The organism is Pseudoalteromonas sp. P1-13-1a (assembly GCF_001401875.1).
GTDB lineage: Bacteria > Pseudomonadota > Gammaproteobacteria > Enterobacterales > Alteromonadaceae > Pseudoalteromonas.
Map to the genome: position 1 here is coordinate 115,344 of NZ_LKDV01000002.1, position 115,343 is coordinate 230,686.

At 40.8% G+C, this 115,343-nt stretch carries 108 protein-coding genes, 1 tRNA gene and 1 pseudogene (2 of these 110 cut by a window edge); 43 read left to right on the forward strand and 67 right to left on the reverse strand.

The window, feature by feature from the left end:
- Both AN391_RS02605 and AN391_RS02610 read left to right on the forward strand, forming a co-directional pair.
- A protein-coding gene (locus AN391_RS02605; RefSeq protein WP_055013952.1) for a sugar porter family MFS transporter crosses the window boundary here: on the forward strand, positions 1 to 732 show its 3' portion. 693 nt of this gene lie to the left of the window's left edge; the window shows 732 of its 1,425 coding nt (coding positions 694–1,425); its start codon lies off the left edge, out of view; the stop codon is at positions 730 to 732.
- Positions 733 to 958: 226 nt separating this feature from the next.
- A complete protein-coding gene (locus AN391_RS02610; RefSeq protein ID WP_055013953.1) occupies positions 959 to 2,038 on the forward strand; it encodes a mechanosensitive ion channel family protein in 1,080 nt (359 codons plus the stop codon).
- A gap of 29 nt (positions 2,039 to 2,067) precedes the next feature.
- On the opposite strand, the gene AN391_RS02615 is transcribed toward AN391_RS02610, so the two are convergent.
- The gene (locus AN391_RS02615) at positions 2,068 to 4,203 is read right to left on the reverse strand and encodes a TonB-dependent siderophore receptor (protein WP_055013954.1); all 2,136 of its coding nucleotides are present in this window, start codon (positions 4,201 to 4,203) and stop codon (positions 2,068 to 2,070) included.
- 244 nt (positions 4,204 to 4,447) lie between these two features.
- Between AN391_RS02615 and AN391_RS02620 the strand changes: the two genes are divergently transcribed.
- Positions 4,448 to 4,900, forward strand: coding sequence for a DUF302 domain-containing protein (locus AN391_RS02620; protein ID WP_055013955.1), 453 nt, complete (start codon positions 4,448 to 4,450; stop codon positions 4,898 to 4,900).
- Between the two features lie 136 nt (positions 4,901 to 5,036).
- Here the strand turns inward: AN391_RS02620 and AN391_RS02625 are convergent, their stop codons facing one another.
- The 3 genes from AN391_RS02625 to AN391_RS02635 form a co-directional block, all read right to left on the reverse strand.
- Positions 5,037 to 5,513: an FKBP-type peptidyl-prolyl cis-trans isomerase gene (locus AN391_RS02625; RefSeq protein ID WP_055013956.1), complete on the reverse strand. Its 477-nt coding sequence runs from the start codon at positions 5,511 to 5,513 to the stop codon at positions 5,037 to 5,039.
- The gene (locus tag AN391_RS02630) at positions 5,514 to 7,937 is read right to left on the reverse strand and encodes a Lon protease family protein (protein ID WP_235576182.1); all 2,424 of its coding nucleotides are present in this window, start codon (positions 7,935 to 7,937) and stop codon (positions 5,514 to 5,516) included.
- A 77-nt stretch (positions 7,938 to 8,014) separates the two neighbouring features.
- The gene (locus tag AN391_RS02635; protein ID WP_055013958.1) at positions 8,015 to 8,473 is read right to left on the reverse strand and encodes a zinc ribbon-containing protein; all 459 of its coding nucleotides are present in this window, start codon (positions 8,471 to 8,473) and stop codon (positions 8,015 to 8,017) included.
- 174 nt (positions 8,474 to 8,647) lie between these two features.
- On the opposite strand from AN391_RS02635, the gene leuS reads away from it, so the two are divergent.
- The 13 genes from leuS (at position 8,648) to lipA (ending at position 21,610) form a co-directional block, all read left to right on the forward strand.
- Positions 8,648 to 11,236: a leucine--tRNA ligase gene (gene leuS, locus AN391_RS02640; RefSeq protein WP_055013959.1), complete on the forward strand. Its 2,589-nt coding sequence runs from the start codon at positions 8,648 to 8,650 to the stop codon at positions 11,234 to 11,236.
- Positions 11,237 to 11,728, forward strand: a complete 492-nt coding sequence (gene lptE, locus AN391_RS02645) for an LPS assembly lipoprotein LptE (RefSeq protein ID WP_055013960.1) — start codon at positions 11,237 to 11,239, stop codon at positions 11,726 to 11,728.
- The gene (gene holA, locus AN391_RS02650) at positions 11,728 to 12,765 is read left to right on the forward strand and encodes a DNA polymerase III subunit delta (protein WP_055013961.1); all 1,038 of its coding nucleotides are present in this window, start codon (positions 11,728 to 11,730) and stop codon (positions 12,763 to 12,765) included. Before lptE ends, holA begins: the two co-directional genes overlap by 1 nt.
- An 11-nt stretch (positions 12,766 to 12,776) precedes the next feature.
- Positions 12,777 to 13,412 (forward strand): nicotinate-nucleotide adenylyltransferase, encoded by a 636-nt coding sequence (gene nadD / locus AN391_RS02655; RefSeq protein ID WP_055013962.1) that lies wholly within the window; start codon positions 12,777 to 12,779, stop codon positions 13,410 to 13,412.
- A gap of 54 nt (positions 13,413 to 13,466) precedes the next feature.
- Positions 13,467 to 13,784: a ribosome silencing factor gene (rsfS, locus tag AN391_RS02660; protein WP_024033760.1), complete on the forward strand. Its 318-nt coding sequence runs from the start codon at positions 13,467 to 13,469 to the stop codon at positions 13,782 to 13,784.
- A gap of 36 nt (positions 13,785 to 13,820) precedes the next feature.
- Positions 13,821 to 14,291, forward strand: coding sequence for a 23S rRNA (pseudouridine(1915)-N(3))-methyltransferase RlmH (rlmH, locus tag AN391_RS02665; RefSeq protein ID WP_004585918.1), 471 nt, complete (start codon positions 13,821 to 13,823; stop codon positions 14,289 to 14,291).
- A gap of 9 nt (positions 14,292 to 14,300) precedes the next feature.
- Entirely contained in the window at positions 14,301 to 16,181 is a 1,881-nt protein-coding gene (gene mrdA / locus AN391_RS02670) for a penicillin-binding protein 2 (RefSeq protein ID WP_055013963.1), read from the forward strand.
- Positions 16,178 to 17,284, forward strand: a complete 1,107-nt coding sequence (gene rodA / locus AN391_RS02675; RefSeq protein ID WP_055013964.1) for a rod shape-determining protein RodA — start codon at positions 16,178 to 16,180, stop codon at positions 17,282 to 17,284. The genes mrdA and rodA overlap by 4 nt, the downstream gene beginning before the upstream one ends.
- Positions 17,284 to 18,048, forward strand: coding sequence for a septal ring lytic transglycosylase RlpA family protein (locus AN391_RS02680; RefSeq protein ID WP_055013965.1), 765 nt, complete (start codon positions 17,284 to 17,286; stop codon positions 18,046 to 18,048). The genes rodA and AN391_RS02680 overlap by 1 nt, the downstream gene beginning before the upstream one ends.
- Positions 18,049 to 18,356: 308 nt before the next feature.
- Positions 18,357 to 19,517: a serine hydrolase gene (locus tag AN391_RS02685; RefSeq protein WP_004585914.1), complete on the forward strand. Its 1,161-nt coding sequence runs from the start codon at positions 18,357 to 18,359 to the stop codon at positions 19,515 to 19,517.
- 179 nt (positions 19,518 to 19,696) lie between these two features.
- On the forward strand, positions 19,697 to 19,975 hold the full coding sequence (gene ybeD / locus AN391_RS02690; protein WP_055013966.1) for a DUF493 family protein YbeD: 279 nt from the start codon (positions 19,697 to 19,699) through the stop codon (positions 19,973 to 19,975).
- A gap of 19 nt (positions 19,976 to 19,994) precedes the next feature.
- Complete coding sequence (lipB, locus tag AN391_RS02695) at positions 19,995 to 20,648, forward strand: lipoyl(octanoyl) transferase LipB (RefSeq protein WP_055013967.1); 654 nt, start codon at positions 19,995 to 19,997, stop codon at positions 20,646 to 20,648.
- Entirely contained in the window at positions 20,645 to 21,610 is a 966-nt protein-coding gene (gene lipA, locus AN391_RS02700; RefSeq protein ID WP_004585911.1) for a lipoyl synthase, read from the forward strand. The genes lipB and lipA overlap by 4 nt, the downstream gene beginning before the upstream one ends.
- 75 nt (positions 21,611 to 21,685) lie before the next feature.
- Here the strand turns inward: lipA and AN391_RS02705 are convergent, their stop codons facing one another.
- Entirely contained in the window at positions 21,686 to 22,963 is a 1,278-nt protein-coding gene (locus AN391_RS02705) for a VCBS domain-containing protein (RefSeq protein WP_055014125.1), read from the reverse strand.
- A gap of 214 nt (positions 22,964 to 23,177) precedes the next feature.
- Positions 23,178 to 23,432 (reverse strand): hypothetical protein, encoded by a 255-nt coding sequence (locus AN391_RS02710; RefSeq protein ID WP_055013968.1) that lies wholly within the window; start codon positions 23,430 to 23,432, stop codon positions 23,178 to 23,180.
- 160 nt (positions 23,433 to 23,592) lie between these two features.
- Here AN391_RS02710 and AN391_RS02715 point away from each other — a divergent pair, with 160 nt between their 5' ends.
- Positions 23,593 to 23,832: an RNA recognition motif containing protein gene (locus AN391_RS02715; RefSeq protein WP_055013969.1), complete on the forward strand. Its 240-nt coding sequence runs from the start codon at positions 23,593 to 23,595 to the stop codon at positions 23,830 to 23,832.
- Between the two features lie 110 nt (positions 23,833 to 23,942).
- On the opposite strand, the gene AN391_RS20660 is transcribed toward AN391_RS02715, so the two are convergent.
- Positions 23,943 to 24,095 (reverse strand): hypothetical protein, encoded by a 153-nt coding sequence (locus AN391_RS20660; RefSeq protein ID WP_162838338.1) that lies wholly within the window; start codon positions 24,093 to 24,095, stop codon positions 23,943 to 23,945.
- Between the two features lie 155 nt (positions 24,096 to 24,250).
- Between AN391_RS20660 and AN391_RS02720 the strand changes: the two genes are divergently transcribed.
- Complete coding sequence (locus AN391_RS02720) at positions 24,251 to 25,873, forward strand: M28 family metallopeptidase (RefSeq protein WP_055013970.1); 1,623 nt, start codon at positions 24,251 to 24,253, stop codon at positions 25,871 to 25,873.
- A 52-nt stretch (positions 25,874 to 25,925) separates the two neighbouring features.
- Here the strand turns inward: AN391_RS02720 and AN391_RS02725 are convergent, their stop codons facing one another.
- The 25 genes and pseudogenes from AN391_RS02725 to AN391_RS02840 form a co-directional block, all read right to left on the reverse strand.
- Entirely contained in the window at positions 25,926 to 26,870 is a 945-nt protein-coding gene (locus tag AN391_RS02725; protein WP_055013971.1) for a PDC sensor domain-containing protein, read from the reverse strand.
- A 242-nt stretch (positions 26,871 to 27,112) separates the two neighbouring features.
- Entirely contained in the window at positions 27,113 to 27,328 is a 216-nt protein-coding gene (locus AN391_RS02730) for an EF-hand domain-containing protein (protein ID WP_055013972.1), read from the reverse strand.
- 72 nt (positions 27,329 to 27,400) lie between these two features.
- Positions 27,401 to 27,601: a hypothetical protein gene (locus AN391_RS02735; RefSeq protein WP_055013973.1), complete on the reverse strand. Its 201-nt coding sequence runs from the start codon at positions 27,599 to 27,601 to the stop codon at positions 27,401 to 27,403.
- Positions 27,602 to 28,023: 422 nt separating this feature from the next.
- Positions 28,024 to 28,236 carry a calmodulin gene (locus tag AN391_RS02740; protein WP_055013974.1) on the reverse strand — a complete coding sequence of 71 codons (213 nt, stop codon included), beginning with the start codon at positions 28,234 to 28,236 and terminating at the stop codon, positions 28,024 to 28,026.
- A gap of 534 nt (positions 28,237 to 28,770) precedes the next feature.
- Positions 28,771 to 28,985 (reverse strand): annotated as a pseudogene (locus tag AN391_RS20325) (TIGR02450 family Trp-rich protein).
- Between the two features lie 102 nt (positions 28,986 to 29,087).
- The gene (locus AN391_RS02745) at positions 29,088 to 29,438 is read right to left on the reverse strand and encodes a cupredoxin domain-containing protein (RefSeq protein WP_055013975.1); all 351 of its coding nucleotides are present in this window, start codon (positions 29,436 to 29,438) and stop codon (positions 29,088 to 29,090) included.
- 10 nt (positions 29,439 to 29,448) lie between these two features.
- Entirely contained in the window at positions 29,449 to 31,692 is a 2,244-nt protein-coding gene (locus AN391_RS02750; RefSeq protein ID WP_055013976.1) for a heavy metal translocating P-type ATPase, read from the reverse strand.
- Positions 31,689 to 32,126 carry a MerR family transcriptional regulator gene (locus tag AN391_RS02755; protein WP_055013977.1) on the reverse strand — a complete coding sequence of 146 codons (438 nt, stop codon included), beginning with the start codon at positions 32,124 to 32,126 and terminating at the stop codon, positions 31,689 to 31,691. The genes AN391_RS02750 and AN391_RS02755 overlap by 4 nt, the downstream gene beginning before the upstream one ends.
- 157 nt (positions 32,127 to 32,283) lie before the next feature.
- A complete protein-coding gene (locus tag AN391_RS02760; RefSeq protein WP_055013978.1) occupies positions 32,284 to 32,781 on the reverse strand; it encodes a DUF2059 domain-containing protein in 498 nt (165 codons plus the stop codon).
- Positions 32,782 to 33,065: 284 nt separating this feature from the next.
- Positions 33,066 to 33,398: a Na+/H+ antiporter subunit G gene (locus AN391_RS02765; protein WP_055013979.1), complete on the reverse strand. Its 333-nt coding sequence runs from the start codon at positions 33,396 to 33,398 to the stop codon at positions 33,066 to 33,068.
- Positions 33,399 to 33,407: 9 nt separating this feature from the next.
- On the reverse strand, positions 33,408 to 33,677 hold the full coding sequence (locus AN391_RS02770) for a K+/H+ antiporter subunit F (protein ID WP_055013980.1): 270 nt from the start codon (positions 33,675 to 33,677) through the stop codon (positions 33,408 to 33,410).
- On the reverse strand, positions 33,671 to 34,207 hold the full coding sequence (locus tag AN391_RS02775; protein WP_055013981.1) for a Na+/H+ antiporter subunit E: 537 nt from the start codon (positions 34,205 to 34,207) through the stop codon (positions 33,671 to 33,673). The genes AN391_RS02770 and AN391_RS02775 overlap by 7 nt, the downstream gene beginning before the upstream one ends.
- A complete protein-coding gene (locus AN391_RS02780; RefSeq protein ID WP_055013982.1) occupies positions 34,207 to 35,724 on the reverse strand; it encodes a monovalent cation/H+ antiporter subunit D in 1,518 nt (505 codons plus the stop codon). The genes AN391_RS02775 and AN391_RS02780 overlap by 1 nt, the downstream gene beginning before the upstream one ends.
- Entirely contained in the window at positions 35,721 to 36,074 is a 354-nt protein-coding gene (locus AN391_RS02785) for a Na+/H+ antiporter subunit C (RefSeq protein WP_055013983.1), read from the reverse strand. The genes AN391_RS02780 and AN391_RS02785 overlap by 4 nt, the downstream gene beginning before the upstream one ends.
- A complete protein-coding gene (locus AN391_RS02790) occupies positions 36,074 to 38,866 on the reverse strand; it encodes a monovalent cation/H+ antiporter subunit A (RefSeq protein WP_055013984.1) in 2,793 nt (930 codons plus the stop codon). Before AN391_RS02790 ends, AN391_RS02785 begins: the two co-directional genes overlap by 1 nt.
- A gap of 154 nt (positions 38,867 to 39,020) precedes the next feature.
- Positions 39,021 to 40,154 (reverse strand): hypothetical protein, encoded by a 1,134-nt coding sequence (locus AN391_RS02795; RefSeq protein ID WP_055013985.1) that lies wholly within the window; start codon positions 40,152 to 40,154, stop codon positions 39,021 to 39,023.
- Positions 40,138 to 41,016 carry a lipoprotein NlpI gene (nlpI, locus tag AN391_RS02800; RefSeq protein WP_055013986.1) on the reverse strand — a complete coding sequence of 293 codons (879 nt, stop codon included), beginning with the start codon at positions 41,014 to 41,016 and terminating at the stop codon, positions 40,138 to 40,140. Before nlpI ends, AN391_RS02795 begins: the two co-directional genes overlap by 17 nt.
- Positions 41,017 to 41,156: 140 nt before the next feature.
- On the reverse strand, positions 41,157 to 43,283 hold the full coding sequence (gene pnp / locus AN391_RS02805; RefSeq protein ID WP_055013987.1) for a polyribonucleotide nucleotidyltransferase: 2,127 nt from the start codon (positions 43,281 to 43,283) through the stop codon (positions 41,157 to 41,159).
- 324 nt (positions 43,284 to 43,607) lie between these two features.
- Entirely contained in the window at positions 43,608 to 43,877 is a 270-nt protein-coding gene (gene rpsO / locus AN391_RS02810; RefSeq protein ID WP_004585888.1) for a 30S ribosomal protein S15, read from the reverse strand.
- Between the two features lie 109 nt (positions 43,878 to 43,986).
- A complete protein-coding gene (gene truB / locus AN391_RS02815; protein WP_055013988.1) occupies positions 43,987 to 44,931 on the reverse strand; it encodes a tRNA pseudouridine(55) synthase TruB in 945 nt (314 codons plus the stop codon).
- A complete protein-coding gene (gene rbfA / locus AN391_RS02820; protein WP_004585886.1) occupies positions 44,931 to 45,338 on the reverse strand; it encodes a 30S ribosome-binding factor RbfA in 408 nt (135 codons plus the stop codon). The genes truB and rbfA overlap by 1 nt, the downstream gene beginning before the upstream one ends.
- Positions 45,339 to 45,447: 109 nt before the next feature.
- Positions 45,448 to 48,105 carry a translation initiation factor IF-2 gene (infB, locus tag AN391_RS02825; protein WP_055013989.1) on the reverse strand — a complete coding sequence of 886 codons (2,658 nt, stop codon included), beginning with the start codon at positions 48,103 to 48,105 and terminating at the stop codon, positions 45,448 to 45,450.
- Between the two features lie 25 nt (positions 48,106 to 48,130).
- The gene (gene nusA, locus AN391_RS02830) at positions 48,131 to 49,630 is read right to left on the reverse strand and encodes a transcription termination factor NusA (protein WP_055013990.1); all 1,500 of its coding nucleotides are present in this window, start codon (positions 49,628 to 49,630) and stop codon (positions 48,131 to 48,133) included.
- A 38-nt stretch (positions 49,631 to 49,668) separates the two neighbouring features.
- Positions 49,669 to 50,124, reverse strand: coding sequence for a ribosome maturation factor RimP (gene rimP, locus AN391_RS02835; RefSeq protein WP_004585883.1), 456 nt, complete (start codon positions 50,122 to 50,124; stop codon positions 49,669 to 49,671).
- A gap of 281 nt (positions 50,125 to 50,405) precedes the next feature.
- A tRNA-Met gene (locus AN391_RS02840) sits at positions 50,406 to 50,482 on the reverse strand.
- 376 nt (positions 50,483 to 50,858) lie between these two features.
- Between AN391_RS02840 and AN391_RS02845 the strand changes: the two genes are divergently transcribed.
- Positions 50,859 to 51,320 carry a globin gene (locus AN391_RS02845; protein WP_055013991.1) on the forward strand — a complete coding sequence of 154 codons (462 nt, stop codon included), beginning with the start codon at positions 50,859 to 50,861 and terminating at the stop codon, positions 51,318 to 51,320.
- An 83-nt stretch (positions 51,321 to 51,403) separates the two neighbouring features.
- Complete coding sequence (locus AN391_RS02850) at positions 51,404 to 52,960, forward strand: cryptochrome/photolyase family protein (protein ID WP_055013992.1); 1,557 nt, start codon at positions 51,404 to 51,406, stop codon at positions 52,958 to 52,960.
- A 53-nt stretch (positions 52,961 to 53,013) separates the two neighbouring features.
- Here AN391_RS02850 and AN391_RS02855 read toward each other — a convergent pair whose 3' ends face one another.
- From AN391_RS02855 to AN391_RS02895, 9 genes are all read right to left on the reverse strand, one after another.
- Positions 53,014 to 53,460, reverse strand: coding sequence for an Hsp20 family protein (locus AN391_RS02855; protein WP_055013993.1), 447 nt, complete (start codon positions 53,458 to 53,460; stop codon positions 53,014 to 53,016).
- 261 nt (positions 53,461 to 53,721) lie between these two features.
- Positions 53,722 to 54,252, reverse strand: a complete 531-nt coding sequence (locus tag AN391_RS02860; protein WP_055013994.1) for a peroxiredoxin-like family protein — start codon at positions 54,250 to 54,252, stop codon at positions 53,722 to 53,724.
- 259 nt (positions 54,253 to 54,511) lie between these two features.
- Positions 54,512 to 55,906 (reverse strand): sigma-54 dependent transcriptional regulator, encoded by a 1,395-nt coding sequence (locus tag AN391_RS02865; protein WP_055013995.1) that lies wholly within the window; start codon positions 55,904 to 55,906, stop codon positions 54,512 to 54,514.
- Between the two features lie 11 nt (positions 55,907 to 55,917).
- Positions 55,918 to 56,289: an Hpt domain-containing protein gene (locus AN391_RS02870; protein ID WP_055013996.1), complete on the reverse strand. Its 372-nt coding sequence runs from the start codon at positions 56,287 to 56,289 to the stop codon at positions 55,918 to 55,920.
- A 100-nt stretch (positions 56,290 to 56,389) separates the two neighbouring features.
- Positions 56,390 to 57,205, reverse strand: a complete 816-nt coding sequence (locus AN391_RS02875; RefSeq protein ID WP_235575940.1) for a bifunctional diguanylate cyclase/phosphodiesterase — start codon at positions 57,203 to 57,205, stop codon at positions 56,390 to 56,392.
- 289 nt (positions 57,206 to 57,494) lie between these two features.
- Positions 57,495 to 57,785 carry a hypothetical protein gene (locus AN391_RS02880; protein WP_055013997.1) on the reverse strand — a complete coding sequence of 97 codons (291 nt, stop codon included), beginning with the start codon at positions 57,783 to 57,785 and terminating at the stop codon, positions 57,495 to 57,497.
- Positions 57,786 to 58,266: 481 nt separating this feature from the next.
- On the reverse strand, positions 58,267 to 61,071 hold the full coding sequence (locus tag AN391_RS02885; RefSeq protein ID WP_055014127.1) for a PAS domain-containing hybrid sensor histidine kinase/response regulator: 2,805 nt from the start codon (positions 61,069 to 61,071) through the stop codon (positions 58,267 to 58,269).
- A 7-nt stretch (positions 61,072 to 61,078) separates the two neighbouring features.
- Positions 61,079 to 61,675: an isochorismatase family cysteine hydrolase gene (locus tag AN391_RS02890; protein WP_055013998.1), complete on the reverse strand. Its 597-nt coding sequence runs from the start codon at positions 61,673 to 61,675 to the stop codon at positions 61,079 to 61,081.
- Positions 61,676 to 61,696: 21 nt separating this feature from the next.
- Positions 61,697 to 62,725 (reverse strand): response regulator, encoded by a 1,029-nt coding sequence (locus AN391_RS02895; protein ID WP_055013999.1) that lies wholly within the window; start codon positions 62,723 to 62,725, stop codon positions 61,697 to 61,699.
- Between the two features lie 263 nt (positions 62,726 to 62,988).
- Here AN391_RS02895 and AN391_RS02900 point away from each other — a divergent pair, with 263 nt between their 5' ends.
- From AN391_RS02900 to AN391_RS02910, 3 genes are all read left to right on the forward strand, one after another.
- Complete coding sequence (locus AN391_RS02900) at positions 62,989 to 63,252, forward strand: GrxA family glutaredoxin (RefSeq protein WP_004587283.1); 264 nt, start codon at positions 62,989 to 62,991, stop codon at positions 63,250 to 63,252.
- Between the two features lie 162 nt (positions 63,253 to 63,414).
- Entirely contained in the window at positions 63,415 to 65,217 is a 1,803-nt protein-coding gene (locus AN391_RS02905) for a DEAD/DEAH box helicase (protein ID WP_055014000.1), read from the forward strand.
- A gap of 132 nt (positions 65,218 to 65,349) precedes the next feature.
- A complete protein-coding gene (locus AN391_RS02910) occupies positions 65,350 to 65,940 on the forward strand; it encodes a hypothetical protein (RefSeq protein WP_055014001.1) in 591 nt (196 codons plus the stop codon).
- A gap of 81 nt (positions 65,941 to 66,021) precedes the next feature.
- On the opposite strand, the gene AN391_RS02915 is transcribed toward AN391_RS02910, so the two are convergent.
- The 6 genes from AN391_RS02915 to AN391_RS02940 all read right to left on the reverse strand — a co-directional run bounded on the left by AN391_RS02915 (position 66,022) and on the right by AN391_RS02940 (position 70,931).
- Positions 66,022 to 67,578, reverse strand: a complete 1,557-nt coding sequence (locus AN391_RS02915) for an AbgT family transporter (RefSeq protein WP_055014002.1) — start codon at positions 67,576 to 67,578, stop codon at positions 66,022 to 66,024.
- 151 nt (positions 67,579 to 67,729) lie between these two features.
- A complete protein-coding gene (locus tag AN391_RS02920) occupies positions 67,730 to 68,005 on the reverse strand; it encodes a YfcL family protein (protein WP_055014003.1) in 276 nt (91 codons plus the stop codon).
- 4 nt (positions 68,006 to 68,009) lie between these two features.
- Positions 68,010 to 69,140 (reverse strand): ATP-NAD kinase family protein, encoded by a 1,131-nt coding sequence (locus AN391_RS02925; RefSeq protein ID WP_055014004.1) that lies wholly within the window; start codon positions 69,138 to 69,140, stop codon positions 68,010 to 68,012.
- Positions 69,130 to 69,684, reverse strand: a complete 555-nt coding sequence (locus AN391_RS02930) for an elongation factor P hydroxylase (RefSeq protein ID WP_055014005.1) — start codon at positions 69,682 to 69,684, stop codon at positions 69,130 to 69,132. The genes AN391_RS02925 and AN391_RS02930 overlap by 11 nt, the downstream gene beginning before the upstream one ends.
- A 101-nt stretch (positions 69,685 to 69,785) precedes the next feature.
- Complete coding sequence (locus AN391_RS02935) at positions 69,786 to 70,433, reverse strand: glutathione S-transferase family protein (protein ID WP_055014006.1); 648 nt, start codon at positions 70,431 to 70,433, stop codon at positions 69,786 to 69,788.
- 117 nt (positions 70,434 to 70,550) lie between these two features.
- The gene (locus AN391_RS02940; RefSeq protein ID WP_055014007.1) at positions 70,551 to 70,931 is read right to left on the reverse strand and encodes a DUF4112 domain-containing protein; all 381 of its coding nucleotides are present in this window, start codon (positions 70,929 to 70,931) and stop codon (positions 70,551 to 70,553) included.
- 329 nt (positions 70,932 to 71,260) lie between these two features.
- On the opposite strand from AN391_RS02940, the gene AN391_RS02945 reads away from it, so the two are divergent.
- Positions 71,261 to 71,875: a DUF6795 domain-containing protein gene (locus AN391_RS02945; protein ID WP_055014008.1), complete on the forward strand. Its 615-nt coding sequence runs from the start codon at positions 71,261 to 71,263 to the stop codon at positions 71,873 to 71,875.
- Positions 71,876 to 71,888: 13 nt separating this feature from the next.
- Entirely contained in the window at positions 71,889 to 73,043 is a 1,155-nt protein-coding gene (locus AN391_RS02950; RefSeq protein ID WP_055014009.1) for a lipase family protein, read from the forward strand.
- 62 nt (positions 73,044 to 73,105) lie between these two features.
- Here AN391_RS02950 and aroC read toward each other — a convergent pair whose 3' ends face one another.
- Both aroC and prmB read right to left on the reverse strand, forming a co-directional pair.
- Positions 73,106 to 74,203, reverse strand: a complete 1,098-nt coding sequence (gene aroC, locus AN391_RS02955; RefSeq protein WP_055014010.1) for a chorismate synthase — start codon at positions 74,201 to 74,203, stop codon at positions 73,106 to 73,108.
- A gap of 58 nt (positions 74,204 to 74,261) precedes the next feature.
- Positions 74,262 to 75,197 carry a 50S ribosomal protein L3 N(5)-glutamine methyltransferase gene (prmB, locus tag AN391_RS02960; RefSeq protein ID WP_055014011.1) on the reverse strand — a complete coding sequence of 312 codons (936 nt, stop codon included), beginning with the start codon at positions 75,195 to 75,197 and terminating at the stop codon, positions 74,262 to 74,264.
- A gap of 151 nt (positions 75,198 to 75,348) precedes the next feature.
- Between prmB and smrB the strand changes: the two genes are divergently transcribed.
- On the forward strand, positions 75,349 to 75,906 hold the full coding sequence (gene smrB, locus AN391_RS02965; RefSeq protein WP_055014012.1) for an endonuclease SmrB: 558 nt from the start codon (positions 75,349 to 75,351) through the stop codon (positions 75,904 to 75,906).
- 15 nt (positions 75,907 to 75,921) lie between these two features.
- Positions 75,922 to 76,854, forward strand: coding sequence for an AEC family transporter (locus AN391_RS02970; protein WP_055014013.1), 933 nt, complete (start codon positions 75,922 to 75,924; stop codon positions 76,852 to 76,854).
- Positions 76,855 to 76,860: 6 nt separating this feature from the next.
- On the opposite strand, the gene AN391_RS02975 is transcribed toward AN391_RS02970, so the two are convergent.
- Both AN391_RS02975 and sixA read right to left on the reverse strand, forming a co-directional pair.
- The gene (locus AN391_RS02975) at positions 76,861 to 77,211 is read right to left on the reverse strand and encodes a RidA family protein (protein WP_055014014.1); all 351 of its coding nucleotides are present in this window, start codon (positions 77,209 to 77,211) and stop codon (positions 76,861 to 76,863) included.
- A 15-nt stretch (positions 77,212 to 77,226) separates the two neighbouring features.
- On the reverse strand, positions 77,227 to 77,697 hold the full coding sequence (gene sixA / locus AN391_RS02980; protein WP_055014015.1) for a phosphohistidine phosphatase SixA: 471 nt from the start codon (positions 77,695 to 77,697) through the stop codon (positions 77,227 to 77,229).
- Positions 77,698 to 77,879: 182 nt separating this feature from the next.
- Between sixA and AN391_RS02985 the strand changes: the two genes are divergently transcribed.
- Both AN391_RS02985 and AN391_RS02990 read left to right on the forward strand, forming a co-directional pair.
- Entirely contained in the window at positions 77,880 to 80,603 is a 2,724-nt protein-coding gene (locus tag AN391_RS02985; RefSeq protein WP_055014016.1) for an insulinase family protein, read from the forward strand.
- A 55-nt stretch (positions 80,604 to 80,658) separates the two neighbouring features.
- Entirely contained in the window at positions 80,659 to 82,917 is a 2,259-nt protein-coding gene (locus AN391_RS02990; RefSeq protein WP_055014017.1) for an EAL domain-containing protein, read from the forward strand.
- 263 nt (positions 82,918 to 83,180) lie between these two features.
- Here AN391_RS02990 and yeiP read toward each other — a convergent pair whose 3' ends face one another.
- Positions 83,181 to 83,753 carry an elongation factor P-like protein YeiP gene (gene yeiP / locus AN391_RS02995; RefSeq protein ID WP_055014018.1) on the reverse strand — a complete coding sequence of 191 codons (573 nt, stop codon included), beginning with the start codon at positions 83,751 to 83,753 and terminating at the stop codon, positions 83,181 to 83,183.
- 194 nt (positions 83,754 to 83,947) lie between these two features.
- Between yeiP and AN391_RS03000 the strand changes: the two genes are divergently transcribed.
- Positions 83,948 to 84,334, forward strand: coding sequence for an MmcQ/YjbR family DNA-binding protein (locus tag AN391_RS03000; RefSeq protein WP_004587303.1), 387 nt, complete (start codon positions 83,948 to 83,950; stop codon positions 84,332 to 84,334).
- A gap of 37 nt (positions 84,335 to 84,371) precedes the next feature.
- Here AN391_RS03000 and AN391_RS03005 read toward each other — a convergent pair whose 3' ends face one another.
- The 3 genes from AN391_RS03005 to fadI form a co-directional block, all read right to left on the reverse strand.
- On the reverse strand, positions 84,372 to 84,881 hold the full coding sequence (locus tag AN391_RS03005; RefSeq protein WP_055014019.1) for a GNAT family N-acetyltransferase: 510 nt from the start codon (positions 84,879 to 84,881) through the stop codon (positions 84,372 to 84,374).
- A 269-nt stretch (positions 84,882 to 85,150) separates the two neighbouring features.
- A complete protein-coding gene (fadJ, locus tag AN391_RS03010) occupies positions 85,151 to 87,373 on the reverse strand; it encodes a fatty acid oxidation complex subunit alpha FadJ (protein ID WP_055014020.1) in 2,223 nt (740 codons plus the stop codon).
- Complete coding sequence (gene fadI / locus AN391_RS03015) at positions 87,373 to 88,683, reverse strand: acetyl-CoA C-acyltransferase FadI (RefSeq protein WP_055014021.1); 1,311 nt, start codon at positions 88,681 to 88,683, stop codon at positions 87,373 to 87,375. The genes fadJ and fadI overlap by 1 nt, the downstream gene beginning before the upstream one ends.
- 329 nt (positions 88,684 to 89,012) lie before the next feature.
- On the opposite strand from fadI, the gene AN391_RS03020 reads away from it, so the two are divergent.
- From AN391_RS03020 to AN391_RS03060, 9 genes are all read left to right on the forward strand, one after another.
- Complete coding sequence (locus AN391_RS03020) at positions 89,013 to 89,969, forward strand: MoxR family ATPase (RefSeq protein ID WP_029773481.1); 957 nt, start codon at positions 89,013 to 89,015, stop codon at positions 89,967 to 89,969.
- A 3-nt stretch (positions 89,970 to 89,972) separates the two neighbouring features.
- Entirely contained in the window at positions 89,973 to 90,917 is a 945-nt protein-coding gene (locus AN391_RS03025; RefSeq protein ID WP_055014022.1) for a DUF58 domain-containing protein, read from the forward strand.
- A 2-nt stretch (positions 90,918 to 90,919) separates the two neighbouring features.
- Entirely contained in the window at positions 90,920 to 91,354 is a 435-nt protein-coding gene (locus tag AN391_RS03030) for a DUF4381 domain-containing protein (RefSeq protein WP_055014023.1), read from the forward strand.
- Positions 91,347 to 92,333 (forward strand): VWA domain-containing protein, encoded by a 987-nt coding sequence (locus tag AN391_RS03035; protein WP_055014024.1) that lies wholly within the window; start codon positions 91,347 to 91,349, stop codon positions 92,331 to 92,333. Before AN391_RS03030 ends, AN391_RS03035 begins: the two co-directional genes overlap by 8 nt.
- Positions 92,333 to 94,237 (forward strand): VWA domain-containing protein, encoded by a 1,905-nt coding sequence (locus tag AN391_RS03040; RefSeq protein WP_055014025.1) that lies wholly within the window; start codon positions 92,333 to 92,335, stop codon positions 94,235 to 94,237. The genes AN391_RS03035 and AN391_RS03040 overlap by 1 nt, the downstream gene beginning before the upstream one ends.
- Positions 94,231 to 95,895 carry a BatD family protein gene (locus AN391_RS03045; protein WP_055014026.1) on the forward strand — a complete coding sequence of 555 codons (1,665 nt, stop codon included), beginning with the start codon at positions 94,231 to 94,233 and terminating at the stop codon, positions 95,893 to 95,895. The genes AN391_RS03040 and AN391_RS03045 overlap by 7 nt, the downstream gene beginning before the upstream one ends.
- A 63-nt stretch (positions 95,896 to 95,958) precedes the next feature.
- Positions 95,959 to 96,516, forward strand: a complete 558-nt coding sequence (locus tag AN391_RS03050; RefSeq protein ID WP_055014027.1) for a sigma-70 family RNA polymerase sigma factor — start codon at positions 95,959 to 95,961, stop codon at positions 96,514 to 96,516.
- Positions 96,516 to 97,268: a DUF3379 family protein gene (locus AN391_RS03055; protein WP_055014028.1), complete on the forward strand. Its 753-nt coding sequence runs from the start codon at positions 96,516 to 96,518 to the stop codon at positions 97,266 to 97,268. Before AN391_RS03050 ends, AN391_RS03055 begins: the two co-directional genes overlap by 1 nt.
- 163 nt (positions 97,269 to 97,431) lie before the next feature.
- A complete protein-coding gene (locus AN391_RS03060; RefSeq protein ID WP_055014029.1) occupies positions 97,432 to 98,277 on the forward strand; it encodes a Tim44 domain-containing protein in 846 nt (281 codons plus the stop codon).
- Between the two features lie 113 nt (positions 98,278 to 98,390).
- On the opposite strand, the gene AN391_RS03065 is transcribed toward AN391_RS03060, so the two are convergent.
- From AN391_RS03065 to AN391_RS03080, 4 genes are all read right to left on the reverse strand, one after another.
- Positions 98,391 to 99,581: an amino acid aminotransferase gene (locus tag AN391_RS03065; protein ID WP_055014030.1), complete on the reverse strand. Its 1,191-nt coding sequence runs from the start codon at positions 99,579 to 99,581 to the stop codon at positions 98,391 to 98,393.
- Between the two features lie 80 nt (positions 99,582 to 99,661).
- Entirely contained in the window at positions 99,662 to 100,321 is a 660-nt protein-coding gene (locus tag AN391_RS03070; protein ID WP_055014031.1) for a GAF domain-containing protein, read from the reverse strand.
- Between the two features lie 56 nt (positions 100,322 to 100,377).
- Entirely contained in the window at positions 100,378 to 102,027 is a 1,650-nt protein-coding gene (locus AN391_RS03075; RefSeq protein ID WP_055014032.1) for a SpoIIE family protein phosphatase, read from the reverse strand.
- The gene (locus tag AN391_RS03080; RefSeq protein WP_004587319.1) at positions 102,027 to 102,332 is read right to left on the reverse strand and encodes an STAS domain-containing protein; all 306 of its coding nucleotides are present in this window, start codon (positions 102,330 to 102,332) and stop codon (positions 102,027 to 102,029) included. Before AN391_RS03080 ends, AN391_RS03075 begins: the two co-directional genes overlap by 1 nt.
- A gap of 129 nt (positions 102,333 to 102,461) precedes the next feature.
- On the opposite strand from AN391_RS03080, the gene AN391_RS03085 reads away from it, so the two are divergent.
- Complete coding sequence (locus AN391_RS03085; RefSeq protein WP_055014033.1) at positions 102,462 to 102,791, forward strand: translation initiation factor; 330 nt, start codon at positions 102,462 to 102,464, stop codon at positions 102,789 to 102,791.
- Between the two features lie 12 nt (positions 102,792 to 102,803).
- Here the strand turns inward: AN391_RS03085 and AN391_RS03090 are convergent, their stop codons facing one another.
- Positions 102,804 to 105,818, reverse strand: coding sequence for an EAL domain-containing protein (locus AN391_RS03090; RefSeq protein WP_200910086.1), 3,015 nt, complete (start codon positions 105,816 to 105,818; stop codon positions 102,804 to 102,806).
- A 359-nt stretch (positions 105,819 to 106,177) separates the two neighbouring features.
- Between AN391_RS03090 and AN391_RS03095 the strand changes: the two genes are divergently transcribed.
- Positions 106,178 to 107,335 (forward strand): chorismate mutase, encoded by a 1,158-nt coding sequence (locus AN391_RS03095; protein WP_055014034.1) that lies wholly within the window; start codon positions 106,178 to 106,180, stop codon positions 107,333 to 107,335.
- Between the two features lie 313 nt (positions 107,336 to 107,648).
- On the opposite strand, the gene tyrA is transcribed toward AN391_RS03095, so the two are convergent.
- The 6 genes from tyrA to ffh form a co-directional block, all read right to left on the reverse strand.
- Entirely contained in the window at positions 107,649 to 108,782 is a 1,134-nt protein-coding gene (gene tyrA, locus AN391_RS03100) for a bifunctional chorismate mutase/prephenate dehydrogenase (RefSeq protein ID WP_055014129.1), read from the reverse strand.
- 412 nt (positions 108,783 to 109,194) lie between these two features.
- Positions 109,195 to 109,554 (reverse strand): 50S ribosomal protein L19, encoded by a 360-nt coding sequence (rplS, locus tag AN391_RS03105; RefSeq protein WP_004587324.1) that lies wholly within the window; start codon positions 109,552 to 109,554, stop codon positions 109,195 to 109,197.
- 33 nt (positions 109,555 to 109,587) lie between these two features.
- The gene (gene trmD / locus AN391_RS03110; RefSeq protein ID WP_004587325.1) at positions 109,588 to 110,355 is read right to left on the reverse strand and encodes a tRNA (guanosine(37)-N1)-methyltransferase TrmD; all 768 of its coding nucleotides are present in this window, start codon (positions 110,353 to 110,355) and stop codon (positions 109,588 to 109,590) included.
- Positions 110,355 to 110,891 carry a ribosome maturation factor RimM gene (gene rimM, locus AN391_RS03115; protein WP_055014035.1) on the reverse strand — a complete coding sequence of 179 codons (537 nt, stop codon included), beginning with the start codon at positions 110,889 to 110,891 and terminating at the stop codon, positions 110,355 to 110,357. Before rimM ends, trmD begins: the two co-directional genes overlap by 1 nt.
- A gap of 17 nt (positions 110,892 to 110,908) precedes the next feature.
- Positions 110,909 to 111,157: a 30S ribosomal protein S16 gene (rpsP, locus tag AN391_RS03120; protein ID WP_055014036.1), complete on the reverse strand. Its 249-nt coding sequence runs from the start codon at positions 111,155 to 111,157 to the stop codon at positions 110,909 to 110,911.
- A 251-nt stretch (positions 111,158 to 111,408) separates the two neighbouring features.
- The gene (gene ffh, locus AN391_RS03125; RefSeq protein WP_055014037.1) at positions 111,409 to 112,788 is read right to left on the reverse strand and encodes a signal recognition particle protein; all 1,380 of its coding nucleotides are present in this window, start codon (positions 112,786 to 112,788) and stop codon (positions 111,409 to 111,411) included.
- 253 nt (positions 112,789 to 113,041) lie between these two features.
- Here ffh and AN391_RS03130 point away from each other — a divergent pair, with 253 nt between their 5' ends.
- Both AN391_RS03130 and AN391_RS03135 read left to right on the forward strand, forming a co-directional pair.
- Positions 113,042 to 113,848: an inner membrane protein YpjD gene (locus AN391_RS03130; RefSeq protein WP_055014038.1), complete on the forward strand. Its 807-nt coding sequence runs from the start codon at positions 113,042 to 113,044 to the stop codon at positions 113,846 to 113,848.
- A gap of 61 nt (positions 113,849 to 113,909) precedes the next feature.
- Complete coding sequence (locus tag AN391_RS03135; protein WP_152967882.1) at positions 113,910 to 115,178, forward strand: HlyC/CorC family transporter; 1,269 nt, start codon at positions 113,910 to 113,912, stop codon at positions 115,176 to 115,178.
- 59 nt (positions 115,179 to 115,237) lie between these two features.
- Here AN391_RS03135 and AN391_RS03140 read toward each other — a convergent pair whose 3' ends face one another.
- Positions 115,238 to 115,343, reverse strand: partial view of a transglycosylase SLT domain-containing protein gene (locus tag AN391_RS03140; protein WP_055014039.1) — the 3' portion only. The gene runs 506 nt beyond the window's last position; the window shows 106 of its 612 coding nt (coding positions 507–612); the start codon falls outside the window, past its right edge — the gene reads right to left on this strand; its stop codon occupies positions 115,238 to 115,240.

Sequence of the window (115,343 nt, forward strand, 5' to 3'; positions counted from 1 at the left end):
AAAATTTCGAACGACAACGTTGCTGCGCAAATAAGTGATGTTAAAAGCTCTTTGCAAAGCGATAAAAAGCCGAGTATTCGCGATTTATTTATTGATGGCAGTAAAAAAGTGCACCCGATTGTATGGGCGGGTGTTGCGCTGAGTGTGTTTCAGCAATTTGTAGGTATTAATGTGGTGTTTTATTACGGCTCTGAGCTTTGGCAAGCCGCTGGGTTTGACGAGTCGCAATCGCTATTTATAAATGTATTAGCGGGTACGACTAATATTGTATCGACCTTTATTGCTATTGCCCTAGTTGACAAAATTGGCCGCAAACCACTGCTATTAGTAGGCAGTGTGGGTATGTTTATAAGCTTAAGTGCGCTTACTTATATATTTGGCAGCGCAGGCCTCGATGAAGCAGGCAAGCTTGCACTTAGCGATAACATGGGTACGTTTGCGCTTATAATGGCTAACTTATTTGTGGTATTTTTTGGCTTAAGCTGGGGCCCTGTTGTGTGGGTGTTATTAGGTGAGATGTTTAATAACCGTATTCGCGGCGCAGCGCTTGCTGTTGCAGCAAGCGCACAGTGGATTGCTAACTTTGCCATTACCATGACCTTTCCTATTATGCTGGCTAACATTGGCCTAGCAGGTGCGTACGGCTTTTATGCGTTATCGGCACTTATTAGCATATTTTTTGTGGCTAAATACATTACAGAAACCCGAGGTAAAACACTTGAGTCTATGTAATCGACTTTAATATTTAATCATTCTAGCGTGCTAAATAGCCAAATAACTTAACACGCTTGGTAACATTCAAAATTCAATTAAGTAAATCTAAAATATAACTGGCAAGCTTTAGCTGCCAGTTATATCCCTTTTAATAACCTGCGTTATTTTACAAATACACCCCTTTACTTATTTAGGTACATAACTTGCTGTTTATTCTTTTAAGATTATAAAAGAGAGGTAAGTAATGACTGCTACTACTTTTTACAACCTAACAGAGCAACCTTGGGTGGTTATTGCTATTTGTTTAGTTTCTATCACTATAGCTTTGTTTTGTATCCGCTTTTTTATAATGTACTGGCTCAAAAAGTGGACCTCTCATACTAAATTTATATTCGATAGCTTACTTATCGCCTCTATCTCTAAACCGCTTACCCTTTGCACAATTATTGTGCTACTCACCATTATAGAGCAAGGGTTGTTAATACAAGGCGAGCCGGTTGCGAGCTATATTTCGTTTTCGACCATTAATATTATTTTGGGCTTAGTGGCTATTATTTTATTTTTTGACCGCTTTTTTGTGGGCACCATTAATTATTACAGCAAAGAGTCGGCGGTGATTTTTAATTCGCAAAGTATTATTAAAGGTATTATTAGGGTAAGCGTTTTATCGGTAGGCGCATTAGTGCTTTTAGGCACCTTGGGTATTTCTATTACCCCTATTATTGCCTCGTTGGGTATTACATCACTAGCGGTGGCGCTTGCTCTGCAACCCACCCTTGAAAACTTTTTCTCGGGCGTACAACTTGTTATTGATAAACCCATACGGGTAGGCGATTTTATTGAGCTTGAGTCAAAGGAGCAAGGCTTTGTAGAAAAAATTGGTTGGCGTTCTACGTGGGTTAAAATGTTGCCAAATAATATGATTATTATTCCTAATAGTCAGCTTTCTAAATCGCGTATTATTAATTACTTTTACCCCGAAAAAGAACTGAGTGTACCTGTTGATGTAAGCGTTCACTACAGTTCAGACTTAGATTTTGTGGAGCAAGTAACGCTTGAGGTTGCGCGCCAAGTACTGATTGACCATGAATGGGGGGTTGATGATTACAATACCTTTGTGGTGTATCACACCTTTGATAACTCAAGTATTAATTTTACCGTGATGCTGCGCGCAAAAGAGTACTTTAATCGGTTTTGGGTTAAATCGGCTTTTATTAAAGCGCTCCACAAACGCTATAACCAAGAAGGTATTGTGATCCCCTTCCCTATTACTGCTATTAACACAGTGCAAGAAGCGGCTAATTTTAATAGCGATAAAAAATAAGCGCGAGATAAGCTCGCGCTTAAATTGCTTTAAAATTTATAGGTTACTTGGCCTACTATTTCACGTGGGCTGCCTGGGAAGTGGCCGTTACGCTCACTAAAGCCACTTACAGCGTATTCTTTATCAAAAATATTATTAAGATTTACGCTTAATAACACATCGTCAAAGCGAGTAGTCCAGCTCATATCAAATACGGTAAAGGGTTTTACTTTTTGGCCATCTTGGCTTATTTGCTCGCTTACGTAATTAGCACCAAATGCTATAGACGAGTCGATACTATCAAGCGCAAAGCGCGACCATAAACCAGCTTGGTGACGCGGCGCATTAGCAAAGCGAGTACCGTCACCGTAGGTGCTTGAAATGGTATCGCCCGTTACACCTTCAACAACTAGTGTATCGTTGTAGGCGTAGTTTGCGGTGAGTGTCCAGTACTCGGTTAAATCGCCCACCAGCGTTGTTTCAAACCCACGGCTTTCTACTTCACCAATATTTAAAAGCGCTGCAATGCCATCGCCCGCCCCCGTGTCGTCTGGGTTACTCATTACTACGTTTTCTTTATTAATTTGGTAAAGTGCAAAAGTGCTCATAATTTTGCCATTAAGCCATTGGTTTTTCATACCAATTTCGGTTTGTTTACCGGTCTCTGGGGTTAAGTCACCCTCGCCTTCTACATCTTCTTGGTCGCCCGACGATGCGGGGTTAAAGCTTTCTGAGTAATTTATGTATACCGATGTATTTTCAACGGGTTGGTATGTAACAGCCACTCGCGGCGTTACATCGTTATCAGAGTAACTGTAACCAGTTTCTTTATTTAGCTCTTTAAAGTAATCGTAACGCAGGCCGGCAATCACGGTCCACTGATCGTTAATGCTTACAACATCTTGTACGTATACGCCAAAACGGTCGGTTTCAACACCATCGCGGTTCATGTCGGTAAGGTTATAAGTACTTGGGTCGGTTTCGCCGTAATTTAAGTCAAATATGTTTAAATTAGCCACGCCGTCTGCTTCATAGCGGGCGCGTAAGTAATCGTACTCGGTATCAACTATGTGGTAGTCGCCGCCAAATAATACTTGGTGTGTTAATTGGTCTTGCTCAAAGCTGTAAACAAAGTCGGTGGTTAAGCTTGTTTCTTCGTTGGCGCGGTATTGCTTACGGTATTCGCGTTTAATGGTTTCGTCATCAATGTTTGCTTCACCATCGCCGTTTACATCTACCCAGCTTTGCGACTCATGGTAGGCTTGGTCGCGTTCGTTATCCATGTAACGCAGTGTGCTACTTACAGAAAAATCAGCATTAAAGTAATGCTTTAGCTCAGCTTGCAGCACTAACGCTTCCATGTCTTGGTAATCAAATGCTTCATTTGCGTTGTAACTAGGGTCAACCAAAAAGTTGCCGTTGTCATCTACCGGTACACCACGTAAACGGTTACCGCCTAAGTCTTGTTTGATGTAATCAACAGTGGTGGTGAGCGTGGTTGAATCGGTTAAATCAAATAATAAACCACCGGTAAACTCACTGTTTTTTGAATCTGCATTATTACGAAAGCTGTCTTGCTCTTCGTAATAACCACCTACTCTGTATGCCATGGTGTCGGTTAAACCGCCGGTCATATCGAGTGATGCGCCGTGTGTGTTGTAATTGCCAAGCGTTAGTTTTAGCTCTTTACTATGCGTATAACTTGGCTTTTTAGTTACGTAGTTGATCATACCGCCAGGCTCACCGCCACCATATAACGCAGAGGCTGGGCCTTTTAATACTTCTACACGCGCTACATTAAATAATTGCGGTACACCAAAGCCCGAGTACGGGTCACCACGTACGCCATCGTAAAATACATTGGCATCATCTCTAAAACCACGAAAAGTAACACCCGAATAACTGTACTCGCTTACCCCAGCTATTGAGCGGTATAAATCGGTGATATCGCGCGCGGCTTGGTCAATAATAAGTTGCTCGGTTAATACCTGCGCAGATTGCGGTAATTTAATAAGATCTAAATCCGTTTTAGTCCCAATTTTACTTTCGGTTTCAAGGTAGAACTGCTGAGCGCGCCCTGTTACTTCTATTGTTTCAATTTCGTTATTTTGCTCGGCAAATGCCACATTAGAAAAAGCAGAAAAAGACGCAGCAATACTCAGCGCCAAGTATTTTTGGTTAAACATATTGATCCTGGAAAGAGGTGTATAAAACACCGCGAATGATAACGACTATCATTACCATGTGCAATGCAAATAATTTCATATTCATCCTTATTTTTCGAATTAATCGCAACTAAAGTAGGTACTTAAAAATGTGTGTGCTGATGTTTTACACAAATCCCCTTTGCGCAGTGTTGAACCAAATAAAGAACTCAGATAGTGTGTATTTTTCATACGCTTTATAAGCCGTTTTTATGAGGAGCAAACTATGTTAAACCGACTAGTTTTAGGTATTATTTTACTATTACCCACATGCGTGGTGAGTGCCAATGACAGCTTAGTGCATTTTCAAAGTAATTATTCTGTAAAGGAAACGGCTAACCGTTTTGAAAAAATAGCCAATAGCAAAGGGATAACCATTTTTGCACGGGTAGACCATCAAAAAAATGCTCAAAATGTTGATATGGAATTGGCGCCAAGTGAAGTGATTCTTTTTGGTAACCCAAAGGTAGGTACACCGCTGATGCAGTGCCAGCAAAGTGTGGCGATAGATTTACCGCAAAAAGTTCATATATCTCAAGATAATAATGGCCAAGTTTGGCTTGCCTATAATAGCCCCACTTATTTGCAAGAACGTCATAATATAAAAGGCTGCGAAGAAACACTTAACAAAATAGCTGTGGTACTTAATAAGCTTTCTATGGCAACGGTGGCCAAATAATCAAAGTGATACCAATGAACAATAATACTTAATTAAGCGAATAAGTATTAATATTAAATAACTTAAAATACACGTAATAAAAAACCCGCTGATAAGTTAGCGGGTTTTATAAAATTTATAACACTCAGCGCCTGAGTTAAGACTCTATAGCCAAAAGCTCTACTTCAAAAATAAGCAGTGATGCGGGTGGAATACTGCCCACTCGCTTTTCACCGTAGGCTAACTGATGCGGTACATAAAATATGTATTTATCGCCTGGGCTCATAAGTTGTAAGCCTTCGGTCCAGCCTTTAATAACCTGATTTAAACCAAAGCTTATTGGCGTTTTACGCTCTACTGAGCTGTCAAATACGGTGCCATCTATTAACGTGCCATGGTAATGCACGTTTACTTTACTAGTAGGGTTAGGTGTATTTTCGCTTTCACCTTTGTGCAGCACTTTGTACTGTAGGCCTGAAGCGGTTTCTATTACGCCCTCTAATTTTGCGTTAGCGACAAGGTAGTCGGCTTCAATTTGCGCGTTAATGCCAGCTTGTTGCTTTGCTTTTTTACTATTTTGAAAAATTAAAAAACAAAATATAGCGATGATCACCGCTAAAATTATATTGATCATTTAGTGTTTGTCCTCATCTTCATCGGCTTCTTTATCTTCTTCGCTATCGCCATTAACTATGTCGGCTATGTCTTTTAAGCGTGCTAAAGCAATACCATTAACAGAACCCTCTGGGTATTGCCCGTCAATAATATCGCCTGCCTCAATATCCATTAATAAGTTAAGTGCTTGGTCTACCGTTTCTACTGCGTAAATATTAAATTTACCACGCTCAACCGCTTCAAGTATTTCATCATCAAGTACTAAGTTAACTTGGTTTGATTTAGGAATAATAACGCCCTGCTCGCCTGTTAAGCCGCGCATTTTACACAGCTTAAAAAAGCCTTCTATTTTTTCGTTTACACCACCAATGGCTTGCACATCACCGTGTTGGTTAATAGAGCCTGTAAGGGCTATAGACTGGCTAATTGGTAAACTGGTAATAGCCGAAATAAGCGCACATAACTCAGCAAGTGAGGCGCTATCGCCATCTATATAACCGTAGCTTTGCTCTATAGCTATATTAGCGCTTAACGTTAAGCTAAAGTGCTGGGCGTATTTGTTACCTAAATAACCGGTAAGTAGCATTACACCTTTTGAGTGAATTGCTTTACCTAGCTCGGCTTCGCGTTCTACATCTATTACACCATCGGCGCCAGCGTATACGGTGGCGGTAATACGCGCGGGTGTACCAAACGATGTATCGCCAATGTGCAGCACTGTTAAGCCGTTAACTTTACCAATGGCTTGGCCTTGTGTGGCTATAAGCGTGTGGCCTTCTTTTATATCGCTTAGCATGTTTTCGCTTATTTGGCCGGTGCGGTACTGCTTACCTTCAATGGCTTCATCAATATGATGCGCATCAATCAGTGTTTGCTTATCTTGCTTAGCGTAAAAGCTGGCCTCAGCCACCAATTCAAGTACATCGGCAAAACGCGCCGATAATTTATTATGGTGCTCTGCTTGGCGGTAGCTAAATTTAAGTAACCGCACCATGGCGGCCTCTGTGGTTGTGCACTTTAACGTTTGCTGGCAGTACTCACTCACTTTAGTAATAAATTGGTACTGAAGTTTATCGCTACTAGGTAAATAGTAATCAAAGTCGGCAAGTACTCTAAACAGCTCTGCAAATTCTTCATCGTACTCACCTATGGTGTAATACAAATCGCGCGAGCCTAATAAAATAATTTTTACATCAAGAGGAATTAATTGCGGGCGCAGCGTAAAACTGCTGCCTACGGAACTGTCTTGATATGGTAGGTCGTTTTTAATTTGGTGAGTTTTAAGCGAAAGCTTTAATCCATCCCACACTTGCGGGTTGGCCATCACTTTTTCGGCATCCATAATTAAGTAGCCGCCATTTGCACGGTGCAATGCACCAGGCTGTATAGAGCGGTAACTAGTTATAAGCGAGCCTTGCGATGTTGAATACTCAATTTTGCCAAATATATTGCCAAAGGTTGGGTTTGGCTCATACACCACAGGTGCGGCATCGTCTTCTTTAAATTCAACTAAAATGTTAGGCGCAAAAAAGTCGGTAAGCATGCCTTTACGATCAAAGTCTTCTTTGCTTTCTTCGCTTTCATCTTCGTCGTCTAGCCATTCAAGTACTGCGTCAATTATTTCTACGCGAATGTCTTTTAAGTAGCGCAGAACACCAATATGTGCAGCGTATTTATGCTCTAAGTCTTTTAATAGCGGCTTAGTTGCTTGCTCGGCTGTGGCTTTTTTAAGGTTACGCTGTTTTTCTTTTGATTCGCGTTTCCAGCGTGGCAGCTCAATTAGCGCTTCAATTAAGGCATCTTCTAGTTTTTCTATTTTTTCAAAAAACTCATCGCGGAGCGCTTCATCTAGAGCGGCAAATTCGTTATCGCTTAACTGCCTACCATCAACTAAAGGTGCAAAACCTACGGCGTTTTTCTCTTCTATTAGCGCTACGCTTTGCTCAAGCGCCATTTCTTCTACTGCGGTGATAGCGCTGTCGTAAGCATCGTTAAACTCGCTCTCGATTGACTTTTTTTTGCGTTGATAAGCTGGGTTATCAAAAGCTGCCGGAAAGGTGTCGAGTACTTCATCTAAAAATGAGTCTATGTCGTCACTTAATTGCTTACTTTGCCCCGCTTGCATAAATAGCGCAATCGGCTCGCGGTGGTCGTCGTAGTTATTAACATACAACCACTCGTTAGGTGTGGGGCGATCTTTTGCGTGTTGTTTAAGTTTGTCTTTTACGAGTGTAAATCGGCCATGGGCGGCCTCACCCATTACATACACATTATAACCGGGTAAATCCATTCCTAATGAAAAGTCGAGGGCACTTTGGGCACGTTGTTGCCCTATAAAGGTAAGTTGCTCTGGGTATGGATTGCTCATACACGTGCTAACGTGATTAGTAGAAATGCTCGGAGCGAGCTGTGAAACAGATAATGGCAGCAGTTTTTTCGTCATTCTAACTTCTTTTTGTACCAACATACTCGCTGGCTTTGGGCGAATTAAGTGGCCTACAAGCCACTTAATACATATATTTAGGGTTGTAATGCCTTACGGCTAAAATAAATACCATCACATTCAATGCACGGTGTAATTTGTGTAGCGTGATAAATATCAAAACTATGGGTGCAATTCTTACATACTAATGTGCCCATGGCTATCCATTCGCCAGCGTGGTACACCCCATTGTGCTTAAAATCTTGGCTAAGAGACTGCCATTCAAGCTGGGTTTTGTCTTCTATGTGCGAAAGTTCATACCATAGCGACTCTTTAAGCTCTTGCCATGCAAGCGAATTATAGTGCGATTCGTTTTCTTGAACGTGTTCTATGTCACGCTGCAAATAACTTTTATAGAGTCCGTATTTTTCTTTTCCTAGGTTTTTAAGTGCTTGCTCAGATTCAACAAATCGGGTCATTGCATCTTTTACTTCGTGATCTTTTACATCTTTTAACCACGTGGTGAGCTCGTTAAGCCATGTTTTATAATCTGCCATTTTATACTCCATCAAAATCAAGGGCGTGTTGGCCTTTAACATAGATAAGTATAGGTTAACCTGCACTGAAAGTGAGATTTTAACAAAACCGTGCTTATACGCTGTGATTAGGCTTTTATTTGGGGTATCCTATCGGCAATTTTTTATTAGTTTGCAAGAAGTCTGGAATCATAGATGCAAGAGCAATATAACCCGCAAGACATAGAGTCAAAAGTCCAAAGTTACTGGGAAGAAAACCAGGTATTTAAAGTCACCGAAGATGAGAGCAAAGAAAAGTATTACTGTCTTTCTATGTTCCCATACCCAAGTGGCCGACTGCATATGGGTCATGTGCGTAATTACACCATTGGTGATGTTGTTTCTCGTTTCCAGCGCCTGCAAGGCAAAAACGTAATGCAACCAATGGGTTGGGATGCGTTTGGTTTACCTGCAGAAAACGCCGCTATCAAAAACAAAACAGCGCCAGCTAAGTGGACATACGAAAACATTAATTACATGCGTAAACAACTTAAGCAACTAGGCTTTGGTTACGACTGGGATCGTGAAATTGCAACCTGTCACCCAGAGTATTACAAGTGGGAACAATGGTTTTTCACTAAGCTTTACGAAAAAGGCCTAGTGTATAAAAAAATGTCGACGGTTAACTGGGATCCGGTTGATCAAACTGTACTTGCTAACGAACAAGTAATAGATGGCCGTGGTTGGCGCTCTGGTGCAGTGGTTGAGCAAAAAGAAATTCCACAGTGGTTTATTAAAATTACCGACTACGCACAAGAGCTTTTAGACGATTTAGACAAGCTAGAAGACTGGCCTGAGCAAGTTAAAACCATGCAGCGCAACTGGATTGGTCGCTCTGAAGGGTTAGACATTGAGTTTACACGTACCGACAACAACGAAAAGTTTAGCGTATACACTACCCGCCCAGATACCTTTATGGGTGTAACTTACCTAGCCGTTGCCGGTGGCCACCCTATTGCACAAGAAGCCGCTAAAAACAGCGATGCAATTGCAATGTTTGTTGAAGAATGCAAAAACACCAAAGTTGCCGAAGCAGACATGGCCACAATGGAGAAAAAAGGCATTGCAACCGGCTTTTACGCGACTCACCCATTAACGGGCGAGCAAGTACCAATTTGGGTTGCTAACTTTGTATTAATGCATTACGGCTCAGGCGCGGTTATGGCAGTACCTGCACACGACCAACGCGACTATGAATTTGCCACAGCATACGGCCTAGACATAAAACAAGTAATTGCACCGGTTGAAGGCTCAGAGCTTGAAGTAAATCTAAAAGAAGAAGCATTCACTGAAAAAGGTGTGTTAGTTAATTCTGGCGAATTTGATGGCCTTGATTTTGAAGGCGCATTTAACGCTATTGCCGACAAACTAGAAGCACTGGGTGTAGGTAAGCGCAAAGTTAACTTCCGCTTACGCGACTGGGGTGTTAGCCGCCAGCGTTACTGGGGCTCACCAATCCCAATGCTGAGCGACGAAAACGGTAACGAATTAGCCGCCACCGAAGAAATGCTGCCAGTACGTTTACCAGAAGATGTAGTTATGAATGGCGTTACTTCGCCAATCAAAGCAGACCCAGAATGGGCAAAAGCAACGGTAAATGGCGTACCAGCAACACACGAAACAGATACCTTTGATACCTTTATGGAGTCGTCTTGGTACTACGCACGTTACTGTAGCCCGCGTCATGACGAAGGCATGCTAGACCCAGCAGCAGCTAACTACTGGCTACCAGTAAACCAATACATAGGTGGTATTGAGCACGCTATTTTACATTTATTGTACTCGCGTTTTTTCCATAAGTTATTACGTGACTTTGGTTTAGTAAATTCAGACGAGCCATTCGATCGCTTACTTTGTCAGGGCATGGTACTTGCCGAAACGTTCTACCGTAAAGATGAAAAAGGCGGTGACGTATGGATTTCGCCAAGCGATGTAAATACCGAAACTGACGAAAAAGGCCGCGTAACGAAAGCATGGCACAAAGAAGATGGTGAACCTGTGTTCTCATCGGGCATGAGCAAAATGTCTAAGTCTAAAAACAACGGTATAGACCCACAAGAAGTAATTGCCCAATACGGTGCAGATACTGTGCGTTTATTTATGATGTTTACCGCACCACCAGAGCAAACGCTTGAATGGTCAGACTCAGGCGTAGAAGGCGCGCACCGCTTCTTAAAACGTATTTGGAAATACGCAGTAGATGTGAAAACAGTTGGCTACCAAGCACTTGATAAATCAGCGCTTAGTAACCCACAAAAAGTACTGCGTCGTGAGCTACATAAAGCCATTGCAAAAGTGAGCGATGATATTGAGCGTCGTCAAACGTTTAACACTGCAATTGCTGCCATTATGGAGCTCTCAAATAAGTTATTAAAAGCGCCGTTAAACGATACGCAAGATGTTGCCATTGCTAACGAAGCTTTAGAAGCCCTACTTATTATGCTTGCGCCAATTACACCGCATTTATCACACCAGTTATGGCAAGATCTTGGTAAAGAGGGCGACATTTTAGATGCAGCATGGCCTAAAGTTGATGAGTCTGCCCTTGTTGAAGATGAAAAATTAATCATCGTACAAGTAAATGGCAAACTACGCGCTAAGCTAACTGTAGCCGCCGATGCCACACAAGAGCAGGTAGAGGCACTTGCGTTTGCTGAGTCTAACGTAACTAAATTTACTGATGGTGCAACCATTCGTAAAATTATTTACGTACCGGGTAAACTACTTAATGTGGTAGCTAACTAAATGGTTAGCTTTAACACCCTTAAAAACACATTAGCCTTAGTGCTAATGTGTTTTGTGTTATCTAGCTGTGGCTTTCATTTAAAGAAAGCCTCTAGCCTGCCTGATAACCTTAAAACGCTTACACTTAAAGGTGATGATGAAAAATCATCGTTATTTTTAAACCTTGAAAAAGAGCTTAAAGCCAGTAACGTAGAACTGACGCCTTCGGCTAAAAATGTTGCCCAGCTGTACTTACGCAAAGAAAGCATTGAGCGCCAAACCTTATCGTTGTTTCAAAATGGTCAGGTGGCTGAATACGAGCTTGCCTACGGGGTTAGCTATGTTGTTAAACGCCCGGGCGAGAAAGCCATTGAAAAACGCTTTGAGCTTTATCGTAACTACCAAGACGACCCCGATCATGCGCTTGCAAAAGCAAAAGAGCTTGAGCTGCTTATTAGCGAAATTCGTCAGCAAGCCAGTCGTCGTATTGTTAGAGAGCTGTCGCAACTATAATGCGCTGTTATGCTAATCAGTTACCGAGTGAATTAAATAAAGGTTTAAAACCTTTTTATTTAGTGTTTGGTGAAGAACCGTTTCAAGAAGCGCAATGTGTGCAGCAAATACGCGACACGGCAAAAGCCCAAGGCTTTGATGAGATAATAAAATTTACCCTAATGCAAGGGTTTGATTGGCAAGAAATTATAGCTCAATATCAAAGCATGTCTTTGTTTAGCGCGCGCACTATTATTGAGCTTGATTTAAACCAACAAAAACCTGGCACCCCAGGTAGTAATGCCTTTAAAAAAATAGTCGATTTAATCAATCCCGACACCATTTTAATTGTAAAAGGGGCTAAAGCCAGCCAAGACGTACAACGTGGCGCTTGGTTTAAAGCGCTCGATAAACACGGTGTATTTGTACCGTGCTACCCGCTTGCAGGAAACCATTTAAAACGCTGGTTAGATGACCAAGTAGCGCGCCTTTCTCTGAATATGCAAAACGAAGCAAAACTGAGCTTAATTAACGCCACCGAAGGCAATTTGTTAGCGTGCTTTCAGGAGCTCGAAAAGCTCTCGCTACTGCATGGTAATGCCTTAATAACCCAGCAACTAGTGATGCAAGGGCTATTAAATCAAGCCAAGTTTGATATTTTTGACTTAAGCGATGCCCTATTAAATGGTCACGCCAAGCAAGCAATTAAAGTACTTAATAAACTGGCCAGCGACAACACCGAAGTGGTGAGTATTTTGTGGGCTATAAATAAAGAGCTCACCAGTTTGCTCACTATTCAGCAAGGGCTTTTAAGTGGCGAGCCTATCGCACAGTTATTTAAAAAAAATGGTATTTGGAAAAACCAGCAAGGCCCAGTGCAAAATGCGATTAACCGCTTAAATATTAATACCCTTGAGCAAATAAGCAGTGAGCTTGCACTGTTTGATTCAAGCTACAAACAAGGTAACTTAATTGCGCCTTACCAAGCGCTTGCCCATATTTGTATTAAGTTTTGCCAGCCGCTTGATATTCCAATGCCTTGCCACGCACTTAACTAAAGATTTTTAACATGATTGCAATTTTTGGCGGCACCTTCGACCCTGTGCATTTAGGCCACCTCAATATGGCCTCGCAGTGTGTAAATACATTTAACTTATCTACGTTATATTTTATGCCCTGTGCTCTACCCGCGCACAAAGCTGCGCCGGGTATAACTACAGCGCACCGTATTAACATGCTCAATGCCGCTATAGCCCCTTACCCTCATTTTGCACTTGATTTAAGAGAGCTTAATCGTAGTGGGCCCTCGTATTCATTGTTGAGTTTACAAGAACTAAGAGCAGAGCACCCAGATACGCCCATTCTTTTTTTAATGGGCATGGACTCGTTTAATAACCTCGACAAATGGTACGAATGGCAGGCCATTACACAGCTTTGCCATATTGTTGTATACCAACGCCCGGGGCAAACGTGTAACCCAAATAAAGCGCTTAAAAGCTATATCAGCAATGCCCACACTGAAGCGCCACAGCAACTTGCCACACACAACTTTGGTAAGCTTTATTTTTTACCAGGTGAAACCCTTGATGCCGCCTCAAGCACTATTCGAGAGCAATTAAAAAAATCCAATAAAAATAATGAACTATTACCCGAACCTGTCAGTCACTACATTAAGCAACACCAGCTTTATCAAAGTGATGATTAAAACCCCCTAGCATGTTAAAATGCACGCTATTAAATTTAAAATTGAGACAATACCTTGGATTCGAAACAACTACTTGCCTTTGCACTAGACAAAATTGACGATATGAAAGCACGCGACGTGGTACAACTTGACGTACGTGACAGCTCAGACATTACCGATTACATGGTTGTGTGTTCGGGTACTTCTAAGCGTCATGTGCAATCAATTGCTGATAACGTAGCAAAAGAAGCTCGCCACGCTGGCGAAGAACCTTTAGGTTACGAAGGTCAAGACGAAGGCGAATGGGTACTGGTAGATTTAGGTGATGTAGTTGTACACGTGATGCAAGATCACGCACGTAGCTATTACGATCTAGAAAAACTGTGGGGCTAAGCGCCACTCTTTTTTAATTGAGCTTGGAAGTATTACGTGAAAATACAAATGATCGCCGTTGGCACAAAAATGCCAGCGTGGGTGGAAACCGGATTTGCAGAGTACCAACGCCGTTTTCCTAAAGATATGGCGCTTGAGTTAATAGAAATTCCGGCCGGTAAACGCGGTAAAAATGCCGATATTAAACGCATTTTACATACCGAAGGTGAAAAAACCTTAGCCGCTATTCCAAAAGGTAATCGTATTGTTACTCTAGAAGTAACAGGTAAACCACTTGATACTCACCAGCTTGCTAAAAATATGGAAAAATGGCAGCTCGATGGCCGCGACGTTAGTTTGCTTATTGGTGGCCCTGAAGGGTTAGCCCCTGAGTGCATTGCCGCCTCTGAGCAAAAATGGTCGTTATCTAACCTAACGTTGCCGCACCCTTTAGTGCGTATTATTGTTGCCGAAAGCCTATACCGAGGCTGGAGCTTAAATAACAACCATCCTTATCATCGCGAGTAACGCCTTGTTATGATTAAGCAAAGACCCACAATACGCGACCATTCCGCTGAGGCAAACCTATTTGCACGGCGCGCATTTGTGGGTTTTATTTTTGTTTTAGGCTTAGTGGCAATTTTGCTCTCTAACCTCTATACCATTCAGGTAAAAGAACACACCGACTATCAAACCCGCTCTAACGATAACCGTATTAAAGTCATTCCTATTGCGCCGAACCGTGGCCTTATATACGACCGCAACGGTGTACTGCTTGCTGAAAACAAACCCGTTTATAACCTCGAGGTTATTCCTGAAGAGGTCGACGATTTAGCTGAGTCACTCGAGCAAGTTAGCAAAATAATTACGATTACCGAGCAGCAAAAAAAAGACTTTATCGATGATATAAAGCATACACGCCGCTTTAAGTCGCAAGTACTAAAAGCCCGCTTAGATGAAACTGAAGTGGCCAAGTTTGCGGTTAACCAGCATAAATTTCCAGGTTTTAGTATTGAAGCCCGCCTTGCTCGCTTTTACCCGTATGGCGATACACTCACCCATGCACTAGGCTACGTGGCAAAATTAAACCGCAAAGAACTTAATAAACTAGAACAAGAAGACCAAGCCACAAATTACCGTGCTACACATGATATTGGAAAGCTTGGTATAGAAAAGTATTATGAGCAGCTTTTGCATGGCCAAGTAGGCTCTCAACGCGTTGAAGTAAATAACCGCGGCCGTGTTATTCGTACATTAAGTATGACCCCCCCGCAGCCTGGCAGCGATTTAGTACTTACCTTAGATATCGGTTTACAACAAATAGCCCAACATGCGCTTAAAGATATGCGCGGCGCGGTTGTAGTAATGGATGCCAAAGATGGCGGCGTATTGGCACTTTATTCAAACCCAAGTTACGACCCTAATTTATTTGTGCACGGTATTAGCAGTAAAGATTATAAAGCACTGCTAAACCCCGACCGCCCCCTTATTAACCGTGCCACTCAAGGGCGCTATGCACCGGCTTCCACAGTAAAACCCCATATGGCCATACTGGCACTTGAAGAAAACATTGTCAGTGAAAGTACTTCAGTGTGGGACCCTGGTTTTTTTCAAATACCCAATGTTGAACATAAATGGCGCGATTGGAAACGCTGGGGCCATGGCCACGTAGATGTTTACAAAGCGATTGAAGAGTCGTGCGACACTTACTTTTACGATGCAGCATACCGCTTAGGCATTACAAAAATTAGTAATTTTATGGCCCGCTTTGGCTTTGGTGACTTATCCGGAATAGACATACACGAAGAAACCACGGCCATATTGCCCTCAAAAGAGTGGAAAGAAGGCCGCTTTAAAGAGTCGTGGTGGCGTGGCGATACAATTTCAGTGGGCATTGGGCAAGGCTACTGGACAGCTACCCCTATTCAAATTGCTAACGCGACTAATATATTGGTTAATAAAGGCATAAACCACCCGCCGCATTTAGCGCAAGTGGCTAAAAAAGAAGACCAAGTGACGCAAATTAATAACGAAGAAAAGCCGCCAGTGGTACTTAATAACCCAGATAACTGGCGTATTGCGCTCGATGCGATGCACAATACCGTGAAAAAAGTAACAGGGACTGCGCACCGTGCATTTAAAGGCGCTAATTATGATCCGGCGGGTAAAACAGGTACCGCGCAAGTAGTGAGTATTGCCCAAGGTGAGCGTTACGATGCCAAGTCATTAAAAGAACGCCAACGCGATAACGCGATTTATATTGGTTTTGCTCCGTATGACGACCCTAAAATTGTGGTTTCGATTGTAGTTGAAAACACCGGTGGCGGCAGCTCGGTGGGTGCCCCAATTGCACGTGAGCTAATGGATTATTATTTTGCAGCTAACCCAATAGAACTTGCTAGGAATACCGCGCAATGACCGTACTTCATAACAAGCGCTCTATATGGATGCGCATGCATCTAGACTTACCGTTACTGATTGCTTTATTACTCATGATGGCTGGCAGTATTACTATCGTATATAGCGCAAGCGGCCAAGATTCAGCCATGATGATCCGCCATATTACCCGTATGGGTGGCGCTATTATAGGCATGATAGTGCTTGCTCAGTTCTCTCCCGCGACACTTAAACGCTTAGTGATCCCCCTTTATTGTGTTGGGTTACTCATGTTGGTCGGCGTATTGCTATTTGGCGTGAGCTCAAAAGGTGCTCAGCGTTGGTTAAATTTAGGCATTACTCGTTTTCAGCCCTCAGAGCTCATGAAACTGGCTGTCCCTATGATGGTGGCTTGGTATATTGGCCGAAATCAACTCCCCCCTCGCCCGTTACACCTAATTATTGGCTTTGTCATAGTGATGATGCCTACCTTATTAATCAAAGAACAGCCCGACTTAGGCACCTCAATTTTAATTGCCAGCTCAGGAATATTTGTGTTGTTTTTATCCGGTTTAAGCTGGCGTTTAATTGGCTTTTTAAGCTCGGTTGTCGCACTGGCTGCATGGCCATTTTGGCACTACGGTATGCACGACTACCAAAAGCAGCGGGTATTAACGTTTTTAGATCCAGAGAGCGATCCGCTTGGCTCGGGGTATCATATTATTCAATCTAAAATAGCTATCGGCTCTGGCGGCATAGAAGGTAAAGGTTGGCTTCAAGGCACGCAATCACAACTCGAATTTTTACCAGAGCGCCATACCGACTTTATTTTTTCGGTATTAAGTGAAGAGTTTGGCTTATTTGGTGTGTGTGTTTTATTGAGCCTGTACTTATTTATTATTGGTCGAGGTTTATACATTGCGGTAAACGCGCAAGATGCGTTTGGCAAATTATTGGCCGGCGCCCTAACCCTCACCTTTTTTGTATATATTTTTGTAAATATAGGCATGGTATCGGGGTTGTTGCCTGTTGTAGGTGTACCTTTACCCCTTATTAGTTATGGCGGCACCTCTATGGTGACGTTAATGGCCGGATTTGGCATTATTATGTCAATTGCGACAGATAAAAGGATGCTTTTAAAATAATGAATAAGCCTACCCAGCTGTTATTTATTTCAGCCTTAATATTTATATTAAGCGCATGTAGTAGCGGCTCTAATAGTCGTTATCATATGGAGCACGATGCCGCACCACTTCGCGCGCCAACCGCACTTGAAATGCAAGATGCCGTTGTGGTGGATGTTAAAAAAAGTGCCAGTGCAAGTCGCCCCTACGAGGTATTAGGCAAGCGTTATACGCCAATGCTTGATGAAAAAGGGTATACAGAAGAAGGGATCGCTTCGTGGTACGGCCGTAAGTTTCATGGTTACCACACCTCAAACGGTGAAATTTACGATATGTTTGCCATGAGCGCTGCGCATAAAACCTTACCCCTGCCAAGCTTTGTACGCGTTACTAATATTGCCAACAATAAATCGGTGATTGTACGTGTAAACGACCGTGGCCCGTTTCATGATGACAGAATAATAGATCTTTCGTACGCTGCTGCTTATAAATTAGGCTATCACACTCACGGTACAGCCAAGGTTAAGCTAGAGGCGATTACGCTCGACAGCATTCCTGCACGTAAAACATATATACAGGTAGCTGCGGGTAGTACGCTTAGCAATATAGAAGCATTAGCTTCTACATTACGCCTGCAATATCAAGTGCCTACTAATATAGTAAAAGCAGACAACATATATCGTTTGCATTTGGGCCCGATTAAAGATGCCCAGCATGCACAAGACGTATTAAAAAAATTAAAACAAAACCAATTTCAAAACGCGTTCTTGCTTTACACTCAGTAAGACTAATAACTAAACCATCCCAAGGTGCAAATTAAGCGTTGCGCAGGGGCTTAAATCTAGGTGTTACTTTTTAAATGGTTGGCCCTTTTAAAAAAACATTACAGAGAGTAGGTGCTAGTAAAACGTGCTTAGTGTTGGTTTAAAAACGTTTAAGACTAGGTTATTGATTTAAACAATGGAGTGACTATTATTGACAATCAATGCCTTGCCTAAGTAATTTTTAATACCAACGATGCTCGCATCTTGGGCTAGTTTGGGTATAAGATGGACATAACGCGAATTTTTAACTTTAACCATTAATGAGTATGATGAAATCAATTAAACATAAAATCCTCAAAGGTGTATGCGGCTTAGTTTGCACAGCCGCCGTATTTTCAGCCAGCGCCCAAATTATTCCGGCACCACCTCAAATTAATGCAAAAGGTTATTTTTTAGTAGACTTTACAACCGGTAAAGTTATTGCTGAAGGCGAAGCTGATACAAAGCTAGCCCCAGCAAGCTTAACTAAAATGATGACCAGTTATGTAATTGGTACTGAAATTAACGCCGGTAACATTGCGCCAACCGATATGGTTACAGTGAGCGAAAAAGCCTGGGCTAAAAACTTTCCTGAATCGTCAAAAATGTTTATTGAAGTCGGCAAGCAAATAAGTGTTGATGAGCTTAACCACGGTATTATTATTCAATCAGGTAATGATGCGTGTGTAGCCATGGCCGAGCACATTGCAGGAAGCGAAAGCGCATTTGCTGATTTAATGAATGCCCATGCTGCTAAATTAGGCATGAGCAACAGCCACTTTATTAATAGCCACGGCCTAGATACAGATGAGCATTACACTACCCCACGTGATATGGCAACGCTCGGCGCTGCACTTATACGTGATGTACCTGATGAATACGCACTTTATAAGCAAAAATCGTTTACGTATAACGGCATTAAGCAATATAACCGCAACTCTTTGTTATGGGATGAAAGCCTAGATGTTGATGGCATTAAAACGGGTCATACATCCGAAGCTGGATACAGCTTAGTAACGTCTGCGACTAAAAACGACATGCGCTTAATTGCGGTAGTTATGGGCACATCAAGCGAACGCGCACGTAAAGTAGAAAGCAAAAAGTTACTTAACTACGGATTTCGCTTTTTTGAAACAATTACACCTTACAAAGCCGGCGACAGCTTTGCAGAACAACGTATTTGGATGGGTAATAAAGAAAATGTATCGTTAGGTATTTTAGAAGATACACCAATTACTATCCCACGTGGTCAACATAAAAACCTTAAAGCTAACTTTGAGCTAGATAATACGCTTGAAGCACCACTAGCTAAAGGCACTAAAGTAGGTACCTTATTCTTACAACTAGAGGGTGAAGACATTGCACAATACCCACTGGTTACACTTGAAGAAGTGGAAGAAGGCAGCTTCTTTAGCAAAATTTACGACTACTTACGTTTACAAATTATGTAAACGTAAAAATAACCCGACAATCGTTGGGTTGTTAAACAAAGCGCCTCTGTTATGAGGCGTTTTTTTTTGCTTGAAAAATGCTAGAATGCGCCCCATATATGCAACACTGCTAATTGCCTATCTGTATTAAGCTTCGTGCTTTGCATAGAGTCCACACTTTTGTATGAGGAGTCACCGTCGTGGTTCAACCTGTTAAAAATACTAAATTTGATGAGTACCTTGAGTACCCATGTCCGTTCACGTTTAAAGTTATGGGTTTAGCAAACGTTAACTTAACGGAGCAAATTTTAGCAAAATTACAACCTATTGCCCCTGGTGACTACGCACCAAAAGTAAAGCCAAGCAGTAAAGGCAATTATGAATCTGTTACCTTAGTGGCTACGGTTACCAGCGGTAAGCATATAGAAGAAATTTACAACGTGATCAGCAGCATTGATGACGTACGCCACATGCTTTAAGCCATAGTTGAGACTTATCGTGAACGAAAATACGTTAATCGTACGCCAACTAGGCCGCCAGCGTTACATGCCAATTTGGCAAAAAATGCAAGCCTATACCGACATCCGTGATGACAGCTCGCCAGATGAAATTTGGCTTGTAGAGCACGAGAGTGTATTTACACAAGGCCAAGCAGGTAAAGATGAGCATTTACTTGCCCCCGGTGATATAGAAGTCATTAAGGTAGACCGTGGCGGGCAAGTTACTTACCACGGCCCTGGCCAACAAATGATGTACGTATTATTTAATTTGCGCCGCTTAAAAATTGGCGTGCGTGAGCTTGTTACGTGGCTTGAAGAGTGCATTATTGATACCCTTAGCGAGTATAATATTAAAGCCTATGCAAAAGCCGATGCACCCGGTGTATACGTAAACGACAGTAAAATTGCATCGTTAGGATTACGTGTTCGTCGTGGTTGCTCGTTTCATGGATTAGCATTAAATGTTAACATGGACTTAAGCCCGTTTTTACGCATCAACCCATGCGGTTATGCCGGCATGAACATGGTGCAAACGAAAGAATTAAACGGTCCTCAAAACTTAGCACAAGCAGGTGAAGGGCTAGTAAAACACATGATAAAGAAGCTTAATGCAACACAGGTTAAGCATACTGAAGGGTTTGAAAACGAATGAATAAACCAGTCAAAATGGAACCAGGTGTAAAACTACGCGACGCAGAAAAAATGGCGTTGATCCCCGTTAAAGTTTTACCAACAGAAAAAACTGAAATGTTGCGCAAGCCAGAGTGGCTTAAAATCCGCTTACCAAAATCAACAGAGCGTATTGACGGTATTAAACAAGCAATGCGTAAGCACGGCTTGCACTCTGTATGTGAAGAGGCCTCGTGCCCTAACCTTTCTGAGTGTTTTAACCACGGTACTGCTACCTTTATGATTTTAGGGGCTATTTGTACTCGTCGTTGCCCATTTTGTGATGTTGCCCATGGTCGTCCATTAAAACCTGATGCAGCAGAGCCTGAAAAGCTTGCACTAACAATTAAAGACATGAAGCTTAGCTACGTGGTTATTACCTCGGTTGACCGTGATGATTTACGTGATGGCGGCGCACAGCACTTTGCCGATTGTATTCGCGAAATTCGTAAGCACAACCCAACCATTACCATTGAAATTTTAGTACCTGATTTCCGTGGCCGTATGGACCGTGCACTGGAGATTTTAATTGAGACACCACCTGATGTGTTTAACCACAACCTAGAAACAGCGCCGCGTTTATACAAACTTGCGCGCCCAGGTGCCGATTATAAATGGTCATTAGAGTTACTTCGTCGCTTTAAAGAAGCGCATCCAGAAGTTAAAACCAAATCTGGCTTAATGGTTGGTTTAGGTGAAGAAATTAGCGAAATTGAAGAAGTACTGCGCGACTTACGTGCGCATAACGTAGATATGCTTACCGTTGGCCAATACTTACAACCTTCTAAGCATCACTTGCCAGTTAAACGCTACGTGCCACCAGCGGAATTTGACGCATTAAAAGAATACGCTGATGAAATTGGCTTTACGCATGCAGCCTCTGGCCCATTTGTTCGTTCCAGCTATCACGCTGACCAACAAGCTGCAGGTAAAGAAGTAAAATAATTGCTTTTTAAAACGCATTAAAAAAGCCCTTAGCAATTAAATTGCTAAGGGCTTTTTTTCATACTGAATTATAAATCACTGCGCTAAAACGCCTTTTTTAATCACAAAATCAGCAAACCGTACTTGTTCTTCATCAGCGCGAAGGCTATCGGTTTCGACTATTGAACGATAGATACCCCATTTAGGGCGAGCAAAGTCCTCATCGCTAAAGCCACGCCACATATCTATGTTTTGCTCGCTAATGCTAAATAGCTCTTCGTTGTCACTTAAGCGCCTTAGGGTCATTTCAAATTGCCCCGCTTCACTAAAAGTGGCTTGTACGAATACTGCTACCCATTCATCAGTAATAAGTGACCAGTCAGTTTCGATCAAGTTTTTATCAAGCCCCGTGCTGTTACCGTTTTCGTCAAAGCCTGCGCTATAACGTACTTGCAACTGATCACCTGTACTGTTTTTTTGTGCCCCAGAGAGCGTAATAATAGGCTGGTCGTCGTTGCCATTGGTATTATCGTTGCTGTCATTGCGAGCTTTTATTTGAAAAAAATGACTGAATTTACTACTTAGCTCAAGTTCGCTAGAGACTTTAAACTTCCAATAGTACTGTACTGTTTCGTCTTTAAACGCTAGTGTTGCTGCGGGTGATTTGTCATATGATTTAATTTCGTTGCGCTGGCGGTCGGTTGCGCCTTTGTCTTTATCTTGGTCTTCATCGCGATGCGCTAAAAATACAAAGTGGTTACCTACTATTGAGTCAGTATCTTCAATAATATGCACAACATCTTGATGATTTCCGCTGTACATATCAGGTGATTCTATTGACCCTTCTCCAAACACATTTTCTATTAGTGTATAAGCAGTTAACCCTGTATTTTCGCCATCGGCATTGAGGGTTGTTTCTTGCGTTACTGTAAAATCATCACCCCGTGCAGTGCCTATAATGGTGATAGACACTTTCGCTTCGGTGCCATCTGCCGATGCGACGGTTATTTCATCAAGTAAGGTTTCATTTTCGTTTAGTGCAATCACAGCGGCATGGTCGCTATTAAGCATATATGACCAATTCCCATCCTCAGCTAAGTTAAATAAACCATAAACTGTCGTGGTATTACTTTGTGCTTTAAATACTGCTTCGCTGGCTTGTGCATCGGTTATAGATAACGCTCCTGTTATTGCAATATCACGAGTGTTTTCAATACTTACAGCCATTTCACCACTAATTACTGCAGCGCTTTGTGCGACTACCGATGCATTCACAGGCTCACTTTTTGATCCTGAGCTACCGCACCCTACAGCTAAAATACCCAAAGAACAAACAGAAGAAATAGTTAAAACACGCAAGCCAAATTTCGACATAAACAACCAACCCAAGTTAATGGTAAGTAAATAAAGTAAAATATAACTTACCAATTATTTGTTTTAATAACTAGATCTTTATTACCGGAATAACGAAATCGGTTTTAACTTAATAAGGAGATAACTTGATTTTAGCAGTATACTTGGAAGGGTGGCTTTATTGGACAAGGAAGGTACAAAATGAAAAAGCCGATTATCTACCGGCTTTTATAAGTTAACCTTCACAAGTAGCTAATTTAAAACCACTAACATGTGATGACCTATTTGCAACAGAGTTGCGAGCCCATTCAGCTTTACTTCTAATGTCTTGCAAAATTTTTGCAGATTGACACTCTTTATATGTTTTATGATAACTAATAGCATTTGTTTTATCAGCGTTTAGCAAAACAATAGTATCATTATTTGAACTTGTGGTGGAATTACAAGCTGTTAACAATAAAGCAGAAATACAAACTAGTACTTTTATCATAATCGTCCCTCTTAATTTAAACTTATTTTAATTTAGTATATTTTTTATGCATTGTAAATATTTGCTCTTTTCTCCCAAATTAAATAAAAGGCTAAATAAAATTAGGTTAAAGGCAAGTTACTTGAGATAATCCACAGCGAACCCCTTATTTAGGTTATATATGAAATTATTAGTTCGTAATTTGTCTCGCGCTACCACAGAGCAAGACCTTCGCACGTTGTTTGCAGCACACGGTAAAGTAACTACCTGTAACTTGGTGCTTGATAAAGAGACTGGTTTATCAAAAGGCTTTGCCTTTGTAGAAATGCCAAATGACATAGAAAGTAGAGGCGCTATTAAAGCTCTTAATCAAACAAGCGTTGATAAAAGCAAAATTCGCGTAAAATACGCAGATGAATAATTAGCTACTTGCTATATATGATTAAAACCAGCTATTTGCTGGTTTTTTACGTTTTAAGGTACGCTATAGGACAGATTAATATTAGCGCGACGCTTTAAAACATTAATCGCCTAGGGTGCCGCTTTTTTTATACTAATTGTACCTAACACTACAAAGGATGCAGCTAAAGCAAAAAACATCGCTTGCTGTGCGAGCAAAGCTGCTGCAAAAAATGCTACACCGCTGCCTATAAACAGGTATCCGCTTTTTTTAGATTGGTTCATTGTGTGTGCTCCATTTATTGTTGTCGATTATTTATACACCCCATACCAAATATTTTCAATTTTTCAAAAATAGAACAGGCAAAGTGATAAATATTCGACTCAAATTAATGCATCCTTTATATTAAAAGCCAATTTTAAAAACTATTCAGAAAACTATGGCATCATCTCTTTTAAAAAGCGCTAGCTTAAGCTTGCTAGTCGCTCTCTTTGGTTGCTCTGAACCTGCAAGCGAGCATTCTTCTTTAGAAAATACCCCGGGCGTTAGCCTAAATAACGTAAAACAGCATATAAAAACGCTTGCCTCTGATGACTTTCAAGGGCGCGGCCCACTTACCCATGGTGAAGTAAAAACCGTGGGTTACTTGAGCGAGCAATACGAAGCTATGGGTTTAGCTGGGGCGTATAATGGCAAGTATTTACAGCCAGTAAAAATGGCCATGGTCACAGCTAATCAAAATATGCAATTACAGGTGGGCGACTTAAAGTTTAAAGCAGGCAAAGATTTTACCGCCCGTACAGAGCAATTACAGCCACTAATTGATGTGCGAAACTCTGACATTGTATTTGTGGGCTACGGTATTAATGCCCCCGAATACAACTGGAACGATTACGAAAACATTAATGTTGAAGGTAAAACCGTTATTGTATTGGTAAACGACCCAGGCTTTGCTACACAAAACGATGCTTTATTTACAGGTAATGCTATGACCTACTACGGCCGCTGGACTTACAAATACGAAGAAGCCGCCCGCCAAGGTGCCAAAGCGGTATTTATTGTGCACGAAACGGCCCCTGCTGCTTACCCTTGGGGTGTGGTTGAAAGTTCAAACACGGGGACTAAATACACCCTAATGGACAATAACCTAAACGCCTCTAAGCTCCCTGTTATGGGTTGGCTAACACTTAATACTACAGAGCAAATTTTTAATGCCGCACAGCTTAACTATGAAAATTTAAAACAAAGGGCTTTAAGTGATGACTTTAAAGCCACAGCGCTTAATTTAACAGCCAACCTTTCATTTAAAAATGAAGTATCGCATGCCAAATCACATAACGTGGTTGCGCAAATTACGGGAAGCGACGCCCCTAATGAGTACGTGGTAATAGGTGCGCATTGGGATCATTTTGGTACCAAACAAACCGACAGTGGCCCTAAAATTTATAACGGCGCAGTAGATAATGCTTCTGGCACAGCGGCAACACTTGAAATTGCCCGCATTATGAATCAAATCCACCAGCAAACACCGTTTAAGCGCTCTATTTTATTTGCTAATTTTACCGCTGAAGAGACTGGCCTCATTGGCTCACAAGAGTTTGCAACCGGTGGTGTTGTGCCCACTAAACAAATGGTTGCTCTATTAAATATTGACGGAATGAACGTGTTAGATGGCACTGATTACATTTTGCAATACGGTAAAGATTTATCCACCCTAGAGAGCTACCTAGCAAAAGCCGCAAAAGCACAAGGTCGTGTTGTTAAAATGGACCCTCGCCCGCAAAACGGTTTGTTTTTTAGATCGGATCATTTTTCTTTAGCTAAGCAAGGTGTGCCGAGTTTATTGTTTATGAGCCTTGGCGATACCGACCCTGATTACATTGCGCAAAAATACCATAAAGAAGCCGACGATTACTCGCCGCAATGGTCATTAGGTGGTGTGAAACAAGACATAGAGCTTATTGTTGATATAGCCACAAAACTTGCCAACAATGGCGATTGGCCTACATGGACGAGTGACTCAGACTTTAAAACAAAGCGCGAGCAAGATAAGCCGCATTAGTAAGCAATGTTTAAAGCTAAATAGCAATTATACCCATCGTATTAAAATCCTCCTACTTGGAGGATTTTAATTTTGAGCGCGCCCGCATTAGTAAGGTTTCGGCTTTAGCACCTAAATACACATAAATAGCCAATGCGATTAAAAGCCCTACCACCGCAAGCATCATCGCAATGGCCGGTAATAAGTATTCAGCTTGCCCGAGCGCCGCTTTAAACATGGTTAATAGCGCCTCAATAGATATTGCAATTAGCACGGTAGATATAAAGCGAGTAATTGTGCGCCGTGTAGATGAGTGCCTAAATATATCCTTATGCATTAAAATCTCTTCTTCGAGAATGGTTTTTCCTAAATCAAACACGGCCAACGCTAAAGTAATATATATAATAATGCTAAAGGGCTCTAGGGGATCAGAGGCTGAGTCAAAGTGGGTTAATAATGCATATATATCGTTAAATACGATGCTCAGTAAAAAGAGTACCAAAGTAAATAAACACGCCACAATCACCCCATAACCCGCTTTAAAATAAGGCGAAATACCAGCACGCGCGCTGTCTCCCATTACAAACTCAATTAACTGGGTTAAGCATACGTCTAGCACTAAAAAATGCTGCTGGTTAATTGGCTTTTTCAGCTCTTTAATAGCCGAAATACATAAATGATTAGTTGCGATAGAAATATACGGATCGGTAAAGAACACCGAGTCGGTTTGTTTAGATTGTAAAAAGTAAGGGCGCTCACTTAAATCTTGCTGATTACCTTGCTCGGCTAATTTTTTATAGGCACGCTTAAAGCACACATTATTGCCTTGCTGAAGCCCAGATTCGTTTAAACAATATTGCAGCTCTAAAAAGGGGTATTGCTTTACTAAAAAACGCGTATCTCGATTTTTGTTAAGCCCATCTTCAATACTCATTAAAATAGAGTCAAGCAAGCTGTGTATTACTTGCTCATACTCATGGTAGCGCTCAACGCTACTTATATAACTCATTCGCGCCATAATTGTTTACTCACTCAGTTGCTCTAGCGTTAACTAAGCAAGTTTAAAACCACTTAAATATATTATTTAAAATCAATAGCTTATTAATTAACATAATTGAAATTGCACCCTTTTGGTGATAAAACGGCATTTATATTTTATTCGGCGCACAAAAAAGCAGCTAAGTATTAAATACTTAGCTGCTTGGTGAGTATGATCTTTAAACGTTTGGTTAGTGCGTAAACCTACGTATGCGCCTAATTTTATTGTACCTTTGAAAACTCTTGCTGAGAAAGCTCACCATTTCCATCTGTATCTAACTTATCAAATAGCTCAATTAACTGAGCATTAGCCTGTGCTTCTGATTTGCTAATAACGCCATCGCCGTCGGCATCAAAAGAGTTAAAATCTACCGCAGCAAAGGCTGCTGAAGATGATAAAAGAGCAACAAGTGCTAGCGTTTTATTTACTGTTTTCATAATCGTTCCTTAGGCATAATACCCAGATTAAGGGTGAGAAATCCTTTTCGAAGATCCATTAAGAGGTAATTGTTAATATTCAAAAAAGTCATTTTCGGTAACGCCATTTCGGCTTTGCATATTTAATTGCTGCATTATTTGTTCTGCTGAATGATCACTTTGGTTTGCTAAATCACCTTCGCCTTGCATAGGTGTTTTAAACTCTGTATTTGCCAATACCACCGATGATGACACCAAGGTGATAAGTACAAATGTTGTTTTGAGCTTAGTCATAATGTAATCCTTCAATAATATGCATTACCTGTATAAATTTGCGCTGAGGTGGTTACAATTCACTTCCTTGTTATTCTTTTTAATAGGCTCCCTTGCCTATTTAGGTTGTCTTTGGCAACTCAGAACTATGCTTACACCACAGCGCATTAACCGTCTGCGCTTGTAAAACCTTTGCTTAAAAAAGTTTACCGTTTGTGTTGGTATCAAACTTTGCAAATGTGCCAGAAAATACCAGCGCTATTGCAAGCAAAGTTGGGTATCGCTTTTACATAACGATTCCTTCGCTATGCGTTTATAATAAAATGCCCTGTGTATTACACTGTCCTTGTTATTCTTTATGGTAAGCTCCCTTGCCTACTTAGGTTGTCTTTGGCAACTCAGAATTAACGTGCCACTGGGCGTTAACTACTCAAAGCACTCACTTATGCTTTGTCGTACTCACTCTTAGATAGCTCGTTGTTTTTGTCAGTATCAAGTTTTGTAAACTGACTCATTAATTCAGCATCAGCAGATGCTTCTAACGGACTTAATGTGCCACTGCCATCTTTATCGAGTGTGTCAAAATCAGTTACTGCAAAAGCCGCTGATGAAGAGGCTAAAGCCATTAATACCAATGTTGATTGTGCCTTTTTCATAATGAAATCCTTCATAGGGTTGGTGGTGTAACCAATTAATGTTACCCACGTTTTGCTTAATACAGCTTAGTTATTACAACTTCAGTGCCATCTTTTATTTTTAATTGATAAACAATGAGTTACATGAAAAGTGCATGTATAGATGAAGTTTCGAGAGGTATTTTGTTGCTTTTTAGCAACAACTAGATGAGCCAATTAATATAAACCTTTAAAATCAATAACTTATAAAAATCCACACATGAGCTAAGGGCTAACTAAAAACATAATGTGGGGAAGTTTAAAAATAAACTAGAGCTGAACAGCTTAATTAAAACAATTAAACACTATAAAACCTAAATTATAAGCAATTGAAATATAATAATATTTGTAAAGTATTGGTGTTTATTTTCTAAAAGCACGGCAAGCCCGTAATAAAACAGGCATTTGTTGCCAAATGGCGAATTTAGTAAAAAACAGGGATCAAAAAAAGGATGCGCATAGCATTTATTTGGGGATAACAAATTGGCGTTTTTTTAAAGTATAAAAACAATTTAACTACTTCCACCCTTGACGCCATTTTTGAGTGTCTTTTAAATCTCGCCAGCGTATTGGGTACTGATTTTTAGAAAACACCGACTCGGTAATACATTCAATTACATTACCTTCTTCATCGTATTCTACTTCTACAATTATAAAGTGTTTTCTTTATTAATAGCTGGGGTAGCAGTCCACTTACTGTTTAGTAATTTTTTAGGGTTTAAGTTATTCATTAAATAATCTAATTTTCTTTAAATAACAGTAATACGACATAACCCGTTGTTTGGCTCAACAAAAAGTTAGGCCGTATTAATGTTACTTCAGCAACTTAGTAGTTAGGCAGCGATTAACTTACCTTTATACATTTTCATTTGGCATTGAAAGTCATACTCACCTGCTTTGAGTGCAGGCAAAGTGATCTTATTCTCTCCCATTGCAAGGCTTTCACTTACATCAAGCTGCGGAAACACCACCGTTTCGGTGCACGGTGCACTGTCTTTTCTATCAAATGTAAGTGTTACTTTTTTATTGGCAGCCACCTTTATATGGCTTGGTTGATAAACGCCGTTATCTACTATTATGGTTTGCGTATTGTCATTACTGTGTATTTGCTTTGGCTTATAAAGCCAAAACCAATAAATAATGGCCACAATTAATACTGCACCCAGTAAATTTATGATTAACATTATCGACTCCTCAGCGCTTATTAGGTTTATAAAAACGCAAGCGATTAGCATTGGTGACTACTGTCAGTGATGAAAGCGCCATAGCTGCGCCCGCCACTACAGGATTTAGCAGCACACCAATAAAGGGATACAACACACCGGCAGCAATAGGAATGCCCGCAACGTTATAAATAAAGGCACCAAACAAGTTTTGTTTAATGTTTTTAATTGTTGCGCTGCTAATGGCAATAGCATCGGCAAGACCATGCAGTGAGCCACGCATTAAGGTAATATCGGCGCTTTCTATGGCTACATCTGTACCTGTGCCAATTGCAAAACCGACATCTGCTTTAGCAAGCGCGGGGGCATCATTGATCCCATCTCCCGTCATACCTACAATTTCGCCTTGCTGCTGGCGTTTAGTAACTTCGTTTACTTTATCCTCTGGCAACACTTCTGCGATAAAATCATCAATACCTACTTTTTTAGCCACAGCGTGTGCAGTCGCCTTGTTATCGCCAGTTAGCATTACTAGATGAATATCTTTATTTTGCAGGCGCTTAATTGCCTGTACTGAGTCTTCTTTTAGCGGATCCGCCACCGCGATTAAGGCCATTAGTTGATTATTACAGGCAAAGTACATCGGGGTTTTTGCATCATTTGCAAAGGTATGTGCTTGCTCAGAGGCCTCATCAACAGCAATCTTGTATTTATCCATAAGCGCTTTATTGCCAAATAACAATGTTTGCCCATTCACCACTCCACTTACACCTTTACCGGTAATCGCATCAAAGTCAGTCGCTTTACTCAAGGTGACGTTTTGTTTTTTAGCGTGCTGCATAATAGCCTCTGCCAGAGGGTGCTCAGAGCTACTTTCGAGGCTTGCAACTAATTGCATTACGTTATTTTCATCTGCGTTATTAAACGTTACAACATCTGTTACCTGGGGTGCACCTTGGGTGATGGTGCCGGTTTTATCTAAAATCATGGTAGTAATTTTGGAGGTAGTTTGCAGTGACTCGCCATTGCGAATTAATATGCCAAACTCGGCGGCTTTACCTATTCCCACCATTACCGACATAGGCGTTGCTAAACCCAGCGCACACGGGCATGCAATAATCAGCACGGTGGTTAACGCTACCACCGCATAAGCAATTGAAGGGGCTGGACCAAAATTTAGCCATGCAAGGGCTGCTAATATCGCAATTATCATTACTGTGGGCACAAATATGCCTGAAATAACATCGGCTAATCGCCCTATTGAAGGCTTAGAGTTTTGCGCACGTTTTACCATATTTATAATATTGGCAAGGGTTGTTTCTTGGCCTATATGTGTGGCTTCAAATAATAATGTGCCGCTTTTATTAATGCTGCCAGCAACTACTTTGTCGCCGGTTTGTTTACTCACAGGCATAGGCTCACCCGTGAGCATAGATTCATCTAATCTGCTGCTACCTTCGAGCACATCACCATCTACCGGGATTTTTTCGCCTGGGCGTACCCGTACATGGTCGCCCTTTTGCACATCACTAATGTCTATATCTTGCTCTTTGCCGTCGCGTATTACACGGGCTGTTTTTGCTTGTAAGCCAATTAAACGCTTAATAGCCTGCGAAGTACGTCCACGCGCTTTCACTTCAAAAGCCAAGCCTAAACTAATTAACCCAATTATCATTGAAGAAGCTTCAAAATAAACGTGCCTTGCAACCTCAGGTAGTAAGCTAGGCGCAAGTACAACACACATTGAATATAACCACGCAGTGCCCGTTCCGAGGGCAATAAGTGTATCCATGTTAGCACCATGATTTTTAAATGACTGCCACGCGCCTTTATAAAACTGCTTACCTGCTACAGCCATAACGACAAACGTGATAATACCGACCACACCCCAAGCTATGCGCTGGTTAGTGGTTGTCACGCTCATATCAAAAATAAGCCCATAAATCATAAGCGGCACGCCCACACCTAAAGCCAGCATCATGTTGCGCATTAGCTTTTTGTAATGTGCCTCGTCTGACTTGGCTTTTTCATCAAGCGCATCTTGCTCTGATGTGTTATCCATAGGTTTTGCGCCATAACCTATATTTTCAACGGCGCTAATTAATGTGCTTTGCTGCGCGCTGCCCTCTACGCGTACCGTGCGATCTGCAAAGTTCATTTCTACATTGTTTGCGCCTTGCACACTATTAAGGGCTTTTTCTATTTTGGCTACGCAACTGCCACAATTAGCCCCTTCAATAATAAAGTTTTGCTCTGTTGTTTTATTGCTACTCATTGCACATCTCCGCTTTTTTCTTGCTCTGCAAGAGGGTCAACAAACGTCTCTATTAAGCTACACACATCACTTACAACAGCACCGTCTGCCGATGTTTCCCACTGCTTTAACGCCGCCTGCATACGCACTCGTAATTTAAGGGTTTCTTGAAACAAGGCTTCGGTTTCTTCTAAACGCTTTGCAATAATTTGCCGTGTAAGTGGGCATGGGCAATGCCCTTGTTCTGACTCTCCAATGATATGCTGTATATCTTTAAGGGAAAACCCGAGCTTTCGGGCGCTTATAATAAACTTTAAACGTTGGCGGTCTGCTTTTGTATATTGTTGATAGCCGTTACTTTGGCTCCGTGCGGGCGTTAAAAGACCTATCCGTGTGTAGTGACGAACTGTATCAGGCGTTACACCCATTAACGTCGCTAATTGCTTAACATACATAATTTAGCCCCCTTAGATTTTAGAGCTCAATTGTAAACCTATGTGTGACACACAGGTCAATAGAGGGGCCACATTAAAATATAATTAAAAAATTACTGGAGCTGATAAAATAAAAGCGCGCTAATGAGCGCGCTTAAAAAGAGGCAGTGCAAAGAGATTAATTTTCTTGTTGGCGAGAGGCTTTTAGCTCTTCACTTAGCTCACCGGCTATTTCCTGAATTTTTGGCATCGCACCTTGTACTAAGCTTTGCGACATTTGCATTGACTCTTGCATTACTACAGGCATTTTTTGAAGAATTTTTTGCCCTGTTTCAGTTTTATAAAACGCCAGCATGTCGGCAATTTCTTGCTCGTTAAAATGTTTGTCGTATACGTTAACCATCATCGGCTGCATTTTTTTCCAGCTCATTTCGGTTTTAAGTACGTTGGTCATATCTGCGTAGTATTTATCAAAAATAGCTTGCTCAGAGGGCTTAACACCCATTTGCGCAGACATGTTTTTCATCATGCCCTCAACTTGCCCGTACATTGAGTCAACCATAGCATCCATGTTCATCACGTTTATCAGCTCATCTATTTTTTGCTGCTTAGTGGCCTCGTCAGCCAATACGCTGCCAGAAAATATAAGTAACGAAAGTAATAGTGCCTTAGCCATTGTCATATCCTTAAACATAAAAAGTAAGACCATACTCACATGATTTATATCAATCCGCAATAATACTTAATCATTTTCGGGGCGAAACGTGTTGCTGCATAGATTAAAAAATCTTTTTAGAACAACTAAATAGAGAGTTTTTGCCTAGTTATCAATGCGCTTTTCCAACCTCAGAGCAAATCACTTAAAGCTAATGAGTAAAAAATAGTTCGTAAATGCGCATGCCCATACTAAAAAGGCCAAATAAAACATGTTTATTTGGCCTTTTTATGAATGTCCTAGGGCTAATCGTCTTCTACGTTATCGAGCCCTTTTGTACCTTCTTTAGCTTTAAGCTTATGATGAATTGCTGATTTTATTAACATATACCCACTAATCGGGGCGGTAATTAATAAAAACACGGTAATCAATATCTCTTTGACACTAAAGCCGTGCCCTGAATTCGCAAAAAACACCATTGCTGCAATAAGTATACTTGCCATGCCTAAGGTTGTTGCTTTAGTTGGTCCATGCAATCGCATGTAAAAGTCAGGCAATTTAATCAAGCCTAATGAACCAATTAAAATAAACAGCCCACCAAACAATAACAGTATGGATACAACCCATTCGCTTATCATTTTAAAATCCTATTCAATTATGTCGCCACGCAGTAAATACTTACACACAGCAACTGTACTAATAAAACCAAGCATAGCTATTAGCAATGCGGCTTCAAAATACAGGCCTGTGCCCATACTAATACCGTATAAAATAATTAATGCAATGACGTTTATATACATAGTATCCAGCGCCAAAATACGGTCTGGGACCGATGGGCCTATAATAAGTCGCCATAAATTTAGTAATAGCGATAAGCCAATCATAGAAAAAACAATGAGTAATACAGTATCTAGCATTGAAAAATCTCCTTTAGGGGAGCTTCGTAGCGTTGTTTAATTTGTTTGATAAGTGCCTCTTCGTCTTTTAAATCGAGTACATGTATAAGTAAATAACGCTGTGTGGGCGTTTCACCTTCGTTAAGCGATTCTGGGATAGGGTACACTTCGGCACTTACTGTACCCGGTGTGAGTGATACACAACTGGCAAGAATCGTAATCGGCATATCATGGCTCAAATCTATAGGGACTTTTACAAAAGCAGGGCGTAATTTTTTAGCCGGACCCACTATTAACAAGGCCACCTGTAAATTAGCCACTACTATATCGTAAAGAACGATAAGTAATTGTTTTAAAGCCAACCCAGGTTTTAGTATTAGTGGTTGTGGGTCACGTAATGAAAAACTCAATAAGGGTATAAATATCGCTAAAAACGTTGCTAATACCAAGTGCCCTGGCGATACACTATTATTGAGTAGCAACCAGATTACAAATAAAAAGAAACTACGAAACGGCGTTGGCAACCAACGATAACGGGCTTGTAATCTCATTACTTCCCTCCTCCCATTACGGCATTAATACCACCATTAATGTCATGCAGTTGCGTAGCAGCACTGAGCATATAATCGCTGATAGGACCACCAAAAATAACTAACAATGGGGAACATGCCAATAACCCGACAATTATTAAAATTTGTAATGGGTGGGCATTAACGCCATCAGTACTTTCGCCTTTCTTTGCTTTTCGCTCCCAAAACAAACTAGTGCCAGCACGCGAAAGTGCAACTAATAAAACAAAACTAGTAATTAAATAAACAGGCCAAAATAGTAAGGCTTGCTCGCTATTCAAGGTTGTTTTGAGGATCCAAACTTTTCCAACAAACCCCGATAGCGGTGGCATTCCTACAACGGTTAATACAGCAATTACAAAGCACGCCCCTAACAAATAGGGTTGACTTACAGCGCGGCCAGCAACAAGTCTATCCCCTACTTTCCCTCTTTGTGTGGCAATTAAATCAGCTAATAAAAACAGTGCAGCACTGACTAGAGTAGAATGTACTAAATAATAAAGCAGTGCAGCTGTTGCTGTGACGTTTTGCAAGGCAATTAGAGCAACTAACGTGCCCACTGATACAACTACTAGATTTGCCGTTAACTTGCGTAAATCTTGTGCTGCCATTACACCAATTCCACCAACCACTATGGTGGCAATAGCTAAGCCCCATAACCAAGTTTGCGCCATATGCTCAAGCTCGCCGGCTTGTTCACCAAATATAACGGTATAAACGCGCAACATAGCGTATACGCCTACTTTGGTCATAATCGCAAACAACGCAGCAACGACAGGTTTTGCACTTGCATAGGTATTAGGTAACCACAAATGCAAAGGTAATAGCGCACCTTTTAAAGCAAATACAACTAACAATAGCAAGCCACCCGCTTTGGCTAAGTAAACATCGTCCCCTGTTAGCAGCGATACTTTTTGAGCCATATCGGCAATGTTTAATGTACCCAGTACGCCGTATAAAATACCCAACCCAATTAAAAATACGCTCGAGCCAACTAAGTTTAATATTACATATTGAAGTGCGGCGCGCGTATTTTGCTTATCACCTGCGTGCATAAGTAATGAGTATGAGGCAATAAGGAGTACTTCAAAAAATACAAATACATTAAACAGATCGCCTGTTAAAAATGCGCCATTTACACCTAATATTAAAAAGTGTACTAAAGGATGAAAGAAATTACCTTTAGCATCATCACCTGCACAGCCATATAAAATGACTCCCATTCCTAAAAAGGATGTAAGTGCAACCAATAAAGTAGAAAGCATATCGGCAACAAGTACTATGCCAAAAGGCGCTGACCAATTACCAATTGCGTATACATTGATACCACTGTTATACACATGGATTAGCAGCATTGCACTGGCGATAAACGTGGCCACCGCCATGACTGATGAGGCAATACGACGAATTCGTAAGCTTTTACCACATGGCGGCAAAAGCAATATGACTGCTGCCAGCATAGGTAACAGAATAGGCAAAGAGCTTAAATGTTGAATCATTTTTGCTCCTTGCTATCGGCCGTGCTTTTTATTATTTGCCCATCAACATGATCGCTACCCAAATCGGCTCTACCACGTATTGCTAAAATAACCACAAATGCAGTCATAGCAAAACCGATTACAATGGCGGTTAGCACTAAAGCTTGAGGCAACGGGTCTGCATAATCAGTGCCTGTTCCAAGCACGACTGCTTTATTTATGGTTAAACGACCTGCAGAAAATAAAAATAAATTCACTGCATATGAAATCATAGTAAGTCCAAGCACCACTGGGAACGTACGCGCCCTAAGCAGTAAGTAAACACCACAACTCACTAACACTCCAACGCAAGATGCGTACAATAGCTCCATTAAATATTTACCTCTTTTTTCTGGGTATCTGCTGTCATGTTGCCAAGGCTTGCTAATATCATTAATGTAGCTCCAACTACTGTTAAGTATACGCCCAAATCAAACACAATCGCACTTGCAAGCTCTGTTTTGCCAATAAATGGAATATCAAAATAATCAAACCACGTTGTTAAAAATGGCCTATCGAAGAACCAGCTGCCTACACCAGTAAACAAGGCAATACCAATACCCGAAGCGATGATTTTGCGATAGTTAACTGCAAAGCGCTCACTTATCCAAGCTGACCCATGAGCCATGTACTGCAATATAAAGGCAATCGACGTTACTAAACCTGCAATAAAGCCACCGCCAGGTAAGTTATGACCTCGTAGGAAAATATAAGCCGATACTAATAATGCAAGCGGTAATAAACTATGCGAAATACTGGCAAGTAGTATAGGGTGGCGTTCGCGCGCCCAAGGTCGCCCTTCACCATCACTTGCAGGCATAAATAGAGGAATACGCGACAGCACTTTAAATATTCCCAATGCTGCAATACCTAACACCGTGATCTCACCCAAGGTATCAAAGCCCCTAAAATCGACCAAAATAACGTTTACTACATTCGTACCGCCACCGCCTGTTTTAGCATTAGCGATAAAGAAATCAGATATTGATTCAAGCGGTCGTGTAAGAAGTGCATAGCAAATACTTGCAACAACTACACCTAATGTTGATGCAATGCCTAAATCTCGTAATACCCTAAGTGAACTAGACTCTTTAGGTGTATGCTGAGGTAGGAAAAACAATGCTAGCATTAGTAAAATTACGGTGGCTACTTCAACGGTGAGTTGCGTAAGCGCTAAATCAGGGGCAGAAAAACGAGTGAACGCAACTGACACCATAAGCCCCACAATAGAAATCATTAATAAAGCAACTACACGAGAACGATGCCAAATAACCGTAGCCAATGCGCCAATAATTAATAACCCAGCGCCAATAGCATTGTGCACATCGACAGGGATACTCGCCATACTGCCGGCTAACTGTTGCATCTCAAACAATGGCCACCCCGCACACAATAGCACCACCGCCAGCATTACAAAAATGTAGCGCTGCAATGAGCCGTTTTCGATGCTACTTACTCTGTTTTGAGACCAATTAATAGCCTTAAGGACAATTACCTCAAACGTTTTTTTAGCATTAAGGGGTGGTAACGAGGCTTGAAATTGAAATAAGTATTTGCGGTTAATATAAATAAATAAACCGCCCACCACAGCCATGGCACTCATCAATAAAGGAAGGTTAAAGCCATGCCAAATAGCCAGTTCGTACTCTGGAACTTGTTGACCAAGGACAGCCAATGATGCGGCATGTAAAATTCCATCAACAGAGAAGTGTGGAAACATACCTACAAGCACACACAGCACAACCAGCACTTCAATTGGCAATCGCATATAACGTGGAGCTTCATGTGGTTGGCGTGGTAAATCTATGGGGTCGCCGTTAAAAAATACATCATGGATAAAGCGTGAGGAGTACGCCACAGAGAGCGCTCCTGCAATAGTCGCTAAAACCGGGATTAACCACGACATAGAGCCCAGCACTTGTTGATGTAAGGTTTCGGCAAAAAACATTTCTTTAGATAAAAAACCGTTGAGCAATGGCACACCCGCCATTGAGGCTGCTGCGACCATTGCGAGTGTTGCCGTGTAAGGTAAATACCGCCACATACCGTTAAGCTTACGCATATCACGCGTACCCGTTTCGTGATCGATTATACCCGTCGCCATAAATAATGAGGCTTTAAAAGTGGCATGATTAATAATATGGAATATTGCCGCTACAGTAGAGAGCTCAGTATCAAGGCCCAGTAACAACGTAATTAAACCTAAATGGCTAATGGTTGAGTATGCTAACAGGCCCTTTAAATCGTGTTTGAACAACGCGATATAAGCACCAAACAAAAGCGTTGCTAAACCAGTCAAACCCACCAGTAAAAACCATGTATCTGTGCCTGAAAGCACAGGATGAAAACGCGCTAATAAAAATATACCTGCTTTTACCATCGTCGCAGAATGCAAATACGCGCTTACTGGAGTTGGGGCTGCCATAGCGTGAGGAAGCCAAAAATGAAATGGAAACTGTGCCGATTTAGTAAATGCACCTAGCAAAACTAATACAAGTGCAGTTTCGTATAAGTCATGAGATTGCACAATTGCCTTGCTAGCTAAAATTACATCCAGGTCGTAACTACCAACAATATCGGCCACTAACATTAAACCTGCCAGCAATGCTAAACCACCGGCACCGGTAACAGCTAGTGCCATACGCGCGCCCTTTCGCGCTTCTGTTTTATGCCACCAATAGCTAATTAATAAAAATGAGCTAATGCTGGTTAATTCCCAAAACAGCCAAAGTTGAATAACATTGTTAGACATAACAATGCCTAGCATGGCCGTCATGAACAACAATAAGTAACTATACAGCTTAGCTAAGGAGTCGTTTTTACTCAGATAGTAACGTGCGTAGGTAATGACCAGTATGCCTATGCCCAAAATCATAAACATAAACAGTAGGCTCAAGCCATCAAGACGAAATGATAAATCCAGCCCAAGTGCGGGGATCCACGTTACAGCATAACGAATTGTTTCACCTGCTAAAATAGCGGGAGTGTGGTATAGCGTAATACCTAAAGCTGTTAAAGGCGCAAGCACAGTCACAGCTGCAGCTTGCGTACGGGATAGTTTGCCGGTGCATGAAGAAATAACACTGCCAATTAAGGATAACAAAGGTATCCAGAGCAAAGTCATAATGTAGGGCCTTTTATAATCATAAGTTTATCCTTACGTTTTATACATCACGAAAAGATGCTTTTACTGTCTGTTTTTAAACGACATTAATACGTACAGTTATACTTATAAACAGCCATTTTGTCTATAGATAGCAAGCCTATTCGATTTAATTTTAATCAAGGGTTAAGGTTTCTTGTTGTTGTATTTGCTTCTGCCACAATGCCCTGTACCTCTTTGATAAACCTAGTTGTTGATACTGCATAATAGACCAATCCTTACTGGGCTTATATGCTACGCCCCCTTGCTGGCAGCTCTCACTTTTGTGCCAACCTGTGGGAGGCGGCTCGCCCTGTGAAATATATAAATTAGGCGCAACATAACCTTGCTTTAAACATAGCCACTTTTGTTTGCTCTGCGGGAGCGTATATTCATCTTCAAAACCGCTAAAATGCATAAGCTCGTGTAAAAAAACATGATAGTTAGCGCTGGTACTTAGCTGCATTTGTTTGCCCATAACATTAGCCGTACCGTTTTTACTCATTATCACACTGTAGTCAAACTGTTTTGCAACCTTGCCTCTCAAAGCTTTATTTTTCCATTTACAGTTGGCCATAGAAAGTGTGTTTTTACACTCCAATGCGCCAGCGGCGTAAACCGGTTTGCTAAAGCAAAACACCCCTTTTTGCGGTTCGGGTACTTTATTAAATTGTTTAGTGAAGCTTTGTAATTTATAAAGTCCTTCGCGATGAACGCCTATCATAACGACATTGAAGATACAGGAGCTATTACTAGCCGGTAAGGTATTTAAAGCCGTGAACCCAAGATCATTTAAAAAAGCGTTTGGGATGCGTTTGTAATGATTTGAAGTATGAAGTGCTAAGTGGTTATACGCATCCCCTTTGGGCAATAATTCTTGCTGCTTTAATAATAGTAAATCGTCCCAGCGTGCTCGTGCCAAGAGAAGATTAGCTAAATCCTGTCGCTGGGCGTGGGTAATGTAAGTTATACTTTGTAGCCAAAATAACTTAGCTTGCTCGTTTTTATTTGTTTTTATCAGCTTTAAAGAATAATTGTATTGGGCTGATGGGATGTTTTCACGTGCTAAAAAGCCCAAGGTTAATCTGGGAAGATGCGCGATATTATTTGAAAAGTAGCGAGGGAATTGCCAATAGCTTTGCAGCGGATCAGCCTTCGTATTAAGTACATGCCAAAAACCAATACTGCTTAAATGGTTGCTAGAGCCCGCAATAAGCAGGCTAAATAGCAAACCACTTAAATAACACAGGTATTTAACTAGCGTCTGCACCAGCCATAAGCTCTAGCTCTAAACGCGCATATTTATATTCAATAAACTCATGCACATTAGTGGATAATGCCAATCTAAAGTAATCCGCAGCTAAGTACTGCTCGCCCGCTGCTTGGTGCATTTTGGCTAAATAAAAATACGCCTCGCACAAACGCTGTGCGTATTCTTGCTCAGATTTAACACCTTCGCTAATACCCGATAAAAACGTATGCTCACTCATATCGCCAGTATAAAGCGAAATTAACTGATACGCCCACTGCGATTCATCAAGTGCTGCGGCATTTGTTTTAAGAGCGGCTAATGCTTGTTGTTTATCCTCTTGCGACTGTGCAAGGTAAAGCCATAGCACTCGGTAAGGATCGTTTGGTGATCGCGCTAAAAACTCATCAAAGTCACTTTGCGCCAAGTTTGCTCTTTCACCATAATACAGTGCAATACCACGGTTTAAATAAGCGTATTCATGCTCTTCATTAAGCTCCAAGGCTGAGTCAAAAAACTCATACGCTTTTTCGTATTGCTGCATTAAAGTATGCTGAATACCTAAAAAGTTATACACCTCAGCTAAATCAGGCTTTAGTTTTATAGCGCGGTTAAAATCAATGCGCGATAACGTGGTCATTCCTAGGCTATCAAATAATACCCCACGGTCATAATAAAGCTTAGCTTGTTGCTCGGTACTTAAATCGGCTCTATTTAATAGCTCAGAGTAACGTGCAATCGCAATTTCGCTTCTAAAGTCGGATGCAAGGGGTGCAGTAAAAGGCACATTAACAATCGGCGTAGGTTTTGATTCAGTCGTGGTTTGGCAAGCGCTTAAAGACAAAATAGCAAAAGATGCCAAAGCTAAGTGTTTGAGTATCATTAAAATCCTTAATACCAAGATATATCGCAATAAAAATAAGACAGACCTTGTCTAATAAGGTTTCATTAAAGCATAAAAAAAGGGGCTAAACAGCCCCTTTTTTATTATCCCGCGTATATTAACGGGTTAAAGTTTAGCAATTATGCGTCTTTTGACTCATCAGCTGCAGGTGCTGCTGATTCCATTGCTTCTTTAATGCTTAGACGTACACGGCCTTGGCGGTCTACTTCTAATACTTTAACTTTAACTTCTTGACCTTCACTTAAGTGGTCAGTTACGTTGTTAACACGCTCTGTGCTGATTTGAGAAATGTGCACTAGGCCATCTTTACCAGGAAGAATGTTTACAAACGCACCAAAGTCAACAATACGTACCACTTTACCAGTGTAGATAGTACCTACTTCTAGTTCTGCTGTTAATTGCTCAATACGTGTAATTGCGTTTTGCGCGCTTTCACCGTCTGTTGCAGCAATCTTAATTGTACCGTCATCTTCAATTTCAATTGTTGTGCCTGTCTCTTCGGTAAGTTGACGAATTGTAGCGCCACCTTTACCAATTACTTCAGCAATCTTCTTAGCAGGAATTTGCATAGTGTAGATGCGAGGAGCAAACATTGATAATTCTTCAGAAGGAGCAGAAATCGCTTCATCCATTACACCTAAAATATGTAAACGTGCCGCTTTTGCTTGTTTAAGCGCAATTTGCATGATTTCTTGCGTGATGCCTTCAATCTTGATATCCATTTGTAGTGCAGTGATACCGTTAGTAGTACCTGCAACTTTAAAGTCCATGTCACCTAAGTGATCTTCATCACCTAAGATATCTGAAAGAACAACAAACTTCTCATCTTCTTTCACTAGACCCATCGCGATACCCGCTACAGATGCTTTAATTGGTACACCCGCGTTCATAAGTGCTAGTGACGTACCACAAACAGATGCCATTGAAGACGAACCGTTAGATTCAGTGATTTCAGATACAACACGAATTGAGTAAGGGAACTCAGTAAGTGTAGGCATTACAGCTTGAATACCACGCTTAGCTAGGTTACCGTGACCAATTTCACGACGCTTAGGAGAGCCTACAAAACCAGTTTCACCTACACAGAATGGAGGGAAGTTGTAGTTAAGCATAAAGTGGTTTTTATGAGTACCCGTTAAATCATCGATTAATTGCGAATCACGTTCTGTACCCAGTGTAGCAGTAACAAGCGCTTGTGTTTCGCCACGAGTAAAGATTGCAGAACCGTGAGTACGTGGTAATACACCCGTCATTACGTCTATTGCACGGATCATGTCTGGTTCACGACCATCGATACGTTTTTCACCTGCAGTGATGCGGCCACGTACAATTTTCTTCTCAAGTGAACCGAATACTTTACCTACTTCTTGCTTATCAAGCGTTTCATCTTCAGCAAGCTCGCTTGTAAGCGCTTCAATTACAGCGTCTTTTGCTGCAGTTAATGCTTCTTTACGCGCTACTTTATCAGTAATACGGTAAGCTTCACCTACTTTTTCAGAAGCAAGTTCAGCTACTTTTTCTTCAAGCGATACGTTTTTCTCAGGTGCAGTCCAATCCCATGTAGGTTTACCTGCTTCTGCTTTAAATTCGTTTATTGCATTGATGATAGCTTGAGATTGCTCATGGCCGTATACAACCGCACCTAGCATTACATCTTCAGCAAGTACATCTGCTTCAGATTCAACCATTAGTACTGCGTTATCAGTACCTGCAACAACTAAATCTAGTTGGCTTTCTTCAAGCTCTTTTAATGTCGGGTTAAGTACGTATTCACCGTTGATGTAACCAACGCGTGATGCACCAATTGGGCCGTTAAAAGGGATACCAGAGATAGCAAGTGCTGCTGATGTACCAATCATCGCAACCATATCTGGTTGGATTTCAGGGTTTACAGATACAACGGTTGCAATAACTTGTACTTCGTTTACGAAACCATTTGGGAAAAGTGGACGAATTGGACGGTCAATAAGACGTGCAATAAGTGTTTCGCCATCGTTAGGGCGGCCTTCACGCTTTAAGAAACCACCTGGAATACGACCAGCAGCGTACATACGCTCTTGGTAGTTAACTGTTAATGGGAAAAAGTCTTGACCAGGTTGAGCTTCACGCTTACCAACTACAGTAACTAATACTGATGTATCGCCAATACTTGCTAATACTGCACCGTCAGCTTGACGTGCGATTGCACCTGTTTCTAGGGTAACTGTGTGTTGGCCTAGTTGAAATTCTTTAATAATTGCTTGCACTTAAAATATTCCTTAAATGTTTTTATATTTCAATAATAAGTGTCATTAAAAGGGCCAATTACAGTACATAATTGTATTCAGTTGGAAATCAATTAAGTACTACAATTGGCAAAATTTTTAATGACTGCAGATAACCTATTTATCTACGCGCATAGTATATACCAAAGCGACCTAAAATTGCGAGCCTACCCAAAGATAAAACACAATCGCTTTTGCCTAATCATTTATTGATTTTTACTTATATTTTAAGAAGGTGTATTGGTAGGTTAAAAATTTAGGCACAAAAAAAGGAGCTATAAAGCTCCTTTTCTCGTAATCTAGTTCTTAGCGACGTAGGCCAAGCTCTTGGATTAATGCAGTATAACGCGAGATATCTTTACCTTTAAGGTAATCAAGCAATTTACGGCGAGTACTTACTTTACGAAGCAGACCACGACGTGAGTGGAAGTCATGCTTGTGGTCAGCAAAGTGACCTTGAAGCTTGTTGATATCAAAAGTAAGTAAAGCTACTTGTACTTCAGGTGAACCAGTGTCGCCTTCAGCACGTGCAAATTTAGCAATGATATCGATTTTTTCTTGATTGCTTAGTGACATAATAACTCCAAAAGTTAAATTTAATAGGTGCTTTAGCCGATCACTAATTCAGCCAAAACGATTGAGCGGGCGTATTCTACCAACTATGAGGATAACTACAAGTGAAAGTTTACTCAGGTTGCTGATTAGATAAGCCGCGCTTTGATTTTAAATGCCCATCAGGGTTGCGCTCACCGGTCCCAATAAACATACCATCAGCTAAGACCTTAATGGCCCCTTCGGGTAAATCTGTGCCTAGTACTACGGCTTGGCCATGGCTGAACGCAACACCCTGCTCTTTACTAATTTCTACAACGGGTAAATCAACCAGCGCACTATCCATTGGCAATAGCAGTTCATCAAGGTATGTAGAAGGGGCAACCGCCTCTTCTTTAGCCTTCGCTAATAGAGTTTCAAGGTGCTCAAGCGAGACCATTTTGTCTTTAGGATAATGGCCAACCGCCGAGCGATGCAACATAATAACATGTGCGCCACAGCCTAGGTTTTCGCCTAAATCATCTACAATGGTACGGATGTATGTACCCTTAGATACATGCGCAGTCATTTGCACTTCATTGTTTGTTTCATCAAACTCATCAAGCGACAAACTAAACACGTTTATTTTTCGACATTTTCGCGGTACTTCAATGCCCTCACGCGCGTATTTATATAAAGGTTTACCTTCATATTTAAGTGCCGAGTACATTGATGGATACTGATCTGACTCGCCTAAAAACTTTTCAATTTCTGCAGCTAACTGTTCCGTGGTGACGTTTACATCGCGGGTTTCCACCACTTCGCCATCTGAATCAGAGGTAGTTGTTCGCTCCCCTAGTTTTGCTCTTACCACATAGGTTTTATCTGTATCGAGCAAAAATTGGGTAAATTTAGTCGCTTCACCAAAGCAAATAGGCAGCATGCCAGTGGCCAGTGGATCTAGCGCACCGGTATGACCTGCTTTCTGAGCAAAATAAATACCTTTAGCTTGCTGTAGGGCTTTGTTCGACGAAATGCCTTGAGGTTTGTTTAACAACAAAATACCATCAATCGGACGGCCTTTACTGCGTCTAGCCATTAGTCTTTAGTGCCTTCTTCGCTATCAGTTTCATCATCAACATGTTTAGCGTTATCTTCGCGTATAACCGAGTCCACTAAGTTAGAGATACGCATCCCTTCCATTAGTGAGTTATCTACTACAAACTTAAGCTCAGGCATTATACGAGCACGAATACGCTTACCCAGTAACGAGCGAATATAGCCCGTTGCTTCGTTAAGTATTTTTGCGCTCTCTTTTGCTTTGTTCTCATCTTCGGTATTAAACACCGTAATAAAAACTTTTGCGTAAGATAAATCGCGCGATACTTCTACCGCAGACACTGTCACCATGCCTAAGCGCGGATCTTTAATTTCGCGTTGTAAAATAACAGCAATTTCTTTTTGAATTTGCTGAGCAACACGATCAGTGCGAGAAAATTCTCTCATGATTGTTTTCCTAAAATCATAACTTACTGAATTAAAACAATAAGTTAATTAAATAATGGATACAGAAATGGGGGCAAAGCCCCCATTTACAATCTTAGCTTACGAGCAATTAAAGTGTACGTTGTACTTCAACTGTCTCAAATACTTCGATTTGGTCACCAACGCGCACGTCATTGTAGTTCTTAACACCGATACCACATTCCATGCCGTTACGTACTTCTTGAACGTCATCTTTAAAGCGACGTAGTGACTCAAGCTCACCTTCGTAAATAACCACGTTATCACGTAATACACGAATTGGTGCGCTGCGTTTAATAGTACCTTCAGTCACCATACAACCAGCAATTGCGCCAATTTTTGGAGACTTAAATACGTCACGCACTTCAGCAAGACCGATAATCTCTTGCTTAAACTCAGGCGCAAGCATACCCGACATGGCTTGCTTAACTTCTTCAATTAAGCTGTAGATAACACTGTAGTAACGTAAGTCTAAGTTTTCAGTATCAATCACTTTACGTGCAGATGCGTCAGCACGCACGTTGAAGCCAACTACGATTGCGTTAGATGCAGCAGCAAGTGTTGCATCAGTTTCAGTGATACCACCTACGCCAGAACCAACAATCTTCACTTTTACTTCATCAGTAGAAAGCTTAGTTAGTGAGTCTGAAATCGCTTCGATTGAACCTTGAACGTCTGCTTTAAGTACCACGTTAACTTCAGATACATCGCCTTCAGCCATGTTAGTAAACATGTTTTCAAGCTTCGCTTTTTGCTGACGAGCAAGTTTAACGTCGCGGAATTTACCTTGACGGTATAAAGCAACTTCACGCGCTTTACGCTCATCTTTAACAACAGTCGCTTCATCACCTGCTGCCGGAATACCTGATAGACCTAGAATCTCTACAGGAATAGAAGGGCCCGCTGATTTAATGTCTTTACCGTTTTCGTCTTTCATTGCACGAACACGGCCGTATTCAAGGCCACACAGTACGATATCGCCTTGGTTAAGAGTACCGGATTGAACTAAGATAGAAGCAACTGGGCCGCGTCCTTTATCAAGACGAGATTCAATTACAACACCTGCTGCCATGCCTTCTGATGGAGCGCGAAGCTCTAAAAGCTCAGATTGCATAAGAACAGCTTCTAGTAAGTCATCAATACCTAAGCCTGTTTTAGCTGAGATATGAACGTACTGCGTATCACCGCCCCAATCTTCAGGAATAACGTCTAGCTGAGCTAGTTCGTTTTTAACGCGATCTGGGTCTGCGCCTTCTTTATCCATTTTGTTTACAGCGATGATTAAAGGAACGCCAGCTGCGCGAGCATGCTGTACCGCTTCTTTAGTCTGTGGCATTACACCATCGTCTGCTGCAACCACTAGGATTACAATATCTGTTGCTTTAGCACCACGTGCACGCATTGATGTAAACGCGGCGTGACCTGGTGTATCTAAGAAAGTGATCATGTTGCCGTTAGTTTCAACGTGGTATGCACCAATGTGCTGTGTAATACCACCGGCTTCGCCTGATGCAACTTTAGCAGAACGAATGTAATCAAGCGTTGATGTTTTACCATGGTCAACGTGACCCATTACAGTTACTACTGGTGCACGCGGCTCAGACTTACCATCTTCATGGCGGTCATTTAGTACTGTTTGCTCTAATTCGTTTTCTTTAACAATGATAACTTTGTGGCCCATTTCTTCAGCAACAAGTTGTGCTGTTTCTTGGTCAATTACCTGGTTAATGGTAACCATGTCACCCATTTTCATCATTGTTTTAACAACTTCAGCGCCTTTAACAGCCATGCGTGATGCAAGCTCTGCAACTGTAATTGTTTCGCTAATACGCACTTCGTTTTTAACATCTGCTGTTGGTTTTTGGAAACCGTGTTGTAGCGATGTAGGTGCTTTTAGCTTACCTTTACGGCCTTTACCACCTGCAAATTTATCTTTTGCTGGGGCTTTTTTCTTTTTCTTAGCACGGCGTGCGCCTTGCTCATCACGTGCATCGGCAACATCTTCTGCCTCACGTGCGTAAGTAGAAGTCGTAAGATGGTGATCCGCTGTTTCTTCGCGTTTCTTACGTTCTTCTTCCTCTTTCTTCCAGCGAGCTTCATTCTCTTCAGCTAGCTTTCTTGCCTCTTCTGCTTGACGTTTCGCTTCTTCTTCAGCTTTCTTCAATGCGGCCTCTTCTGCTTCTTTCTGCAGACGCTCAGCTTCGATGCGATCTTTCTCAGACTTAGCACTTTGCTCTGGGGTCATCTGCTGTTGTTTAGCCTTACGCTCTGCTTCTGCTTTGCGCTTAGCTTCTTCTTTGGCTTTACGATCAGCTTCTTCTTTTGCTTTACGTTCTGCCTCTTGTTTCGCTTTTAATTCTGCGGCTTCTTGTGCAGCTTTTTGCTGCTCTTCGATACGCGCTTTTTCTTCAGCGGCTAGACGCTGCTGCTCTTGTTCTTGCTCAATTGCGCTTTTTTTCACGTAAGTACGTGTTTTGCGAACTTCAACTTGAACAGCCTTTGCTTTACCTGTAGAGCCCGTAACACTTAATGTGCTTTTGCTCTTACGCTGTAAAGTCATGCGTGCTGGGCCTTCTGAACCAGTACCACCGTGCGATTTGCTTAAGTGATCTAGTAGCTGTGCTTTTTCAGCCTCAGTTACATTATCACCCGCTTTTTTAGTGATACCCGCTTGTGAAAATTGCTGAAGCAATTTATCAACAGTTGTACCTATATCGCCGGCTAGTTTTTCAACATTTACTTCTGCCATAGTGTGTAATACCTCCGTTAATAAATTACTCGTCTGCGAACCAACAAATATTACGTGCAGCCATAATTAGCTCACCTGCTTTTTCAGGTGAAAGCTCTGTAATATCTACTAATTCATCAATACCTTGCTCAGCTAAGTCTTCAAGTGTTACTACACCTTTACTTGCCATAACAAATGCTAGATGGCGTTCTAAACCCTCAAGCGCAAGTAAGTCTTCAGCCGGTTCTACACCTTCTAAGCTTTCTTCCGTTTTAAGTGCTTTTGTTGTTAATGCATCTTTCGCGCGTGAACGCAGCACATCAACTGTTTCTTCATCTAAGCCGTCGATTTCTAAAAACTCTGAAGCAGGCACATAGGCTACTTCTTCAAGTGTTGAGAAACCTTCGTTAATAAGTAATGATGCAAATTCATCATCAATATCTAAATTTTCAGTAAATAAGTTGATTAACTTATCTGACTCGGCTTCATTTTTAGCGCGCATGTCATCAACTGTCATTACGTTTAGTTCCCAACCAGTTAATTGGCTAGCTAAACGAACATTTTGACCATTACGACCAATTGCTTGTGCTAAGTTATCGGCTTCTACTGCGATATCCATTGAGTGAGTGTCTTCATCCATTACGATTGAAGCCACTTCTGCTGGTGCCATTGCATTAATTACAAATTGTGCCGGGTTGTCATCGTAAAGTACGATATCAACACGCTCGCCACCAAGTTCTGATGATACAGCTTGAACACGGGCACCACGCATACCAACACACGCACCTACTGGGTCAATACGCTTGTCATTTGATTTAACGGCAATTTTAGCGCGTGAACCCGGATCGCGTGCTGCAGCACGAAGCTCAATCATTTCTTCGCCAATCTCTGGCACCTCAATGCGGAATAATTCCATCAGCATTTCTGGTTTTGAACGCGTTACAAATAGCTGTGCGCCGCGTGCTTCAGGTTTAACTTCGTATAGAAGACCACGGATACGATCTCCTGGACGGAAGTTTTCACGTGGCAGCATATCGTCACGGTAAATAACCGCTTCGGCGTTGTTACCTAAATCAAGTACAATTGCATCACGTGTTGCTTTTTTAACGACACCTGTTACTAGCTCGCCTTCTTGATCTTTATACGCTTCTACAACTAAAGCGCGCTCAGCTTCACGTACTTTTTGTACGATAACTTGCTTTGCCATTTGTGTAGTTATGCGGTCGAATTTGATAGATTCAATCTGTTCTTCAACATAATCACCCAGTTGCAAGTCAGGTTCTTCAACTTGAGCTGCTTCTAATGTGATTTCGCTGTAAGGGTTTTCTAATGAACCATCTTCTTGAATTTCTGCAATCTTCCAACGACGAAATGTATCGTAATCGCCAGTTTTGCGGTCGATAGATACGCGCACTTCAATTTCGCCATCGTGTTTTTTCTTTGTCGCTGTTGCTAGAGCGAACTCTAACGCTTCAAAAATCTTTTCTTTTGGAACCGCTTTCTCATTGGAAACGGCTTCAGCAACTAATAATATCTCTTTTGCCATGGGTAATGCCTCGCTTGCCCTATTCCTTCGCACTCGAATTAAAACTTTGCGATGATGTTCGCACGTTCGATATTGCTAAGCATGATTAAGTGCTCTTCGCCATCGCTTTTAAGTGTGATCATATCACTGCTAACTGCTACTAAGTCGCCTTTAAAATTACGGCGACCATCTTGTGGAAGCTTAGTACGCACGCGTACTTCCTCTCCTTGCGCCTTCTCGTAGTGATCTTGTTTGAATAATGGACGATCAACACCAGGAGACGATACTTCCAAATCATATTCGTTTGTAATTGGGTCTTCGACGTCTAAAATCGCACTAATTTGGCGACTCGCATCCGCACAGTTATCAACAGATATCCCATCCTCATGGTCAATGTAAACCCTTAAGGTAGAATGGCGGCCTGCTTGTACAAACTCAAGACCATGTAATTCAAAGCCTAACATTTCTACTGCAGGCGTTAGCATGGTTAATAAATCTTGCTCAAGTTTTGTCACGAAAATCCTCCATACAAACAAAAAAAGGGCTTATAGCCCTAAAATACTGAGTTTAAGTTTTGATTTAATGACAAGACAAAAAATCAATGGTGCAGATACAACAACGCCCCGAACCAAGCGGGGCGTCACACCAATAAAGCATAAAACTGTGTGGCCTTTGGCCAAGCTTGGCTGCGGGTCATTTTACTGACCTAATTAAACTACATTAGCTTAAACGCAAAACGCGCATTACTTAGAATGCGCGATACAGAATTAGTAAGGTTATACCTAACTATAAAAATTGGTTGCGGGAGCCGGATTTGAACCGACGACCTTCGGGTTATGAGCCCGACGAGCTACCAGGCTGCTCCATCCCGCGCCAATAGATATCAAACCTAAAATTCAATATCGCTGTTAGTGGTTAATCAACCGCTAAACAATGGCGGCTATTATAAGGATATACGGGGTAATTAGCAACCATAATAACTAATAAGTTTGATAAAATCAGTGACCCCCCATTTTAAGCTTCGCTAGTATGTATTATGATTATGCAGATATTAAAATGGTAATTGTAACGTCACTAACATCTACGTAAAAAGCCGTATATTCATAAATAAAATGTCTAAAATTCATAAAAATGATACAAATTTATGCTTTTTACGTTTAGATTACGTGCGATATGTGAGCGACGCACTATACTAAAAGCTCTCCGATGTGGATAAAAATAAAAATTACAAAATTTAATGAGATTGCTAATGAATACTTATCAGCCACAGTTAATTAAAAGTTTGCATATAGTTAAGCCAAACTTTCATGCGTTTACAGCACGCTTTCATGCTAAGCTTGAAGAGTCAAATATAACAATGCAATACCCAAGTGCGGCCTACTTTAACGAAAAAAGTTATATACTGTATTGCGTCTTAGAACGCATAGTTAGGCATTTGAATAACCCATCATCTGTTGCCCCCTTTTTAGCCTTTCACTTGCAATATTTAAAAAAGAGGAATGTGACGCCAAGGGAAATATCACTACTTTGTGACGCCTTTTACGACACACTAAGCGAGCACCTAGGACGTTTTTTTACAGCACAAACGCAAGTTGCTTGGCAAAAAGCGCTTCGTTATTTTGAAAGCTTTGCTAATACAACATTGTTTAATAAAACAAATGTTATTTCGCTAGAACAAAAAATATCTCAACTTCGCGCAAATAAGGTTTAAAAGACTCACTGATTTTTTGGTTATGAGCAGACTTTCTAGATCTATGTTGTCGATTTTTACGTACAACTAAATTTAGGTGGTTTATGTCTCGTTTTAAGGTTTTGCGCCTGATATTAGGTGATCAACTCAATGCTTCACATTCGTGGTTTAAAGAAAAAAGCCCTGATACGCTTTATTTAATCGCCGAGTTAAATCAAGAAACCTGCTATGTTAAGCACCATGTGCAAAAGTTATGTGCTTTTTTTTATGCGATGGAGCGTTTTGCTACGGCTTTACAAAGCGCTAATTACAGCACACTTCACCTTACCCTTGATGATACCCACCAAGACAAAACCTTACCCGACTTGATTGCGCGAATAGCTAAACAGTACCAATGCAGTGAAATACATTATCAATACCCTGATGAATACAGGCTCAAAGCACAGCTGAGCAAGTTTAAGAAAGAATCACCTTTTACCGTTAAAGCCTATGACACTGAACATTTTTTGCTGCCATTTGAACGTATTAACGAACGATTTGAAAAAAACAAACATGTGACTATGGAGCACTTTTACCGTGCTATGCGCAAACAATACAATATTCTTATGGATGGGAGTAGCCCACAAGGAGGACAATGGAACTTTGATAGTAAAAACAGAAATAAATTTAAAAAAGCAGATTTGAACGCTATTCCCCCGCCAAAAGTATTTGATAACGATGTTAGCACTATCATTAGCAGACTTAAAAAACATAACGTAAATTACTTTGGTCAAATAAACCCTAAGCAGCTCCCGTGGCCGCTTACTCGCAACCAAGCAAAAACCTGTTTAGAGTATTTTTGCACTCACCTATTAAAAAACTTTGGCCAGTTTCAAGATGCAATGACAGATCAAGTCGCCAATAACGCAAGCTTGTACCATAGCCGTTTATCGTTTGCTTTGAATGCAAAACTAATCCACCCGCTGTACGTTATAAAGCGTGTAATTGACGAATATAATGCTCACCCTGATACAATTTCGATTTCTCAAGTAGAGGGCTTTGTTAGGCAAATCCTAGGTTGGCGTGAGTACGTCCGCTGTATATATTGGGTAAACATGCCCGACTATGCACAAAAAAATCAATTACAGGCAAAGCAGTCGTTACCGAATTACTTTTGGGATGGTGATTTAAAAATGAATTGTTTAAGTCATGCTTTAACACAGAGCTTAGACACCGCCTACGCTCATCATATTCAACGGTTAATGATCATTGGGAACTTTTGCTTATTAACAGGCATTTACCCTAATGAGGTCGACCAGTGGTATTTAGGGGTTTATATTGATGCCATCGAATGGGTTGAAATGCCTAACACCCGTGGTATGAGCCAATTTGCAGATGAGGGTATTATTGCCACTAAACCCTATGCAGCCAGTGGTAATTACATTAATAAAATGAGTGATTACTGCAAAAACTGTCACTACGATGTTAAACAAAAAGTAGGTGATAAGGCGTGCCCTTACAATAGCTTATATTGGCAATTTATGGACAAACACCGCGCACTACTTGAAAAAAATCCACGCATCGGCATGGTATATAGAAACTGGGATAAACAAGCGCCTGAGCTCCAACAACAGACCTTAGACCAAGCGAATTATTATCTAACGCATATAAATGAGTTATAAAAAAAAGCCGCCTAAGCTTAGGCGGCTACAATCAAAAAAATATAAACTAGCGATTACTTACCTTCAATTAGGTTGCTAGCGCCAATTTCAATTTTGCGAGGTTTAAGTGCTTCCGGAATTTCGCGCTCTAGGTCAATGCTGAGCAGACCGTTAGCTAAATCGGCACCAAGTACCTTTACATGATCCCCTAGTTGAAACTTACGCTCAAAGTTACGCTCTGCTATACCTTGATGAATAAACTTGCGTTCTGCATTTTCATCTTTATTTGGTTTAGTGCCTGCAACTTTTAAAGTGTTGTTCTCTGACTCAATGGTCAGTTCATTTTCACTAAAGCCAGCAACGGCCATAGTGATTCTGTATTTGTCTTTATCGAGCGCTTCAATGTTGTAAGGGGGAAAGCTAGGCTGCTTGTCTGTACGCGCTGCCGCATCCATTAAAGATGCTAAATGATCGAAGCCGATGAATGAACGATAAAGTGGTGATAAATCTACTGTACGCATAATAATATCCTCATATTTAAGCGATATAATGTTGTTACTTTTCGTTTGAACAAGTACAACACAATTAAATTAAATTAAATTAAATTAATAATATAAATTTCAATAACTTATGTATTTTTTGGGACCCATCAGGCGTCCTCACTAAACTATTTATGGGCAGTAAAATAGTTTTCAAGTAATTTTATTAAAAAAAGTGAAAAAAAATGAAAAAGGCACAAAAATGTGCCCTCATCGTCTATTCAACAAATTACTCAGTACATGTTACTTAATAAAAGTACCGCGAATTGGGTAGTCGTTTTCGCGTGAAAATTTAATACCGCTTAGTAACTGCTTAAGGCTTGGGCGAACAAATGGACTATTTGATTTATCAAGCATTTGCACTTGGTTATCTTCGTTTAAAACAATAATGCAAGGCTCAGCAAAGGGGTGATCTGTTTCAGCATCACTACGCGGCTCGCTAATGTATAAGCCTAAATCTGTCATTTGCTCCATGGTCAAATTGTAATAAAGAGGGAAATTTACGTCTATTTTTTCAAGATGCTTTTTAAGCTGCGCTTCGCTATCGCCACTTACTGCTACAACTTCTACCCCTGCGCTGGCAAACTCGTCATGCATGGTTGCAAGCTCGTTGAGTTGCTCGGTACATTTAGGGCAATGCTGTCCTCTGTACACCACTATCATTTTCCAAGGTTTGTCGCTTACGCGGTCAACTAAATTCACGTTGTTGTTATCTAAATCACATACCACTAAAGGCTGCATTACACTTGCTGGCTGTAAATTAACGTTACTCATTGTGATCTCCTTTTACTAATAAACTTAGGGTGTAGTAATAGAGCTTAGGGTGTCTTTTTTTATTTCAACCATGAAAATGTAACTGAAAAAAAAATGGCAGGCGATTCGCTTTTATTAAGCAGCCTTGTTTAATGTGATTAAGAGAATTATAAGCTATGAGCAGAATAATAAAATGTTAGATAAAACAGGCACCTTGCTTTTTTTAAGCAGCAATTAGTACAGTATAAACCCCAAGCAGGTGTAAGGAAGAAGCGTGAAGCTAACTCCAGCCTTTTATTTTTCTGTAAATAGTCGAGGCGCTTACACCCAAATAGGCCGCAGCAAGTGGTATGTTATCATCGCATACCGCTATTGCCGACTCTATTGCTCTTTTTTCAACCTGCCAAAGGGGCTCTATGTCGTGCACGCCCATAAGTGAGTTAGTTTGTAATGGCTCTGAAGATTGAGATGGGCTAGTATTTTTGCTTGGAATAGCAGAATTAACACCGAATGAGCTTGGTAGCATATCTAGCTCAACAATTTCACCATCATTAATAACAACTATATTTTCTATAACATTTTGCAGCTCACGAATATTACCGGGCCAATCGTAGTTGCAAAAAAGATTTTCAACTTCTTTTGAAAAACGATGGAACAACTTAGCGTTACTTTCACTTTTTTGTTTTAAAATATGCTTTGCAAGCAACATAATATCGCCAGCTCGCTCACGCAGCGGTGGTAATTTTACAGGAATAACATTAAGTCTGTAGTATAAATCTTCCCTAAAACGCCCTTCAGCAACTTCAACTACGGGACTTCTATTTGTTGCGCACACTAGCCTAACATTACTGTGTAAAACCTCGCTACTGCCTACTCGATTAAACGCGCCTGTTTGCAAAAAACGTAATAGTTTAGCTTGCAAATTAAGCTCCATTTCACACAACTCATCTAAAAATAAAGTGCCACCATTTGCCACTTCTACAGCGCCTTTTCTATCACTTAACGCGCCGCTAAAAGCCCCTTTTACATGACCAAAAAACTCGGATTCAAATAGCTCTCCAGGAATAGCAGCACAGTTAATGGCTATAAACGGCCCTTCACTTCTTGGACTCGTGTCGTGTAACGTTTGCGCGCACACCTCCTTCCCTGTACCACTTTCACCAGTAATAAAAACACATGCTTTACTTCGTGCTGCACTATCTAAAAGCCTAAACACTGTTTGCATTGCGAGTGACTCACCAATAAATGCTGACGTGCTTGGTGCTTTTTGTTTTTGAACTTTAACAGCAGGAGTGGTTTTCTGTGAAAGCGCACTATCAACTGCGCTTACTAAGCGCTGCCCTGAAAACGGTTTCTCTAAAAAATCAAAGCCTCCTAAGCGCATTGCCTCAACAGCTACATCAATAGAGCTATTTGAGGTGATCATCACGACATTCGCTGGCTTTTCCTGTTTTTTTACAAACTGCAGCACCTCTAAGCCACTAATATCGGGTAAACAAACGTCCTGCACAATAACGTCGGGCATCGTGTCTTTTATAGCAACCAAGGCTGAATAACCATCGGTAAAGTGCCGGCATTCATGGCCAGCCTGCTCTAGTTGACTCGCGTATAGAGCCCCACTTGCAATGCTATCTTCAACAATATAAATCAGTGCTTTTTCTTGAGGATCGTTCATAGCAGAACCTTTTAAGTAATATTTTGTGCAATAACTTGATATGCAGCATGGGTTTTTTCTAGATTATGTTGAACGATTTGGGCAGCATGGATATTTTCTTCAATGGTAACTGGTGGGTAATCATGTAACTGGCTAGCTAGGGCTGCCAGAGTTAAAGCACCGTAAAGCGCGGCAGAATTTTTAAGTACGTGCATTATATCTTTAATATTATCTTCATCTTGCTCATCAATAGCTTGTTTAAGTCGAAGTCGCATTTCCTCTAATTCAGTAATAAATAAATTTACCAGCCTTACTAAAGTGAGTGAGCCAACATCTTGCTCTAATTGCGCTAGCACATGTGCTTGAGTAATGGTGTTGTCTATATGTTCTTCTGGTATTGGCATATCAGGCCTTTATTTATTATTGTAATGTAATGCTTCACTAGGTTTATACTTTTAGAGTAAGTCGTTTTTCGCATTTTGCAAATTGAAACACTCAGTTAAGTTACATTTTTACCCAAGTCGCCGTATTATTAGCTAAACTACTTGGCCTGCCGAGTAAGTAACCCTGCGCGACATCACACCCTAGCTGCTCTAATATCTGTAATTGCTCACGATGTTCAATTCCCTCAGCAATGGTTTCAAGGCCTAACCTTTGCGCCATAGCGATAATTGCGCTGCACAACGTAAAGTCCTCATTGTTAGTTGTAATACCGCTTATAAAACTACGGTCTATTTTTAGCCCATCAATATTAAACTGCCGTAAAAGCCCCAGCGAAGCATAGCCCGTACCAAAATCGTCTAGCCAAATTTTCACCCCTTCTTTGTGAAAATGCTCAAATGTTTTGGCTATACGTTGAGGACTTTTGATTAACGCTGTTTCTGTTAATTCTACTTTTATGGCCGCTGGATCTATCTGATATTTATCGAGTAAAGTCATTACTTTAGAGAACACATTCCCTTCAATAATTTGTATAGGTGAAATGTTTAGTGAAATAGTTATATCGTCCATACCTATCTTTCTCATTTCGCTTAAGTCACTCAGTGTTTGCTTGAAAATCCAATCCCCCAAATCTAAAATCATGCCTGATTGCTCCACATGCGGTATAAATTCGTCGGGGCCAACCGCACCATAGCGTGAAGATTCGCAACGTACTAAAGACTCAAAGCCAACTAGTTGACCACTAGTTAAAGACACAAGAGGCTGATAAACCATATTAAAGCAATGGTTTTTCATAGCATGCGTCATAATTTGCTCTAGTTCGTGCCAGCGTGCAATGTTGACCGTATTGGTAGGCTCTAAGCTTTTAAACGCATTCATAAATTTCTCCACAAATAAAGGCAAAACATAAACTTGTTATACATTAGCAATATACAGACCAAAAATACGTATAAAAGAATAAATAAAGTCTATACTTTCAATGGGTTAAATTTATCTATTTAGCTTGAAATCATCTGGAGGGATATTTGCATTTTGCAAATCACACTGACACGCAAGTTGAGGAAAAACACGTAAAAAATGTCGTTTTGCGTTTATAGAGCAGCATAAAATAAAAAGGCTGACCTAATTACTTAGAGTCAGCCAAAAAATACTAAAGGGGAAGTATTGTTTAATTGTTTAAACCTTGCGAGCCTGATTGCTCAGCTTGCTCATTGATGTTTTGGGCGTAATTTAATGAAGCACTTTCAATAGTGGCATTGTCTAACTCACTATTACTAAATTTATTCGTAAACATCTCAGTATTGCCTTCGTTAACAGGCTCAATAGTAACTGTGCCTCTCAGTGCCGTTGCACCCACAATAACCGCTGCAACAATAATAATAGACAGCACCATTAACTCAGGAGTAAGAACAAAAGACATTTTTTTTGGTTGCTGTTTAACTTTAGTATTAGTTTGCATAATAGACACCTTAAAATCATATGACGATATAATAAATTTGTAACTGCGATTATTTCGCTTTACTTGATGTCTATGTAGCGAAAGCCATGCCACATTAAATTAAATGAGGATAAAAAATTTAAGTCTTTATAAATCAATAATTAAAATAATATGTTTAATAGAAGAAGATAAAAACTCGCTGAGTAACCAATTGCATTATGAAATTCAATTTCATTTTGATTTGCAAAATGCAAACCAATTTAAAAATAATTCAAAAGGAGCAGGTATGGATTAGTTTTATAACCAAAAGAAACTAGTATTAAGGTACCAATTAGTCGTTTAGTTAACAGCTTAAGGTTTAGTAAAATAAAAAAATTAATTCATAGTACATTTTAAAACACGTCTTCTACCTTCAAAAAATCATTAACTTTAAATATCGATGTAAGGCCTTATTTGGTCATATTTAGCTTTGGTTTAAGCTGTAATACAACGGTGTTACTTTTTACTTTAATAATGACCAAATTTCATTAATACGCTCTAGCTTAGAGTGTTTAACGTCATCAAGTTTTGGTAAGTATTGATTCAAAAGCAGATTAAGTTTTCTGCTAATTATTGGTTTTGCTAAATAGTCATTCATCCCTGCCTTAATAAAACGCTCTTTATCGCCATGAATAGCATTTGCTGTTAGCGCTATAATAGGTGTAACGATAGATAATTCTCTGATTTTTTTAGTCGCAGAAATACCGTCTAAAATTGGCATTTGTATGTCCATAAATATTAGATCTATTGTTTGAGTTTTAACTTTTTCAACTGCCTCTAGTCCGTTGCTAGCTATTTTTACTAAACACCCTTGCTGCTCTAAAAATTGCTGAATGACTATTTGATTATTTTTATTGTCTTCAACAACAAGTACATGTGTACCTTTAAATGGTTGAGCCTTTATTGTGTTTGTATTTTTCGAAATTTCTTTTTTATTAGTAAAAATAATATTAAGGTGAAAAAGCGCTTCCTCAAGTGCAACAATTGCTCTAGGGAGGTGAGAAGGTTTAAAGGGGCCATTTAGTCTAAGCATGCCATCGCTTGGTGCCTCTTCCTTTTGGCTCTTACCTAATAAATCTATCAGTAATAGGCACGGCTCATTTAAACGCGGGTGATTTTTTAAAAATTGTTGCGCTGCCTCTAAATCACGCTTGTTAGTTGTAACAATAGCGTCAGGTGTTGCAATAGAGCTTAACTTCGATAGGCTTTGAACACGTGAGTAATCAATAGAATGGCGGGTAAGCATATGCTCTATCGCTGTGTTTAGGGGGGAGTTTTTACTGAACACACAAACATTAGGTTTTTTCGCTCTAGCAGAAAACCCTTCCCTTTGCACTTGCCCGCTTGTGTCTATGAGTAACGGGTAAGTAACAATAAACTCACTCCCTACACCAAACTGGGAATTGACAGTAATATCACCCCCTGCAGCATCACATATTTGCTTACATATGGCTAACCCTAAACCACTACCGCCATATTCTCGTGTAATAGAATTATCAGATTGAATAAAGGGCTTAAACATACTGTCGAGTTTGTTTTGAGCAATTCCTATACCAGTGTCTTTGAAGCTAAGCTGCAACGTAAATTTATTGTTTTTAAATTCGGCACACTGGGCAGTGACGATGAGTGCCCCTTTTTGGGTAAACTTAATAGCATTCGAGAGTAAGTTTATAGCTATTTGCCTTATACGACCATGATCGCCAATCACCTGAACCGGAACATCAGGGTGCAGATCAAAAATGAGCTCAAGCCCTTTTTGTACAGCGCTTTCGCTCACTATATCAATAGCTTCTTCTAAACAAGTGTCGAGACTAAATGGCTGATTATCAATCGAAATTGCTTGTGCTTCAAAACGCGAGTATGTCAATACATCGTCTAATATGCTTAATAACGCATCTGAGCTTGTTTTAATCATCTGAGTGTAACGTTTTTGCTCAGTCGTAAGCCCTGTGTCATGCAAAATATCAGCACACCCAATCACCGCATTTAAAGGTGTACGTATTTCATGACTAATATTTGCCATAAATCGACTTTTAGACTCCGCCAACGACTCTGCCTGATGCTTAGCTTCTAAGAGTATTTGTTCAGCTATCACACGCTCTTGAATATCCACAACGGTAGCGGCTATAGACGTTAAGTGTGTACCGTTAAATGAAGTAATTGGTGTAAGGGTCATTTCAACCCAGTTTGGCTCGTTTAGTGCGTTAGTGAATCTAATATCCAAGCGCTTTACTTCTCGGCTGCCATCTGTATAGCTGGCGAGAGCCGTATTTAACTTTTCAACATCCTCACACATTATAAAATTAGCAATGGGCAAACCAAGGTGTTTATTCATGTCAGTTTGAAAGAAATCTTGCCACGCTTTATTCATAAACAATAAACAGCCCTGCGCGTCTAACCGCAATACAATATCAGGAATATTATCGACCACAGAATGGTAGTTATATTCTATTTCGGCCATTGCTTGTTCAGCTTTTACACGCTGGGTAATGTTCGTTTCTATGGCTATAAAATGCTTAACTCTTCCATCGTCGTCTTTTACCGGAGTGGCATCAATAGCCACCCAGTATTCGTTTTGATACTTATCATAATTGACTGTTTCAATTTGAAATGGCTCGGCATTTTTTATCGCTCTAGCCATTAATTGGCGTGATTCTGAGCTGGTTTTTGGTCCTTGCAATAGCTTACCGGGGCTAAGCCCGATGACTTCCTCACATTTATAGCTGGTCAGTATTTCAAAGCTTTTATTAACCCACTCTATTTTACCGAAACGATCGGTAATTATGACTAAATTATTAGTATGGCTTGCCACTAAAGAGAGTCGCTTGGCATACACTTGTTGCTCGGTGAGCAGGTATTGGTAATCTTTGTGGCGTTGTATATCATGTAAAGAGCCAATAAAACCGCCGTTATCGTCACACGCTATGCGCATTTCGAACCAATTACTTAGCCCATCATTGTTTTTAACCTGCAGCTCTATGCTTGCGCTAAATGACTCATCAAAAATAGACTCAATATATGCCGACAGCTTTAATCTGTCTTTAATTTCTAATAAAGAGGTAATTTTTTTACCTATAAGCATGGCCGGTGTAAACCCTAGCTTATTGAGCCACGCTTCGTTGACGTAACTAAAAACTAAATGCTTATCGCATTCAAATACACACTCATCAAGCAAAGCAAGTAGTTTAGTTTGCCTGCGAGTGTTTGCTGAAAGTTGCTCAATTAACGCATAGTGGACTTGTACTTGTAGCTCATCTTTTTCTTCCATTTTCGCCTCATTCATTTACTAACTCGGCATGGCTGCACACCTTGGCATAGAGTGGAAAAACGTCTTCACAGTAAAATGTTTGCTCAAATGGCGTTCTACTTGATGTGCAGTCATTAAGCACCGTCACGTTAAAACCTAGCTCCACAGCTGAACGTGCAGTCGAATCAATACAAATAGAGGTCACCGTGCCAGCCAAAACAATATCGGTTATTCCGTTGTTATTGAGTACATTCGCAAGCTCTGTATGAGTAAAGGCATTGAGCCCTCGTTTACCTGGAATTTGCACAATACGTTCGCCATATTTATCGAACTCTTTAATGCCTTGCGCCCCGTAAGAGTTTGCTTTAAAAGCACCGACTTCGGCAATGACTTTTAAAATACCAATGGGGTTTTTAAGCTCGCTGTAATCTTGTGTAAAGTGAATGGGTGTACTAAGCACTAAAGCGAATTTGTCTATGTATTTGTCTAACAGCGCTAAGGTGTTATTTACCACACCGGTTACCCGCGATGACTCTTCAACAACTTGATATAAAATGCCATCAGGTGAAAAATAGTCGTTTTGAAAGCCTATAAGTAGCAAAGCTGTTTTTGATAAATCGTTCATAGCGTTCTCCTAAGTAGAGTTTTAGGCAGCTTGCCAAGGCTTTATAAACTCTTCTAATACCGCTTTTGTAACTGGTTTTTGAAGATAGTGAGTCGCCCCTTTTTCAAAAAGCTGCGCAATTTGCTGCTCTTCAGTAATGCCCGTTAAAATGACTTTTGGTGTATTGTCGTTTGGGGTATTTTGCTTAATGAGTTGCTGGGCTACATCACTGCCAAACATTCCCGGCATACGCTCATCTAACAGCAGTAAATCGAAAGGTTCTTGCTGGGCAATGAGTAAGGCACTTGAGCCATTTTCTGCGCACGTCACGGCGCACCCGAGCATTTCAAGCATAACTTTGGTAGCAACTTGACTTGGCAAGCTATCATCAGCAACCAGGACTGATAATTTATTGTGAGTATTAAGGTTATTTATCGCGTGCACTAAATCAGTATCAAAAAAAGGCCACGCTAATACCGGCTGTGACATAACCTGTTGGTCTTGTAACTCACTGAGCGCATCAAATGCACAAATTTTTATGCTTTGTGACTCGTCATTATTTAAAAGGTGGTTAGCGAGCGCTTCTGCAGATAAGTGACGTGCATCTTCGATATTTAAAACATTATCGTTGCTGCCCTCGGCGAGTTTTAAACCAAAGTTTTGTGCACTTGAATTAGCTAAGTAGTGAATGCTTTGGTGTAAATCTGGGTTACTACTTGATGCATTGACCCACTCCTTACCTGTATCGACAGATAATATTGGCTCACGGGTTGCTAGCAAACCATGGATGTCAATGGTGTGCATTTCAGGGTTAGAGTCTACCCAGTAATTTAAATTAACCCCCTGTAAATTAGCCTCTACTGTTAGCACAAAATTGCTTTTAGCGGCTTTTAACGAAGGCAAAATAAACGCCTCACATTGTATAATCATCTGCTCAGGGGCAATCTGTAAACAAATATAATTACACTGTAATTTGTTGATGAGAGTAATTGGCACATTGGTGTTATTTGTTTTGCAAAAGCGTGCAATTACCCCTTGGATAATTTCTAGTACATGGCTGTTATTACTCATCATCATTCCTAACAGGTTGGCTATGCACTTAAATATCAATTTATATGCCACCTGCTTACCATTACTAATACGATGAATTTATTAGGTTTAAAAACTACTTAACTTAAAGGCAATCGAGTTTTTTGCAAATTGCAATTCAAAATGCATGGCAAATGAAAAATTAAGCGACTTTACATAAAAACGGAACTTACCAATCGATTTTTTGCGCTTTAAATTATTTATTAATCGTTTAATATGAACCTAAATTTATTGAGGAGAGTATTATGCTTACTGTAATTTTTGGCCGCGAGGGCTGCCCTTTTTGTGTACGTGCTAAAGACGTAGCCGAGCAACTATCTAATGAGCGTGATGATTTTAAATTTCGTTATATCGATATCATCAAAGAAGGTATTAGCAAAGCTGATTTAGAAAAGTCTGCAGGTAAACCCTGTCCAACTGTGCCGCAAATTTTTGTAGATCAAACACACATTGGTGGATTTACTGAATTTGAAGCCTACGCTAAAGAAAACCTAGGCCTATACAAATAACCCTATGTATATAGCTTGTTAACCAGTTTAAAAAATCAAAAACTTAAACTGGTTAAATTTCGACCAACATCAATCACATACAAATTAGTTGTAATTTATACAAGCAATTGCCTCGTATTTCCTATACAATGCGCGCCTCTTTAAATTCGTTGAGGCGTATTAATGTCAGAACCAGTCACGTTTGAATCTCTAAATCTTTCTCCTGCAATTTTAAAGGCAGTTGAAGAGTTGGGTTACAAGACACCATCTGAAATCCAAGCTCAATGTATACCGTTATTGCTAGAAAGAAAGGACGTACTGGGACTAGCACAAACGGGTACAGGTAAAACAGCAGCATTTGCACTGCCGTTACTAAACAATATTGACCCGTCTGTGAAACAGCCACAGATCCTTGTACTCACACCAACCCGTGAGCTTGCGATCCAAGTTGCTGAGGCATTTGAACAATATGCAAAAGGTACTCGTGGTGTAGAAGTATTAGCACTATACGGTGGCCAAAGCTACAGCATTCAATTAAGCGCACTTCGTCGTGGCGCACAAATTATTGTTGCTACTCCAGGTCGATTAATCGATCACATTAACCGTGGCACTATCAAGTTTGATGCTTTACAAGCACTAGTACTTGATGAAGCCGATGAAATGTTACGTATGGGCTTTATCGATGATGTAGAAAGCATCATGGAAAAAACGCCACGTGAAAAGCAAACATGTCTTTTCTCAGCAACCATGCCTAAGCAAATTCAAAACATCAGCAGTAAATATATGAATAACCCTGAACAGGTTCATATTTCTGCTAGAAACTCAACGACATCATCTGTTGAGCAAGTGTTTTGGAATGCTCACGTACATAAAAACAAAGCCATTGTTCGTTTCTTAGAAGCAGAGCAATACGAAGGCGCTATTGTTTTTGTACGTACACGTAACGACACAGTGCAACTTGCTGAGTTATTAGAGCGCGAAGGTTTCTCTGCAGCTCCACTTAATGGTGACATGAACCAGCAAGCACGTGAGCGCACGGTTGACCGTTTAAAAAGCGGAATGATCAACATCGTTATTGCAACAGATGTAGCAGCACGTGGTCTTGATGTTGACCGTTTAAGCTTAGTTATCAACTACGATATTCCGCAAGACTCAGAAGCTTACGTTCACCGTATTGGCCGTACAGGTCGTGCTGGACGTACTGGTAAAGCGATTTTATTTGTTAAGCATAACGAACGTTACTTGCTTAAAAATATTATTCGCCATACTAAATCTGAAATTGCACAAGTTGAACTACCTACAGCTAAAGTAGTTGAAGAAAAGCGTATTAATGCGTTAAAAGAAAAGCTTACGCTTGCTCTTGAAAACAAAGACATTACGTTCTTCAATGAAGTAGCTGCTAGCATGGCGCAAAAACTAGACTTATCTTTAGAAGACTTAGCAGGTGCGTTACTGTGTTTAGCACAGCAACAGTCACCAATTAAAGTTGAAGAAGTGAAGGTTCAACCTCGTAACGAGCGTAATTCACGTAACGAGCGTGGCGATCGTGGTCGCCGTGGTGACCGTCCTGAGCGTAAACCTCGCGAGCGTAACAGCCGCAATGCAGGCCCTATGGATACTTACCGTATCGAAGTGGGTCGTGAGCACGGTGTACAGGTTAAAAACATTGTAGGCGCGATTGCTAACGAAGCGGACATCTCAAGCAAGTTTATTGGTGACATTCGTCTACACGACAGTCACAGTACGGTACAATTGCCGCAAAACATGCCTAAAGATGTACTTGATCACTTCCAAAAAGTGTTTATTTGTAAACGCCCAATGGGTATGACACTAACAAAAGATCAAGGCCCAGCTGAGCCACGTGGTGAGCGCGCTGAGCGTCCAAGTGGCGACAGAAAGCGCAACTTTAACAAAGACAACCAACGCGGTGATAAGCGTGGTGGTCCTCGTAAAGAACGTCGCCCAGTGAGCTTCACATCTAACTAAGCGTTATAGCTTATGTTATAAAAAACCTTGTCACGAAAGTGCCAAGGTTTTTTTGTTTTAAAGCCACTGCTTTAGTAAAAAATAAAAGTTCTGTAAACTAAGAAAAAACTATAATTCACGGATGAATTTACATTGAAAAAATATTATGACAACTTGCTCTTTGCAGCAATAATTGGCTTCCCAATTCTGAATATTGCCACGCTTATACTAATAGATTTTACCGATCCACCATTTATTGAAAATAAAATTTATGAGGCTATTTTTTATATAGCGCTTCCTATTTTTTGCGGGGAATTATTTATCTATCTCCATATACTTGTAATCAAAAAATATAGGCGTTGCAGTAAATACAGGGAGCATCTTAAAGGTAGCTTTTCAGATACAAAAATGAAGTTATCATTAATCTTCACCTACCCAATACTCCCTTTGTTAATCTATGCAACTTTCTATTTTTTACTCTCTGCCCCCATTGAGTTATGGGCTTACTACACGCAAGGCGACTATTGGTATAAGGAATATATCCTCACTGATATACAAGAGTGTGGGTCTGATTATGAAGATAGTTGTACTCGCTTATACTTTAAAGACCCTACTACTAACAAAACGCACGACTTTGGATGGTACGACGATAGCTCTACAATAATGAACAGCAAAAACGATTATGTGTATATTGTTGGTGAGGCGAGTTTATTTGGCTATATAGTGAGAGAATTAGAAAGGTGATAAAAACTTTTTTATACATTGCAGCATTTTTATATAAAAAACCTCACTCAAGTGAGTGAGGTTCATAAATTAAGTTTTAAATTAAGGTAACGTTGGATAAACGTAACTCGCATCTAACCCTAACGGAATACCGAGTGCCCAATACCCTAGCAAGAAAATACTCCAGCCAATCATAAACGCGATTGAGTAGGGGATCATAAGTGCGATAAGCGTGCCTATACCGGTATCTTTTACGTACTTTTGGCAGTAAACCACAACCAATGGGAAATACGGCATAAGTGGGGTAATAATGTTTGAGCTAGAGTCTCCGATTCTGTAAGCCGCTTGGGTTAAATCGGGTGATATACCTAGTTGCATTAACATGGGCACAAAAATAGGCCCAAGTAACGCCCACTTTGCTGAGCTGGAGCCAACGAACAAATTTACAAAACCGGTCAAAAATATAATACCCACAACAGTTACAGCGCTTGGCAACTCCATTGCCTTTAAAAGCTGCGCTCCTTCAATGGCCATTAACGCCCCTAAGTTAGACTTAGAAAACGCCGCAATGAATAACGCACAAAAGAACGCCATTACAATGTAATAAGCCATGCCACTCATTGCGGTGCTCATCGCATCTATCATATCTTTTGAGGTTTTAAAGGTTCCAACGGTAAAACCATACACGGCACCAGGTATCCAAAATAATAAAAAGATTAAAGGCACAATAGATTGCATAAGGGGCGATCTAAAATTAGTCAGTGAGCCATCGGCACTGCGCATTGCTGAATCGGCAGGAGCGGATACAAATGCAAGTAAAGCAAGCCCTACAACCATTACGCTACTGGCTATAAAAAAGGCGCGTTTTTCATCACTTTTAGCTTCATCGAAGGCTGGTAAATTTTGGGTATCTTCATTAAGCGGTGTGTTTTTTAATCTTGGCTCAATTATTTTGTCAGTAATATACCAGCCTAATAAAACAATAAATAAACTCGAAGCAGAAGTGAATGCCCAGTTATTGAGGGGGTTAATCGACATATCGGGGTTAATAATTTGCGCTGCACTTTGGGTAAAGCTTTGTAGTAATGGGTCTATCCCTGATGGAATAAAGTTAGCGCCAAATCCACCGCTCACACCTGCAAACGCTGCTGCAATGCCCGCTAATGGGTGTCGCCCTGCGGCAAAGAAAATAACACCTGCTAGTGGGATCACCAATACGTAGCCTGCATCGGTTGCAGTATGGCTTACAATAGCCACTAAAATCACTGAAGGGGTTAACAGTTGCCTTGGGGTAACTTTAAGCATTAACTTAAGGCCCGTATTGATATAACCCGAGTGTTCAGCCACCCCCACACCTAACATGGCAACCAGTACCACGCCCAGTGGTGCAAAGCCCGTAAAGGTTTTTACCATGGAAGATAAAAACGAGGCGAGTGAGTCGCCCTCTAGCAGGTTATTCACAACAATGGCTTGACCTGTACGTGGGTCTAACGCATCAAAACTTACGCCAGATAATAACCACGAGCACAACCAAATAAGTAACATAGCGAATAAAAAAATAATCGCCGGATCGGGTAGTTTGTTACCAACCCGCTCCACAAAATTTAAAAAACGTGCGATTAACCCTGTAGGTACCGCTGCTTGATTATTATTGTTCATTTATAGCTCCCAAATAGGTTTTAGTAACAATATACCATTAATGAGTAACAGTAAATTAACTAATTAATCTATTATGGGCACAAATAAAGCATAAAAAAACGCGGCTTCATTATCGTTGCCGCGTTTTTTGTAATTGTGAACTAAGCATCCGTTAAGCGAGGGCTTTCACTTCTTCCCAAAGCCTAACAACCAAGGTTTTATCTTCTTCGTTTAGCTCGCCATTGCGGTATGCTTTTACTAAGCTTTGCTCCACAGTTTCGTTGAGCTCATCAATAGAAATTGTCAGCTCTTCTACTTGGGCATAGCCTACTGCAAGGTCGTAATGTCCGCGCAAGTAACCACCAGCGAACAGCTCATCATCTGTTGCTTTAATTACTAAATCATCAAAGTATTGCTGCGCAGCATCAATATAATTCACTAAACTCATTGTGTTACTTCTCCTGGTTTTCATAACCGACAGCATACATAATATGGTCGTTATAGCCGGTGGTTACTTTAATGTAACCTGTTAATTCATCATCTAAAGCGCTATCGCCGGTGTCACAAATAAGTGGACGCCCGTTCAACGCGTGTAATTTGGTTTTAGTTGCCACCACTATGATATTGTCTTTGCCGATGGCACGGATAAGCTCAGGGCTTAGCTGCTGGTTACCGCGGCCAAAAATATGGCCTTGCCCGCCGATTAATGTAATAACCAATTGAGTCGCATGCCCTTGCGTGTACTCAAGTAATTGCTTAGCCGTTAAATCTTGCGCAACTAGGGTTTGATTTTTAATTAAATCAACACCTAACAATGTGTTCTCAAGCCCCATTTCTTGCATTATGGCTTCAACGGTTGAGCCACTTCCCATGATGTAATAAGTGTCTTCATCCATTTCACTCACCACATGCGCTGCAATATCGGCAAGCACGAGCTCGTCTGTTTCTTTACCGCCATTTTTAACCGCTTGTACATAACGTACTTCGCTTGGTATTTGCATTTCACCGTAGCGCTTAGCTTTTACGGTGCCTTGCCTAAACGCCTCTTCGTCAATATCCATTACATCGGCATCTGCAAGTGTAACCAGCTCGCCTTTTACTAGCATTTCTACTACTCGTCCAGCTGCTTTAGGGGTAATGGCATAGACGCCAGAGTGAATTTTACAGCCAGCAGGTATACCCAGCACTGGTATAGTATCTTCTATGGCATGACAAATATTACGCGCAGTACCATCGCCACCAGCAAACAGGACTAAATCAACATCTAAATTTTTAAGTAATTTAGCGCTGGCCTCTGTATCGTCGGCGCTTGTTACGGTATTAGCGGTATAAATTACTTCAACATTAAAGCCTAATGCGCGTGCTGTTTTTTCGCCCATATCGCCATTTACAGTATATATTGTTAACTGCTCTTGATAGGGTACAAGCACTTCTAGGGCTGCCTGTGTGCGGCTGTTAGCTTTGGCTTGCGCACCCAGCTCAATTGCCTTTGCAGCCGTGTTTTCGCCATCGCTCCCTTTTAAAGCAACGCTGCCACCAAGTCCTGCAACAGGGTTAATAATTAAGCCTAACTTAAACTGCATTTTGTAACTCCTGAGGGTGATGCCAATTAAATTGCTGAGCGGTTAACGGCCACGGTGTTTTATAAAAATCACTTAACGCTTTTAATAATGCATGGGTGCGTGCGTTAACTCCCTGCTCTAATAATATTAATACTTGCTGGTGTACTCGCGCCTGAAAGTCAAACCGACAAGTTTGCTCGCCGTTCAAGTTATCTACCGACACATTAAAATCAAAGCCCGCAGCGGTGCTAAGTAGCCACTCTATTGCTTGTGGCTTTATTTCTACATTTTCGAATTCAGCTTGCTGGTGTTTATCTCGCCCATCTGGACAATACCAATACCCATAATCTTCAAGCTCTCTGCGTTTATTACCAGCCACTAACCAATGTGCTATTTCATGCAGAGCGCTGGCGTAAAAGCCGTGTGCAAATACAATTTGATTAAACCCATGGGTTTTATTGGCAGGTAGATAAACAGGCTCATCATCACCTTTTACTAAGCGAGTGTTATGGCTTTGATAAAAAACACTATCGAAAATAGATATAAGATCGGCTATATGATGCATAAAAACTGATTAATTCGTCTCGGTTACAGCGCAAAATTAGCGCACTAAAAACGAGACGAATTGTACGGGCTTTTAACTTTAAAGTAAAAGTGATGAGCGAGTTATACCTCTACTCCCGCCTCATCGCACTGCACTATATCGGTTTCTGTAAGCGCTTGGGTTATCCACTTTTGCAAAACAGGGCAACGCATCACAAAATCACAATATTGCTGCGCCTGTTCTGATAGCGTAATTTGATAGGTTTTTAAGCGCAATACAATAGGCGCGTACATCGCATCGGCAATACTAAAGTCACCAAAAAACCATGCATTGGGAAACACATCTTGTTGCAGTGCAAAGATCTCATCTATGCGAGCGATGTCTTTTAGTGCTTCGTTTGATAGATCTACTTTACGGGTTGCTCGTATGTTCATTGGCATTTCGTTTCTAAGTGCCATAAAGCCTGAATGCATTTCAGCGCTTAACGCGCGTGCTTTAGCTCTTTGGGTAATATATTTTGGCCATGCGGCACCAGATAAATAAGCATCGTTAATATATTCACAGATTGCGAGCGAGTCCCACACCTGCAGATCACCATCAATTAACGCCGGCACTTTTTGAACATGAAAGTGTTGTTTTAGTTCGTCGTAAAAATCACTGGTGTCGAGCACAAGCTGGGTTTCGTCAAATGGGACATCAAATTTACTCATTAAATACCATGCGCGTAATGACCAGCTAGAATAGTTTTTATTACCGATAAATAATTGCATTTTGTATATACCAAAGTGAATAGGCTTCTCTACCTTACTAGGTGATTAAACAACCAACAACACTTTGTTTTTTATTCTTAATAAAAAAATTTAAAGCCTGTAAAAAGACTATTAGTATCAATTAGCTAGCTGCGCATTTAAATATTTTTTTAATAAACGGGTATTGCGGGTGTTGGCTTTAAAAAAAGCATCAAATATATCGCCAAAAAATGGAACTAAACCGCCTACAAAATCAATCAGCATATTAATGATAATCTTTGTTTTTATGCGTTTACTTACACCTAAACGCTGCGCCTCTACTAATACATAGCTTGATAAAATAAGCCCTGCGGCATCCCCTATAATGGGTATTAAACCAATCACAGCCTCTAGGCCAATATTAAATTTAGTAAAAGGAATACCAATGCTGCTGTCTGTAAAATGACTAAACTTTTCCAGACGTTTCAATGTTGATTCATATTCTGAATGCGTGGAGTGAGTTTGAATATTCTTACTCATAGTAGCTACTTTTTATGTGATGTTGTCATATATAAGCACTTAGGATATTAATACCTAATGAATTATTAAAAACTAACAAATATACACTCAAGAATAAGTTTAATTAAAAATTATTTGTAAGCCGACAGAATTAATATAGATACATCTGCCGAAATACTGGGCACTCTCAGGGTTAATAACTTATACAGGCTACATAAATAAATGAGATTTGCGAGAATGAACATGCGTTTATTCATTAACTATTAAATCATCTTAGGGAAATAGGTACAGCTCGCTTTACATACATTTTATTCTTAGTTAAAATTTAAAAAATTATGCAAGGATTGCCTATGAATAAATCTATTTATTTACCTCGATTCGCCATCCTATTGATTCTTTTTTGTGCTGTTATTTTTCCCGCCCTAAGTCAAGGAGAAGATATGTTTAGCTGGTTCAAAAAAAAGAAGGAAGTATTTTTAAGCCCTGAAGTCAATGGTATTGTTACAAAAAATGGCACACCAGTTGCTAACTTAGAAATCATTCGCTCTTTAATCTATATAGATGAAAAAGTCCACCGTGATACTGTATACACAGATCAAAATGGACGTTTTCACTTTCCCAAAAAAACCATTTTTTCTTCAATACCAAATAAGCTATTAGTTGAAAACCGTGTTTCGCAAGAAATCTTTATTGAAGATTGTGACACCTTAATACCGCTTTGGATTGCAACTCAATCAGGGATTGATGAAGTCCCTGAATATACTAAAAAACTATCACTTTTAAATTGTGAAATAACCAACCCTCACGTTGTATTTGAGTTTAGAAATCAAAAAAATATACAACGTAGCTATGTAGCGCAAAGTATTTGTCGATGGGAAGAAGACTTTTTACCTTATAAACTTTTAAAAGATGGTAAAGAGTACCTGATAAATAACTACGATTTAACAGATTTAACTGAAAGATAAAAGGAAGATTGACATGGAAGAAGTCCAAGCAATATTACCCCCAAATATAGCTGCCACCATAGCGGCCAGAGTTTATGATATAAGAACCTCTTCGTCATTTACAAAAGAATTAGGGCAAAGTTTTGACAGAGATTTTAAAATCACCAACAACCAAATTAAAGGTGTTAGTGGTGGCTTAATCAATCAACTTCTAAACCGCACTACAGGTTTCGCTTTGACTGCAGAAGGTGCATCACAACAATTTAAAGGCCACCATATTATTGGTATACGTGGCACTGTTTTTACCTCCTGCGCCGACTGGCTAACAAACCTAAACGTAGCAATTAGTCATGGCCCTAAAAACTTAGAAGTGCACTCTGGCTTTGAGAAAGCCTTTACCAGCATGAAGCCGATGTTTGCAAATTATGTCAAGCAACATAAACCGAAGTGTTTACACTTTGTTGGCCATAGTTTAGGTGGTGCGATTGCCCAACTATCAGCAATATGGGCAAGTGAGCAAGGTATCCCCACCAATTTATATACGTTTGGTGCGCCAAGGGTTGTGCTAAATCATTCGGTGCATTCAGCTGCACACAATGTTGGCCAGTACCGAGTAACGCACGGTGCAGATCCTGTACCCTGCGTACCAGCTTGGCCGTTTAGTCATACCTCAAGCGAATATCAAACGGCGATGAATGAAGGATCATTTTTTAATATTGGTGCACACTCTATGGAAGAAGACACACCAGGTTATGTTAATACTGTGGCAGCATACAAAGATTTTGGAAGTATGGAAAGTTCACTAAAAACTCTTCACTATAATCATACGGTTTTAAAATATGCTCTGCGTTATAACGTGACGTTCTCATATAGATGGCAGCGAATTATTACCGATGGCTTAATTACCTTTTTAAAGAAAACTGGCCAATACGCCTTTATTTCTGCACAAGCAGGTCTTAGCATTGGGTTAACTTTTTATGATATTTTAGCGCGATGCTTACATGAATCTGTGGTTAAGTTTGTAGAGCTTACAGAAGAGTTAAAGGGGTTAATTGGCCACATGCTTGCTTTTGTAGGTAAAGCGTCATACGAGGTAGTAGAGCTCACAACTCAATTTATCCGTTGGGTGTTAGGTTTAATGATTAAAAAGCTCTATATGGTTGCGAAACAAGCCATTGACCGTATTTAAGTATAGTCAGTTATGTAAGTGCGGCATCAAATATCAGCCGCATTTATTATAGTTAAAGGCGCTTAAATAGCGCCGTTAATTGGTCCATGTTCATGGTTAACATGTGGGTTTTGCCCGCGCTGGCGCAGCAAATGGTCCATTAGTGTAATGGCCATCATTGCCTCAGCAATAGGAATTGCACGAATACCAACACACGGATCGTGACGCCCTTTGGTGATCATCTCTACTGCTTCGTTTTCAGTATTAATGCTTTTACCTGGAATAGTGATACTTGATGTAGGCTTAAGCGCAATTGAGGCAATAATATCTTGCCCTGTAGAAATACCAGCAAGTACGCCACCTGCGTGGTTTGAGGTAAAGCCTTCTGGGGTTAACTCATCACGATGCTCTGAGCCTTTTTGCTCAACTACATCAAAGCCATCACCAATTTCTACACCCTTAACGGCGTTAATGCTCATAAGTGAATGCGCAATCTCAGCATCTAGCCTATCAAATACAGGCTCGCCTAATCCTACTGGTACATTGCTAGCCACAACTTTTACTTTAGCGCCCACTGAGTCACCTTGCTTTTTAAGGTCTCGCATGTACTCATCAAGCGCTTCTAGCTTACTTGCATCAGGGAAAAAGAATAAGTTGTTTTCAACTTCATCCCAGTCATAGCTTTCGGCTTTTATTGGCCCTAGTTGGCTTAGGCATGCTTTTACTTCAATACCATGAAACTGCTTTAAGTATTTTTTAGCAATGGCGCCTGCCGCTACACGAATTGCGGTTTCACGCGCAGAAGAGCGACCACCGCCGCGATAATCGCGCAGGCCGTATTTGTGCCAGTAAGTGTAATCGCCATGACCTGGGCGAAACACATCTTTAATTTTACCGTAGTCTTTTGAGCGCTGATCGGTATTTTCGATAAGTAAACCAATGCTGGTGCCTGTGGTTTTGCCTTCAAAAACGCCTGAAAGAATTTTTATTTGATCGTCTTCTCGGCGCTGCGTTGTATAACGGCTTTGCCCAGGTTTACGACGGTCTAAATCAATTTGTAAGTCGGCCTCTGTGATCTCAAGGCCCGCGGGAGCACCATCTACAACACCGCCTAGAGCAACGCCGTGGCTCTCACCAAAGGTGGACACTTTAAACAACTGCCCTATGCTATTACCTGCCATTAACTTTCCTCATTCCTAATGACTACAAAAGTTGCCGAGCTTGTGCTCGGCTTAAAATTTATTTAGCAAAATACGTATCAAGCTGCACTTTGCTTATTACAAATACACCTAAGCCACCTTGCTCAAACTCAACCCACTCAAAGGGTGCGCCCGGATACAAGGCATCCATATGTACCATAGAGTTACCAACTTCTACAAATAACAAACCGTTATCAGTTAGATGATTGCTTGCATGCTCTAAAATAGTACGTGTAACGTCTAAGCCATCATGGCCAGATGCTAAACCAAGCTCAGGCTCATGATGAAACTCACGTGGTAAATCAGCCATGTCTTCAGCATCAACATACGGTGGGTTGGCTACTATTAGGTCATACTTTTGCCCTGGCACACCACTAAATACATCTGACTGAATAGGCAGTACGCGGTCGCTTAGCATATAGTCGTTTATATTTATATCTGCTACTTCAAGCGCTTCATACGATATATCAACCGCATCTACTTGCGCCGTTTCAAACACCTGAGCAAGCGCAATGGCAATACAAGCAGAGCCTGTGCATAAATCTAAAATACGGTTAACGCTTTGCGGCTGCTCAAGCCACGGTGAAAACTTATTAGCAATAAGTTCTGCAAACGGCGAGCGCGGAATAAGCACACGCTCATCGACATAAAATGGCATGCCCGCAAACCAAGCAGTGTTTGTTAAATATGGCACCGGCGTGCAGTCGTTTATACGCTCTGCGATTAACCCTACTAGGCGGTTTTTTTCTGTACTTGTTAACCGCGCATGCATTAACTCTTTGGGGGCATCAATAGGTAAACTTAATGCAGGAAGTAATAAGCTAACGGCTTCATCCCACGCGTTATCTGTGCCATGTCCAAAAAATATTCCACTACTTGCAAATTGGCTTGTAGTCCAGCGTAACCAGTCATGTAACGTTGACAGTTCTGCAACAGCTTCATCAAGTGTTGCTTCTTCTATTTGTAAATCACTCATATTTTTTACCTGTTTTAGCTAACTGACTGTTTTGAGTCTTTGCAACGATTGCATTGCCTAACTGTGCTGAGCAAATTACAATTGCCCCTCACCTTTATATTGTACCGCCTTTTGCGCTGCGTTTTTACGTTTTTTTGTTTAGGTAAAATTTATGAAAAAAGACATCTCATCACAATCGTCCCTAAGCAACGACGACATTGACCTTTTTCGCCAAACAATTACAGGCGCTAAGGTGTTCAAACAAGATACCCATAGGTTTGATACAAAACCTAAAGTGTCACAAGCGAAGCAATTTGCCCAGCAAAAAAAGCAGGTTGAGTCTGAATTTTTCTTTTCTGACGAATATATCCCCGATATAGACACAAATAGCACCATTAACTATGTGCAAAATGGTCACGACTCTTTTTTAGCAAAACAGTTGCGACGCGGCGACTTTGCGCCCGATTTAACTCTCGACCTGCACGGGCTTAATAAAGAACGTGCAAAAGATGAACTCGCAGGGCTTATTCACGAGTGCAAAAAACAGCATTATTACTGCGCGTGCATAGTGCATGGTATTGGCGAGCGTGTTTTAAAACACAAAGTACCGCAGTACTTGGTGCAGCACCCCGATGTAATAGCCATGCACCAAGCACCGCTTGTATACGGCGGACGCGGTGCCGTGTTGATTTTAATTGATTTACCACAAAGCGATGAGTTTAGACGCTAATTAGAGGAAGAATACGTGCAAATTTTTTCGATTATTTTTCCATTAATTTTTATTGTCGCATTGGGCTACACCTGTTGTTATTTTAAATTTTTTAATCAGCAGCATATTGCCGGCTTAAGTAAATTTACTTTTTATGTGAGCTTACCCGCCTTTTTAATGCTCAATATGTCGCAAATAAATTTGCATCAAAGTATTAGCCTCCAAGCATTTTTAAGCTTTTATATTCCTGTGTTAGCGGTATTTGCTTTGGGCATACTTATTGATAGGTACTGTTTAACCAAACAAGAAAGTGCGGGAAATTATCAACAGCATAGTGTGTTTGGTCTTGCTGGAAGTTATTCAAATATGGTGTTAGTGGGTATACCCATTGTTATTGCTTCACTTGGCAAAGACATGATTGCTATCGCCTTTATGATCATCACATTTCATAGCACGCTGCTTTTTGCGTTAACTTATTTAATAGGCGCGAAAGGAAACACAGCTGATTTCTCGTGGGCAAAATTTGCTAAAAACATGGTCCTTAACCCTATTGTGTTAAGTATTGGCTGTGGGTTACTTTTAAATGTGTCGGGGATTACATTATTTGCTAATTTAGCCAACGCCTTAGAGCTACTTGCAAGCCCTGCTATTGCGTGCGCTTTATTTGTATTAGGTGCTAATTTGGTGTTTTATAAAGTAGCCGCTAATTGGCAGCCAGCGCTTATTTCTTCACTATTAAAAATACTGGTGTTGCCTGCTGCTGTGTATGTAGCAGCTACATGGGTGTTTGCATTAGATACGCAAATTCGTAACGTACTGGTATTGCTGAGCGCCTCACCCGTTGGCGTTAATGCGTATTTAATTGCAAGCCAATTAAATACGCATCAAGTTACGCTCGCCGGTGCAGTGGTGCTTTCAACAGTGCTTAGTGTTGTAAGCTTTTCGTTGTGGCTTGCTGTACTTTTATAACAACACTTATTTAAGTGCGGCCACTACCGAAATTTCTACTAATAGTGCATCGCGCGCCATTTTAGCTTCAACACAGGCGCGTGCTGGTGCATAACCTTCTGGTACCCATGCATCCCAAACCGCATTCATATCGGCAAAATATTCCATGCTTTTAACGTAAATAGTTGCGCTGAGCATATGCTTTTTAGAACTCCCCGCCTGCTCAAGTAAGGCCTCTACTTTGTTGAGCATTGTTTGCGTTTGCTCTGTTATGTTTTGCTCTGCATCACTGCATACTTGTCCGCATAAATAAACGGTTCCATTATGCTTAACTATACGGCTCATGCGCGCACCCGTTTCAAGGCGTTCTATACTCATAGTTATCTCTTTTTTCTATATATTGGCAGGCGCGTTGATATTAATATATTCACTGCGCTGTGAGGTTTCATCATACTGAATTACAGCAACCGCCGCGGTGTTAAAAATAGGCATATTACCCGGGGTGAGTTGATCAACTATATAGCTGACAATAGGCATATGGGCGACCACTAACCAGGTATTGCACTGGGGGTGCATAGCAATAAGTGTTTCTAAATAGTCAGCTGCTATTTGTGGCTTTCCCTCAGGAATAATATCGCTACACGTTTCACTAAATTTGAATACATTGTTTTTCTCGACTTCTTTAGCTGTTTGCTGTGCCCGCGAGTAAGGACTTACCAACAAAGCGTCAACAGAAAAATGTTGGTGTAACCATAAGCCCATTTTTTCTGCTTCTGCATGGCCTTTCGGTGTTAGATTTCTTGCTGCGTCGTTAGCTTGCATCGGTGTTGCTTCGCCGTGGCGCATAATTAAGATTGTTTTCATAAATAATCAACCGATTAATGAATATAAAACAGTAGCCAGTTTGCCCATTTGTCCGCTATATTAACTATTATTCCAAAGAATAATTCTCTCATGATATTCAGGTAAATCTTTTCGCTATTTTTCGCTGTCCTGAAGCTATCATCTGTTGTTAACAAGTAAACGTTTAGTTTCAGGAGCATCATTTGAATATCAGCCGCAATGATAACAGAGCATACCGCGCCATTACACTCGACAATGGGCTAAAAGTATTATTAGTGCAAGATAAAGATTCAACTAAAGCCGCTGCTTCTATGGCCATAAACGCTGGCCATTTTGATGATCCCCTTGATAGGCAAGGCCTTGCACACTTTTTAGAACATATGCTTTTTTTAGGTACCGACCAATACCCTGATTCTGGAAGCTTTAATAATTTTGTTTCACAAGCTGGCGGCAATACTAACGCATGGACCGGCACTGAACACACTTGTTATTTCTTTGATATTAATAATCAAGCACTTGAAGGTGCACTTGCACAGTTTAGCCGTTTTTTTATAGCCCCATTATTAAACCCAGCAGAAACCGAAAAAGAGCGTAATGCTATCGACGCTGAGTTTAAATTAAAAATAAAAGACGACGGTCGGCGCATTTATCAGGCTCATAAAGAAACCGTAAACCCAGCCCACCCTTTTGCGAAGTTTTCCGTTGGCAATTTACAAACACTTGCAGATAGAGAACGCTGTATAAGTGACGAGCTCAGAGACTTTTTTACTAACCACTATCAAGCACAGTGGATGACATTAGTGATATGCGCGAATGAACCGCTCGATACACTAGCGCAATGGGTACGACATTACTTTAGCCCTATCAAAGGGGATAAAGACCAAGTAAAGCCCGCTATCAATGAACCTTTGTACCGCGCACAAGACATAGGCAAAATACTGCATATAGAACCGCATAAGCATATGCAAAAGCTTATAGTTAGTTTTGCTATGCCAAATATTGATGACTTTTACCGACACAAAACGGTAAGTTTTATAGCCCATCTACTAGGCTACGAAGGCGCAGGCTCGCTGTACTCTATTTTAAAAGAACAAGGGTGGATTAACGCCCTTTCTGCCGGTGGCGGTATAAATGGAAGTAACTTTAAAGATTTTAACATTAGCATGGCCCTTACCGATGAAGGCATTGAATACTTTGAAGACATAATAGAAATTGTGTTTGAGTATATTTGCCTAATCAACGACAACACCGACAAACTACCGCGCCTGTATCAAGATAAAAAAAACCTGTTACAAATTGCGTTTGATAACCAAGAAAAATCGCGCTTAATTGATTGGGTAAGTAACCTGAGTATTAATATGCAGCACTACGACGAAGCTAACTATGTGCAAGGCGATTACTTAATGGAGGGTTTTAATAAAGCCGCTCACGAAATGGCTATGCAATGGCTTACCCCACAGAATATGCGCTTGGTACTTATTCACCCAGGCGTTGAGGCAGAGCACACAACCGCGTGGTACAACACCCCTTACAAAGTTGAGGCAATTTCGCCGCATTGGCTGGAGTCGCTTTCACATATAAATAAACCCTTAAACACCATGCTGCTGCCTACAGCAAATCCTTATTTAACAAAAGAAGTGGTGTTATATGAAGTCGAAAAACCACAAACAAAGCCTGTATTGTTAGTTAAAGAGCCTGGTTTTGATTTTTGGTTTAAACAAGACAACACCTTTAGAGTGGCAAAAGGTCATTTTTATTTAGCAATGGACTCGCACTTTGCAGTAAAAGATGTAAAACACATGGCCTTAACTCGCCTTTTTAGCGACTTATTTATGGACAGTGTCGGTGAGCAATTTTACCCTGCAGAACTAGCTGGGCTTAGTTATCATTTAACCTCACATCAAGGCGGGCTTACGCTTCACACAGCGGGGCTATCCACGAGTCAGTTAGAGTTAGTAGAGCAATTACTTGATGCACTGTTTAATGTTGATATTTGCGCCCGTCGCTTTGCTGAATACAAAAAGCAACTGGTAAGACACTGGCGAAACAGTAACCAAAATAAGCCCGTAAGTGAGCTATTTAGCGTGTTAGGGGCTAAAATAATGCCATGGAATCCGCAGCCTAATGAATTAGCTACAGCACTTAAAAATACGTGTTTTCAGCAATTTAACGAATTTCGAGTCGACTTTTTTAAAGCTTTACATGTTGAGTCCTTTTTACATGGTAATTGGCAGCATACAGATGCAAAAGTGTTCCATAAAAAAGTGGCTGAACATCTAAAAAGTGCCGCTGCTATTGAAGATTTAACACGCCCGCTGCGTGAAATAGATCAAGTAACCCGCTGTCAGCTTGAACTGCCTTGTAGCGACCACGCTATGGTTATTTATTATCAGGCGCAAACCTCTGATGTAAATGAAAAAGTAAAATTAATGGCGCTTAATCATTTAATAAACCAAGATTACTTTAATGAACTGCGAACAACTCAGCAATTAGGGTACTTAGTTGGCACAGGTTACGCCCCTTTTAACACCCGAGCCGGTATCGCTTTTTATATACAATCACCAAAATTTGAAGCTCAAACCCTGCTGCACAGACATAATCATTTTGTAAGCCAATTTATTGCCAACCTAGACGCCCTAGATGAAACAGCATGGCAGCAGCATAAACAAGGGTTAGCAACTCATATTGCTGAAAAAGATAAAAACCTACGGTTACGTTCACAGCGCTTTTGGCTTGCAATAGGTAATAAAGATCATAATTTTCATATGCAAAAACGCCTGTTAGAGGCTCTCCATACGCTTACCCTTGAGCAAATAAAGGCCTATACAATGGCTATTTTTGCAGACGATAGACCAAGGTATGAGTTATTAAGTAGCGCAAAAGTAAATAAATCGCAAAAAATGCCGCTTTGCTCGCAATCTCTTTGACTCTAAAGGAGGCATGATTTAAATTATTGTTTGTTAATTAGTAGTAATAAAACAAATGATAAAAATAACAATAATAAAATGTAGTTTTTGCTGGTTGCTGCTAAGCCTATCACCCGTAGCGGTTGCCTTTGAACACGCCTTTAACATAGATACCCACACTGTTTTAACTGTTTCCAGCGCCCTCCTCGCGCTGGCTTTGCCGTATCTATTATTGGTAATTTATAAATTAAAGCGCTCTAGACTGCAGCATAGCCTCTCGGAAAAACGCTTAAAAAGCACTGTTGAAGGCAGTGGTGATACACTTTGGGATTGGAATATAAAAACTGGCGAAGTTATTCGCATTAACGACAAATACATGATGGACTCAACAACGTTAATGGGTTTTCCGCCAAACAAAAGCTTAATTCACCCACACGACATTGCTTCAGTAGAGCATTTACTAAAAAAACACTTTGCTCAAAAGTCTGCTTTTTTTGAAGCCACTTACCGCATTAAAGACACCTTTGGCCACTGGCACTGGGTATTAGACCGCGGAAAAATAATAGAAAAAGATGCTAACTTAGCCCCACTGAGGATGACTGGCACAGTGCGCGATATTTCAGTGTTAAAATCAACACAAGAGCGCCTCAATTTATTTGCTAAGTGTGTTGAATCCCTTACTGATGCACTCGCTATCTATGATAAAAACTTTAACTTAGTTGATATAAACCCCAGCTTTTTAACCCTGTTTGGTGGCGTTAGAGAGCAGTACATTAAAAAGCCTTTTAACTTACCTGGTTACGATAAAAGCTATATAGAAAACATTAAAAATATAGTACGAGAGCGTGAGCGAATTCAACAAGAGGTAAAACTGCGCAATAGCGAGCGAGTTTTACTACCTATAGAAATTTCTATTGATGAGATAAAAAACGCTCAACACCAAATAACAAACTATGTCGTGGTTTATTCAGATTTAACTGAACGTAAAAATGCACAATCGCAGTTACATAATTTATCAAATAGAGACCGCACGACCAGTTTACCAAATAGAAATTTATTTTTTACGAACCTACAAAAGCTAGTAAAACAAAACACCCATCACGCCCTTTTGGTATTTGATTTAGATAACTTTAAAAAAATAAATGACTCGTTAGGCCACCAGCTAGGCGACAGCTTGTTAGCAAAATTGGCTATGCGGTTAAATAAATTAACCCGCGAGAATGATGTTTTTTACCGCTTAGGGGGTGATGAATTTGCCCTAGTTATGGCAGATACAAACGACATACATGTGATAACGCGCATGGCAAAACAGTTTTTAGCCGCTATTGCCACCCCATTTAAAATGGCAGGCCATGAGCTCGCGATTACCTCTAGCGTAGGCATAGTGTTATTCCCTGAAGATGGCAGTACGCCAGAACTACTGTTAAAAAACGCTGATACCGCTATGTATCACGCTAAAAAGAAAGGTAATAGTTATCTGTTTTTTAACGACACTATGAACCGCCAAGCGGTTAAACGCTTACAAATAGAAAACCTAATGCGCTTTGGTCTAAAAGAAAACCATTTTGAAGTGTATTACCAACCAAAAATGAATATTCGCACAGGTAAACTCACCGGAATGGAGGCATTAGTGCGCTTTATAACGCCCAAAAAAGGCGTTATTAGCCCCGGCGTTTTTATTCCTATTGCAGAAGAAACCGGGCAAATTATAGAAATTGGTGAGGTGGTTTTAAACAAAGCGTGTCGCGATGTAAAGCAGTGGCTAGACGATGGGCTATTTAGCGGCCGCGTTGCAGTTAACTTGTCGGCTAAGCAGTTTAGCTTGCCAGATTTAACAACCCGTATTGACGTGATCTTACAAAAAAACGAACTTCCCTCTTACTTTTTAGAGCTGGAAATTACCGAAGGCACCGTAATGGACGACCCGCAAGAAGCCATTGCAATTATGCGCTCGCTAAGTGCCCGTGGTATTCATTTAGCCATGGACGATTTTGGCACAGGTTATTCATCTTTAGCGTACTTAAAACAATTTCCGCTCAATACCTTAAAAGTAGACAAAGCATTTATTGATGACATGACCACCGAACGAGGCCGTAATATGGTTGACTCTATTGTGACGATTGCACAAAACCTCGATTTACATGTGGTTGCTGAAGGTGTGGAGCAAGCAAGCCAAATTGACATACTTAAAACGCTAAATTGTGAAACGGTGCAAGGCTATTTCTATTCTAAACCGCTTTCAAAAGATGAATTTACCGCGTTTTTGAAACAGCAACAAAGTAACTCTACGCCAAGCCTTATAAGTGCTAATAAACACTTAGCTCAAATAAGGTAATGCCATGGAGCAAATACACAGATTGGCTTCTTAATTGTGTATGCAAACACCTGTGTACGGAAAAGCAAACATCTTCTCCATTAAACTCAAAAGCAAAGCTACGTATTTTAGGGCAAATAGGCCCGTTTAATCAGACGAATAAGTAGCGGCTCTAGCTATCAGCTTATATAAATTAAGTATTGATATAGGTTGTGTTTACTTAATTTATAAAATTTTGACATAAAAAAAGCCGGCATAACGCCAGCTTTATCATATAGCTTGGGCTACTTTTCAGCGCGGCCCATAAATTTGTGCTCAGCCGTATTAATACGGATACGGTCGCCCGTAGAGATATGCTCAGGCACCGAAATGGTTAAACCCGTGCTCAGACGTGCAGGCTTAGAGCGCGCACTCGCAGAAGCACCTTTGATTGAAGGGTCAGTCTCTTCAACAACCAACTCTACGCTCGATGGCAAATCTAAACCTACAGGCGAGCCATCAATCACAATAACGTGTACGCCTTGCGTTTCTTCGTTAACGAATTGAATTTCTTCTGCTATTGCCTCTTTGTTTAAGTTATACGGCGTGTAGTCTTCATTATCCATAAACACGTATTCATCGCCATCAATGTACGAAAGCATTGCTTCGCGGCGAGTTAAGTCTGCTAGGGTTAGCATGTCGCTGTCTTTGAAGGTTTCGTCTACTTTTGCACCTGTTACGACATCGTATAAACGCATACGGTACAAACTACCGCCTGCACGACCTTGTGGTACCGAACGTACAATATCTTTAACTACCAACACACGATTATTAAACTCAATCGCGGTTCCTTTTTTAACGTCACTCGCCTTTGGCATGGGGGTTTTCCTATTATTTTTTTGATTGCCAGAAACATACCACGAACTGGGTATTGTTCAACTAAAAATACGTTAATTTGGGGCTTCATTTGATGTAGACTTGCAAAATTTTAATTTAAAACTAAATACCTATAATCAAAAGCGAAAAAAACTGCTATGGTATCTCTACCGAGTATGACTTCAAGGATTGGATCATGGACCAAAACACAGTACATGAGTATTTAGTAAAGAAGCCCTTGGTGCAAGTGACAAAACCATTTGCTCAAGAGGTTGATGTTTATAAAGTAAATCATAAAATGTTTGCCACCCTTGCCTTAGGTAATGATGGAGACGTTAATGATGATGGAGATCCTATTTGGTGGCTTAATTTAAAGTGCGATCCCGATGAAGCACTTAAATTGCGTGATATTTTTCCTGCGGTGATCCCTGGCTATCATATGAACAAGCGGCTTTGGAATACGGTGATATTAGATGGCTCTATTCCACAAGGCGAAATTGAAAGAATGATCGATAATTCGTTCAAATTAGTTGTTGAGAATATGCCAGAAAAAGACCGTAAAGCAATTGAAGCACATCTATAGAAACCACCATCACGGGCTAGCTTGCTAGCCCTATTTGCTACAACTTTAATGTGTATATCAAATCATCATAACGTGTATTATTAATAGTATGCGCTTGCGTATTAATGCCCGTTAACGTTAGTCCACACTTTTGTAATACTTTTTCAGAGCCTATATTCCCCTTTGTAACCACGGCTTTAAACTGTGTAATACCCCATTGTTGCCATGCCCACTCAATCACGGCACGCAGTGACTCACTGGCAAAGCCTTGATTAAAATACGCGGGTAAAAACAAATAGCCTAGTTCAGCTTGCTCAAGTTCGTACGTAAACCCCGTAACACCCATGGGCTCATTTGAACGCTTATCAAATACGACAAGGCAAAGTGGATGAGTAGAAGTGCTATCCCAGCTTTTTAAACGTTGTTCAAACCGGCTGCGTACAAACGCTTCACTGGGCATATCGTAGCAATAACGGATCACGGTTGAATTTTGATGTAACTGCAAAAATAATGGCCAATCACTGCTTTGAAGTGGGCGCATTGCTAGTCGTGCTGTAAACAACTGCATAATGGTTTACCTCTTATCTGCTTAGCTGCAAATTAAGCTAACACACTTTATAGCAAGCCACTTAATTATAAGCCTTATTTGAGGGTAAAAACCTGTCGATAACTAAATAAAGACTGGCAATCTAAGTTTATAAATGCACGTTTTTAACACAGTATGTACCGAGGTTAGCCCTAAAGAATAATTGCTTATCATTGCGCCCTAGTATTCTATATTTACAAATAGCAGGTATAAAAAAACCGCATCTAATGCGGTTTTTTAATCAAGCTGTTTTACGAGTCTTGCTTTGGTGAGTCCACGCTCTCTTCTTGAGGTTGCTTATCAGCAGGCTCTGCCTCTATTGCTTGTTCAGCAACAGGTGCTGGGCTTAGCTCAGTTGTAACAGGCTGCGTTTGATAAAACTTAGCGCCTGATTCAGCCATACTTACTAACGTATCGCACGGAGCAAAGTTCGCATTGCTATTAGCCAAAGTAGACATTTCAGAGCTTACTTTACTTGCGCCCAATTTATCCATGTAGCTAAACGGTCCACCTAAAAACGGTGGGAAGCCAATGCCAAATATAGCGCCAATATCGCCATCACGTGGGCTGGCAATAATGCCATCGTCTAAACAACGTACTGCTTCGTTAAGCATTTGTGATACACAACGCTTAGCAATCTCGCTTTTATTTAAACGCGGAGCAGGTGTCACACCTAGTAGCTCATACACTGACTCGTCAACTTTTTTGCTCTTTTTATCGTACTCATAAAAACCACGACCCGTTTTACGGCCTAGGCGTTTTGAATCAATCATACGAGAAAATGCATCTGGCGCTTTAAATCGCTCGCCTAATTCTTTTTCAAGAATTGGGGCAATTTTAGAGCCTATATCGATCCCTACTTCGTCAAGTAAAGCAAGCGGCCCCACTGGGAAGCCAAACTCTACAAGGGCTGCATCTATTTTTTCAATTGGCTCACCGGCAAGCATTAAATTAGCCGCTTCATTTACATAAGGCGCTAAAATACGATTTACGTAAAAACCAGCCATATCTTTTACCACAATGGGCGTTTTACCTTGCTTACGAGCAAAGTTAACGACACGTGCTATGGTCTCTTGTGACGTGCCTTCATGTGGAATAATTTCCACTAGTGGCATTTTTTCAACTGGCGAGAAGTAATGCAGACCAATCACGTTTTCTGGACGCTGCGCCTGCGCTGCAATTTGTGAAATAGGCAGTGATGACGTGTTACTAGCAAAAATAGTATTGCTTTGACATTGCTGCTCTATATCAGCAACCATACCTTGCTTTAAGGCTAGGTCTTCAAATACAGCTTCCACTACTAAATCAATGTGTTTAAAGCCGCTGTAGTCAGTAGTACCGGTAATACGGTTCATGGTTAACTGCATATCAGCTTTAGACATAATACGGCGCTTAAGGCGCTTATCTAAAATTTTGTAGGTGTAGTTCATGGCATTACTAATGCCCTGTTCTGCAACATCTTTAATACGCACAGGTACTTTGGCTTTTACTGCGCTTACATGCGCAATACCAGCACCCATTAAGCCACCACCTAAAACAGCTGTTTTACTAATAGCCGGCGCATCATCGTGAAGCCACTCTTTTTTCATTTCCGTGGTTGCAAAGAAAATACTACGCAGCGCTTTAGATTCATCGCTCATTACAAGTGTTGCAAAACTTTCAGCTTCTGTTTTGTATGCTTTTAATTTATCAAGCTCTACACTTGCACGCACAGCCTTAATAATTGCAAGCGGTGCAGGATAATGTCCGCCAGTTTTTTTAAGGACGTTTTCTTTCGCCTTTTTAAAGATAAAGTTACGACCAAACGGGTTTGACTCTAGCAATTTGCTTACTTTATCAAGCTTAGGCTCTTTATCTGCTGGCTTTTTCTTAGCTGCAAATTCTTTAGCAACTTTTAACAATACACTTTGTGGTACTACATCATCTAATACGCCCGCTTTTTTAGCTTGCTTAGGGCGAATCTGCTTACCTGTTAGCATCCACTCTAGCGCTTTTTGAATGCCTACAATTTTAGTTAAACGCTGCGTACCGCCACCACCTGGTAATAAACCAAGTTGAACTTCAGGCAGGCCTACTTTAGTAATATCGCTATCCGTGCCTACGCGGTAATCACACGCTAAAGCAAACTCTAAACCACCACCAAGCGCCGCACCATGAATTGCGCTAACCGTTGTGTAAGGTAGCTTTGTCATATCAAAAAAGGCTTGATGACACAGCTCACTGATTGCTAAAGCATCTTCACGTTTTTGCACGCTATCAAGCATTTTTACATCAGCGCCCGCGATAAAGTTATCGCTTTTACCACTAATAAATACCATACCCTTTACTGACTCTTGCTTGGCTTCTTCAAGTAAAGCTTTTAAGTCATCAGCGAATGAGTCGCGCAGAGTGTTCATTTTTTCACCCGGCACATCAATGGTTACTACGGCAATTTTGTTTTCATCTACCGTTAAATTAAATACTGAATCTGTCATTACGCGCTCTCCAATACAAAGGCTGCACCTAAACCACCAGCAGCACACGCTGTTGTTAATGCTAAACCGCCACCACGACGTTTAAGCTCGTGTAAGCTTTGCGTAATTAAGCGAGCACCGGTTGCTGCAAATGGGTGACCATATGCCAGTGAGCCGCCGTTAACGTTAAACTTATCCATGTTAATTTCGCCAATTGCTTTGCTACGACCAAGTTTTTCTTGCGCAAACTTATCTGATGCAAACATTTTCATGTTAGCCAGCGCTTGTGCTGCAAATGCTTCATGCATTTCAATTAAATCTAAATCAGCAAGCGTAATACCAGCCCTATCAAGTGCGATAGGCGTTGAATGCGCTGGGCCCATTAGCATATCTTGCTCTACACCAATTGCCGAGAACGCAAAACTGCGCACATAACCTAAAATTTCGTAGCCTAGTGCTTTTGCTTTGCTTTCGCTCATCATCAGTACCGCTGCTGCACCATCGGTTAAGGGTGTTGCGTTTGCTGCGGTAACCGAGCCATGTTGGCGGTCAAATACCGGTTTAAGCTTAGCGTAGCCTTCAACGGTAGAATTTTTCCGGATGTTATTATCTTCTTCAATAAAGCTTTTGTATGGCGGCAAGTGCGCCGTCATAACTTCATCTTTTAACTTGCCATCCGCCCATGCCTGGGTTGCAAGTGAATGCGAGCGATGCGCGAGTGCATCTTGATCTTCACGGCTAATGTTGTGTGTTTTAGCCATTTGCTCAGCTGTTTGCCCCATAGAAAGACCCGTCGAGTACTCGGCAACCGCTGGCGGTACTGGTAATAAATCTTTTAAACGCAGTTTTGAAAATATTTTTAAGCGCTGGCCTAAGGTACGCGCTTTGTTTAAATCAACTAAGCTACCTGCCAATTTTTTACTTACGCCAATAGGCAGCACTGAAGATGAGTCAGCACCACCAGCAATACCTACATTTACAGAGCCTGCCATAATAGACTCAGCTACATTGGCAATGGCCTGAAAGCTGGTAGCACACGCACGCGATACAGAATACGCGTCTACACCAACTGGCATACCCGTACCTAATACTATTTCACGCGCAATATTTGGCGCTTCTGGCATTTGCACTACTTGACCAAATACAAGTTGATCGATTTCTGACTTGTCGAAATTTAATCGTTCAAGCATTTCGTTAACCACCAGCTTACCCATATCAAGGGCTGGTACATGGTGAAACGCTGTTGCTTGTTTTGCAAAAGGTGTACGCAAGCCGCTAACGATGGCAATACGGTCGCCCTTTGGTGTTTTTAGTATGTTTTGCTCAGACATTTATGCTCTCCCGCTGACAGGTCTGACCTGTTTGTTTTCCTCGATTCTAAACAACCCGTGTGCTAAAGCCAATAGATAAACACAAATTTATACAAAAGCACTAAAGCTAGATATACACATAGTGCTTAATATTGACTACCACAATAGGCTTTTTTACGCGTTTTTACAAAGATTTGTGGTACGCTAAAAACCGTTAAAAAATAACGAACTATTTTTAAAAATACAGTCTAACTCTTGAGTTACTCACTTATAAACCTTATAACTAGGTCAGTATTAATCACCTAAAACAAATTAGGTACAAACCCAGCTGACGAGGAAGTCTATTTATTATGGCAGCTAACGCATTCAAACAATTAAAAACGTACTTAGATACACAAATTATTGGCCAGCCAGAGCTTACTCAAGCACTCCTTATTGCCATTTTAGCTGATGGGCACCTATTAGTAGAAGGCCCACCAGGGCTTGCAAAAACCCGTGCTGTTAACGCCCTTGCTAAAGGCATTGAAGGCTCGTTTCAACGCGTGCAGTTTACGCCCGACTTATTACCTGCAGATGTCACAGGCACCGATATTTACCGCCAACAAACAAGTGAATTTGTGTTTGAAAAAGGCCCTTTATTTCATAACCTTATCTTAGCCGATGAAATAAACCGTGCCCCAGCAAAAGTACAATCAGCGTTATTAGAAGCCATGGCAGAGCGCCAAGTAACGGTAGGTAAAAACACCTACCCGCTTAGCGATTTGTTTATGGTAATGGCTACCCAAAACCCGCTGGAGCAAGAAGGGACTTACCCGCTGCCAGAGGCACAATTAGACCGTTTTTTATTACATTTAAGCATTGATTACCCAGGTGCAGAGCACGAGCTAGATATACTGCGCTTAACCCGTGGTGAAGCGCTTAATGAACACCAAGCGGTAATGCAGCAAATTACCCAAAGCGACTTATTTGCCGCTCGCCAAGCTATTTTAGGTTTGTATTTAGCCGAGCCGCTTGAGCAATATTTAGTACAGCTTATTATTGCCACTCGAGAAGGGGCTAAGTTTGATGAGCAACTTGGCCGTTGGATTGAGTTTGGCGCAAGCCCCCGTGCCACCATTGCACTTGATAAATGTGCCCGTGCCCACGCTTGGTTACATGGCCGTGATTTTGTTGCACCCGATGACATTCAAGCCGTTGTACATAATGTACTGCGCCATCGTATTATTTTAAGCTACGAAGCACAGGCTGATGGCATTACTAAAGATCAGGTGATAAGCCGTATTGTTGAACTTGTAGCCGTACCCTAAGTTATGCAAACACAATTAGACTCAAAGGCGTGGCTAAAGCAAAGCCATAGCCACGGTGTAAATTTAGCGCTAAAAGAGCTTATGTATTACAAAGCAAAAGCGCAATTGCTAGAGCTTGCACCAAAAGTTAAAATTAAAAACAGTTTAGCTGGGCAATACCTTGCGCCTCATAAAGGCCGAGGCATGGAGTTTGCCGAAGTACGCCATTACCAGCAAGGCGATGACATTCGCTCTATTGACTGGCGAGTAACGGCGCGTACCGGCGAAACCCATACAAAGCTTTTTCAAGAAGAAAAAGAGCGCCCTGTGTTTGTATTTACTGATTTTTCAAACTCAATGCTTTTTGGCTCAAAGCTGCTACTTAAGTCGGTACAAGCTGCGCACATTAGCGCGCTAGTTGCATGGTCTGCGTGTCAACGCGGAGATAGAATTGGCGGCATTGTGTTTAACCAGCACTCGCATTTAGAGCTAAAGCCCAGCGCCCGCGAAAAAGCAGTATTAAAGCTGTGTCATAACCTATGCGACAGCCACCAGCAAGCACTTAACAATATAGACAAACAAGCAAGTAATAACTTTAGTGATAATTTAAAGCGCCTTAATCATTTAGCTAAACCTGGCAGCTTAGTGTATTTAGTCTCTGACTTTAATGCCCTTGATGATGCAAGCTTTAAGCAATTAGAAATATTAAGCCGCCACTGCGAGCTGATAGGCTGTCATATAAGTGACCCATTTGAGCATCAGCTCCCTGCGTTTAAACAAACTGTAACGGTAAGTGCAAATAATCAAGACTTTGCCCTTCCACTAATGGACAGTAATTTTAGAAAACGCTTTGCAAAAAATGCCGAGCACGCATTTAGTACTCGCCTTAACCGCTTAACTAAATCAGGCCTTAATTTAATATCATTCAATGCAGCCAGCCCGCTTGAACTGCAATTAGTGAGAAAGTAACCATGCAATCCAATCCACTCGACGGCCTGCACGACATAATAGCACCAAGCCAAGTAAGTTGGTGGCCACTCGCTCCTGCTTGGTGGGTTATTATTGCCCTGCTATTTATAGTAATCTGTGCAGCTGCTTTTTGGTTTTACAAAAATCACAAATTTAAAAAGCCAAAACGTTACGCAATAGATTTAAGTAAAACAGAACAAAACCCGCTCACCCTTCATATTATTTTAAAACGCCTTGTTATTGAGTATTACGACAAACGCCTAGCTGCACAGTCAACCACTAATTGGTGCAATACGCTTAATGCGTTAACGGGTTTAAGCTTTAGCGAGCAGGAAATACTCAGCCTTTATAACACCGAGCAAGCAAACAAAGAACTAACCGACAAGTTTCGCCAAGGTATTAAACAATTTAAGTTAAAGGAGTCAGTACATGTTTGAATTTAGCTGGCCTTGGTTATTTTTATTACTGCCGCTGCCTTTATTACTTTTATTATTAAAGCCAGCTGCAAGTAGCGCACAAACGCGCCTTCGCATTCCTAGCTTTGCTCAACACAATTTAGCCACACACAGCTTTGAACAAGGCACACGTAAGTTAAGTATTTTTGAATGGGCTTTATGGTTATTACTGGTAACAGCGGCTGCAAACCCAACGTGGTTAGATGAGCCTATTTCATTACCTAATGAAGGACGCGATATAATGCTTGCGGTCGATTTATCAGGCTCGATGACCGAACAAGACATGGCCTACAACGGCCAATATGTTGATCGCCTCACTATGGTAAAAGCCGTATTGAGTGACTTTATAGAGCAGCGTCAAGGTGACAGGCTAGGGCTGATATTATTTGGCGATACCGCATTTTTACAAACGCCGCTAACTCGCGATGTTAAAACCGTAAGTAAAATGCTTAGCGAGTCTCAAATTGGCTTGGTAGGGCGCGCCACCGCTATTGGCGATGCGCTAGGTTTATCGGTAAAACGTTTTGCCAATAAAGATAAAAGTAACCGCATTGTGGTGCTATTAACCGATGGGCAAAACACCGCGGGTAATTTAAAACCTGAAGACGCCCTACTCCTTGCCCGCGAAGAAGGAATAAAAGTATATACCATAGGGGTTGGCTCTGATAACCGACGCGGCTTTAGCCTTTTTAATATGGGCGGTATGAGTGGCGGCAGCTTAGATGAAAGCCTATTAAAAGATATTGCCGAACAGACCGGTGGGCTATATTTTAGGGCCAAAGATGTAGCTGGACTTCAGCAAATTTACGCAGAGCTCGATAAGTTAGAGCCAATTAGCGCAGATGAGCAGACATTTCGCCCGCAAAGCTCATTGTTTTACTACCCACTACTTATTGCTATTTTGCTCATTAGTTTAAAAATACTGTTAAGCACCTTACGTGCATTAAAGGAGCCTAGCTAATGGACTTTACATTTATTCGCCCCGCTGTTTTGTGGCTTTTAATACCAGCGCTGGCTTTGTTTTTTATCGCCTTTATTAAGTATAAAAAACAAAGCGCAGATAACCTAATAGCGGTTCATTTGGCGCCGTTTATTATGAACGAGTCAAACACTAAAGCCAGCCAACCACTCTGGTTGGTTGCTGTATTTTGCTGTTTAGCGATTATGTTTAGTGCAGGCCCAAGCTTTGAAGAAAAACAGGTTCCTGTATTTCAAAGTAAAAGCGCTCGTGTAATTGTAATGGATATGTCGTACTCAATGTACAGTACCGATATAGCACCAAATCGTTTAATGCAATCGCGCTTTAAGGCACTCGATATGATTGAGCTATTTAAAGAAGGCGACACGGCTTTAGTTGCTTATGCCGGCAGTGCCTATACTATTTCGCCACTCACAAACGATGCCACTACGCTTAGCAATTTAATTCCGAGTTTAAGCCCTGACATTATGCCCGATAAAGGCTCGAATGTTTTAGCTGGCCTTGATATGGCAAAGGAGCTTTTAACACAAGCAGGCTATATTGATGGCGATATAATATTAGTTACCGATGGCATAGACCAAGAAGAACAAAGTGATATTACAAGCTTTACCAGTAATTCCTCTTATCGGCTAAATATATATGGCGTTGGCACAGAGCAAGGCGCGCCGATTAAATTACCTGAAGGCGGCTTTTTAAAAGACAGCTACGGTCAAATAGTCATTCCTACTATTAATATTAGCCGCTTAAAAAGCCTAGCGACGCGAAGTGGTGGAAAGTTTGCCCTTTACCAACCTAGCAGCAGCGACATAGCTACTTTTGCACCAAGTGCCAATAGTGAGTTATTAAAAGATGAAAAACAAAGCCATGCCCTTTGGCGTATAGACGCCGGTATATACGGGTTACTTATTTTACTGCCCTTAGGTCTTTATTTATTTAGAAGTGCAGCATTTTTAGGGGCCTTTTTGGTACTCAGCGTTTTGCCAACCCAGCAAGCAAGCGCATTAGAGCTCCCCTCTTTTTTAAAAAATACTGATCAGCAAGCACTTGATGCTTATAAAAATAAAGATTTTGAACAGGCCGCCAATGCCGACTCAAGCAGCTTAAAAGGGGCCGCATTGTACCAACAAGGTAATTTTGATGCCGCACTAGAAGCCTTTAGTAATGATAAATCAGCCACTGGTTTTTATAACTATGCCAACGCGCTTGCCAAATCAGGACAGCTAGAACAAGCCATAGATGCTTACAAACAAGCACAAACGTTACAACCTAACTTTAGCGAAGCCGCTGATAACCAAGCTTTGGTTGAGCAGTTGCTCGAGCAGCAACAGCAGCAACAGCAAGAGGGTGATTCGCAAGATAATCAGCAACAATCTGCTCAAAGTGAGCAACAAAACAATCAGCAATCAGATCAAAGCCAACAAGGTGAAAATAGCGATTCTCAATCAGAGCAAAGCCAAGGCGAACAATCACAAGATCAGCAAGGTGAGCCAAGTGATGAGTCTGACACTGAGCAAGACCCACAAAGTGCTGAGTCGGGTTCACAATCAGATAAACAAAATGAGCCAGACCTACAAACTCAGCCACAAGCTAATCAAGAGCAAAAACAGCCTGAGCAAACAAACGAAGAACAGGCTGAAAATGCTCAGCCGCAAACAGCGCAGCAGCAAACGTTAACAGATGAGCAAAAGCAAAACGCCCAACAACAAGCCGCGCAAGCACAAGCCCGTGAGCTCACCAACGAAGAGAAAGAAAAAGCCCAGCAGCTTAACCAGTTATTAAGAAAAGTACCGGACGATCCGGCAATTTTATTACGGAATAAAATGCAATTAGAAGCCCAAAAAAGACAATATCAACGTCGCCCTACAGGAGTAGAAAAATCATGGTAATGCGATTATTTTGCTGTTTATTGCTATTAAGTGCGATGCCATCATGGGCCGCCACCAAATTAGAGGCAAGTGTAGATAAAAACCCAGTCCTTGCTGGCGAATTTTTTATGCTTAACATTTCAGTGGACGACACAATAAAAACCGAGCAACCCGACACCTCGGTGTTACTTAAAGACTTTGTCGTTGGGCCCACAAGTTTGAGTACGCGCACCAACATTATAAATGGCAGTATTAATAAGCAAACAACGTGGTCTGTAAAGTTAATGACCCGTAATGAGGGCGAATACACCATTCCAGCCTTTACCGTGGCAGGTTTAAGCTCGCAACCTATAAAATTAAAAGTGGCTAAACGCGCAGCCGATGCTGATAAAAATAACGATATTTTTTTAAAAACATCGCTCTCAAGTGACGCGTTGTTTGTTCAAGAAGCTGGCGTATATACGATTAAACTCTACCTAGCAAAAGAGCTACTTGATGGCAGTTTAAGTACACCCACCATGGAGGATGCCCAACTTACTCAATTAGGTAAACAAACCGAAAGCTATGAGCTTGTAGATGGTAAACGTTATTTAGTGATCACCCGAGAATACTTACTACAACCGCAAAAAAGTGGTGTATACACTATTACAGGCCCTACATTTCAAGGCCGTGTACAACAAAACTACCGCCAATTAGAGGTGTCGGCTTTAGGGGATGATCAGCAACTTGAGATAAAACCTATCCCAGCAAACTATAAAGGCGCATGGCTGCCCAGTGAGTTAGTTAATATTGATGAGCAGTGGCAACCTGATGAAAATACAGTAGAAGTTGGCACACCTATTACACGCACTATTACCTTAACCGCATTAGGGGTTACTAAAGAGCAACTGCCTGAAATTGATATGAAAACCATTACGGGAATTCGCAGTTATCCCGACGAGGTAGAAACAAACAATGCCGTAAGAAACGGACGGGTTGTATCTCAGCAAACAGCGTCATTTGCGTTATTACCACAAAAAGCAGGTACCTACACCCTACCTGAAATAACATTGCCTTGGTATAACACCAAAATAAACCGTATTAGCTATGCTAAATTACCTGAACGTACTATAACCGTAACACCAAGCGCCAATGGTATAAACCCAAGCACTGCTACAAACGCTCCCCTTAATACAGGTGAGCCAAATTTGCCTGACAATAATCTAAGTAATACAGAGCAGCACAATACAGCAGTAGCCACGTCGCAAAGTGTTATTCCGCTTTGGTTAATTATTGTTGCCGTGCTGGGGTATATTTTTTGGATAATCACTGCAATTTTTTATTGGCTAAGCCGTTCTACTAATAATGAGCAAAAAAATAACAGTGCATCTGTAAATAAAGCCCAACCGCTTTCATTAAACGCGCTTAAAAATGCAGCCAAATCAAATAACCTCAATGCATTTTACAGCGAACTAAATGAAGTAGCGATTAAGCTTACGGGCAAAAAAGTAGCTGCGATAGACACGTTAATACACAACATCAATAATGATGAGCTGGCAATACAGACCAACCGTTTACGCTCAGCTCTTTATGCTAATAACAACGCAGATTTCGATCTTAATGCTATTATTAACATAATTGAACAGCACCAAGTTCAACACGCAAAGTCGCAACAAGCTGTATTAAAAGACCTTTATTAAAAAATTGATAAGTTCAGGTCTTTGCATGCATTAAATGATAAATTTTAACTAAAAAAAGTAATTATGCTTGGAAAGAAAAAATCAAATAATCAGGTCTTAGTTGATATGGCAGAGAAACAAAAGCGCTATGAAGCCTTGGTTCATGTATACAATAAGGAGCTTTATCGCTTTGCTTATTGGTTATGCCGTGACCCCCATATTGCAGATGACTTAGTACAAGAAACGTTTTTACGTGCTTGGCGCTCGCTTGACTCATTATTGGATCAAAAAGCCGCCAAGCCATGGCTGCTCACTATTTTGCGTAGAGAAAATGCGCGTCGCTTTGAGCGCAAGCAATTTGACTACAGCGATGTAGAAAACGATACACTTGTCGATGAAACCAGCCATTCGTTAGATGATGAAATGGAGCAAACGGTTATCCAACGCCAAATTTCACTGCTATCTGACGAATACAGAGAACCCTTACTTCTGCAAGTTGTTATGGGTTGCTCTGGTGAAGAAATAGCTGAGATTCTCGATTTAAATAAAAACACGGTTATGACCCGTTTATACCGTGCCAGAAACCAACTTAAAGAGGCTTTAAGCCGTGATGATGAACAACTTAAAGGGGCATCAAAATAATGGATGAACTTGAGTTTCGTCGACGCACTATTGCGCAGCCAAACGATTTAGAAAAGGAGCTTTTAGAGTTTGCTAAAGAAAGCTCTGAGCGACAAAACTTTATTAACGACATGAAAGACTTTGATAAACACATTCAAGATGCGTTAGATGTGCCCGTGCCTGAAAACCTTGCTGAGCGTATTATTTTAAATACGTCGTTGAAAGAAAAAGCGATTCAAGAGGAACAAGCCTCAGGGGGTAACGTTGTAGATGCACGCTCTCGGTTTAAATTTGACCGTGTTCATTTAGCGTTAGCCGCGTCTTTTTTTGTGGCCATTGGTGCGTTCTTTTTTAGCACAGAACAACACATTGCCCACGCAGCAGGTGAACATGCCTTAACCCATGTTTACCATGAAATTAGCGCCCTTGAAAAAACCGATGCTATTAGTTTACAAAGCGTCAACGACAAGCTTGCACTACTTGGCGCTCATATAGAAGAGCTGCCTGGTAAGATTACTTATGCAATGTTTTGCGATTTCAAAGGAGAAAAAGGTTTGCACTTAATTTTTGAGTCAGACTTTGGCCCAATGACAGTGTTTATTGTCCCTTCTGAAAATAAGTCGTTTGGGTTTGGCGAAGATGATTTTCATGATTCTCGTTTTGCAGGGCATATTAATCGAGGCGAAAAAGCCGATACTATTTTAGTGGCAAATACCGGCGCGCCAATTAATGTGTACAACGAGCGGGTTACCAATGCTATTCGTTGGCTATAACTTTATTGTTATTTTAAAAGCGCTTAAATAAGCGCTTTTTTTGTGCCTATAAATAATTACCACTGTTTACTTATCACTCGATCACGTTGATTTTAAGCGTAATTTATTAAGTTCTACAACAAAGTAAATTATAATTCCTGCTCGATTTAAATTAAGGAATTTCATGAAGAACATCATCGTTATATTTACTTTACTAGCACTACTTTGTACTGCCAGTTTTGATGTACATGCACGTAAAAAATTTGGTAGCAGCAAACGCGGCAAAACCCCAACAACTCAACAAACCGCACAAAAGCAAAAAGCTGACACGACAACACAAGCCCCGGCTACTAAAGCTAAGTCGAATAAAAAAGGCATAATGGCGGGTGTACTAGGTGGACTTTTAGCCGGTGGGTTAATTGCAGCAATGTTAGGTGATAATTTTGAAGGGTTTCAGCTATTGGAAATGATTTTATTAGCTGGAGCTGCATTTATTATATTTAAGCTTGTTATGGGCTTTATACGCGCTAAACAACCCCCGCAGCTTGCTGGCAATAATATGGGGCAAAATGCATTTAAACACGCTCAATCTGAGCAGCCTATAAATCATAGGTTTGCTCAGCAAAGCACTAACGCAGAACAAGTGCCTTATAACTTACCACCCAATTTTGACGTAAATGGCTTTTTACAAGGTGCGCGTAGCCATTACCATACGCTACAAATAGCATGGAACAATGCTGATTATGCAACGATGGCTGAATACCTAAGCCCAGAGTTAGCACAAGAATTTAAAGCAGAACGCGAAGCGATTGAAAGTGTAGACACTGAAGTTATGTTTATAGATGCAGAGCTTGTTCGCGCCGATACAACAGCGAGCGCTTGGCAAGTAAGTATTCGCTTTAAAGGTAAGTACCGTGATTTAGGTGATAAAAAAGAAGAGCCAATTTTAGAAATTTGGCACCTTGAGCGCTCAACATCAAATGATGCACCATGGCTGATTGTTGGTGTTGAAGACTTAATTGAAAGCTAAGCTCATTTTAATACCAATCCGCATAATTAAGTGATCTATTTTGAGGAGGGGTATAAATTAAAAAAACCGCACAACCTTTGGTTAGTGCGGTTTTTTACTATTTAGCAGACGGTTTATTTACAAACGTCAGCGACAGCATTTGCAAAGTATTCAATGTTTGCATCGCTAATACCGGCTACGTTTACGCGGCTAGAACCAACAATGTATATACCATATTCTTTTTGTAGGCGCGCAATTTGCTCTTTATTAATGCCTAAGAAAGAAAACATACCATGCTGGCGTTCAATAAACGAAAAGTCTTGCTCTATTTCTTTTGCTGCTAAGCTTTCTTTGATTAAGCTACGTAAACCATTAATACGATTACGCATTTCATCAAGCTCACTGTGCCACATTTGTGTAAGTTCTGTGCTGCTTAAAATAGTGTTTACAATGTCGGCACCGTGCGCCGGTGGCATTGAATAAATACTACGTACAACGCTTAATAGCACAGAGTTTGAAATATCTGCGGTTGCAGCGTCTTTTGCAATAATAGAACACGCACCAATACGCTCACGGTATAAACCAAAGTTTTTAGAACAAGACGAACAAATAATTAGCTCTTCTACCGCATCAGCTAAAATGCGAAGCCCACGTGCATCTTCTTCAAGTGATGAGCCAAAACCTTGATAAGCAATATCAATAAGTGGTGTAAAGCCGACTTCTTTTGCAAGCTGAGCAACGGTGTTCCATTGTGTCTCGTTTAAGTCCATACCACTTGGGTTATGACAACATGCATGAAGTAGCACAATGTCCCCTTTTGGTACTTGCTTGAGGGTGTTTATCATGTCGTCAAACAATAAGTCTTTGTTTTCGTAATCGTAGTATGGGTACTCTTTAACGTTTAAGCCTGCTGCTTCAAACAAGCTAATGTGGTTAGCCCATGTTGGTGTAGTTACCCATACTGTTGCGTCTTTATTGCAACGTTTAATAAACTCAGCCGCAACGCGAAGTGCACCTGTACCACCTGGTGCTTGTGCAGTACGTACGCGGTTAGCTAAAAGTGCTTGGTGCTCACCTAGTAATAGGTTTTCCATTTTTTGACAGTAGTCTAAGTTACCCGCTAAACCAATGTAAGATTTGCTTGTTTCGTTTTCTAAACGAAATGCTTCAGCTTTTTTAACCGCTTTTAATACCGGTGTGTTGCCTTGCTCATCTTTATAGACACCTACACCTAAATCAATTTTGTTAGGGTTTGTATCTTGTTTATAGGCTGCCATAAGGCCAAGAATAGGATCTGTTGGTAATGGTTTTAATTCTGAGAACATTAGCTATCTCTTATCATTAATTAGGGGTTGGCTGTTGTAGTAAGCTTAACATAAAAGCTTACCTTCTTGGCTAGTGATATTTACACTAGAAAGTGAGGAATTTTAATGCAGCACGCAATTAATACAGCCAGTGTACGGCTATCAAAAAAGTCGTTACTAAATGCCTCCGCATCAACAATACCGACGCACTCATGTTGATCATTAAACAAAGGTAAACAGGTTTCAGCTTTTACTTTAGGGTCGCACGTATAGTACTCGCCTCCTTGTGCTAAATAGCTCTCAACGTTGTTAATTACACGCCCACGCTTAGATAACGCAACTTGTACATTATTACTGCCTGCTGCAAAAGCATCAGTGAGAGGAAACAGTGGGCGGCTTGGCGCGCCTTGATACGCCAGTTTTAATAATTGCGGGCCTTGAGCTGTGTCAATTGCCTGATAAATACCATACCAATCGACCTGTGTTTGCTGGGCTATGTAATTAACTATATTTTGCAGATTTGCTAGTTTTTGCTCGTTTTGTGAAGTCGCGCTCACGTGTTCGGTGAGCTTAAATGGCTCATCTTGTAAATAACCAAACAAACTACATGCGCCGCCTTCACCAAGTTCAGGAATTTGATACTCCCAACGCACAGACGGCAACGCGCTCTGAGCAATATACTGTTCTAGCTGCTCTAGCTCTTTGGCAATTAATTGTGGGTCTATGTTTAATTGCGCAATATCAAGGTAAGAAGAAATCATTTGGCCATCCATACATCTAAAATTTTTTAGATAATACCACGGAAATTTTTTCTGAGCTATAGCAACTTATAACACAGTTCGACTTGGTTACCACTTGCGTTATACGTCACTTTTTCAGCCACTTCTTCGAGTAACGATAAGCCGCGACCAAACTCTGCGTTGAGTTCGGTACGTTTTGAAGAGTCACTTGAAAATCCCCTACCCGAGTCACAAATAATAAAGTACAAGCACAAGGTATCTGGGCAATAACGCATATCAATAATGATCATCGCCTCTTTCATTTTGCTCAGTGCTTGCTCTCTTAATTCATAGTATTTAAAAAAGCCATCGTCTTGTTTTTTTATGTCTGAATCTAGGCCTAATACACCGTGATCAAGTGCGTTGTTGTATGCCTCAGAAAGTAATAAAAATATATTTGAGCGATGCGACCTAAGCCCCTCAACACTGCTTAATACATTAACAACATCATACACAGGGTCTGTGCATTTAATTTGCTGCGCGTTTAAGCTAAGTGAAAAGTTAAACGCTAAATTAGAATACGCTTCTTTGGCCTCAGGCTCTGGGGTTAGTGGCAAACAATTAAGCAGTACTAAGCTTAAGTCGTCTAATTGCTCGCTACCATTGGCAAAAGTATTTACATTATCTATAACGCGCTGGCTGCTGATCATCGGCTTGCTTTTTAGTGCAGCTAAAAAGCGCTGCTCACCATAAAAAATATCAGCATCGTTGTTAGTTTCTATTATGCCGTCAGTTGAAAGCACTAAGCGGGTGTTTTTATCAACTTCTAAATTAATTAGCTCGTATTCAAATTCATCACTGTCTAAAATCCCCAGCGCCATGTGTTGCGATTCAAGCGTTTGCTTTACTTCACCATCAGTATTTATTAAGTAGGCATCGGGCAAGCCGCCCAACCAAGCTGAAATACTTTTGCCTGACGCACTGAGCTCAATAATGGTCGCCGCACAAAACATATGCTCCGGTAGTAAACTGTGCAGCAATATATTAATTTCAGAGGCAATATCATTAACCGCCATGCCTTTTTGCACCATAGTATAAAACACTCGAGATGCTGGCAGCGCGCCAATAGCAGCAGCTAAACCATGGCCGGTAAAATCCCCCAACATGCAATATAAATTGCCAATTGGACTTTGCGCGACTAAAAACATGTCACCGTTAAACATAGAAGCAGGAGACAGGCTAAAGTCTAAATGATCGTTAAATTTATCTTGGTTTTCGAGCGAATTATTAAAAATGTGCTCAATAATTTCGTGCTCGCGCTCTATTTGATTGCGATGATACTCAAGTAAAGTGTTCTGTTGGTGGGCTTTTTTACTTAATTCACGGGTACGGCTATGCGCCTTTATTTTTGCGTTTAAAATTACTTTTTCAAACGGCTTTTGAATAAAGTCATCCCCGCCTACCTCTAAACAACGCTCAAAGCTGTTTTGATCCTCAAGCGAAGTAATAAAAATTATAGGTAGGTAAACGTCGTTATAGCGCTGCTTTATTCGCTTTGCGGCTTCAAAGCCATCCATTACCGGCATAAGCACATCGAGTAAAACAATATCAATGGCTTCTTTTTCTAGCACTTCTAGCGCTTCGAGACCGTTAAACGCTATTGATATTTTATAGTTTTCCTCAAGCAGCATTTTTTCCAGTAGGATGCGATTAAGTGCTTGATCGTCAACAATAAGTACGTGGGTCATTAGTTAATATCAAACTTTTTGTCAAAACGTGATATTTGCAGTATTTTTTTAAGCTGAGGCTGACAGTTACTAATCTCTATAGTTTGTACTTGGCTTTCAATGGTTTTTTTCATGTTAAGCAACATACCTAGTGCAGAACTATCCATGTAGTCGGTCTCTCTTAAATCGATAATCACTTTATTTGTTTTAGGCTCAATTTGCGCATAAGCTTGGCGAAATGATTGCACTAAATTAAAGTCAAATTTGCCTTTAATTTGTATCGTTAAAGTACTTTCATCAACCGATAAACTCTTTGTTAAACTCATTCTAAACTCCAATTATATTTCCTTTGATCTAAATATAACCTGTTAAAAGTATTTAGCAAAAATAAAAACACTCGCCAGTAAATTTGTTATTATTTAGTACATCAATAAAAACGTTTATTTAGGTAAATTATGAGTGATGACCGCTTAGTATATTCCACCGACATGGGCCGAATTAGCCAACCAAAGGTTGAGCAAGAACCCACTGCAAAACTATTTAAAGATGGCTTTATCCGCATAGAGCGCCAAACGAAGGGCCGTAAAGGAAAAGGTGTCATGTTGGTGGTAGGTATAGACCCAAAAGCACACGATCTAAAAAAGCTAGCTAAAACAATAAAAAGCAAAATGGGCCAAGGTGGCGCCGTAAAAGAAGGCATTATTGAAGTTCAAGGCGATGATCGCGAAAAATTAAAAGGGATTTTAGAAACCCTTAAATTTAAAGTAAAAATTGCGGGTGGTTAAACCCGCAACCTTTTATTTGCTACTAACACTATTAGGTTCATCATTTAATTTTTTGTACAACGCTGAGAGCTCTTTCTCAGCAACCGGTTTGCTGTAATAAAATCCCTGCACAATATAACAATTATTATTTTGCAAAAACTCTATTTGCTCTTTGGTTTCGACCCCTTCTGCAACTACGTCTAATTTAAGTTTTTGCGCCATGGCTATAATAGCGGCGGTTATTTCCATATCATTAGGGTCGGTTGGAATATCTTTTACAAACGAGCGGTCAATTTTTAATATGTCGACCGGGAATCGTTTTAAGTAACTTAGTGACGAATAACCTGTACCAAAATCATCAATAGAAATTGAAATACCTAACGCTTTAAGTTCGTGTAACTGCGTTATGGCCGCTTCAACATTACCCATTAACATACTTTCGGTCAGCTCTAAGTGAAGTCGTTTAGGGCTTACACCTGTTTGCTTAATAATATTGCTTAACATAGGGACTAAATTAGCGTCTTTAAACTGCCGTGCCGATAAATTAATCGATACGTTGTTATCACGACCCTCTTTAGCTAAACGCACGGCAAACTCGCAAGATTGTTGTAATACCCACTCACCAAGCTCAACAATAAGCCCTGTTGCCTCAGCAATAGGAATGAACTTAGTCGGTGAAATAAGTCCTTCTATTGGGTGGAACCAACGCAGTAGCGCTTCATAACCAACTACATGTTGAGTTAATGAATTAATTTGCGGCTGATAATAAACCTCAAACTGTTTTTCTTTAATTGCATGGCGTAATTCATTTTCAATGAACAGCCTTTCATTGGCAGCTGCGTTAAGCTCTTGACTATAAAAATGGTAAGTATTACGCCCTTTTGCTTTTGCCTCGTACATTGCTAAATCAGCATGCTTTAAAAGCTGATCCTCTTCTAGGCTATCGTATGGGGCCATTGTAATACCAATACTGGCGCTGACTATCACTTCGTTATTGCCAAGCTTTATAGGCACGTTAAGTGTTTTTTGAATGGTGTTTGCCACATCGCTAGCATGCTCTTGGCTTTCAATACCGCTGAGTAAAACAGCAAATTCGTCGCCACCCAAACGGGCAATAGTATCTTCAGCGCGTAACCGTGCTTTAAGACGATTAGCCACTTCAATTAACAGCTGATCCCCCGCATCATGCCCTAACGTATCGTTAATGCGCTTAAATTCATCTAAATCAAAGTAAAAAAGGGCAAATGCATAATGGCCGCGCTCAGCCAAAGCCATTGATTTACGCAACTGCATTCTAAAAAAGGTTCGGTTTGCTAAGCCCGTTAACGTGTCAAAGTACGCAAGCTGCTCCATTTTTCGCTGGCTTTCTTTAACAAACGAAATATCTTGCGCGGAGGCTACGTAACTGGTGATCTCACCGCCGTCTTCGCGAATAGGAGAAACACTTAAAGACACCCAAATAGGCTGCTTATCATTACCTTGAATCAAGGTATCCCCCCGCCAGTAATTTCTACTGCGAAGGTCGATATTGATGTCTTCGACTAAAATAGCCATCTCTGATGCAATAATATTCAAAAGTGGGGCGCGATTAAAATGGCTTTCGGGGTAGCCTGTCATTTCAAGCATTTTGGGATTTACATATTCAATCACAAAATCTTCATCCGTTATCACAACCCCAGTCCCTGAGAAAGCAACAGCCTTTGAGAGTTTGTTAGCGGCTTTTTCAGCGATTTCTTTTTCTGTAATTCGCTGATTTAACCCATCTATAAGCTTACGAATTTCTACGGTCATATCTCTGAACGAGCCGTTCAGTGTACCTATCTCATCTTTATTCTCAGGCGGGAACTCAGTTAATAATTGCCCTTTACCAAACCCAGTAACCGCATGCACTAATGTGTGTATTCTGCGAAGCACTAGCTGATACAGCGCTTGATGTAACAATAAGGCAACCAGTACCGCATAAAGCACAAACAAGCCAAAAAATTTCAGTTTTAAATCTTGCAGAGCTGAGAGCGTTGATGAGCGTTTTTTGTAAACCCCAATATACCAGTCTAACTTGTCAATTTTACGAATATTAATAATGTGTGCTTCATCGTTTTGTACAAACGAATTAGCATACTCTGGTAATTTCATGGTAATTGCTTCATTTATAATGGCTTGCAATTGCGGATTAACAAATTCGTTTGTGGTTATGGTTTTATCTTTACTGCCATAGCTTGCTTGTAGCGCAGGATTAAGACTCGGATGTGCAAGTAGCTGACCTTTTTTATCAAATACCAGTAAATGCTTTTCTTTATCTCCAACGGGTAAAAAAGAAATCAACGTATTTAAATCAATATCGCTGCCCGTCACACCTAAGAATTCATTGTCTACATACAAAGGAACGAGCAAACTAATGACCCATTTATGCCACACTTTATCGTAATAAACCTTAGACCAAACGGGCCCTCTGCTCGGGTTTAAATCACTTTGAACATACTTAAATGTGGCACCATTAGAACCCCTTAGTTCAGGCGGAGCGTTTAACGCCCAATTTGGAGGCGAAACACGGATGAAATCATCTTTGGTGATCATATAAAAATTAAAAAAGTCGTGAATTAGGGTTGGTGAAATAATTTTCCATAACGACTCTGAGTTATTGAATAAGCGCTTGTAAAAAGGAGAGTAATGCTGCTGAGGAAGAAATGCAGCTGAGAGGCCATCACTTGATGCACTGCGAATAGTGCCGTCACTATTAAATTGTAATTGGGTTTTGTTAGATAAATTAATTGCTGAGCTTTCGCTAAATAGCTGCTCTGAGACAACATTATTGGCTTGCTTGGCAACAGCCGACTTTGTTTTAATTAATGCGTCAAATTGCCTGATGAGTAATTCAGTAGAGCTTTTAAGTACTTCATGCTCTTCAAAAACTAATTGTTTCTCTTCAGATTTAAGCATCAGCGCGGCAGCGCACACACCGGCAATTAAACAAATTGCAGATATAAGCAATGACAGCTTTACACTCAAAGAATTTAGTCCAAAACGCGATGGAGGGCGTCTATACACCACAGGCCAACCTTATTATTTTAGTTGTTGTTATTTTTAGCTAATACCTGAAATATACCAGATCCCTATTCATATTTATAAACTATTTGTGAATTTTATCTAAAAGTTAGCCTGGAGCTGATAATTCTTCATCATGTTTATTTAAACGGGCTTGCTGGTTGACTTTGCCAGTAACACCTCATACATTAACAGGATGAAAATTATCTTATCTTGCACGTTTTTTTCTTTTTTTAGCTTCTTTTTATAAAAGAGGCTGACCTGTTTGTGAGATAAAATCAATCGAATAGCAAAGCCTCCCACTAGGGAGGCTTTTTTGTTTTAGTTGCGCAGATGCAACTTATTTTTGGAATGAGGAAACCAAAATGACCAACGACGTTTTAAACGCGCTCAGACACGACATTAATGAAATAGATTCAGATTTATTAGTGTTATTAGCCAAACGCCGCCGCATAAGCCACGGTGTAGTAGAGTATAAAATTGCTAATAATAAACCCATTCGTGATGAAGCGCGTGAACTAGCCCTATTAGAAAAGTTAATAGGTTATGGTAAATCGCTTGGTCTTGACGCGTATTATGTAAATAACGTTTTTCAGACTATTTTAGAAGACTCTGTTTTACATCAGCAAGCAATGCTGCAAAAAAACCTTAACCCAGATGCGCTAAGTGAAACACATCGTGTTACTTATTTAGGTGGGCAAGGTACTTACAGTCAACTAGCATGTCATAAGTACTTTAGCCGCCGCCCTGGCAAGTTGGTTGAAATTGGCTGTAGCTCATTTGACGAAATAACAGGCAAAGTAGAAAATGGCCAAGCAGATTTTGGATTACTGCCAATAGAAAACACCAGTTCGGGCAGTATTAACGAAGTGTTTGATTTATTACAACACGCTCAAGTATCAATTGTTGGTGAAGTGACCCACAGTGTAGAGCACTGCCTACTTGCAACCCCAGATACTGAATTAAGCCAATTAACCAAAATTTATGCTCACCCTCAGCCATTTGCTCAGTGCAGTCGCTTTTTACAAGGGCTGGGGGACTTACAACATGAAACCTGTGATTCCACCTCAAGTGCCTTGCAGTCAGCATTAAACACGCCAAATAGTGCGGCTATTGGCTCAGCGCAGGCGGGTAAAAATGTGGGCCTTGAAGTGATAAAGTCAAACCTAGCTAATCAAAGCGAAAACCACAGCCGCTTTATAGTCGTTGCACGCAAGCCACTGCAGGTGTCTAAACAAATACCCACTAAAACCAGCCTCATTATGGCCACTAAACAGCAAGCAGGTTCATTGGCTGATGCGCTAATGGTGTTTAAACAACATCAAATAAACTTAGTTAAACTCGAGTCTCGTCCTGTACCGGGTAACCCGTGGGAAGAAGTGTTTTATGTGGACTTAGAGGCAAACCTTGCCGATAACCAAGTAAAACATGCCTTAGAAGAGCTTAAAGAACATACTCAATATGTACGTGTATTAGGTTGTTACCAAAGTGAATCTTTACAAGCAGTAAGTGTAAATACCTAACCTAATACGTTAATACCAAAAGGGCCTAAATAGGCCCTTTTTTAATCGCTCATTTAAAATATTTTAAACGTATAGCCTAAGTAACTACACATTTTTAACCCTTTTATACCAATCCGCATAATTAAGTGATCTATTTTGAGGATGGATAAACGTGTTGATAGCAAGGCAAAAAATTCGCTATTTAGGTGTGCCCGGCAATTGCTCCTGCATTGCTCTACCTTCTGCATCCATGCAGTCGTAAATGAGAATTTTTTAACGTAGATAGCGACACGTTTAGCCCCTGAAAATGATTAAGTATTAATGCGAATTGGTATTAATCTAATACCTTGGCGTCATTTGCTTTATTTAGCAGACTACGGCTTTGTGTTAAAAAGTGCGCAGTAGAGTCTGAAAAATACGCTTTAGCATCAGCAAATGCATCGATGAGTGCCCCTTTATCTCCCGCTTTTAACTTTTCAAGAGTTTGTGCAAAGGTCTCTTGATACTGCGCTAATAAACTCTCAACATTATCAAACTGGGCCAACATTATATCTGAGTATAGCTCAGGAGATTGCGCAAATAAGCGCCCTACCATCATCAGCTCTAACTGGTAAATAGGAGATGAGCAACTTCTTAGCTCCTCAAGCGTATGGCTTTGCTTTGCTAAAAATTGCCCATAAACAAACGTCGTTAAGTGGCGCATTACTTGTATTATTTGCATTGCTTCATCATGCTTTTTAGCATCTAGCTCAACTAGTTGGCAACCCCATACTTGCAACTGCTGTAGTAAGCCTTTTGCCGCATCATGCGCGCGGCCTTCACACACAACAACGGTTTGTTTAACCCAGTGAGAAATATCAGGGCCAAACATAGGGTGTAAGCCAACAACGGGCCCAGAGTGTGCTGCCTTTAGTGCCTTAATGGGTGATTGCTTAACAGAGGTAATATCAACAAGCAAACAATCATCATCAAGTTTAGGTAGCTTAGCCACCACGGTCTCAAGTGCGTTAATAGGCACACTGATCATCACTAACTTTGCGCCAGCTATAATGGCTTTAGCCTCGCTTTGCTGATCTTTATCTAAAATTTTAACTTCATAACCTGAACGAATAAACTGCTGAGCAAATAACTGGCCCATAGCCCCTTGCCCACCGACAATCACAATAGGTGATAAATTAGGAGCTGCGCAAGCAAGTTTAGCTTGTTGGTTTTGATAGGCTTCGCGCATCATGCGCCTTAATATGTCTTCAACTAGTTCAGGGCTGACTCCTTGCTTAATCGCTTCATCACGACGAGCAGCTAACAAAGCAGCTTCTCTTTCAGGGGCATGCAGGGGAGCACCATTTTGCTGCTTAATAGCCCCAATTTTTTGGGTAATTGCATTTCGCTTTGCAAGTAAAGCAACTAATTGCGCATCGCATTCATCTATGCCATCTCGTAATTGTGATAAATCACTTAATTCAGCCACGTTTCTCATTCCACCTATAAACAACTCATTTCGTAAATTAAAGTTTACATTTAAGTAAACTAATCAATACGTTAAATACTAACAGGATCAAGTATGAGTGAAAAGGCTAATATAGTAATGCGGGTGAAATTTCCCCATACCAATTCGTTTAATTAAGTGATTAATTTTGAGGCTGGAAAAACGTGTTCATAACTAGATAAAAAATCGCTATTTAGTTGTTCTAAGTCAGAATTTTTTAACGTAGGAAGCGATACGTTGAGCCCCACAAAATGATTAAGTATCGATGCGAATTTGTATTAATACAGAGGGATGCTTTTGTGAAGAAATAGTATGTTATTTAATACTTGAAACCAAAACGGGTTGCAATCCTAAGATTGCAACCCGTTTTCTTTGCGTTGATAAACAGCGCGTATTAGTTAAGTTTTTCTCTAATACGTGCAGATTTACCAGAACGCTCACGTAGGTAGTAAAGCTTAGCACGACGAACCGCACCGCGACGCTTAACTGTTACGCTATCAATAAGAGGGCTGTGCGTTTGGAATACACGCTCAACACCTTCACCGCTCGAAATTTTACGAACTGTGAATGCTGAGTGAAGACCACGATTACGCTTAGCGATTACAACACCTTCAAAGGCCTGTAGACGCTCTTTGTTACCTTCTTTTACACGTACCTGTACAACTACTGTATCACCAGCGCCGAATGCTGGTACGTCTGTTTTAAGCTGCTCTTCTTCAAGCGCTTTAATAATATTTTGGTTTACTTTTGCCATTATGTTTCTCACTTTCCTAGGTGTAACTGTCTTCTAGCCACAAGCTTTTTGGTACTCTTGCTGAAATTGTGCGAGTAATACCGCTTGCTCCTCAGTCAGAGCTAGGTTATGCAACAAGTCAGGACGTCGTAGCCAAGTTCTACCTAATGACTGCTTAAGCCGCCACTTTGCTATCTCTTGGTGGTTTCCACTGAGTAATACAGCGGGCACCTGTTTGTCGTCCAATGTTTCTGGCCGTGTATAGTGAGGGCAATCTAACAAGCCATCCGAAAATGAGTCTTGCTCTGCTGATTGGTTATGCCCTAGCACACCAGGCACTAATCGCGCTACTGCGTCAATTAATGTCATGGCAGGTAGTTCACCACCACTCAAAATAAAATCACCAATTGACCATTCTTCGTCAACGTATGACTCTATTATTCTCTCGTCTATACCTTCATAGCGACCGGCAATTAAAATCAGCTTTTCAGAGTTTGCGAGCTCGCTTGCCCCTTGCTGATCCAATTTGCGCCCTTGTGGGGACATATAAATTACTTTTGCGCCATCACCTGCCGCTTTTTTAGCGTCAAGAATGGCTTGTTTTAGTGGTTCAACCATCATTAACATACCTGGGCCGCCCCCGTAAGGACGATCATCTACGGTTCTGTGCTTATCTAAAGCATAGTCACGAGGATTCCAGCAGTTAAAGTCAATTAAGCCATTTTTCACTGCGCGACCGGTTACACCTTGGTGTGTAATTGCATCAAACATGTCAGGGAAAAGGCTTATCACCCCTACCCACAATGAACTAGTTTGAGTCATTAAAACCCAGGGTCCCAGTCTACGGTAATTTCTCTCGCTTCGTGTTTAATGTCTTTAATCACTGAATCAGTTAAAAAAGGAATCAAACGCTCAGCTTGACCAAATGCATCTTTCTTGTTTGCTTTCACAACCAAGACGTCATTTGATCCTGTCTCCATCAGGTCATCAACAATGCCCAAGTTATAACCTTTATCAGTTACAACCGTCATTCCGATGAGATCTCGCCAATAAAACTCACCTTGCGGGAGTTCTGGTAATTGCGCTGAATCAACAGATATTTCTGCATGGGTATAAGCCATTGCTTCGTCTCTGTCGTTTACTTGCGCAATCTTAGCGATAAAGCCTTTGTTGTGGCGACGCCAGTCGACCACTTCTAAGGTCTGCCATTTACCTTGTTGCCCTATCAACCACGGGCTGAAATCGAAGATCCCTTGGGGATCATCAGTAAATGAATGTACCTTAAGCCAGCCCTTTATACCATATGGGGCACCGAGCTTTCCTACGACAATAATTGATGAGGTGTTCTCTTGACTCATGGTTACACTTACGCCTATTAAGCCGCTTTACGAGCGTCTTTAACTAACTTAGCTACACGATCAGAAAGACCTGCGCCCTGACCTACCCAGTGATCAACACGAGGTAAATCTAAACGAAGTTTTTCTTCTTGACCTGAAGCAATTGGGTTAAAGAAACCAACTTTCTCGATGAAGCGACCGTCACGCGAGAAACGGCTATCCGCAACCACAATTTGATAGAAAGGGCGTTTTTTAGCGCCACCACGTTGCAAACGAATAGTTACCATACCGTCCTCTAAATAGATTGACTGTTTTCATTAATAAGATTTACTCCCCAGTATGGGGAGCTGGGGAATTGTACGAGTTTTTAGCAACAATGCAAGTAAGAAGTGAAGCAAAAAGCCACTTTAGTAGGTTAAACTATGATCTGAGCTACAATTAATAGATTAGCATGCACTACGCGCATAATTTATTCAACAAAAAAGGGCCTATTGGCCCTTTTGTTATACATTATATAGCGAGTATTAATAGCGCTTCATTAAAATTTAGGGCCACCGCCACCCATCATTCCAGGTGGTAACATGCCTTTCATGCCGCGCATCATTTTTTGCATGCCGCCTTTACCTTTCATTTTTTTCATCATTTTTTGCATTTGCGTAAACTGCTTTAGCAGTTTATTTATCTCTTGTACCTGTGTACCAGAGCCTGCGGCTATACGCTTTTTACGAGAGCCTTTAATAATCTCAGGGCGGGCACGCTCTTGTTTGGTCATAGAGCTGATGATGGCTTCCATTTGAATGAAGGTTTTGTCACCCATTTGGCCTTTTACAGCATCGGGTAAGTTTTGCATACCAGGCAGCTTATCTAGCATCGACATCATGCCACCCATATTTTTCATTTGCTTTAATTGCTCTGCAAAATCATCAAGGGTAAAGCCATTGCCTTTAAATACTTTTTCAGCGACCTTAGCCGCTTTTTCTTTATCGACTTTCATTTCGACTTCTTCGATTAATGAAAGTACATCACCCATGCCTAAAATACGCGATGCGATACGATCTGGATGGAACGGCTCTAATGCATCTGTACGCTCGCCCACACCCATAAATTTAATGGGCTTGCCGGTAATATGACGAATAGATAAAGCAGCACCACCACGTGCATCACCATCTGTTTTAGTTAAAATAACACCGGTTAGAGGGAGCGCTTCGTCGAATGCTTTAGCGGTATTCGCCGCATCTTGACCCGTCATTGCATCCACCACAAATAATGTTTCTATTGGGTTGATTGCTTTATGAAGGTCTTTAATTTCGCCCATCATTTCGTTATCTACGTGCAAACGGCCGGCGGTATCAACTAAAACAACGTCTATAAATTTCTTTTTAGCATGTGAAATAGCTGCGCTGGCTATATCGACTGGTTTTTGCGAAATATCACTTGGGAAAAAATCTACATCAACTTCGCTGGCAAGTGTTTCAAGCTGCTTAATAGCCGCTGGGCGGTAAACATCAGCACTCACAACTAGTACTGACTTTTTCTTACGCTCTTTTAAAAATTTAGCAAGTTTACCGACACTGGTTGTTTTACCCGCACCTTGAAGACCCGCCATCATAACAACAGCTGGCGGCTGCGCATTTAGGCTAAGCTCTTCGTTAGCCTCACCCATCGCTTTTTCAAGCTCTTCGCGTACTATTTTTATAAATACTTGGCCAGGGCTTAAGCTTTTAGTTACTTCAACACCTACGGCACGTTCTTTGACTTGCTTTACAAACTCGCGAACAACAGGCAACGCAACGTCAGCTTCTAAAAACGCCATACGTACTTCACGCAGCGTATCTTTTATGTTGTCTTCTGTTAAACGGCCGCGGCCACTAATATTTTTTAAGGTTTTACCTAATCGTTCTTGGAGGTTCTCAAACATGTAACGGTTCCGATAAGACGTTTATATTGACCCAATAAGCTCATGCTTATTCGCATTTTACTTATTAGATGGGCGCAATAGTATTAAATTTCAATTAAAAACAGTATACCGTAAATGAGGGCGCACAATACAGTATTGAAGCATAGCTTATTGAGTTTCTTTTTTTAGGTCTATGCAATTGCTTTGCTATAAAATACAATGTGTATATAACAACAAGAATTATTTGACTCTAATTATAAGTGGCCCAAGCATAATGCTAATTATTAGTTTAACTATTATTGCCAGTTTATTTTATGTGTTAGCAACGTCTCATGTGTTAACACGCCTGTTTCATCAACAAGGCCCTAGCCAAAAGGTAACGGTTATTTTAAGTACCGTTGCAATACTCGCGCACATGCTGTTGTTGGTTAATTCGGTGTTTCGCTCCGATGGGCAAGATTTGAGTATTGTGAATGTAGCGCTGCTAACCTGTTGGGTTATTGTGGTGTCGGTTACTGCGGTCTCGCTAAAGTTCCCTGCTACGTTGTTATTGCCGGTGGTTTATGGGTTTGCAGCCTTACTCACCATTGCGAGTTTGTTTATTCCGCATCACATTTTATTACAAAGCTTAAGTATTGAAATAGGGCTTATTGCACACATATCGCTGTCATTATTAGCGTACTGCGTTTTGATTATTGCCACTTTATATGGCGTGCAGTTTTACTTTATTGATAAACGTTTAAAGCGCAAAGATTTAGCAATTGTGCACAGCCATTTGCCGCCCTTAATGGTGGTGGAACGTCAGCTCTATCAACTATTAAATTTAGGCACGGTTATCCTTACCTTCGCACTGCTGACAGGATTTGTATTTTTAGATGGCATGTTCGCCAAAGAATTTATCCATAAAACAGTCTTATCACTTGTTGCATGGGTTATTTTTATCACTGTTGCGCTTGGTCACATTAAAAAAGGCTGGCGAGGTAAACCTGTGGTTATTACCATCATGGTCGCCGCATTTATCCTCACACTTGCTTATTTTGGCAGCCGTTTTGTACAAGAAGTAGTGTTAAATAAGTTTTAACTTGACTCTGTCAGCTCACTCTAGCTTAATACGCATTGGTTTATAAAAAAAGGATCCTTCTTTGGACAGCATATCTACGAGTGTTTTATTTGTAATACTCGGTATTTTAATTTTATGTTCTGCATACTTTTCTGGTTCTGAAACGGGCATAATGTCAATTAACAGAATTCGTCTGCGCCACCTTGCTAAAGAAAACCATCGCGCTGCCAAACGCGTCAACAAACTTCTGAGTCGCCCTGATAGACTCATTGGCTTGATCCTCATAGGTAATAACCTTGTAAATATTGCTGCAGCTCAAGTTGCCACTATTATAGGTATTCGTTTATACGGTGATTTAGGTATCGCTATTGCCACAGGTGTACTTACACTCGTTGTGCTTATTTTTGCCGAAGTGACCCCTAAAACCCTTGCTGCCCTCTACCCTGAAAGAGTCGCTTTTCCAAGCTCAGTGGTATTAAAAGGGTTACTTAAAATTCTATTCCCTTTTGTGGTTGTTGTTAACTGGATGACCAATGGAATGTTACGTTTATTTGGCATTAGCGCTGAACAAATTGACGAACATAGCATGAGCAAAGAAGAGCTAAAATCGGTGTTGAATGAATCGGGGGCATTGATTCCAGCTCGCCACCAAAGCATGCTGACGTCTATTTTAGACTTAGAACAAGTGACCGTTGAAGATATTATGATCCCGCGTAACGAAATAGTAGCGATTGATATTAACGACGATTGGAAGATCATCAGCCGTCAATTGACTCATGCGCAGCACACCCGTGTATTACTTTATCGCGATAATATCGATGACGCCGTCGGTTTTATTCATTCGCGCGATGCTCTTCGTCTTTTGACCAAAGAGCAGTTTGATAAACCGTCATTATTACGTGCGGTCCGTGAGATTTACTTTATCCCCGAGGGAACATCTCTAAATACCCAGCTATTAAAGTTCCAACAATCGAAAGAGCGCATTGGTATAGTGGTTGATGAATATGGCGACATACAAGGTCTCGTAACCCTTGAAGATATTCTTGAAGAAGTGGTTGGCGATTTCACGACCACACAAACACGTACGCCCAGTGAAGAGGTAACCACACAAAGTGATGGCTCTTACCTTGTTGATGGCGGGGCTAACGTGCGCGACCTTAACAAAGAAATGGGCTGGGAATTTCCTCTTGATGGCCCTAAAACACTCAGCGGTTTAATTGTAGAATACTTAGAAGACATTCCAGATGCTAATTTAAGCCTTAAAATAGCCGGCTACCCTGTGGAAGTGTTAGAGGTAAAAGAGAATATGATTAAACAGGTAAAAATTAAGCCTAATCAACGTAAGTTATAAGTTTAAATAGCGCGTTAAAAAAGGAGCCTTGGCTCCTTTTTTGCTTTTAAGGTAAGTAGTTAGCCAAAAAGCAGTCGCTCAAACCAACCTTTATCTAGCTCGTCTTCACACCGTTTAAGCTGCGCACCATAACGACTTGCCCGATGCTTAACTTTATTGGCAACA

What these genes read in the sequence shown, in the direction of transcription:
- AN391_RS02610 (WP_055013953.1), top strand. Translation starts at nt 959, where the DNA reads ATGACTGCTACTACTTTTTACAACCTAACAGAGCAACCTTGGGTGGTT.
- AN391_RS02615 (WP_055013954.1), bottom strand. Translation starts at nt 4,203, where the DNA reads ATGTTTAACCAAAAATACTTGGCGCTGAGTATTGCTGCGTCTTTTTCT.
- AN391_RS02620 (WP_055013955.1), top strand. Translation starts at nt 4,448, where the DNA reads ATGTTAAACCGACTAGTTTTAGGTATTATTTTACTATTACCCACATGC.
- AN391_RS02625 (WP_055013956.1), bottom strand. Translation starts at nt 5,513, where the DNA reads ATGATCAATATAATTTTAGCGGTGATCATCGCTATATTTTGTTTTTTA.
- AN391_RS02630 (WP_235576182.1), bottom strand. Translation starts at nt 7,937, where the DNA reads ATGACGAAAAAACTGCTGCCATTATCTGTTTCACAGCTCGCTCCGAGC.
- AN391_RS02635 (WP_055013958.1), bottom strand. Translation starts at nt 8,473, where the DNA reads ATGGCAGATTATAAAACATGGCTTAACGAGCTCACCACGTGGTTAAAA.
- leuS (WP_055013959.1), top strand. Translation starts at nt 8,648, where the DNA reads ATGCAAGAGCAATATAACCCGCAAGACATAGAGTCAAAAGTCCAAAGT.
- lptE (WP_055013960.1), top strand. Translation starts at nt 11,237, where the DNA reads ATGGTTAGCTTTAACACCCTTAAAAACACATTAGCCTTAGTGCTAATG.
- holA (WP_055013961.1), top strand. Translation starts at nt 11,728, where the DNA reads ATGCGCTGTTATGCTAATCAGTTACCGAGTGAATTAAATAAAGGTTTA.
- nadD (WP_055013962.1), top strand. Translation starts at nt 12,777, where the DNA reads ATGATTGCAATTTTTGGCGGCACCTTCGACCCTGTGCATTTAGGCCAC.
- mrdA (WP_055013963.1), top strand. Translation starts at nt 14,301, where the DNA reads ATGATTAAGCAAAGACCCACAATACGCGACCATTCCGCTGAGGCAAAC.
- rodA (WP_055013964.1), top strand. Translation starts at nt 16,178, where the DNA reads ATGACCGTACTTCATAACAAGCGCTCTATATGGATGCGCATGCATCTA.
- AN391_RS02680 (WP_055013965.1), top strand. Translation starts at nt 17,284, where the DNA reads ATGAATAAGCCTACCCAGCTGTTATTTATTTCAGCCTTAATATTTATA.
- AN391_RS02685 (WP_004585914.1), top strand. Translation starts at nt 18,357, where the DNA reads ATGAAATCAATTAAACATAAAATCCTCAAAGGTGTATGCGGCTTAGTT.
- lipA (WP_004585911.1), top strand. Translation starts at nt 20,645, where the DNA reads ATGAATAAACCAGTCAAAATGGAACCAGGTGTAAAACTACGCGACGCA.
- AN391_RS02705 (WP_055014125.1), bottom strand. Translation starts at nt 22,963, where the DNA reads ATGTCGAAATTTGGCTTGCGTGTTTTAACTATTTCTTCTGTTTGTTCT.
- AN391_RS02710 (WP_055013968.1), bottom strand. Translation starts at nt 23,432, where the DNA reads ATGATAAAAGTACTAGTTTGTATTTCTGCTTTATTGTTAACAGCTTGT.
- AN391_RS02715 (WP_055013969.1), top strand. Translation starts at nt 23,593, where the DNA reads ATGAAATTATTAGTTCGTAATTTGTCTCGCGCTACCACAGAGCAAGAC.
- AN391_RS20660 (WP_162838338.1), bottom strand. Translation starts at nt 24,095, where the DNA reads ATGAACCAATCTAAAAAAAGCGGATACCTGTTTATAGGCAGCGGTGTA.
- AN391_RS02720 (WP_055013970.1), top strand. Translation starts at nt 24,251, where the DNA reads ATGGCATCATCTCTTTTAAAAAGCGCTAGCTTAAGCTTGCTAGTCGCT.
- AN391_RS02725 (WP_055013971.1), bottom strand. Translation starts at nt 26,870, where the DNA reads ATGGCGCGAATGAGTTATATAAGTAGCGTTGAGCGCTACCATGAGTAT.
- AN391_RS02730 (WP_055013972.1), bottom strand. Translation starts at nt 27,328, where the DNA reads ATGAAAACAGTAAATAAAACGCTAGCACTTGTTGCTCTTTTATCATCT.
- AN391_RS02735 (WP_055013973.1), bottom strand. Translation starts at nt 27,601, where the DNA reads ATGACTAAGCTCAAAACAACATTTGTACTTATCACCTTGGTGTCATCA.
- AN391_RS02740 (WP_055013974.1), bottom strand. Translation starts at nt 28,236, where the DNA reads ATGAAAAAGGCACAATCAACATTGGTATTAATGGCTTTAGCCTCTTCA.
- AN391_RS02745 (WP_055013975.1), bottom strand. Translation starts at nt 29,438, where the DNA reads ATGTTAATCATAAATTTACTGGGTGCAGTATTAATTGTGGCCATTATT.
- AN391_RS02750 (WP_055013976.1), bottom strand. Translation starts at nt 31,692, where the DNA reads ATGAGTAGCAATAAAACAACAGAGCAAAACTTTATTATTGAAGGGGCT.
- AN391_RS02755 (WP_055013977.1), bottom strand. Translation starts at nt 32,126, where the DNA reads ATGTATGTTAAGCAATTAGCGACGTTAATGGGTGTAACGCCTGATACA.
- AN391_RS02760 (WP_055013978.1), bottom strand. Translation starts at nt 32,781, where the DNA reads ATGGCTAAGGCACTATTACTTTCGTTACTTATATTTTCTGGCAGCGTA.
- AN391_RS02765 (WP_055013979.1), bottom strand. Translation starts at nt 33,398, where the DNA reads ATGATAAGCGAATGGGTTGTATCCATACTGTTATTGTTTGGTGGGCTG.
- AN391_RS02770 (WP_055013980.1), bottom strand. Translation starts at nt 33,677, where the DNA reads ATGCTAGATACTGTATTACTCATTGTTTTTTCTATGATTGGCTTATCG.
- AN391_RS02775 (WP_055013981.1), bottom strand. Translation starts at nt 34,207, where the DNA reads ATGAGATTACAAGCCCGTTATCGTTGGTTGCCAACGCCGTTTCGTAGT.
- AN391_RS02780 (WP_055013982.1), bottom strand. Translation starts at nt 35,724, where the DNA reads ATGATTCAACATTTAAGCTCTTTGCCTATTCTGTTACCTATGCTGGCA.
- AN391_RS02785 (WP_055013983.1), bottom strand. Translation starts at nt 36,074, where the DNA reads ATGGAGCTATTGTACGCATCTTGCGTTGGAGTGTTAGTGAGTTGTGGT.
- AN391_RS02790 (WP_055013984.1), bottom strand. Translation starts at nt 38,866, where the DNA reads ATGACTTTGCTCTGGATACCTTTGTTATCCTTAATTGGCAGTGTTATT.
- nlpI (WP_055013986.1), bottom strand. Translation starts at nt 41,016, where the DNA reads ATGATACTCAAACACTTAGCTTTGGCATCTTTTGCTATTTTGTCTTTA.
- rpsO (WP_004585888.1), bottom strand. Translation starts at nt 43,877, where the DNA reads ATGTCACTAAGCAATCAAGAAAAAATCGATATCATTGCTAAATTTGCA.
- truB (WP_055013988.1), bottom strand. Translation starts at nt 44,931, where the DNA reads ATGGCTAGACGCAGTAAAGGCCGTCCGATTGATGGTATTTTGTTGTTA.
- rbfA (WP_004585886.1), bottom strand. Translation starts at nt 45,338, where the DNA reads ATGAGAGAATTTTCTCGCACTGATCGTGTTGCTCAGCAAATTCAAAAA.
- infB (WP_055013989.1), bottom strand. Translation starts at nt 48,105, where the DNA reads ATGGCAGAAGTAAATGTTGAAAAACTAGCCGGCGATATAGGTACAACT.
- nusA (WP_055013990.1), bottom strand. Translation starts at nt 49,630, where the DNA reads ATGGCAAAAGAGATATTATTAGTTGCTGAAGCCGTTTCCAATGAGAAA.
- AN391_RS02845 (WP_055013991.1), top strand. Translation starts at nt 50,859, where the DNA reads ATGAATACTTATCAGCCACAGTTAATTAAAAGTTTGCATATAGTTAAG.
- AN391_RS02850 (WP_055013992.1), top strand. Translation starts at nt 51,404, where the DNA reads ATGTCTCGTTTTAAGGTTTTGCGCCTGATATTAGGTGATCAACTCAAT.
- AN391_RS02855 (WP_055013993.1), bottom strand. Translation starts at nt 53,460, where the DNA reads ATGCGTACAGTAGATTTATCACCACTTTATCGTTCATTCATCGGCTTC.
- AN391_RS02860 (WP_055013994.1), bottom strand. Translation starts at nt 54,252, where the DNA reads ATGAGTAACGTTAATTTACAGCCAGCAAGTGTAATGCAGCCTTTAGTG.
- AN391_RS02865 (WP_055013995.1), bottom strand. Translation starts at nt 55,906, where the DNA reads ATGAACGATCCTCAAGAAAAAGCACTGATTTATATTGTTGAAGATAGC.
- AN391_RS02870 (WP_055013996.1), bottom strand. Translation starts at nt 56,289, where the DNA reads ATGCCAATACCAGAAGAACATATAGACAACACCATTACTCAAGCACAT.
- AN391_RS02875 (WP_235575940.1), bottom strand. Translation starts at nt 57,205, where the DNA reads ATGAATGCGTTTAAAAGCTTAGAGCCTACCAATACGGTCAACATTGCA.
- AN391_RS02880 (WP_055013997.1), bottom strand. Translation starts at nt 57,785, where the DNA reads ATGCAAACTAATACTAAAGTTAAACAGCAACCAAAAAAAATGTCTTTT.
- AN391_RS02885 (WP_055014127.1), bottom strand. Translation starts at nt 61,071, where the DNA reads ATGGAAGAAAAAGATGAGCTACAAGTACAAGTCCACTATGCGTTAATT.
- AN391_RS02890 (WP_055013998.1), bottom strand. Translation starts at nt 61,675, where the DNA reads ATGAACGATTTATCAAAAACAGCTTTGCTACTTATAGGCTTTCAAAAC.
- AN391_RS02895 (WP_055013999.1), bottom strand. Translation starts at nt 62,725, where the DNA reads ATGAGTAATAACAGCCATGTACTAGAAATTATCCAAGGGGTAATTGCA.
- AN391_RS02900 (WP_004587283.1), top strand. Translation starts at nt 62,989, where the DNA reads ATGCTTACTGTAATTTTTGGCCGCGAGGGCTGCCCTTTTTGTGTACGT.
- AN391_RS02905 (WP_055014000.1), top strand. Translation starts at nt 63,415, where the DNA reads ATGTCAGAACCAGTCACGTTTGAATCTCTAAATCTTTCTCCTGCAATT.
- AN391_RS02915 (WP_055014002.1), bottom strand. Translation starts at nt 67,578, where the DNA reads ATGAACAATAATAATCAAGCAGCGGTACCTACAGGGTTAATCGCACGT.
- AN391_RS02920 (WP_055014003.1), bottom strand. Translation starts at nt 68,005, where the DNA reads ATGAGTTTAGTGAATTATATTGATGCTGCGCAGCAATACTTTGATGAT.
- AN391_RS02925 (WP_055014004.1), bottom strand. Translation starts at nt 69,140, where the DNA reads ATGCAGTTTAAGTTAGGCTTAATTATTAACCCTGTTGCAGGACTTGGT.
- AN391_RS02930 (WP_055014005.1), bottom strand. Translation starts at nt 69,684, where the DNA reads ATGCATCATATAGCCGATCTTATATCTATTTTCGATAGTGTTTTTTAT.
- AN391_RS02935 (WP_055014006.1), bottom strand. Translation starts at nt 70,433, where the DNA reads ATGCAATTATTTATCGGTAATAAAAACTATTCTAGCTGGTCATTACGC.
- AN391_RS02940 (WP_055014007.1), bottom strand. Translation starts at nt 70,931, where the DNA reads ATGAGTAAGAATATTCAAACTCACTCCACGCATTCAGAATATGAATCA.
- AN391_RS02945 (WP_055014008.1), top strand. Translation starts at nt 71,261, where the DNA reads ATGAATAAATCTATTTATTTACCTCGATTCGCCATCCTATTGATTCTT.
- AN391_RS02950 (WP_055014009.1), top strand. Translation starts at nt 71,889, where the DNA reads ATGGAAGAAGTCCAAGCAATATTACCCCCAAATATAGCTGCCACCATA.
- aroC (WP_055014010.1), bottom strand. Translation starts at nt 74,203, where the DNA reads ATGGCAGGTAATAGCATAGGGCAGTTGTTTAAAGTGTCCACCTTTGGT.
- prmB (WP_055014011.1), bottom strand. Translation starts at nt 75,197, where the DNA reads ATGAGTGATTTACAAATAGAAGAAGCAACACTTGATGAAGCTGTTGCA.
- smrB (WP_055014012.1), top strand. Translation starts at nt 75,349, where the DNA reads ATGAAAAAAGACATCTCATCACAATCGTCCCTAAGCAACGACGACATT.
- AN391_RS02975 (WP_055014014.1), bottom strand. Translation starts at nt 77,211, where the DNA reads ATGAGTATAGAACGCCTTGAAACGGGTGCGCGCATGAGCCGTATAGTT.
- sixA (WP_055014015.1), bottom strand. Translation starts at nt 77,697, where the DNA reads ATGAAAACAATCTTAATTATGCGCCACGGCGAAGCAACACCGATGCAA.
- AN391_RS02990 (WP_055014017.1), top strand. Translation starts at nt 80,659, where the DNA reads ATGATAAAAATAACAATAATAAAATGTAGTTTTTGCTGGTTGCTGCTA.
- yeiP (WP_055014018.1), bottom strand. Translation starts at nt 83,753, where the DNA reads ATGCCAAAGGCGAGTGACGTTAAAAAAGGAACCGCGATTGAGTTTAAT.
- AN391_RS03000 (WP_004587303.1), top strand. Translation starts at nt 83,948, where the DNA reads ATGGACCAAAACACAGTACATGAGTATTTAGTAAAGAAGCCCTTGGTG.
- AN391_RS03005 (WP_055014019.1), bottom strand. Translation starts at nt 84,881, where the DNA reads ATGCAGTTGTTTACAGCACGACTAGCAATGCGCCCACTTCAAAGCAGT.
- fadJ (WP_055014020.1), bottom strand. Translation starts at nt 87,373, where the DNA reads ATGACAGATTCAGTATTTAATTTAACGGTAGATGAAAACAAAATTGCC.
- fadI (WP_055014021.1), bottom strand. Translation starts at nt 88,683, where the DNA reads ATGTCTGAGCAAAACATACTAAAAACACCAAAGGGCGACCGTATTGCC.
- AN391_RS03020 (WP_029773481.1), top strand. Translation starts at nt 89,013, where the DNA reads ATGGCAGCTAACGCATTCAAACAATTAAAAACGTACTTAGATACACAA.
- AN391_RS03025 (WP_055014022.1), top strand. Translation starts at nt 89,973, where the DNA reads ATGCAAACACAATTAGACTCAAAGGCGTGGCTAAAGCAAAGCCATAGC.
- AN391_RS03030 (WP_055014023.1), top strand. Translation starts at nt 90,920, where the DNA reads ATGCAATCCAATCCACTCGACGGCCTGCACGACATAATAGCACCAAGC.
- AN391_RS03035 (WP_055014024.1), top strand. Translation starts at nt 91,347, where the DNA reads ATGTTTGAATTTAGCTGGCCTTGGTTATTTTTATTACTGCCGCTGCCT.
- AN391_RS03040 (WP_055014025.1), top strand. Translation starts at nt 92,333, where the DNA reads ATGGACTTTACATTTATTCGCCCCGCTGTTTTGTGGCTTTTAATACCA.
- AN391_RS03045 (WP_055014026.1), top strand. Translation starts at nt 94,231, where the DNA reads ATGGTAATGCGATTATTTTGCTGTTTATTGCTATTAAGTGCGATGCCA.
- AN391_RS03050 (WP_055014027.1), top strand. Translation starts at nt 95,959, where the DNA reads ATGCTTGGAAAGAAAAAATCAAATAATCAGGTCTTAGTTGATATGGCA.
- AN391_RS03055 (WP_055014028.1), top strand. Translation starts at nt 96,516, where the DNA reads ATGGATGAACTTGAGTTTCGTCGACGCACTATTGCGCAGCCAAACGAT.
- AN391_RS03060 (WP_055014029.1), top strand. Translation starts at nt 97,432, where the DNA reads ATGAAGAACATCATCGTTATATTTACTTTACTAGCACTACTTTGTACT.
- AN391_RS03065 (WP_055014030.1), bottom strand. Translation starts at nt 99,581, where the DNA reads ATGTTCTCAGAATTAAAACCATTACCAACAGATCCTATTCTTGGCCTT.
- AN391_RS03070 (WP_055014031.1), bottom strand. Translation starts at nt 100,321, where the DNA reads ATGATTTCTTCTTACCTTGATATTGCGCAATTAAACATAGACCCACAA.
- AN391_RS03075 (WP_055014032.1), bottom strand. Translation starts at nt 102,027, where the DNA reads ATGACCCACGTACTTATTGTTGACGATCAAGCACTTAATCGCATCCTA.
- AN391_RS03080 (WP_004587319.1), bottom strand. Translation starts at nt 102,332, where the DNA reads ATGAGTTTAACAAAGAGTTTATCGGTTGATGAAAGTACTTTAACGATA.
- AN391_RS03085 (WP_055014033.1), top strand. Translation starts at nt 102,462, where the DNA reads ATGAGTGATGACCGCTTAGTATATTCCACCGACATGGGCCGAATTAGC.
- AN391_RS03095 (WP_055014034.1), top strand. Translation starts at nt 106,178, where the DNA reads ATGACCAACGACGTTTTAAACGCGCTCAGACACGACATTAATGAAATA.
- rplS (WP_004587324.1), bottom strand. Translation starts at nt 109,554, where the DNA reads ATGGCAAAAGTAAACCAAAATATTATTAAAGCGCTTGAAGAAGAGCAG.
- trmD (WP_004587325.1), bottom strand. Translation starts at nt 110,355, where the DNA reads ATGACTCAAACTAGTTCATTGTGGGTAGGGGTGATAAGCCTTTTCCCT.
- rimM (WP_055014035.1), bottom strand. Translation starts at nt 110,891, where the DNA reads ATGAGTCAAGAGAACACCTCATCAATTATTGTCGTAGGAAAGCTCGGT.
- rpsP (WP_055014036.1), bottom strand. Translation starts at nt 111,157, where the DNA reads ATGGTAACTATTCGTTTGCAACGTGGTGGCGCTAAAAAACGCCCTTTC.
- ffh (WP_055014037.1), bottom strand. Translation starts at nt 112,788, where the DNA reads ATGTTTGAGAACCTCCAAGAACGATTAGGTAAAACCTTAAAAAATATT.
- AN391_RS03130 (WP_055014038.1), top strand. Translation starts at nt 113,042, where the DNA reads ATGCTAATTATTAGTTTAACTATTATTGCCAGTTTATTTTATGTGTTA.